The 113113-nt window shown below is 61.4% G+C and carries 113 protein-coding genes, 1 tRNA gene and 1 pseudogene (2 of these 115 cut by a window edge); 42 read left to right on the top strand and 73 right to left on the bottom strand.

Features of this window, described 5'->3' with window-relative positions; genetic code table 11:
* The 3 genes from secA to GGR23_RS11875 form a co-directional block, all read left to right on the top strand.
* A protein-coding gene (secA, locus tag GGR23_RS11865) for a preprotein translocase subunit SecA (protein ID WP_183366498.1) crosses the window boundary here: on the top strand, positions 1-1868 show its 3' portion. It extends 853 nt beyond the left edge of the window; only the last 1868 of its 2721 coding nucleotides appear in the window; its start codon lies beyond the left edge, outside the window; it ends in the stop codon at positions 1866-1868.
* A gap of 125 nt (positions 1869-1993) precedes the next feature.
* A complete protein-coding gene (locus tag GGR23_RS11870) occupies positions 1994-3448 on the top strand; it encodes an oligosaccharide flippase family protein (RefSeq protein ID WP_183366499.1) in 1455 nt (484 codons plus the stop codon).
* A gap of 2 nt (positions 3449-3450) precedes the next feature.
* Positions 3451-4728 (top strand): GNAT family N-acetyltransferase, encoded by a 1278-nt coding sequence (locus GGR23_RS11875; RefSeq protein WP_183366500.1) that lies wholly within the window; start codon positions 3451-3453, stop codon positions 4726-4728.
* A 30-nt stretch (positions 4729-4758) separates the two neighbouring features.
* Here GGR23_RS11875 and GGR23_RS11880 read toward each other — a convergent pair whose 3' ends face one another.
* From GGR23_RS11880 to GGR23_RS11890, 3 genes are all read right to left on the bottom strand, one after another.
* On the bottom strand, positions 4759-5883 hold the full coding sequence (locus GGR23_RS11880; RefSeq protein ID WP_183366501.1) for a mandelate racemase/muconate lactonizing enzyme family protein: 1125 nt from the start codon (positions 5881-5883) through the stop codon (positions 4759-4761).
* Between the two features lie 12 nt (positions 5884-5895).
* The gene (locus GGR23_RS11885) at positions 5896-7392 is read right to left on the bottom strand and encodes an aldehyde dehydrogenase family protein (protein ID WP_183366502.1); all 1497 of its coding nucleotides are present in this window, start codon (positions 7390-7392) and stop codon (positions 5896-5898) included.
* Positions 7393-7473: 81 nt separating this feature from the next.
* On the bottom strand, positions 7474-8616 hold the full coding sequence (locus tag GGR23_RS11890; protein WP_183366503.1) for an iron-containing alcohol dehydrogenase: 1143 nt from the start codon (positions 8614-8616) through the stop codon (positions 7474-7476).
* A 109-nt stretch (positions 8617-8725) separates the two neighbouring features.
* Here GGR23_RS11890 and GGR23_RS11895 point away from each other — a divergent pair, with 109 nt between their 5' ends.
* A complete protein-coding gene (locus tag GGR23_RS11895; protein WP_246365326.1) occupies positions 8726-9643 on the top strand; it encodes a LysR substrate-binding domain-containing protein in 918 nt (305 codons plus the stop codon).
* A gap of 51 nt (positions 9644-9694) precedes the next feature.
* Here GGR23_RS11895 and GGR23_RS11900 read toward each other — a convergent pair whose 3' ends face one another.
* From GGR23_RS11900 to GGR23_RS11935, 8 genes are all read right to left on the bottom strand, one after another.
* Positions 9695-10102, bottom strand: a complete 408-nt coding sequence (locus GGR23_RS11900) for a F0F1 ATP synthase subunit epsilon (protein ID WP_183366504.1) — start codon at positions 10100-10102, stop codon at positions 9695-9697.
* A gap of 93 nt (positions 10103-10195) precedes the next feature.
* The gene (gene atpD / locus GGR23_RS11905) at positions 10196-11629 is read right to left on the bottom strand and encodes a F0F1 ATP synthase subunit beta (protein WP_183366505.1); all 1434 of its coding nucleotides are present in this window, start codon (positions 11627-11629) and stop codon (positions 10196-10198) included.
* Between the two features lie 23 nt (positions 11630-11652).
* Positions 11653-12537 carry a F0F1 ATP synthase subunit gamma gene (locus tag GGR23_RS11910; RefSeq protein ID WP_183366506.1) on the bottom strand — a complete coding sequence of 295 codons (885 nt, stop codon included), beginning with the start codon at positions 12535-12537 and terminating at the stop codon, positions 11653-11655.
* Between the two features lie 29 nt (positions 12538-12566).
* Positions 12567-14096: a F0F1 ATP synthase subunit alpha gene (gene atpA / locus GGR23_RS11915; protein ID WP_183366507.1), complete on the bottom strand. Its 1530-nt coding sequence runs from the start codon at positions 14094-14096 to the stop codon at positions 12567-12569.
* Complete coding sequence (locus tag GGR23_RS11920; RefSeq protein ID WP_183366508.1) at positions 14096-14656, bottom strand: F0F1 ATP synthase subunit delta; 561 nt, start codon at positions 14654-14656, stop codon at positions 14096-14098. Before GGR23_RS11920 ends, atpA begins: the two co-directional genes overlap by 1 nt.
* A 268-nt stretch (positions 14657-14924) precedes the next feature.
* Positions 14925-15311 (bottom strand): AGROH133_08824 family phage infection protein, encoded by a 387-nt coding sequence (locus tag GGR23_RS11925; RefSeq protein ID WP_183366509.1) that lies wholly within the window; start codon positions 15309-15311, stop codon positions 14925-14927.
* Between the two features lie 99 nt (positions 15312-15410).
* Positions 15411-17624, bottom strand: coding sequence for a primosomal protein N' (locus GGR23_RS11930; protein WP_183366510.1), 2214 nt, complete (start codon positions 17622-17624; stop codon positions 15411-15413).
* Complete coding sequence (locus GGR23_RS11935; RefSeq protein WP_183366511.1) at positions 17621-18748, bottom strand: AAA family ATPase; 1128 nt, start codon at positions 18746-18748, stop codon at positions 17621-17623. The genes GGR23_RS11930 and GGR23_RS11935 overlap by 4 nt, the downstream gene beginning before the upstream one ends.
* 131 nt (positions 18749-18879) lie before the next feature.
* On the opposite strand from GGR23_RS11935, the gene GGR23_RS11940 reads away from it, so the two are divergent.
* Both GGR23_RS11940 and GGR23_RS11945 read left to right on the top strand, forming a co-directional pair.
* Positions 18880-19815, top strand: coding sequence for a tyrosine-type recombinase/integrase (locus GGR23_RS11940; RefSeq protein WP_183366512.1), 936 nt, complete (start codon positions 18880-18882; stop codon positions 19813-19815).
* A gap of 81 nt (positions 19816-19896) precedes the next feature.
* Complete coding sequence (locus GGR23_RS11945; RefSeq protein WP_183366513.1) at positions 19897-20976, top strand: TraB/GumN family protein; 1080 nt, start codon at positions 19897-19899, stop codon at positions 20974-20976.
* 14 nt (positions 20977-20990) lie between these two features.
* Here the strand turns inward: GGR23_RS11945 and GGR23_RS11950 are convergent, their stop codons facing one another.
* From GGR23_RS11950 to sdhC, 18 genes are all read right to left on the bottom strand, one after another.
* Entirely contained in the window at positions 20991-21485 is a 495-nt protein-coding gene (locus GGR23_RS11950; RefSeq protein WP_183366514.1) for a DUF2867 domain-containing protein, read from the bottom strand.
* A gap of 12 nt (positions 21486-21497) precedes the next feature.
* Positions 21498-21941: a cytochrome b/b6 domain-containing protein gene (locus GGR23_RS11955; protein ID WP_246365329.1), complete on the bottom strand. Its 444-nt coding sequence runs from the start codon at positions 21939-21941 to the stop codon at positions 21498-21500.
* 170 nt (positions 21942-22111) lie between these two features.
* Positions 22112-23518: a dihydrolipoyl dehydrogenase gene (gene lpdA / locus GGR23_RS11960; protein WP_183366515.1), complete on the bottom strand. Its 1407-nt coding sequence runs from the start codon at positions 23516-23518 to the stop codon at positions 22112-22114.
* Positions 23519-23538: 20 nt separating this feature from the next.
* Complete coding sequence (locus GGR23_RS11965; RefSeq protein WP_183366516.1) at positions 23539-24288, bottom strand: SDR family oxidoreductase; 750 nt, start codon at positions 24286-24288, stop codon at positions 23539-23541.
* Positions 24285-24776, bottom strand: a complete 492-nt coding sequence (locus tag GGR23_RS11970; protein WP_183366517.1) for a hypothetical protein — start codon at positions 24774-24776, stop codon at positions 24285-24287. The genes GGR23_RS11965 and GGR23_RS11970 overlap by 4 nt, the downstream gene beginning before the upstream one ends.
* Before the next feature lie 3 nt (positions 24777-24779).
* Complete coding sequence (locus tag GGR23_RS11975) at positions 24780-25172, bottom strand: MAPEG family protein (protein WP_183366518.1); 393 nt, start codon at positions 25170-25172, stop codon at positions 24780-24782.
* A 72-nt stretch (positions 25173-25244) separates the two neighbouring features.
* On the bottom strand, positions 25245-26471 hold the full coding sequence (odhB, locus tag GGR23_RS11980) for a 2-oxoglutarate dehydrogenase complex dihydrolipoyllysine-residue succinyltransferase (RefSeq protein ID WP_183366519.1): 1227 nt from the start codon (positions 26469-26471) through the stop codon (positions 25245-25247).
* Positions 26472-26516: 45 nt separating this feature from the next.
* Complete coding sequence (locus GGR23_RS11985; RefSeq protein WP_183366520.1) at positions 26517-26819, bottom strand: YciI family protein; 303 nt, start codon at positions 26817-26819, stop codon at positions 26517-26519.
* Between the two features lie 3 nt (positions 26820-26822).
* Complete coding sequence (locus GGR23_RS11990) at positions 26823-29819, bottom strand: 2-oxoglutarate dehydrogenase E1 component (RefSeq protein ID WP_183366521.1); 2997 nt, start codon at positions 29817-29819, stop codon at positions 26823-26825.
* Positions 29820-30001: 182 nt separating this feature from the next.
* Positions 30002-30904: a succinate--CoA ligase subunit alpha gene (gene sucD, locus GGR23_RS11995; RefSeq protein ID WP_183366522.1), complete on the bottom strand. Its 903-nt coding sequence runs from the start codon at positions 30902-30904 to the stop codon at positions 30002-30004.
* Positions 30905-30922: 18 nt separating this feature from the next.
* A complete protein-coding gene (sucC, locus tag GGR23_RS12000; RefSeq protein ID WP_183366523.1) occupies positions 30923-32116 on the bottom strand; it encodes an ADP-forming succinate--CoA ligase subunit beta in 1194 nt (397 codons plus the stop codon).
* Positions 32117-32153: 37 nt separating this feature from the next.
* Positions 32154-33116 (bottom strand): malate dehydrogenase, encoded by a 963-nt coding sequence (gene mdh / locus GGR23_RS12005; protein WP_183366524.1) that lies wholly within the window; start codon positions 33114-33116, stop codon positions 32154-32156.
* A 186-nt stretch (positions 33117-33302) separates the two neighbouring features.
* On the bottom strand, positions 33303-34457 hold the full coding sequence (gene zapE, locus GGR23_RS12010) for a cell division protein ZapE (RefSeq protein ID WP_183366525.1): 1155 nt from the start codon (positions 34455-34457) through the stop codon (positions 33303-33305).
* Between the two features lie 146 nt (positions 34458-34603).
* Complete coding sequence (locus tag GGR23_RS12015; protein ID WP_183366526.1) at positions 34604-35140, bottom strand: AprI/Inh family metalloprotease inhibitor; 537 nt, start codon at positions 35138-35140, stop codon at positions 34604-34606.
* Between the two features lie 247 nt (positions 35141-35387).
* Positions 35388-36167, bottom strand: coding sequence for a succinate dehydrogenase iron-sulfur subunit (locus tag GGR23_RS12020; RefSeq protein ID WP_183366527.1), 780 nt, complete (start codon positions 36165-36167; stop codon positions 35388-35390).
* A gap of 15 nt (positions 36168-36182) precedes the next feature.
* Positions 36183-38024 carry a succinate dehydrogenase flavoprotein subunit gene (sdhA, locus tag GGR23_RS12025; protein ID WP_183366528.1) on the bottom strand — a complete coding sequence of 614 codons (1842 nt, stop codon included), beginning with the start codon at positions 38022-38024 and terminating at the stop codon, positions 36183-36185.
* A 7-nt stretch (positions 38025-38031) separates the two neighbouring features.
* Positions 38032-38412, bottom strand: a complete 381-nt coding sequence (sdhD, locus tag GGR23_RS12030; RefSeq protein ID WP_183366529.1) for a succinate dehydrogenase, hydrophobic membrane anchor protein — start codon at positions 38410-38412, stop codon at positions 38032-38034.
* Between the two features lie 12 nt (positions 38413-38424).
* Entirely contained in the window at positions 38425-38817 is a 393-nt protein-coding gene (gene sdhC, locus GGR23_RS12035; protein ID WP_183366530.1) for a succinate dehydrogenase, cytochrome b556 subunit, read from the bottom strand.
* Between the two features lie 315 nt (positions 38818-39132).
* On the opposite strand from sdhC, the gene GGR23_RS12040 reads away from it, so the two are divergent.
* Positions 39133-39504, top strand: a complete 372-nt coding sequence (locus GGR23_RS12040; protein WP_183366531.1) for a hypothetical protein — start codon at positions 39133-39135, stop codon at positions 39502-39504.
* On the opposite strand, the gene GGR23_RS12045 is transcribed toward GGR23_RS12040, so the two are convergent.
* Genes GGR23_RS12045 through tsaD form a run of 5 tightly spaced genes read right to left on the bottom strand, consistent with a single transcriptional unit; the run spans position 39491 to position 42992 of the window.
* Positions 39491-40168, bottom strand: coding sequence for a class I SAM-dependent methyltransferase (locus tag GGR23_RS12045; protein ID WP_183366532.1), 678 nt, complete (start codon positions 40166-40168; stop codon positions 39491-39493). The two genes, GGR23_RS12040 and GGR23_RS12045, sit on opposite strands and share 14 nt — an antisense overlap.
* Entirely contained in the window at positions 40165-40605 is a 441-nt protein-coding gene (locus GGR23_RS12050; protein WP_183366533.1) for an EVE domain-containing protein, read from the bottom strand. The genes GGR23_RS12045 and GGR23_RS12050 overlap by 4 nt, the downstream gene beginning before the upstream one ends.
* 1 nt (position 40606) lies before the next feature.
* Entirely contained in the window at positions 40607-40900 is a 294-nt protein-coding gene (locus GGR23_RS12055; RefSeq protein WP_183366534.1) for a YciI-like protein, read from the bottom strand.
* Positions 40901-40914: 14 nt separating this feature from the next.
* On the bottom strand, positions 40915-41901 hold the full coding sequence (locus tag GGR23_RS12060) for an NAD(P)H-dependent glycerol-3-phosphate dehydrogenase (protein WP_183366535.1): 987 nt from the start codon (positions 41899-41901) through the stop codon (positions 40915-40917).
* On the bottom strand, positions 41898-42992 hold the full coding sequence (gene tsaD, locus GGR23_RS12065) for a tRNA (adenosine(37)-N6)-threonylcarbamoyltransferase complex transferase subunit TsaD (RefSeq protein ID WP_183366536.1): 1095 nt from the start codon (positions 42990-42992) through the stop codon (positions 41898-41900). Before tsaD ends, GGR23_RS12060 begins: the two co-directional genes overlap by 4 nt.
* Positions 42993-43064: 72 nt before the next feature.
* On the opposite strand from tsaD, the gene hemC reads away from it, so the two are divergent.
* From hemC to GGR23_RS12095, 6 genes are all read left to right on the top strand, one after another.
* Positions 43065-43994 carry a hydroxymethylbilane synthase gene (gene hemC, locus GGR23_RS12070; RefSeq protein WP_183366537.1) on the top strand — a complete coding sequence of 310 codons (930 nt, stop codon included), beginning with the start codon at positions 43065-43067 and terminating at the stop codon, positions 43992-43994.
* 4 nt (positions 43995-43998) lie between these two features.
* A complete protein-coding gene (locus GGR23_RS12075; protein WP_183366538.1) occupies positions 43999-44721 on the top strand; it encodes a uroporphyrinogen-III synthase in 723 nt (240 codons plus the stop codon).
* A 100-nt stretch (positions 44722-44821) separates the two neighbouring features.
* Positions 44822-45979 carry a COG4223 family protein gene (locus tag GGR23_RS12080; RefSeq protein WP_183366539.1) on the top strand — a complete coding sequence of 386 codons (1158 nt, stop codon included), beginning with the start codon at positions 44822-44824 and terminating at the stop codon, positions 45977-45979.
* Between the two features lie 9 nt (positions 45980-45988).
* A complete protein-coding gene (locus tag GGR23_RS12085; RefSeq protein WP_183366540.1) occupies positions 45989-47554 on the top strand; it encodes a heme biosynthesis protein HemY in 1566 nt (521 codons plus the stop codon).
* A 25-nt stretch (positions 47555-47579) separates the two neighbouring features.
* Positions 47580-48065: a tellurite resistance TerB family protein gene (locus tag GGR23_RS12090; RefSeq protein WP_183366541.1), complete on the top strand. Its 486-nt coding sequence runs from the start codon at positions 47580-47582 to the stop codon at positions 48063-48065.
* Positions 48046-48786: a glutamine amidotransferase gene (locus GGR23_RS12095; protein WP_183366759.1), complete on the top strand. Its 741-nt coding sequence runs from the start codon at positions 48046-48048 to the stop codon at positions 48784-48786. The genes GGR23_RS12090 and GGR23_RS12095 overlap by 20 nt, the downstream gene beginning before the upstream one ends.
* Here GGR23_RS12095 and GGR23_RS12100 read toward each other — a convergent pair.
* Positions 48768-50018, bottom strand: coding sequence for an MFS transporter (locus GGR23_RS12100; RefSeq protein ID WP_183366542.1), 1251 nt, complete (start codon positions 50016-50018; stop codon positions 48768-48770). The genes GGR23_RS12095 and GGR23_RS12100 overlap by 19 nt on opposite strands.
* Positions 50019-50139: 121 nt before the next feature.
* Here GGR23_RS12100 and GGR23_RS12105 point away from each other — a divergent pair, with 121 nt between their 5' ends.
* Both GGR23_RS12105 and GGR23_RS12110 read left to right on the top strand, forming a co-directional pair.
* Positions 50140-50445, top strand: coding sequence for a YggT family protein (locus GGR23_RS12105; RefSeq protein WP_183366543.1), 306 nt, complete (start codon positions 50140-50142; stop codon positions 50443-50445).
* The gene (locus tag GGR23_RS12110; protein WP_183366544.1) at positions 50442-50756 is read left to right on the top strand and encodes a DUF167 family protein; all 315 of its coding nucleotides are present in this window, start codon (positions 50442-50444) and stop codon (positions 50754-50756) included. Before GGR23_RS12105 ends, GGR23_RS12110 begins: the two co-directional genes overlap by 4 nt.
* Here GGR23_RS12110 and ppa read toward each other — a convergent pair whose 3' ends face one another.
* The 5 genes from ppa to GGR23_RS12135 all read right to left on the bottom strand — a co-directional run bounded on the left by ppa (position 50757) and on the right by GGR23_RS12135 (position 57973).
* Entirely contained in the window at positions 50757-51293 is a 537-nt protein-coding gene (gene ppa / locus GGR23_RS12115) for an inorganic diphosphatase (RefSeq protein WP_183366545.1), read from the bottom strand.
* A gap of 204 nt (positions 51294-51497) precedes the next feature.
* On the bottom strand, positions 51498-52004 hold the full coding sequence (locus GGR23_RS12120; protein WP_183366546.1) for a GNAT family N-acetyltransferase: 507 nt from the start codon (positions 52002-52004) through the stop codon (positions 51498-51500).
* A 241-nt stretch (positions 52005-52245) separates the two neighbouring features.
* Entirely contained in the window at positions 52246-54066 is a 1821-nt protein-coding gene (gene typA, locus GGR23_RS12125) for a translational GTPase TypA (protein WP_183366547.1), read from the bottom strand.
* A gap of 156 nt (positions 54067-54222) precedes the next feature.
* The gene (locus GGR23_RS12130; RefSeq protein ID WP_183366548.1) at positions 54223-55776 is read right to left on the bottom strand and encodes an alkaline phosphatase D family protein; all 1554 of its coding nucleotides are present in this window, start codon (positions 55774-55776) and stop codon (positions 54223-54225) included.
* 139 nt (positions 55777-55915) lie between these two features.
* On the bottom strand, positions 55916-57973 hold the full coding sequence (locus tag GGR23_RS12135; protein WP_343066678.1) for a M3 family metallopeptidase: 2058 nt from the start codon (positions 57971-57973) through the stop codon (positions 55916-55918).
* Between the two features lie 191 nt (positions 57974-58164).
* Between GGR23_RS12135 and GGR23_RS12140 the strand changes: the two genes are divergently transcribed.
* Both GGR23_RS12140 and GGR23_RS12145 read left to right on the top strand, forming a co-directional pair.
* Positions 58165-58599 carry a hypothetical protein gene (locus GGR23_RS12140; RefSeq protein WP_183366549.1) on the top strand — a complete coding sequence of 145 codons (435 nt, stop codon included), beginning with the start codon at positions 58165-58167 and terminating at the stop codon, positions 58597-58599.
* Positions 58600-58715: 116 nt separating this feature from the next.
* The gene (locus tag GGR23_RS12145) at positions 58716-59915 is read left to right on the top strand and encodes a multidrug effflux MFS transporter (RefSeq protein ID WP_183366761.1); all 1200 of its coding nucleotides are present in this window, start codon (positions 58716-58718) and stop codon (positions 59913-59915) included.
* A 57-nt stretch (positions 59916-59972) separates the two neighbouring features.
* Here GGR23_RS12145 and GGR23_RS12150 read toward each other — a convergent pair whose 3' ends face one another.
* Positions 59973-61196, bottom strand: a complete 1224-nt coding sequence (locus GGR23_RS12150) for an argininosuccinate synthase (protein WP_183366550.1) — start codon at positions 61194-61196, stop codon at positions 59973-59975.
* Positions 61197-61362: 166 nt separating this feature from the next.
* Between GGR23_RS12150 and GGR23_RS12155 the strand changes: the two genes are divergently transcribed.
* Together GGR23_RS12155 and GGR23_RS12160 are read left to right on the top strand one after the other, a co-directional pair.
* Positions 61363-62208: an SDR family NAD(P)-dependent oxidoreductase gene (locus GGR23_RS12155; protein ID WP_183366551.1), complete on the top strand. Its 846-nt coding sequence runs from the start codon at positions 61363-61365 to the stop codon at positions 62206-62208.
* An 80-nt stretch (positions 62209-62288) separates the two neighbouring features.
* A complete protein-coding gene (locus tag GGR23_RS12160) occupies positions 62289-62930 on the top strand; it encodes a LysE family translocator (RefSeq protein ID WP_183366552.1) in 642 nt (213 codons plus the stop codon).
* Positions 62931-62949: 19 nt separating this feature from the next.
* On the opposite strand, the gene rlmN is transcribed toward GGR23_RS12160, so the two are convergent.
* The 6 genes from rlmN to GGR23_RS12190 all read right to left on the bottom strand — a co-directional run bounded on the left by rlmN (position 62950) and on the right by GGR23_RS12190 (position 67237).
* Complete coding sequence (gene rlmN / locus GGR23_RS12165) at positions 62950-64188, bottom strand: dual-specificity RNA methyltransferase RlmN (RefSeq protein ID WP_183366553.1); 1239 nt, start codon at positions 64186-64188, stop codon at positions 62950-62952.
* Between the two features lie 210 nt (positions 64189-64398).
* Positions 64399-64902, bottom strand: a complete 504-nt coding sequence (locus tag GGR23_RS12170) for an invasion associated locus B family protein (RefSeq protein ID WP_183366554.1) — start codon at positions 64900-64902, stop codon at positions 64399-64401.
* 238 nt (positions 64903-65140) lie between these two features.
* Positions 65141-65527, bottom strand: coding sequence for a YkvA family protein (locus tag GGR23_RS12175; protein ID WP_183366555.1), 387 nt, complete (start codon positions 65525-65527; stop codon positions 65141-65143).
* An 81-nt stretch (positions 65528-65608) separates the two neighbouring features.
* Positions 65609-65938 carry a 4a-hydroxytetrahydrobiopterin dehydratase gene (locus GGR23_RS12180; protein WP_183366556.1) on the bottom strand — a complete coding sequence of 110 codons (330 nt, stop codon included), beginning with the start codon at positions 65936-65938 and terminating at the stop codon, positions 65609-65611.
* A gap of 11 nt (positions 65939-65949) precedes the next feature.
* A complete protein-coding gene (gene thpR / locus GGR23_RS12185; protein WP_183366557.1) occupies positions 65950-66525 on the bottom strand; it encodes an RNA 2',3'-cyclic phosphodiesterase in 576 nt (191 codons plus the stop codon).
* A gap of 67 nt (positions 66526-66592) precedes the next feature.
* A complete protein-coding gene (locus GGR23_RS12190; RefSeq protein WP_183366558.1) occupies positions 66593-67237 on the bottom strand; it encodes an arylesterase in 645 nt (214 codons plus the stop codon).
* 73 nt (positions 67238-67310) lie between these two features.
* Between GGR23_RS12190 and GGR23_RS12195 the strand changes: the two genes are divergently transcribed.
* From GGR23_RS12195 to GGR23_RS12205, 3 genes are all read left to right on the top strand, one after another.
* Positions 67311-68006, top strand: a complete 696-nt coding sequence (locus tag GGR23_RS12195; RefSeq protein WP_183366559.1) for an ATP-binding cassette domain-containing protein — start codon at positions 67311-67313, stop codon at positions 68004-68006.
* Positions 68003-70549, top strand: coding sequence for an ABC transporter permease (locus tag GGR23_RS12200; RefSeq protein ID WP_183366560.1), 2547 nt, complete (start codon positions 68003-68005; stop codon positions 70547-70549). The genes GGR23_RS12195 and GGR23_RS12200 overlap by 4 nt, the downstream gene beginning before the upstream one ends.
* Before the next feature lie 135 nt (positions 70550-70684).
* Positions 70685-71425 carry a Bax inhibitor-1/YccA family protein gene (locus GGR23_RS12205; protein ID WP_183366561.1) on the top strand — a complete coding sequence of 247 codons (741 nt, stop codon included), beginning with the start codon at positions 70685-70687 and terminating at the stop codon, positions 71423-71425.
* Positions 71426-71503: 78 nt separating this feature from the next.
* On the opposite strand, the gene GGR23_RS12210 is transcribed toward GGR23_RS12205, so the two are convergent.
* The 3 genes from GGR23_RS12210 to acnA all read right to left on the bottom strand — a co-directional run bounded on the left by GGR23_RS12210 (position 71504) and on the right by acnA (position 75774).
* The gene (locus GGR23_RS12210; protein ID WP_183366562.1) at positions 71504-71899 is read right to left on the bottom strand and encodes a DUF2794 domain-containing protein; all 396 of its coding nucleotides are present in this window, start codon (positions 71897-71899) and stop codon (positions 71504-71506) included.
* Between the two features lie 248 nt (positions 71900-72147).
* Positions 72148-72891, bottom strand: a complete 744-nt coding sequence (locus tag GGR23_RS12215; protein ID WP_183366563.1) for a DUF1223 domain-containing protein — start codon at positions 72889-72891, stop codon at positions 72148-72150.
* 192 nt (positions 72892-73083) lie between these two features.
* Positions 73084-75774, bottom strand: a complete 2691-nt coding sequence (gene acnA, locus GGR23_RS12220) for an aconitate hydratase AcnA (protein WP_183366564.1) — start codon at positions 75772-75774, stop codon at positions 73084-73086.
* A gap of 258 nt (positions 75775-76032) precedes the next feature.
* Here acnA and ccmA point away from each other — a divergent pair, with 258 nt between their 5' ends.
* From ccmA to GGR23_RS12245, 5 genes are read left to right on the top strand one after another with little or no spacing between them, the layout of a single operon-like run.
* The gene (gene ccmA / locus GGR23_RS12225; protein ID WP_183366565.1) at positions 76033-76677 is read left to right on the top strand and encodes a heme ABC exporter ATP-binding protein CcmA; all 645 of its coding nucleotides are present in this window, start codon (positions 76033-76035) and stop codon (positions 76675-76677) included.
* On the top strand, positions 76674-77333 hold the full coding sequence (ccmB, locus tag GGR23_RS12230) for a heme exporter protein CcmB (RefSeq protein ID WP_183366566.1): 660 nt from the start codon (positions 76674-76676) through the stop codon (positions 77331-77333). Before ccmA ends, ccmB begins: the two co-directional genes overlap by 4 nt.
* A 45-nt stretch (positions 77334-77378) precedes the next feature.
* Complete coding sequence (locus tag GGR23_RS12235; protein ID WP_183366567.1) at positions 77379-78140, top strand: heme ABC transporter permease; 762 nt, start codon at positions 77379-77381, stop codon at positions 78138-78140.
* A gap of 3 nt (positions 78141-78143) precedes the next feature.
* Positions 78144-78320, top strand: a complete 177-nt coding sequence (gene ccmD / locus GGR23_RS12240; RefSeq protein ID WP_183366568.1) for a heme exporter protein CcmD — start codon at positions 78144-78146, stop codon at positions 78318-78320.
* Positions 78317-78940, top strand: a complete 624-nt coding sequence (locus GGR23_RS12245; RefSeq protein WP_183366569.1) for a DsbE family thiol:disulfide interchange protein — start codon at positions 78317-78319, stop codon at positions 78938-78940. The genes ccmD and GGR23_RS12245 overlap by 4 nt, the downstream gene beginning before the upstream one ends.
* Here GGR23_RS12245 and GGR23_RS12250 read toward each other — a convergent pair.
* The 7 genes from GGR23_RS12250 to GGR23_RS12280 all read right to left on the bottom strand — a co-directional run bounded on the left by GGR23_RS12250 (position 78929) and on the right by GGR23_RS12280 (position 86813).
* Complete coding sequence (locus tag GGR23_RS12250) at positions 78929-79519, bottom strand: DUF2585 domain-containing protein (RefSeq protein WP_183366570.1); 591 nt, start codon at positions 79517-79519, stop codon at positions 78929-78931. The two genes, GGR23_RS12245 and GGR23_RS12250, sit on opposite strands and share 12 nt — an antisense overlap.
* Positions 79516-80178: a septation protein A gene (locus GGR23_RS12255; RefSeq protein ID WP_382342676.1), complete on the bottom strand. Its 663-nt coding sequence runs from the start codon at positions 80176-80178 to the stop codon at positions 79516-79518. The genes GGR23_RS12250 and GGR23_RS12255 overlap by 4 nt, the downstream gene beginning before the upstream one ends.
* 80 nt (positions 80179-80258) lie before the next feature.
* A complete protein-coding gene (locus GGR23_RS12260; RefSeq protein WP_183366572.1) occupies positions 80259-81740 on the bottom strand; it encodes a multicopper oxidase family protein in 1482 nt (493 codons plus the stop codon).
* A gap of 509 nt (positions 81741-82249) precedes the next feature.
* A complete protein-coding gene (gene ftsY, locus GGR23_RS12265) occupies positions 82250-83536 on the bottom strand; it encodes a signal recognition particle-docking protein FtsY (RefSeq protein WP_183366573.1) in 1287 nt (428 codons plus the stop codon).
* Positions 83537-83557: 21 nt separating this feature from the next.
* Positions 83558-84823, bottom strand: a complete 1266-nt coding sequence (mtaB, locus tag GGR23_RS12270; RefSeq protein ID WP_183366574.1) for a tRNA (N(6)-L-threonylcarbamoyladenosine(37)-C(2))-methylthiotransferase MtaB — start codon at positions 84821-84823, stop codon at positions 83558-83560.
* Positions 84820-85719, bottom strand: coding sequence for a diaminopimelate epimerase (gene dapF / locus GGR23_RS12275; RefSeq protein ID WP_183366575.1), 900 nt, complete (start codon positions 85717-85719; stop codon positions 84820-84822). The genes mtaB and dapF overlap by 4 nt, the downstream gene beginning before the upstream one ends.
* A gap of 77 nt (positions 85720-85796) precedes the next feature.
* Positions 85797-86813 carry an MBL fold metallo-hydrolase gene (locus GGR23_RS12280; protein WP_183366576.1) on the bottom strand — a complete coding sequence of 339 codons (1017 nt, stop codon included), beginning with the start codon at positions 86811-86813 and terminating at the stop codon, positions 85797-85799.
* Between the two features lie 340 nt (positions 86814-87153).
* Between GGR23_RS12280 and ffh the strand changes: the two genes are divergently transcribed.
* The 11 genes from ffh to leuC all read left to right on the top strand — a co-directional run bounded on the left by ffh (position 87154) and on the right by leuC (position 95585).
* Entirely contained in the window at positions 87154-88716 is a 1563-nt protein-coding gene (gene ffh, locus GGR23_RS12285) for a signal recognition particle protein (protein WP_183366577.1), read from the top strand.
* Positions 88717-88728: 12 nt separating this feature from the next.
* Positions 88729-89049, top strand: coding sequence for a chorismate mutase (locus GGR23_RS12290; protein ID WP_183366578.1), 321 nt, complete (start codon positions 88729-88731; stop codon positions 89047-89049).
* A gap of 38 nt (positions 89050-89087) precedes the next feature.
* Positions 89088-89450, top strand: coding sequence for a 30S ribosomal protein S16 (gene rpsP / locus GGR23_RS12295; RefSeq protein WP_183366579.1), 363 nt, complete (start codon positions 89088-89090; stop codon positions 89448-89450).
* Between the two features lie 81 nt (positions 89451-89531).
* Complete coding sequence (gene rimM, locus GGR23_RS12300) at positions 89532-90101, top strand: ribosome maturation factor RimM (protein ID WP_183366580.1); 570 nt, start codon at positions 89532-89534, stop codon at positions 90099-90101.
* Complete coding sequence (gene trmD, locus GGR23_RS12305) at positions 90098-90823, top strand: tRNA (guanosine(37)-N1)-methyltransferase TrmD (protein WP_183366581.1); 726 nt, start codon at positions 90098-90100, stop codon at positions 90821-90823. Before rimM ends, trmD begins: the two co-directional genes overlap by 4 nt.
* A 183-nt stretch (positions 90824-91006) precedes the next feature.
* On the top strand, positions 91007-91498 hold the full coding sequence (gene rplS, locus GGR23_RS12310; RefSeq protein ID WP_183366582.1) for a 50S ribosomal protein L19: 492 nt from the start codon (positions 91007-91009) through the stop codon (positions 91496-91498).
* A gap of 143 nt (positions 91499-91641) precedes the next feature.
* Positions 91642-92439, top strand: a complete 798-nt coding sequence (locus GGR23_RS12315; protein WP_183366583.1) for a basic amino acid ABC transporter substrate-binding protein — start codon at positions 91642-91644, stop codon at positions 92437-92439.
* A gap of 37 nt (positions 92440-92476) precedes the next feature.
* Positions 92477-93298, top strand: coding sequence for an amino acid ABC transporter permease (locus GGR23_RS12320; RefSeq protein ID WP_183366584.1), 822 nt, complete (start codon positions 92477-92479; stop codon positions 93296-93298).
* Positions 93295-93933: a class I SAM-dependent DNA methyltransferase gene (locus GGR23_RS12325; protein ID WP_183366585.1), complete on the top strand. Its 639-nt coding sequence runs from the start codon at positions 93295-93297 to the stop codon at positions 93931-93933. The genes GGR23_RS12320 and GGR23_RS12325 overlap by 4 nt, the downstream gene beginning before the upstream one ends.
* Before the next feature lie 49 nt (positions 93934-93982).
* Positions 93983-94105 (top strand): hypothetical protein, encoded by a 123-nt coding sequence (locus tag GGR23_RS23450; RefSeq protein WP_281375723.1) that lies wholly within the window; start codon positions 93983-93985, stop codon positions 94103-94105.
* Between the two features lie 70 nt (positions 94106-94175).
* Positions 94176-95585, top strand: a complete 1410-nt coding sequence (gene leuC, locus GGR23_RS12330; protein WP_183366586.1) for a 3-isopropylmalate dehydratase large subunit — start codon at positions 94176-94178, stop codon at positions 95583-95585.
* A 49-nt stretch (positions 95586-95634) separates the two neighbouring features.
* Here the strand turns inward: leuC and GGR23_RS12335 are convergent, their stop codons facing one another.
* Positions 95635-96150 (bottom strand): L,D-transpeptidase family protein, encoded by a 516-nt coding sequence (locus tag GGR23_RS12335; protein ID WP_343066679.1) that lies wholly within the window; start codon positions 96148-96150, stop codon positions 95635-95637.
* Positions 96151-96302: 152 nt separating this feature from the next.
* Here GGR23_RS12335 and GGR23_RS12340 point away from each other — a divergent pair, with 152 nt between their 5' ends.
* Both GGR23_RS12340 and GGR23_RS12345 read left to right on the top strand, forming a co-directional pair.
* The gene (locus GGR23_RS12340; RefSeq protein WP_183366588.1) at positions 96303-96986 is read left to right on the top strand and encodes a response regulator transcription factor; all 684 of its coding nucleotides are present in this window, start codon (positions 96303-96305) and stop codon (positions 96984-96986) included.
* Positions 96987-96995: 9 nt separating this feature from the next.
* Positions 96996-97451 carry a cyclic nucleotide-binding domain-containing protein gene (locus tag GGR23_RS12345; protein ID WP_183366589.1) on the top strand — a complete coding sequence of 152 codons (456 nt, stop codon included), beginning with the start codon at positions 96996-96998 and terminating at the stop codon, positions 97449-97451.
* 7 nt (positions 97452-97458) lie between these two features.
* On the opposite strand, the gene GGR23_RS12350 is transcribed toward GGR23_RS12345, so the two are convergent.
* The 5 genes and pseudogenes from GGR23_RS12350 to tesB form a co-directional block, all read right to left on the bottom strand.
* Complete coding sequence (locus GGR23_RS12350; RefSeq protein ID WP_183366590.1) at positions 97459-98262, bottom strand: exodeoxyribonuclease III; 804 nt, start codon at positions 98260-98262, stop codon at positions 97459-97461.
* 9 nt (positions 98263-98271) lie between these two features.
* Positions 98272-98955 (bottom strand): outer membrane lipoprotein carrier protein LolA, encoded by a 684-nt coding sequence (locus GGR23_RS12355; protein ID WP_183366591.1) that lies wholly within the window; start codon positions 98953-98955, stop codon positions 98272-98274.
* A gap of 83 nt (positions 98956-99038) precedes the next feature.
* A complete protein-coding gene (locus GGR23_RS12360; protein WP_183366592.1) occupies positions 99039-101729 on the bottom strand; it encodes an FtsK/SpoIIIE family DNA translocase in 2691 nt (896 codons plus the stop codon).
* Between the two features lie 218 nt (positions 101730-101947).
* Positions 101948-103363 (bottom strand): annotated as a pseudogene (locus tag GGR23_RS12365) (ammonium transporter).
* 315 nt (positions 103364-103678) lie between these two features.
* On the bottom strand, positions 103679-104560 hold the full coding sequence (gene tesB / locus GGR23_RS12370; RefSeq protein ID WP_183366593.1) for an acyl-CoA thioesterase II: 882 nt from the start codon (positions 104558-104560) through the stop codon (positions 103679-103681).
* Positions 104561-104646: 86 nt separating this feature from the next.
* Here tesB and GGR23_RS12375 point away from each other — a divergent pair, with 86 nt between their 5' ends.
* Positions 104647-105861, top strand: coding sequence for a ubiquinone biosynthesis hydroxylase (locus GGR23_RS12375; RefSeq protein WP_183366594.1), 1215 nt, complete (start codon positions 104647-104649; stop codon positions 105859-105861).
* Positions 105862-105884: 23 nt separating this feature from the next.
* Here GGR23_RS12375 and GGR23_RS12380 read toward each other — a convergent pair whose 3' ends face one another.
* The 4 genes from GGR23_RS12380 to GGR23_RS12395 all read right to left on the bottom strand — a co-directional run bounded on the left by GGR23_RS12380 (position 105885) and on the right by GGR23_RS12395 (position 108436).
* Positions 105885-106073 carry a Trm112 family protein gene (locus tag GGR23_RS12380; RefSeq protein ID WP_183366595.1) on the bottom strand — a complete coding sequence of 63 codons (189 nt, stop codon included), beginning with the start codon at positions 106071-106073 and terminating at the stop codon, positions 105885-105887.
* Positions 106074-106080: 7 nt separating this feature from the next.
* A complete protein-coding gene (locus GGR23_RS12385; RefSeq protein WP_183366596.1) occupies positions 106081-106743 on the bottom strand; it encodes an LON peptidase substrate-binding domain-containing protein in 663 nt (220 codons plus the stop codon).
* Positions 106744-106909: 166 nt separating this feature from the next.
* The gene (trxA, locus tag GGR23_RS12390) at positions 106910-107869 is read right to left on the bottom strand and encodes a thioredoxin (protein ID WP_183366597.1); all 960 of its coding nucleotides are present in this window, start codon (positions 107867-107869) and stop codon (positions 106910-106912) included.
* 57 nt (positions 107870-107926) lie between these two features.
* A complete protein-coding gene (locus tag GGR23_RS12395) occupies positions 107927-108436 on the bottom strand; it encodes a prolyl-tRNA synthetase associated domain-containing protein (protein WP_183366598.1) in 510 nt (169 codons plus the stop codon).
* A gap of 280 nt (positions 108437-108716) precedes the next feature.
* Here GGR23_RS12395 and GGR23_RS12400 point away from each other — a divergent pair.
* Positions 108717-108791: transfer RNA gene (locus GGR23_RS12400), tRNA-Gly, on the top strand.
* A 31-nt stretch (positions 108792-108822) separates the two neighbouring features.
* Here the strand turns inward: GGR23_RS12400 and GGR23_RS12405 are convergent.
* From GGR23_RS12405 to GGR23_RS12430, 6 genes are all read right to left on the bottom strand, one after another.
* A complete protein-coding gene (locus tag GGR23_RS12405) occupies positions 108823-109248 on the bottom strand; it encodes a metal-dependent phosphohydrolase (protein WP_246365333.1) in 426 nt (141 codons plus the stop codon).
* 108 nt (positions 109249-109356) lie between these two features.
* Positions 109357-110373, bottom strand: coding sequence for an aldose epimerase family protein (locus GGR23_RS12410; protein WP_183366599.1), 1017 nt, complete (start codon positions 110371-110373; stop codon positions 109357-109359).
* Between the two features lie 9 nt (positions 110374-110382).
* Positions 110383-111567, bottom strand: coding sequence for a vWA domain-containing protein (locus GGR23_RS12415; protein ID WP_183366600.1), 1185 nt, complete (start codon positions 111565-111567; stop codon positions 110383-110385).
* Positions 111568-111575: 8 nt separating this feature from the next.
* Positions 111576-112025 carry a GNAT family N-acetyltransferase gene (locus tag GGR23_RS12420; protein ID WP_183366601.1) on the bottom strand — a complete coding sequence of 150 codons (450 nt, stop codon included), beginning with the start codon at positions 112023-112025 and terminating at the stop codon, positions 111576-111578.
* Between the two features lies 1 nt (position 112026).
* A complete protein-coding gene (gene metA / locus GGR23_RS12425) occupies positions 112027-112953 on the bottom strand; it encodes a homoserine O-acetyltransferase MetA (RefSeq protein ID WP_183366602.1) in 927 nt (308 codons plus the stop codon).
* Positions 112954-113016: 63 nt separating this feature from the next.
* Positions 113017-113113: the final stretch of an AAA family ATPase gene (locus tag GGR23_RS12430; protein WP_183366603.1), read on the bottom strand. The gene runs 743 nt beyond the window's last position; the window shows 97 of its 840 coding nt (coding positions 744-840); its start codon lies beyond the right edge, outside the window; the stop codon is at positions 113017-113019.

A 113113-nucleotide genomic window follows, 5' to 3' on the forward strand; every position in this document is an offset into this window, starting at 1 on the left:
ACGCTCTTTACGACGTCGAAAACGTCGCGATCGTGCACCATGTGAACAACGCCCTCAAGGCGCACAAGCTGTTCCAGCGCGACAAGGACTACATCGTGCGGAACGATGAAGTCGTGATCATCGACGAGTTCACGGGCCGCATGATGCCGGGACGCCGCTACTCGGATGGTCAGCATCAGGCGCTCGAAGCAAAGGAAAAGGTGACGATCCAGCCGGAGAACCAGACCCTGGCTTCGATCACCTTCCAGAATTACTTCCGCATGTATGACAAGCTGGCCGGCATGACCGGTACGGCGGCGACGGAAGCGGAAGAATTCTCCAACATCTACGGCCTCGACGTCGTGGAGGTTCCTACGAACCTCCCGATCAAGCGTATCGACGACCACGACGAAGTCTACCGAACCGCCGAAGAAAAGTATCAGGCGATCATCACCGAGATAAAGGCAGCCCACGAGAAGGGCCAGCCCGTTCTCGTCGGTACCACCTCGATCGAGAAATCCGAGCTTCTGGCCACGCTTCTGAAACAGGCGGGTTTCCAGAACTTCCAGGTTCTCAACGCGCGCTATCATGAACAGGAAGCCTATATCGTCAGCCAGGCCGGTGTTCCCGGTGCGGTGACGATCGCGACGAACATGGCCGGTCGCGGGACGGACATCCAGCTCGGCGGCAACCTCGAGATGCGCCTCGAGCGCGAGCTCGAGGGCATGGAGCCGGGACCGGAGCGAGACGCCCGGGAAGCGGCGGTCGTCGCCGAAGTCAAGGCGCTGAAGGAGAAGGCACTGGCGGCCGGCGGTCTCTACGTCATCGCCTCTGAACGTCACGAAAGCCGCCGTATCGACAACCAGCTGCGTGGCCGATCCGGCCGTCAGGGCGACCCTGGCCGGTCGAAGTTCTATCTGTCGCTGCAAGACGATCTGATGCGCATCTTCGGGTCGGATCGCATGGACGGCATGCTGCAGAAGCTGGGTCTGAAGGAAGGCGAGGCTATCGTCCATCCCTGGATCAACAAGGCGCTCGAGCGCGCACAGAAGAAGGTCGAGGCACGCAACTTCGACATCCGCAAGAACCTTCTGAAATATGACGACGTGCTCAACGACCAGCGCAAGGTCATCTTCGAGCAGCGCATCGAACTGATGGACGCGCCCAGCATCTCCGAATATGTCGCCGACATGCGCCATGACGTGGTCAACGAAATGGTCGTGCAGCACATTCCCGAGCGCGCCTATGCCGAGCAATGGGATGCCAAGGGCCTCAAGGCCGCCGTGCAGCAGACGCTGAACCTGGACCTGCCTGTCGAAGAGTGGGTCAAGGAAGAAGGCATCGCCGAAGACGATATCCGCGCCCGCCTGGCCGAGGCCGCCGACAAGGCGGCAGCCGAAAAGGCCGAGCGCTTCGGACCCGAGGTGATGACTTACGTGGAGCGGCAGGTTGTCCTTCAGACGCTGGATCACCTGTGGCGGGAGCATATCGTCAATCTCGACCACCTGCGTTCGGTCATCGGCTTCCGCGGCTACGCGCAGCGGGATCCGCTGCAGGAATACAAGGCGGAAGCCTTCGAGCTGTTCCAGTCGCTCCTCAACAATCTCCGCAGCGCGGTGGTAAGCCAGCTGATGCGCGTGGAGATCATGCGCCAGCCCGCCGAACAGCCCCCGCTGCCGGACATGGAAGCGCACCATATCGACGCCTCCACGGGCGAGGACGAGTTTGGCTCACGCGATCGGTCGCAGTTCCTCGCCGAAGAGGCGACGGTAGCGCCGGAAAACCGGGATCCGAACGACCCCTCTACCTGGGGCCGGGTAAGTCGCAATGAGCCCTGCCCCTGTGGCTCCGGCCAGAAGTACAAGCATTGTCACGGCGCATTCGCCTGACACCAAGAACGAACCCTGAAAACCCTCCCTCGCGGAGGGTTTTTGCTTTTGCTTCACATTAATCTGAAGGCAGGCCCTCCAAGCCCTCGCGATGCACCGATTCTTAACCGTAAACGGGCAGGATCGTGCGTGTTTTCGAGGATCGCGGGTACTGCGTTGTGATCACTGCGCTCATCAATACGGCGGAACGGTTTCTTCCGTCGTCCCTGCGGCCAGTCGCAGCGGGCGCGGTTCGGCGCGCCTGCAGGATTGCTACCGACCGGGGAGAGCATGCCGCTGCGCAGCGTATGGCTCTGATCGCCTTTGCCATCCGCATCCTCAGTGCCGCGATCGCGTTTATCTCGCAGATTATCCAGGCGCGGATCATGGGCGAGTTCGAGTACGGCATCTTCGTGTTCGTCTGGGTCCTTACCGTCCTGATCGGCAATCTGTCCTGTCTCGGTTTTCACTCCGTGATCGTACGCTTTCTGCCCCTCTACAGAACGGAGGGCGCACATGGTTCTTTGTTCGGGATCGCTGTCACCGCGCGCGTGTTCTCCATGCTGATGGCCACGCTGATCGCGGGCATTGGATTGGGCACGCTCTATCTGTTCGGCAGCATGGTCGAAGCCTATTACATGACGCCCGTCTTTCTGGCGCTCTTCATCTTGCCGATGATCGCGCTCGGAGACGTTCTCGACGGAACGGCCCGGGCAAACAGCTGGCCCTTCGCTGCCCTGACACCGACATTCATCATTCGGCCGACCCTGATCCTCGTCTTCATGGTCCTTGCGGTTCATGCCGGTTACAGACCGACCGCCGAGACCGCGATCCTTGCCGCTCTCGCAGCGACATATGTGACGAGTGTCGGGCAGTTCCTGACCGTGTCCACCAGGATGCGCAGGCGATATCCGGCCGTGCCGCGCAGCTACAGCCTCGGCGCATGGCTGCGGGTGGCACTGCCCATTTTCTTCGTGGAGGGGTTCGGCTATCTGCTTACCAATGCGGATGTGGTCATTGTCGGCCTCTATCTGGAGCCCTCGGAGGTTGCCGTGTATTTCGCGGCGGCGAAAACGATGGCTCTGGTGCAGTTCGTGTTCTTCTCGGTCAAGGCTGCGGCGGCGCCCCGGTTCTCCACGCTGGTGGCCGAGGGCGACCGCATGGGCCTGGCACGCTTTGCAGGAGAAATGGCGCGCTGGGGTTTCTGGCCCTCGCTTGCGGTGGGCGCGATGATGCTGGTGGCGGGACATCTCCTTCTGTCCCTGTTCGGCCCCGGATTTTCGGCGGGATATCCGCTGATGGTGATCCTTTTCGCAGGCTACCTCGCAAAATCGGCGGTAGGACCTGGCGAGGTCCTGCTCACGATGGCAGGGAAGCAGCAACTCTGCGCATGGCTTTATGCCGGCGTTCTGGTCGCCAATCTGCTGCTGAACATGATCCTGATTCCACGTTTCGGTCTGGCTGGCGCGGCCGCTGCTGCTGCCGGGGCGATGATCATTGAAGCCATCTTTCTTCACCTGACGGTGCGCAAGACGCTCGGGATTGTCCTGTTTGTCTTTGCTGATCCGATGGGTGCCGCGCATCCGCAGAAAGTGTCGTGAACATGCCGCAATTTCCTCCCTCGTCCCTCAACAGCCCCGACAGCTCCGCCAACCGGATACTCGGCGGACTGGCTGGCGTCGAGAGCTCGCTGCCGACACCGGAGCTTCAAATCCAGGCGGCGGCACCGGGCCTGGAACTCTGCCTTTATCCAGCGCGTGCCGGATATCACCTGCAGGATGAAATGGACCGGCTGAGCAACCGGGCGATGGAACCCAACGTCTTCTTCACGGGGCGTTTTCTTGCGCCGGCCATGCCGCGGCTCGAGGAAAAGCAGGTCCGTCTGGCCATTCTCCGCGATACCAGCCGGAACAGAAGCCGGGCGCGGATTTTGTTGCCCTATTCCATCGAGCGTCCCGGTTTCTCCATTGGCGCGCCGATATTCAGAGTGTGGGCCAATCACTACGGTCCGCTGGGGACACCCCTCGTGGATGCGGAAGAAGCGGCGCATTCCATCGACACGCTCATGGACGTGCTCGCCCGACCCGAATGCGGTCTGCCCTCGGTCATGGTTCTGCCCGATGTCCGGCTGGGAGGAAATTTCGTGCAGCTTGCAAAGGCGGTTGCGATCAGTCGGAACCTGCCGGTCGCTGTCACGGGCAGCTATATGAGACCCACACTGGAAAGCTACGACGACGGCCCGACCTACCTCCGCAAGACGATTTCCAGCCACCACCTGCACGAAATGCGCCGGCAGAGGAATCACCTCTCCGCCTTGGGCCGTCTCAGCTACGAGGTAGCGCGACAGCCGGCCGATGTACGCGTACGAATGGAGGAATTCCTTGCTCTGGAGGCGCGTGGCTGGAAGGGCACGAAGCGCACTGCCATGGTGCTGGATCGCTACAGGGCAGCCTTTGCCCGCGAGGCGATCACCAATCTGGCGGAGAGCGATGCAGTTCGCATTCACACTCTCGATCTCAATGGCCGTGCGGTCGCAACGATGATCGTGTTCATCGTGTCAGGCGAGGCTTATACTTGGAAGACCGCTTACGACGAGGCCTATGCGAAATACTCTCCCGGCAAGCTGCTGATGGAAAATCTCACGGAATGGCACCTCGATGATGCCAATATCGTGCGAACGGATAGCTGCGCGGTTCCGGACCATCCGATCATGGCGCGCTTCTGGCGGGAACGGGAGGAAATGGGCACGCTCGTCATCGGCCTCAGGCAGAACAGCGACCGTGACGTGCGGCAGGTGACGGCACAGCTGCACCTTTACCGCAACACGCGCAACATGGCGCGCATGTTGCGCCAGAAGATCCTGTCGCTGGCGGGGCGCTGAGCCCCCGCCAGAAAGTTATGAAAGCGCCGGTCAGCCGATCCGGGTGGCCTTGAGACGCTCCTCGTCAAGTACCACCCCCAGCCCCGGCGCCTCGCCGAGTTCCAGCCAACCGTCGCGGTGACGAAGCGGAGATGCCATCGGATAATCGCGGCGGTCTTCCGACCATTCCGGGTTGTCATAGGGATACTCGAGGAAGGGCGCATCCCCTGCCCCGGCCGTAAGATGGGCGTTGGCGAGGACGCCGATCCCGTTCGTCCAGCTGTGCGGTGTGAAGAGGATGCCTGCCTCGCGGGCCTGATAGGCAAGACGGCGGCAGCCGGTGATCCCGCCGACCAGCGCCACGTCCGGCTGGATCACGTCGAAGGCACGCTCCTCGATGATATCCCGGAACTCGTAGAGCTCGCGCGTCATCTCGCCCCCGGCAATGCGGATATCGGTCGTTTCGCGCAGCGCCTTCATGCCCTTGCGGTCGGAGCGGTGCAGCGGCTCCTCCATCCAGTAGACGCCGAGCCGTTCAAGCTCGCGGGCAACCGTCAGCGCATCCTTGTAGGTCCAGGAGAGATTGGTATCCCAGGGCATTCGCCAACCCTGATTGCAGTCCACCATCAGTTCCAGGCGGTCGCCGACGCGGGCGCGTACAGCTTCGAGCGCCTTCACGTCTTCCCGCCAGCCATTGCGGCCGCCGGAAGACGAGGTGAAGCGCACCTTCATCGCCGGGAAGCCTTCGGCGATGTAGCGCTCAGCCTGATCGGCCATGGCGGAGGGATCACGCAGCACGCCGGAAGAGGCGTAGAGCCGCACACGGTCCGCACGGCCTCCGAGCATGCGCCAGACCGGCTCGCCGGTAACCTTGCCCGCCAGATCCCAAAGCGCGAGGTCCATCGGCCAGCACCGGCCATAATGGAAGTTGATGTGGGAAAGCACCTCGTAATGCCGCTCCAGATGGCGCGGGTCCTGGCCGATGAAGAGTTCCTCATGGCCTTCGAAGCCCTTCATCAGATCGCCGGAGCCGATCCCCTCCCGCCCTTCGTCATCGCGCACCCGCACGATGGTGGCATCGAACTGGCGACGCGGACGCCCGTCCCAGCTTGCCTTGAAGGGCGGATCGAGCGGCAGGCGATGATGGGTGATCTCGATTGCGGTTATCTTGCTCATGTCCGCGCCGCCTCAGTTGAACTGCTGCCAGATGGTCTTGTAGTCGCAATATTTGTCGACTGCATGGACCGAACGGTCGCGGCCGAAGCCGGACTGCTTGAAGCCACCGAAGGGTGTGGCGAAGTTGGACATGTCATAGGTGTTGACCCACACCGTTCCCGCATGGATCGCTTCGGAGACCCGGTGAGCCCGATCCATGTTGGTGGTGAATACCGCACCGGCGAGACCATAGATCGTGTCGTTGGCGATCTTCAGCGCTTCCTCTTCCGTTTCGAAGGGAATGGACACGAGAACAGGCCCGAAGATTTCCTGGCGTGCAATGCGCATGTCGTTGGTGGCATCGACGAAGACGCCGGGCGAGACGTAGAAACCACCGGTCTCGGAGAGCGCCCTCTCGGCCCCGAAGGCGCGACGTGCGCCTTCCTTTTCGCCATCCGCGATCATGCCAAGCACCTTCTTCATGTGCCCTTCCTCGATCAGGGCACCGATTGCCGCATCCGGCTCGAAGGGATGGTTGAGGGTGATGCCGGCAGTCACCTCGCGAATCTTCTCGACGAGCTTATCCTGGATCGAGCGATGGACGATCAGGCGGGTCGATGCATGGCAGGTTTCACCGGAATTGTAGAAGCATCCCCACGCAGCTGCGGAGGCGGCCGCGTCAAGGTCCGCATCGTCGAAGACGATGATCGGCGACTTGCCGCCGAGCTCCAGCGCAACTCGCTTCAGGTTGGATTGAGCGGCATAACCCATGATCAGCTTGCCGACTTCGGTCGAACCGGTGAAGGCGATCATGTCCACGTCCATGTGCAGTGCGAGCGGCTTGCCCGTTTCCTCGCCATAACCGACGACGACGTTGAACACGCCATCGGGAAGCCCCGCTTCCTTTGCCAGCGCTGCAAGCTTGAGCGCGGAGAGGGAGGATTGCTCCGCGGGCTTTAGCACCACGGAATTGCCCGCCGCGAGCGCCGGTCCAAGCTTCCAGCCGTCGATGATCATGGGATAGTTCCACGGCGTGATCGCGCCGATGACGCCGAGCGGCACCTTGCGCACCAGAGCGCGCGCCTTCGGACCGGTGGGCGCGATCTCGTCATACATCTTGTCGATCATCTCGGCATAATACTGAATGCCGTCGGCGCAGAGCCGCACATCGACGGTCAGCGAAGCCATCACCGGCTTGCCCACATCGAGTGTTTCCAGCATGGCAAGTTCCTCGCCATTGGAGCGGATGAGCTCCGCCCATTTCAGCATGATCTTCTTGCGCTCGAGCGGTTCCTTGTGGCGCCAGACACCGCTTTCGAAGCTCGCGCGTGCGGCCTTGACGGCAAGATCGATATCCGCAGCCGTTCCACGGGCAAGCGCCGTCCCCGGTTTCCCGTCCATCGGGCGCGGGCGGACAAAACTCTCTCCGGAAACGGATGCCACGAAGGCACCGTTGATGAAATGGCGGCCTTCGATCTGAAGGTCGGCGCCCAGCTTTTCCCAGTAGGCGCGGCTATATTCCTTGCTCATGCAAACCTCTTCTTGGTCTCTGGCCTGCCAGGTCTCGTCGGGGTCGGCAGGCTGTCATTCCGGTCAATCGATCATCCGGGCTCAGGCCCGCGGCAGCGCCATCATGTCGGCAGCCATGCGGTCGACATCCGCATCGCTCACCTCGCGCACCGTGGAGCGGCGCATGGGCTGGTTTTCAGGTGCCTTCATCTCGCGCGCGAGATCCTCTGCCGTCAGGCCTGCAAATGCTGCCGGCAGCCGGCGTTCGAAACCGCAGCGATCCATCCAGGCTGTAATCAGCGCGGGCAACGAGGCTGCATCCGCAGCTCCACAAGCCTTTGCAGCGGCCTGAAGCTCGGGCGTGTTCGCACCGACAAGCCAGGGAAGGGTTTGTTCGAAGCCAAGCGCCGTTGCGAGGCCATGGTGAACGGGTCCAAGGCCCGCCAGCGCATGGCTGATGTTATGGGCAATCGCGGTCCCGCAATTGTCGATCGCCACGCCCGCATAGCAGGAGCCGAGCAGCACCGCACCGCGTGCCTCCAGATTGTCGGGCTCCCGGATGGCCGTCTCGAGATGGGCGACCAGCAGCTCCATCGCGCGGTGGCCGTAGAACTGACCGCCGGCATGGGTGTTGCGGTTCGTGGAGGCCTCGAAGGCATGCACGAAGGCATCGAGACCGCACCAGGCGGTGAGATTGGCCGGGAGAGACGTGGTAAGCGCCGGATCGAGGATTACCAGATCGGCCTTGGTTTCCGCGCCCCAGACCCAGAGCTTCTTGCCGTCCGGACCGGCAAAAATGCAGGTGGCGGAGGTTTCCGAACCCGTGCCCGCCGTGGTGGGAACGAGGATTTTCTTCAGCGCATTCTTTGGCAGGGGATTGGCAGCCAGCGCGTAATGCATCGGGTTTTCGCCGGAGGCCGCGCAGCAGGCGGCAACCTTGGCAATATCGAGCGCCGATCCGCCGCCGATGCCGATCACGACATCCGCTCCACGCGCCGCCTCGCTTGCCGCTTCCACATGCGCAAGCTTCGGCTCGCCGGAAAAGCCCGAATAGACAACAGCTTCCGCACCACCGGCCTTAAGTTCGGCCATCAGACGGTTGCCCAGACCGGAGGCTGCGAGAAACCCGTCCATGACGATGGCGGTCTTGCCACCTTCAGACATGGCAAGTGCTGCCGCAGCGATCTGGTCCGCCGCGCCGGGAGCGAAGCGGATTTCGGGAATGAAGGATGTCGAGAATTGCATGGTCTGTCTCTTCTGCGTTTGGCTGCGCGGAGAGTGCATCACAATTTCAGTTATTCAAATAGGTTCTTTTCTCGGCTATATTCATGATCTCAGATCATGGAGGTGCTTCTTGGGGTCCGCGCTTCTCGACCATATTCCGCTCGAAGCCTTTCGGGTCTTCGATTCCGCCTGCCGCCATATGAATTTCAGCCGGGCAGGGCGAGAGCTGAACATCACCCAGGCGGCGGTCAGCCGTCGGATCAAGCTTCTGGAAGAAGAACTCGGCGCCCCGCTCTTCACACGAAAGGGCAAGAACCTTGCTCTCACACCCTCCGGCGAACGCCTGTCCATTCGCATCCGCTCGACGCTCGAATATCTGGAAGAAAGCCTCGAACCTTTTCGCAGCGCCCGCTCGGAGGTGGTGTCACTGGCTGCAAGCGGCTCCGTGTCCCATCTATGGCTGGGGGAGCGGCTCCGTGCCTTCTCGAAAGACAATCCAGCCGTCAGCCTGCGGTTGATGACAACGGACAGTCCGACCGAGCTCGCCTCCGAGAACAACGACCTGGTGATCCTCTACTCGACGGGCGAGCACCCTCGCTGGCACCTGACACTGCTTTTTGCCGAAGATCTGGTTCCGGTTGCCTCTCCAGCCTGTCTCGGCGATCTGCTCACAAGAGCGGCTGACCTTTCAGCGGATGAAATCGCCGCGCTCGGCCTCATCGATTACGAGCGCTTCAATGCCCACTGGATTTCGTTCCGGCAGTGGTTCGGGCGTCTTGGCAATCCTCTGAAGGGGCCGGTTCCCCCACCGCGCTTTTCCTTCTCCACCTATGCTCTGGCCATCAACGCAGCTCTTGCGGGGGATGGGGTAGCGCTTGGCAGCCGGGCACTGATTGCCCGCCATCTGGAGGAAGGACGATTGGTCGCCCTCGGCTCGCAAAGCCTCCATACGGGATTTGGCTACTATCTCGGCCTGCCGCGCGGCCGCGAAGTGGGGCCTGCAGTCAGGGCGCTCCATAATGCGCTTCTGCGGCAGGGGCCGGAATGAAAAAAAAGCGGCCCGGAGGCCGCTTTCATGATCGCATTGCTTGCACCGAAATCAGGCCGGAACGACGATGCCGTTCAGCTGTGTCAGCTCGTTCAGGAACTGCTCGAGCTTAGACTTGTGCTCGTCATTGGAGGCGTTGGCTACATCTGCGCGAGCGGCTTCGATGCGGGCATCGAGAGCGGCCTTGTTCATTTCATTGAGCGGAATGGCCGATTCAGCAAGCAGGGTGCAACCGGTCGGCAGGATATCTGCAAAACCGCCGAACACCACATAGCGGCTGACCTTGCCGGCCGCATCCTTGACCGACACGACGCCCGGCTTGATGGTCGTCATGGTCGGAGCGTGGTTCGCCAGAACGGTCATTTCGCCTTCGGTGGCCGGGATCACCACTTCGCTGACCTTTTCGGACAGAAGCAGCCGCTCCGGAGACACGAGCTCAAAATTGAAATTGTCAGCCATGATGGTTCACTTTCGATTGGTCAAATTCAACACGCCGGAGGCGGCGCGAAAAAGGGCGCGCGGCAGGTACCGCGCGCCTTGTGCCTAGGAAGATCAGGCGGCTTCGGCAGCCAGCTTCTTCGCCTTTTCGATGGCTTCCTCGATGGAGCCGACCATGTAGAAGGCGGCTTCCGGCAGGTGGTCGTACTCGCCGTTGACCAGACCCTTGAAGCCCTTGATGGTGTCTTCGAGAGCAACGAGCTTGCCCGGCGAACCGGTGAAGACTTCGGCCACGAAGAAGGGCTGGGACAGGAAGCGCTCGATCTTGCGGGCGCGGGCCACGGCCAGCTTGTCCTCTTCGGACAGTTCGTCCATGCCGAGGATGGCGATGATGTCCTGGAGGGCCTTGTAGCGCTGCAGGGTCGACTGAACCTTACGGGCCACTTCGTAGTGCTCTTCACCGACAACCATCGGGTCAAGCATGCGCGAGGTGGAGTCGAGCGGGTCCACGGCCGGGTAGATGCCCTTTTCGGCGATCGAACGGGACAGAACCGTCGTTGCGTCCAGGTGGGCGAACGAGGTTGCCGGGGCCGGGTCGGTCAGGTCGTCGGCGGGCACGTAAATGGCCTGAACCGAGGTGATCGAGCCCTTGGTCGTGGTGGTGATGCGTTCCTGCATCGCGCCCATGTCGGTGGCAAGCGTCGGCTGATAGCCCACGGCCGAGGGAATACGGCCGAGAAGTGCCGACACTTCCGAACCAGCCTGGGTGAAGCGGAAGATGTTGTCCACGAAGAACAGAACGTCCTGGCCCTGGTCGCGGAAGTGTTCTGCAACGGTCAGACCGGTCAGAGCGACGCGTGCGCGGGCGCCCGGCGGTTCGTTCATCTGGCCGTATACGAGAGCAGCCTTCGAGCCTGCACCACCGCCGTGCTTGTTCACGCCGGATTCGATCATTTCGTGGTAGAGGTCGTTGCCTTCGCGGGTGCGTTCACCCACGCCTGCGAAGACCGAGTAACCACCGTGCGCCTTGGCGACGTTGTTGATCAGTTCCATGATGAGAACGGTCTTGCCAACGCCTGCACCGCCGAAGAGGCCGATCTTGCCGCCCTTTGCGTAGGGAGCGAGAAGGTCGACGACCTTGATGCCGGTGACGAGGATCTGTGCTTCCGTCGACTGTTCGACATACTCAGGCGCAGCCTGGTGGATCGCACGGCGGGCGGTCGTTGCCAGCGGGCCGGCTTCGTCCACCGGCTCACCGATGACGTTCATGATGCGGCCGAGCGTCTCGTCGCCGACCGGCACCGAGATCGGGGCGCCGGTGTCGACAACTTCCTGACCGCGGACCAGACCTTCGGTCGAGTCCATGGCGATCGTGCGAACGACGTTCTCGCCGAGGTGCTGTGCGACTTCGAGAACCAGACGGTTGCCGAGGTTGTTGGTTTCAAGAGCGTTCAGGATCGGGGGCAGTTCACCGTCGAATGCCACGTCCACAACGGCGCCGATGACCTGCGTCACCTTGCCTGCCGTACCTTTTACCGGGTTAGCCATTTTTCTACCCTTTTCCTTGACCTTTAGAGCGCTTCCGCGCCCGAAATGATTTCAATGAGTTCCTTGGTGATCTGCGCCTGACGCTGGCGGTTGTAGGAGAGCGTCAGCTTGTTGATCATCTCACCGGCATTGCGGGTCGCGTTGTCCATCGCGCTCATCTTGGCGCCCATTTCGCCTGCGACGTTCTCAAGGAGCGCGCGGAAGATCTGGACCGAGATGTTACGCGGGATCAGATCCGAAAGGATCGCGGCCGCGTCGGGCTCATATTCGTAGACGGCGGCGGCAGCGCCCGACGATGCGGTCGTTGCGGCCGGCGCAGCTGCCGGGATGAGCTGGAGCGCGGTCGGCACCTGCGAGATCACCGACTTGAACTCGGAATAGAACAGCGTGCAGACGTCGAATTCACCCTGGTTGAACAGGGCGATCACCCGCCGGCCAATCGCATCGGCATTTTCAAAGCCGATGCGCTTCACGTCACGCAGATCCATGCGCTCGATGATGAGGCTGGCGAATTCGCGCCGAAGGCTGTCGAAGCCCTTCTTGCCCACCGTCAGGATCTTGACCGTCTTGCCTTCAGCCAGAAGCTTGCGGGCATGGTCACGGGCAAGGCGGGAGATCTGCGAGTTGAAACCGCCGCAGAGGCCGCGTTCGGCCGTGCAGACAACGAGCAGATGCACCTTGTCATTGCCGGTACCGGTCATCAGACGCGGAGCGCTGTCGTCGGCACCCACCGCCTGGGCGATGTTTGCGAGAACCGCGCCCATGCGCTGCGAGTAAGGCCGGGCGGCCTCGGCCGCCTCCTGCGCACGCCGAAGCTTCGCCGCGGCGACCATTTTCATCGCCTTGGTGATCTTCTGCGTCGCCTTAACGGAGGCGATCCGGTTTTTCAGATCCTTAAGTGAAGGCATCCGTTATCCGTCCTTGGCTTGAGACCCGATCAGGCGAAAGACTTGGCGAACGAGTCGAGCGCAGCCTTGAGCTTTGCCTTGGTATCGTCGCTGATAGCCTTTTCCGAGCGGATCGTTTCGAGGATCGAAGCTCCTTCGGAGCGGAGGTAGGACAGCAGGCCCTGTTCGAACTTGCCAACCTGGTTCACGGCGATCTTGTCGAGGTAGCCGTTCACGCCAGCGAAGATCACGGCGACCTGCTCTTCCGTCTTCAGCGGCGAGAACTGCGGCTGCTTCAGGAGTTCGGTCAGGCGCGCACCGCGGTTCAGCAGGCGCTGCGTTGCAGCGTCGAGGTCCGAACCGAACTGGGCGAAGGCGGCCATTTCGCGATACTGGGCGAGTTCACCCTTGATCGAGCCGGCAACCTGCTTCATCGCCTTGATCTGGGCCGAGGAGCCCACGCGGGACACCGACAGACCGACGTTCACGGCCGGACGGATGCCCTGGTAGAACAGGTCCGTTTCAAGGAAGATCTGGCCGTCGGTGATCGAGATCACGTTGGTCGGGATGAAGGCCGAAACGTCGTTACCCTGGGTTTCGATGACCGGCAGAGCGGTCAGCGAACCGGCCTTGTTCTCGTCATTGAGCTTTGCAGCGCGCTCGAGAAGGCGGGAATGCAGGTAGAAGACGTCTCCCGGATAGGCTTCGCGGCCCGGCGGACGGCGCAGCAGCAGCGACATCTGGCGGTAGGCGACGGCCTGCTTGGACAGGTCGTCATAGGCGATCAGGGCATGCATGCCGTTATCGCGGAAGTATTCGCCCATGGCGCAGCCGGCGAACGGTGCCAGGAACTGCATCGGTGCCGGGTCGGAAGCGGTCGCGGCAACGACGATCGAGTACTTCAGTGCGCCGCGCTCTTCGAGCACCTTCACGAACTGGGCAACGGTCGAACGCTTCTGGCCGACGGCCACGTAGACGCAGAACAGCTTGTCGTTTTCCGGGCCATTGTCGTGGATCGGCTTCTGGTTCAGGAAGGCATCCAGGATGATGGCGGTCTTGCCGGTCTGACGGTCGCCGATGACGAGCTCGCGCTGGCCACGGCCAACCGGGATGAGCGCGTCGATGGCCTTGAGGCCGGTCGACATCGGCTCATGAACCGACTTGCGCGGGATGATGCCCGGAGCCTTCACGTCCACACGGGCGCGGCGGGTCGCGTTGATCGGACCCTTGCCATCGATCGGGTTGCCGAGCGCGTCGACGACGCGGCCCAGCAGTTCCGGACCGACCGGCACGTCCACGATGGCGCCAGTCCGCTTGACGGTGTCGCCTTCCTTGATGTCGCGGTCCGAACCGAAGATAACGACGCCGACGTTGTCGGCTTCGAGGTTCAGCGCCATGCCACGGATGCCGCCGGGGAATTCCACCATTTCACCTGCCTGGACATTGTCCAGACCGTAAACGCGGGCGATACCGTCACCGACGGAGAGCACCTGGCCGACTTCCGAGACCTCAGCCTCTTTGCCGAAATTTTTGATTTGATCTTTCAGAATTGCGGAAATTTCCGCGGCGCGGATATCCATCAGCCAACCTCTTTCAGTGCAAGCTTAAGGGTAGAGAGTTTGGTGCGAAGCGACGTATCGATCTGGCGCGATCCGACCTTCACGATCAGACCACCGAGGATCGACGGATCAACCGTGACATTCACGGTGACGTCCTTTCCAGTGACGCCCTTCAGCGCCGCCTTCAATTCGCTTTCCTGCGCTGGCGACAGCGCATGAGCCGAGGTGACCTCGGCGGAAACTTCGCCCCGGTGACGGGCGGCAATCACCCGGTAGGAACGGATCATGCCCTGGAGGGCAAAGAGACGGCGGTTGCCGGCAACCACCTTCAGGAAATTGGTGACCAGCGCACCGAGGCCGGCCTTGCCGGCCAGCGCCACCAGTGCCTTCGTCTGGTCCTCGGCCGTGAAGACCGGGCTTTCCACCAGACGCTTCAGGTCGGTGCTCTCGTCGAGCATGGCCTGAAGGCTGTCCAGATCCTTGCCGGTTTCGGCAACGGAGCCGGCCTCGAGCGCGAGCTCGAACAGCGAGGAAGCATAGCGTTCTGCGACGCCAGAATTCAGCTGGGATGTGTCTGCCACGGCCCCAAATTTCCCTGATTTTGATCCAGGAATCCGACCACCCCTGAGGGCCTGTCGTATCGCCTTGAAATCGCTTCAATTTTCCCCAAGAAAGACAAGATTGCTTTCTTGCGCTTTCCGTAATTCGCGGTCCGTCTAGCATAGGAGATCAGGACTCGCAACACGCGTGAAGCATTCAAATGGCCGAAAGCGCCCTTTCGGCCGGCATTTTCAGGGCAGACAGCCTGCGCCGAACCGCCTTCCTTCGGATCTCGGCATTTCCCGGCATTCAGATAATTCCGAAGAAATAGCCCAGGGCGATCCCACTCAAAACGATTTGTACAACTAGAAATATATAATTGCGGACGGTTGTCCCCCGGTCTGAGAGTATGGATACTATGCGCGCAAAAGCCGCAAGACCGTATGCCGTCCCCAGAGCGAAATAGACGAAAGGCTGAGCCACAAGAATGGCGGCAAGACCCAACCCGGCATAGAAGCCGCCAAGGGAGGAACGGGTTTCCGAGTAGGGGGCGGTTGATCCGTCCGGCAAGGCGAATCCGAGGATGCGGAGAGAAAATCCGGGAGCGAAAAGCATCATGAGGCCCAGAAGCACCGTGAAGGCCGCGGCACCGAAGGCGAGTTGTTCCCCGGTCTCCACCGGAAGCGCGAATTCCATTTCATTCCCCCAACGATTAAGGCGCAAATCAACGCCTTATGCCATGCAGGGCTATGAAATGGAATTCAGCCGTTCTTCAACAGCGAACTTCCGGTCTTTCTAGAGGAAGCTCTGCGGATCGATGTCGAGCTGGACATGAACAGACCCCCGTTCCCTGGGGCCGGCAGCGATCATTGCCTTGAGAAAGCCCTGCATGTCGCTCGAGCGCTGTCCGTGTACGAGGAGGCGGAAGCGATGGCGCCCGCGAACAAGGGCAAGCGGCGCCTCTGCAGGACCCAGAACGGTAATCCCTTGTGTGGATGGAGCGGCAAGGCGCAAGGCTCTTGCATGCGCCTCCGCATCGTTCCTCGTGTCGGCGGATACGATGATCGAGGCGAGGCGTCCGAAGGGCGGCAAATGAGCCCGCTCCCGCTCGGCGATCTCCCGTTCATAAAAAGCATGCGCGTCGCCAGATACGATGGCCTGCATCACCGGGTGTTGCGGCTGATAGGTCTGAAGCAGGCCATGACTCTTCAGACCGGATCGGCCGGCCCGGCCCGTGACCTGGGACAAAAGCTGGAAAGTGCGCTCGGCAGCACGCGGGTCTCCGTTCGCAAGACCGAGATCGGCATCGACGATTCCCACCAGCGACATCAGCGGAAAATTATGGCCCTTGGCCACGAGCTGCGTTCCGATGACGATATCCGCTTCGCCCTTGGCGATGGCATCCAGTTCCAACCGGAGCCGCTTCACACCCCCGAGGATATCGGACGACAGAACGATCGTACGCGCATCCGGGAAGTGACGTTCCACCTCCTCCGCGATCCGTTCCACCCCCGGTCCGCATGCCACAAGATGGTCGAATGTGCCGCATTCGGGGCAGCATTCGGGGGTTCTTTCGGCATAACCACACTGGTGGCACTGGATCTGCCCGCGAAAGCGGTGCTCTACCAGCCAGCTGGAGCATTGCGGGCACTGGAAGCGATGACCGCATACGCGGCAGAGCGTCAGGGGGGCATAGCCCCTTCGATTGAGAAAGAGCAGAGCCTGCTCTCCCTTGGCAACCGTCTTGCCGATGGCGCGCAGCAGAACCGGAGACAGGAAACCGCCCCGTTCCGGCGGATGCCGCCGCATGTCTATCAGATGAAGATCGGGCAGGGCTGCATCGCCGAAGCGCACGGGCAGATGGATCGGCCGGTAGCGGCCGGAGAGCCCGTTCACCTGGCTTTCGACGGAGGGCGTGGCTGATACCAGCACCACGGGGAAGCGCCCGATATGGCCGCGGACAACCGCCATGTCGCGCGCATTGTAAAAGACCCGATCCTCCTGCTTGTAGGCAGGATCGTGCTCTTCGTCGACAATGATGAGGCCGAGGTCGTCGAAAGGCAGGAAGAGAGCGGAGCGCGCGCCTGCCACCACGCGCACGTCGCCTGTCGCGGCCTGCCTCCAGACACGTTCGCGCGTTTTCGGTGCGAGATCAGAATGCCATTCCGCCGGCTTTGCACCGAAGCGGCTCTCGAAGCGCTCCAGAAAGCTCGCCGTCAGCGCGATCTCGGGCAGGAGGATAAGCACTTGCCGGCCTTGCCTCAAGGTTTCGGCGATCGCCTCGAAATAGACCTCTGTCTTGCCGGAACCCGTGATGCCATCCATGAGCGAAACGGAGAATTTTAGTGCCCGTACCTCGGCCAGAAGCTCGGCCGCGGCCTCGGCCTGCGCGCCTTCGAGACGGGACGCGCCGTGATCCGGGTCCGGCAAGGGAACAACAGGCGGCGGCGGGATGAACACGGTTTCGAAAACGCCTTGCGCCGTCATGCCGTCGATGACGCTGGAGGATACGCCAGCGGCATGGGCAAGCCCGGATCGGGTCCAGGAAAGGCCGTCCCGGGCAAGGTCCAGCACGCGCGTGCGCGCGGCCGTCATTCGCTCGGGCAAGATTCCGGAGTAGCGGAGCCCCTCGACCATCGGCTCGGGGTCAAAGCCCGCCGGCGCCCTGAGGGCCATGCGGGCCACCAGCCCCGGCGGTGACAGGGTGTAGGTGGAGACCCAGTCCAGAAAGCGCCGGTGCTCCTCCTTGAGCGGAGGGCAATCAAACACTTTGGTAATTGGCCGCAGCTTCTTGGGGTCCACGGCCTCGTCTTCGGCACCGTCCCACACGACACCGAAAACCTGGCGCGGACCAAGTGGCACCTGGACGACAGAGCCCGGCTCGACATGCATTTCGTCGGGAACGGCATAGGAATAGGGCCGCGGGGCAGGCATCGGCACGAGAACCGGCACAACGCGCCCGGCACGGCGAGCAGGCCCGCCGAAGAGATCCGTCGTGACGTCGCTCACGTTTCGCTCCTGCTGCCATCAAGACGGAGGCCGGATATCCTGGTTTCGCCCTCCTGCTTGAATACATGGCTGGGTTTGCAACCGGCAAGCCGAGAGATTTCCTCTGCAAGGCCTGCCGAATGGGTGACCACCCATACCTGGGTCTTCTCGGCCGCCCTCGCAATCAGGGCCGCAAGCGGAGGGATCATGCCGGGATGCAGGCTTGTTTCCGGTTCGTTGAGGGCCACCAGCGGGGGCAGGCGATAGGAAAGCAGCGCACCGCAGAGCGCGAGAAACCGAAGCTGCCCGTCGGACAGTTCACGAGCGGAAAACTCCCTCTCCGGAAAATCCGGCAGGCGGAAGCCGAAGGTCGCCTCCATAATCGGAGGCGGAATGACGAGACGTGCGCCCTGAAGGGCATCTGCGACGGCTCTGTCGAGTTCATGGCGATCTTCCGCGACATGGGCAAGGGTCGCAAAGACGGCTGCCAGGTTAGAACCGTCTTCAGCGAGTGCAGGAGCAACGGCCGCAAGAGCAGCCCCGCGCAAGGGCGATTGGGAATCGGTGCGAAACCCGTGATAGAAACGCCAACGCCCGACCACCCGCCGGAAGAGGGCAATTTCGGGGCTCCGGCCCTCGTCGGCCAGGATTCCGAGCGCGGTTTCTGATGGCAGCACTTCACCTTCGTAGTTCGAAAGACTTCCGGAGGCATCCCTCAGGCGAACATTCGCCCGGTCCCGGATCAGGACCGGCACAGGTCGTGTTCCCACGGTGACGGTTAGTTCCTCTTCCTTGACGTGGGGCTCATGCAGGAAACCCGCCGATACAGGTGGCGGAATGCCGATCTCCAGCCGATAGCGGAAATCGGTCGCGGTTTCGTCGTCCCGAAGCTCTGCCTCTATGCGGATACGGCGCTTCTCTCCCTTCAACATGCGGCCGCTCCAGAGGGCGGACCCCATTCCGCCTTCCAGCAGGATATCCTCAGCCAGCGTGTTGGCCGCCGCACCCCTTAAAAGTCGCAGTGCATTGTAAAGGTTCGACTTGCCGGCACCGTTTGGTCCGCAAAAGACGTCGATGGTGCCGAGATCCATCCGGATCGCGCGCAGCGAGCGATAGCGGTGAACGGCAAACGAATGGAGACGCATGCCACCTCCTAGCGTGATTCCGTGCGTTTCCCAAGACCAAACAGTACATAACAAGAACCCTGCGCTGTTTGCTTAGCAATTCGCTAACCCTGGCGAGCGCAGGATGAGGCCCTTTCACGCGGAGGCCTGCAGTGAACGAAATTCTGATTATCGCCCATCCGGAACTGCTCGAGGAACGGCAGCGGTGGCTCGACATGCTGGCCGGGGAACGGAGGCTGGCGGAGAAAACCCTGGAGGCCTACGAGCGGGACACGCGCCAGTTCCTGACCTTCCTGACCGGCCATCTCGCCGAGCCCGCCCGCCTGAAGGATATCCATACCCTGCGCATGGCCGACTTGCGCGCCTTCCTTGCTGCCCGTCGGCGGGATGGCGCGGAGTCCAGGACGCTCGGCCGCAATCTGGCAGGGGTGCGGTCGTTCCTGAATTATCTGGAAAGAAAGGGCCTTGCCAATGCGGCCGCGGCAACTGCCATCCGCTCACCGAAACAACCGAAGGGCCTCCCGAAGCCACTGGCGCCACCTGAAGCCATTACCGTAACGACGTTTGAGGCGCAGATGCGCGAAGAACCGTGGGTGGCCGCACGCGATGCCGCAGTGCTGGGGCTGCTCTATGGATGCGGCCTTCGCATCTCCGAAGCCCTCGCTCTCACGCCGTCGCATTTCCCAGAAGGGACTACCAGCCTGCGCATCACCGGCAAGGGGGGCAAAACCCGCATCGTCCCGCTGATTTCAAGCGTCGTGACCGGCGTTCGGGATTATCTGCGCCTCTGCCCCTTCGATGTCGGCGCGCACGAACCCATGTTTCGGGGCGTCAAGGGCGGGGTGCTCCAGCCGGGTATCATTCAGCGGGCCATGCAGGTTCTGCGCGGGGCACTGGGGCTGCCCGACACGGCGACGCCGCACGCCTTGCGGCACTCTTTCGCCACGCACCTGCTCAATGGCGGCGGAGACCTGCGGACGATCCAGGAGCTTCTGGGACATGCAAGCCTGTCCACGACGCAGGTCTACACAGGCATCGACTCCGCCCGCCTGCTGGATGTCTACGACCGCGCCCATCCGCGCGCTTAACGCGAGATTCACCTTGTCCGTTAAGCAAAAATGAGGGCGACAGGGTTAATCGAGGATCAACAGACCTGCCATGGAACGATCATGACGATTGCTGCAACCGATCCGCGCCCTGAAAATACATCCTTCTTGTCTTCCTGCATCTTCTGGATCGCGGCGAGCCTTCCGATGGCGCTGCTGGCTCTCCTGTTCATCGTTCTCTTCACCCTTTCCCCCGCAAGAGCGGAAGACATCCGCTGCGCCGGCGCCGACATCATTGCCGAGCTGACGAGCAAAGACCCAACACGGCTGACATCCATCCGTGCCGAAGCGGGTGCCGTGCCAAACGGAAAGGGGATTTTCTGGCGCGTCGAAAAGGAGGGCGTCCCGGTATCGTATCTTCTCGGAACGATGCACCTCACCGATCCGAGAGTCCTGGAGATGCCCGCCGGTGCCAGAGCCGCCTTCGATGAAGCCAAGACCGTAATCGTGGAGTCGACCGAGGTTCTGGACGAGAAGAAGGCGGCGGCGGCGCTGCTCTCGAAGCCCGACCTGACCATGTTCACCGACCAAACCACCATCAGCGGATTGCTCGGCAAGGACGAAAGCGCAAAGCTGGAAGCCGGATTGAAAAGTCGCGGGATTTCGCTCGCGATGGTCGAGAAGATGAAACCCTGGATCATTGCCAGCTTCGTGAGCCTGCCTGCCTGTGAGATGGCTCGAAAGGCAAACGGGGGTGCTTTCCTGGACAAGAAGATTGCCGAGGATGCGGTTGCCAGCGGGAAAGACCTGCAGGGTCTGGAAACGGCGCTGGAGCAACTGCAGGCCATGGCCGACATTCCCGTAAAATTTCATCTCCAGTCGTTGATCGAGACGCTGGAACTCGGGAGCCGCATGGACGATGTCACCGCGACGATGATCGAGCTCTACCTCAAGGGTGAAATCGGCATGATCATCCCGACCCTGAAATATGCGGCGGAAGACAAGCTGGGCGAAACGAGCGACTACGCGGAATTTGAACAGCGGATCGTCATCGATCGCAACCATGTCATGGCAGATCGTTCTGCCCCGATGTTTGCCAAGGGCCACGTATTCATGGCCGTGGGGGCGCTTCACCTTCCGGGCAAGGAGGGCGTGATCGAACTGCTGAGAGCCAAGGGATACAAGCTGACAGCCATCCGCTGAGCAAGCTGGGATCTTCAGCTCGTCTCCTGCTGCTTGTCCCGCAAAGAGGCGAGCATGGAGCGCACGATCAGCTTGTGAAATGGCAGAACCGATAGCAGGTAGAGCCTTCCCCAGACATTATGGCGCCGGATCAGTGTCATGGCCCTGATGGAAGACGCGGGAGAACCGGCGGCAGACAAGCTGATCACGATCCGGAAATCCAGATGCCGATCATCGAAGCCGAGCACGATTTCGCGCTCGGTTGAAGAGACAACCGGAAACGGGCCTATCCGGTCGCCCTCCCCCGCCGCCGCCGCCGGCCTGAGGCCGAAGGGGAAGACCACGAGGTTCCTTACGAACAGCAGCCAACGGGCCCAGCCGGGCATGGGTCCGATTGCCTTTTCCGCAACCTGTCGCACCGTCCATCCCTTGGCCTGCATTCGGATTGCATAGGCATCTCCCCAATCGGCATTCGGCAGGGCACCGTGCGGCATTTCGGGGGCGACGGTCTGGACACCGGCACAGGACACGGCGCGTCTCCTTCAGCGGCCGGTCGTCATGCGTGGCATGATGTTGGACTTCCAGAGGATGCGGTGCACGGGGACGGCGGCAATATGCACCACGATCAGGATCCAGAGCACGAGCTTGACCGGACCGGCATGGAGGAAGCCCGCAACATCCACATCGGCATAGTATTTCAGCGCACCGAGAACCGGCATGGCGAAGAACAGGAGATAGAAGGCTCCATGCGCCAGCTTCGCTGCCCGTTGAAAGGCCGGCGGCTCTTCCGGAGGAGCGTCTGGCGCTCCCTGCAGCAGCCGCAGCAGCAGGCGAACAAGGGCAAGGCCGAGAATGGCGAAACCGACATAGGCGTGGATGTTTGCGGATGCGATCTGCTCCGGGGTCACGGAACCGTTGTCCATCGCCCTGTCCCATTCCTCGATGCCGTCGGAGACGATGAGGTTGAAGAATATCAGAAGCGCCATGAGCCAGTGGAGCGCCTATTGTGGCAGCGAGTAGGCGAAGGGAGCTGAAGATGCCATTTTCTTGCCTTTTATCAAATAGTTGGCACGTAACAAGCCCACAATAAAACCGGCGACTTCCAATAGGAAGCCGCCGGGAACGGTTTACGAAAATTTAATATGGAGACGGGGTCTTACATGTGGATCGGCTTGAAGAAGGTGGCGAGGGCCGCCTCCTTGACCGCTTCCGACATGGTGGGATGGGCGTGGCACGTCCTTGCGAGATCTTCAGAAGATCCGCCGAACTCCATCAGAACCGCGGCCTCATGGATCATCTCCCCTGCGCCGAAGCCGAGGATGTGTACGCCGAGGACGCGATCCGTTGCCTGATCGGCCAGGATCTTCACCAGGCCATCGGTCACCTGCATGGCGCGGGCGCGGCCGTTGGCCGTGAAGGGGAATTTGCCGACCTTGTAGGCAACCCCGGCAGCCTTGAGCTCTTCCTCTGTCTTGCCAACGGAGGCGACTTCTGGCTGCGTATAGACGACGCCGGGGATGACATCGTAATTCACATGTCCGTGCTGGCCGGCCAGGATCTCGGCCAGAGCCACACCTTCGTCCTCGGCCTTGTGGGCAAGCATCGGGCCACGCACGACGTCTCCGATCGCATAGATGCCGGCGACGCTGGTTTCGAAGTGGGAACCGATCTCGACGCGGCCGCGATTGTCGAGCTTGACGCCGGCTTCTTCCAGGCCAAGGCCTGCAGTGAACGGCTTGCGACCGGTCGCCACAAGAACGACGTCGGCATCGAGCGTCTGGGCGTCTCCGCCCTTCACGGGCTCGAACGTGACCTTCGCGCCCGATGCACCCTTTTCAACCGCAGTAACCTTGGCGCCGAGCTTGAAGTCGATTCCCTGCTTGCCCATGATGCGCTGGAACTGCTTGGAGATTTCCGCATCCATTCCGCCGAGAATCGTATCGAGATACTCCACGACGGTTACCTTGGCGCCGAGGCGTGCCCATACGGAGCCGAGCTCCAGGCCGATGACGCCACCGCCCACGACGACCAGCGACTGGGGAACCTTCTCGAGTGCGATCGCGCCCGTCGACGATACGATCACCTTTTCGTCGATCTCGACGGGAACACCGGGAATGCCTGCGACGTCGGAACCCGTGGCGATGACGATGTTCTTGGCCTCGATCTCCTGAACCTCGCCCTGCTCGTTCGTTACCGCGACCTTTCCGGCGGAAACGATCCTGCCGGTGCCGTGGAAGGTATCGATCTTGTTCTTCTTGAACAGGAACCCGACGCCGTCGACATTTGCCTTCACGACGCTGTTCTTGTGGCCCATCATTTTCTCGAGGTTGAGCACAGGCTTCGCCACCTCAATGCCGAGGCTATCCATGCCGTGGTTGACATGGGCGAACATTTCCGAGGCGTGGAGCAGAGCCTTGGACGGAATGCATCCGACATTCAGGCAGGTGCCGCCATGGGTCGCCCGCTTTTCGACAACCGCCGTCTTGAGGCCCAGCTGGGAAGCCTTGATTGCGCACACATAGCCGCCGGGACCCGTGCCGATGACAACCACATCATATGCCATGGATATTGCCTCCTCGGCGGCTAACGGCCGCCGCTTACATTGAGAATGGCACCCGTGATGTAGGATGCCTGGGGTGAAAGCAGGAATAGAACGGCGTCGGCGATCTCCTCCGCCGTCCCTGCCCGCTGCATGGGAATGAGTGGCACCATATCCCGAGCCCGGTCCGGCAATCCGCCGGACGCGTGGATGTCGGTGTCAATGACGCCAGGGCGGATGGCGTTCACGCGGACGCCTTCCGTTGCGACTTCACGGGCAAGCCCGACCGTGAGCGTATCGATAGCGGCCTTCGAGGCCGCGTAGTCCACATATTGCCCCGGAGAGCCGAGGACGGCGGCCATGGACGACATGTTGACGATCGTTCCCCCTTGCCCGCCATGGCGGGTCGAAAGACGCCTCACCGCCTCGCGCGCGGCGATGACTGCGCCTAGGGTGTTTATTCGAAACATGCGCTCGAGCCGCTCATCGGACATCTCGTCAAGTCGCGCCGTCTGATCAACAATGCCGGCATTGTTGACAAATCCATCCAGCCGACCGAAATCGCGGACAACCTCGTGGAAAAGGGCAAGGATGGCAGAAGGTTCACCCATGTCTGCGGCATAGGCTTTCGCATTGCCACCTGCGGACCGAATGTCCGACACGACCCGCGCCGCGGCCTCGGATTCCCGCAGATAGTTGACGGCGACCTGCCACCCTTCGCGGGCTGCCTTGAGGGCAACCGCACGACCGATGCCACGGCTACCGCCTGTGATGAGGAGCACGGGGCCTGTCATGGGCGACATTCCTTGAACTGGAACGAGTCGGAGACCTCCGGCAGCCGATACTTGCCGGAGAGAGGAGATGCGGCGAGAGCAGGTCCTAGCCCGGCGAAAAGAACCGACGAGGCGGCGTCCCCACGTCCGGGCCCGAGATTGGCTGCCCGACTGTCCTTGGCGATCCCGTAGACATAGCCTTCGAACCCGGTGCAAGCGCGGATATCGTCACTCGTGACATCGCCATCCGGGCAGCCTTTCATGATCCGGGCAACGGTGCGGGTCGGGGCCTCGGTCTCCATCACCAGCCCCTCCAATGCCATATCCCCGGTCTTCAGCGCGAAGAGATGCGTGACTGCGGCAGCATCGGCATCCACTTTTTCAAAGGAAAGGGTATAGTCTCCCGACACGGACTGGTAGACAGCGCGCTCCTGCGGGCATTCCGCAGCAAATGCACCGGTAAATCCCAGGGATGACAATGCCAGTGCTGCGGTTCTAAGCCTCATCATCGTTCACAATCCGAAGGCACCGAGCAGCATCATGCCGAGGCCCGCCAGAGAGGCCATCCAGATGGCGGAACGGCCATAACCCAAACCGAAGATGTAAGCGGGCAGATAGAGCGCACGGGCAATCAGCCAGAGCCACGCTCCCCATTGGGTCAGGAAACCGGAATGGCCTGAAAGACTGGTCGCAAGAACCAGCGCGAGAAAGAGCGGATAGGTTTCGAGAAAATTGCGGAAGGCACGGATGCCCCTCCCGGCCATGAGACCCGGCTCGGGATCATTGTCCCGGTTTGCATTCTCCTGCCCGTAGCCGATCTGGCGCCGCAGGAGTGAACCGTGGACCATCAGATAGACGAATGCCAACACGACGCTCAACAGGAGAACGTTCAGTTCCTGGGTCATTCGCTTTCCTTTTCTCTGTCTAATCCAGGGCGGAAAGGGCACCTGTCGAAGGTGCCCTCAAGCCGGTTCCGATCAAAGATCGAGGACGAGACGCTCCGGATCCTCGAGGCTTTCCTTCACGCGCACGAGGAAGGTTACGGCTTCCTTTCCGTCGACGATGCGGTGATCGTAGGAAAGGGCGAGATACATCATCGGCCGGATCACGACCTGGCCGCCGATGGCTACCGGGCGATCCTGAATCTTGTGCATGCCGAGAATGCCCGACTGCGGCGCATTGAGGATCGGCGAGGACATCAGCGAACCATAGACACCACCGTTGGAGATGGTGAAGGTTCCGCCCTGCATGTCCGCCATGGACAGCGCGCCATCACGGGCAAGCTTGCCGAGACGGCCGATTTCCTTTTCGATGCCGGCAATCGACAGCTGGTCGGCGTCGCGAACGATCGGAACGACAAGACCCTTGTCGGTACCCACGGCCACGCCGATGTGGCAGTAGTTCTTGTAGATGATGTCCGTACCGTCGATCTCGGCGTTTACGGCGGGCAGTTCCTTCAGGGCATGCGTCACAGCCTTCGTGAAGAAGCCCATGAAGCCCAGCTTCACGCCGTGCTTCTTCTCGAAAATGTCCTTGTAGCGATTGCGCAGGTCCATCACCGCGCTCATGTCCACCTCGTTGTAGGTGGTCAGCATGGCGGCTGTATTCTGTGCATCCTTGAGGCGCTTGGCGATCGTCTGCCGAAGACGGGTCATCTTGACCCGTTCTTCACGTGCCGCGTCCTCGACGGCGGACGGTGCACGGGGAGCGGCAGGTGCAGCAGGGGCTGCGGCCGGGGCGGACGGGCCCTTCGCGATCGCTGCGATCACATCGCCCTTCAGCACCTGACCACGCTTGCCCGACCCCTCGACATCGGCAGCCGAGACGTTGTTATCGGCCATCAGCTTGGCGGCGGCAGGCGCAGCCGGCATGGCGGCGGCCGGGGCCGGAACCGGGGCGGGCGCGGCGGCAGCCACCGGCTGCGCGGCCGGTGCCGGTGCGGCGGCCGGAGCAGCGCTCGCGGCGGCACCTTCGGCGATCTGACCAAGCAGGGCACCGAGACCCACGGTCTCGCCAGCCTGCGCCGTGATTTCGGCAAGCGTTCCCGCAGCAGGTGCCGGGACTTCGATGGAAACCTTGTCGGTCTCCAGTTCAAGCAGGGGCTCATCGGCTTTCACCGTATCGCCCACCTTCTTGAACCACTTTCCAACGGTGGCTTCGCTGACGGATTCGCCGAGGGTGGGAACGCGGATTTCTGTCGCCATGGTGTAGGTTCCTGACTGGGTTAAAGCGTTTCGAAGCGGGCGTCCTCACGCCTGCCTGAGGATAAGGGATGGTATCGGGAAGATGTCGTAGCCAAAGCCAAGCCCGGCACGGATGACCGGATCGTCATCCGCCAGCAATCTTGCGGCTGCCGGGTCTGCACAATCGACGATTGCCATGCCGAAGGGGCCTGCCGGATCGAAGACGGGACCGACGGCGATTGCCAACCGGTCCTCCGCCTTGCTCTTCCAGTAGACCGAATGCTCGGCCATCGCCGCCAGTTCTTCCCCGGATGCATCACCGGGAAAGCTGGGACGAGGGCCGCTGAGCTTCAGCATGAAGAAGGCCATGGTTCAGCCCCCGAGCGCGTCTTCGAGGAAGGCCGCAAGCTGGGCGAGATGCTTGGACATCAGGCCCGTTGCCGGGGAGGCTGCTGCCGGACGGCCGGTATAGCGCACGCGCTGGTACTTGGCGTCGATATGGGCAAGCACCCATTCCAGATAGGGATCGATGAAGGACCATGCGCCCATGTTCTTGGGCTCTTCCTGGCACCACACCATTTCCGCATTCCGGAAGCGGGACAGCTCGTTGATAAGCGCCTTTGCCGGGAACGGGTAAAGCTGCTCGATGCGAAGCAGGTAGATATCATCGATGCCACGCTTTTCGCGCTCTTCGAAGAGATCGTAGTAGACCTTGCCGGTGCACATGACCACGCGGCGGATCTTGTTGTCCTTCTGGAGCTTGATGGGGCTGTCCTTGATGACTTCCGCATCATCCCAGAGCAGACGGTGGAACGAGCTTTCGCCAGCAAGTTCGGCAAGGCTGGACACGGCGCGCTTGTGCCGCAGAAGCGACTTAGGCGTCATCATGATCAGCGGCTTGCGGAAGTCCCGCTTCATCTGCCGGCGCAGGATGTGGAAGTAGTTTGCCGGCGTCGTGACGTTGGCAACCTGCATGTTGTCTTCGGCGCAAAGCTGGAGGAAGCGCTCCAGACGGGCCGAGGAGTGCTCCGGGCCCTGGCCTTCATAGCCGTGTGGCAGCAGGCACACGAGGCCGGACATGCGCAGCCACTTGCGTTCGCCTGACGAGATGAACTGGTCGAATACGACCTGCGCACCATTGGCGAAGTCGCCGAACTGGGCTTCCCAGAGGGTCAGTGCGTTCGGGCGGGCTAGCGAGTAGCCATACTCGAAGCCGAGCACGGCCTCTTCCGAGAGCATCGAGTTGATGACCTCGTAGCGAGCCTGGGTGGGCGAGAGATTGGCGAGCGGAATGTAGCGCGCCTCGGTCTCCTGGTCGTAGAGAACAGAATGGCGCTGGGAGAAGGTACCGCGCTCGCAATCCTGGCCGGACAGGCGAATCTTGACGCCATCGAGGCAGAGAGAACCGAAGGCAAGGGCTTCGGCCATGGCCCAGTCGATCCCCTCGCCGGTCGCGATCATTTGTGCGCGGTTGTCCATGAAACGCTGGAGCGTCTTGTGGATGTTGAAACCCGCGGGCACCTCGGAGATCTTGCGGCCGATTTCCTTCAGCGTCTTCATCGGAACCGCGGTTTTCCCGCGGCGCTGTTCGTCGGCATTGTCGGCAACGCGCAGCCCGGCCCACTGGCCGTCAAGCCAGTCGGCCTTGTTCGGCTTGTAGGACTGGCCGGCTTCGAACTCCTGCTCGAGATGGGCGCGCCAGTCGGCCTTCATCTTTTCATATTCGCCTTCGGAAATCAGGCCTTCCGAGATCAGTCGGTCCGCATAGATCTGCGAGACCGGCTTGTGGCCCCGGATCACCTTGTACATCTTCGGCTGGGTGAATGCGGGCTCATCGCCCTCGTTGTGGCCGAACCGGCGATAGCAGAACATGTCTACCACGACCGGCTTGTGGAACTTCATGCGGAATTCGGTCGCGACCTTCGCGGCATAGACGACTGCTTCCGGATCGTCGCCGTTGACGTGGAAGATCGGCGCTTCGATCATTTTTGCCACATCGGACGGATAGGGCGAGGAGCGCGAGAAGGCCGGGTTCGTGGTGAAACCGATCTGGTTGTTGATGATGAAATGCATCGTGCCTGCAACACGGTGACCGCGCAGACCCGAGAGACCGAGAATTTCAGCCACCACACCTTGGCCGGCGAAAGCCGCATCGCCATGGATCAGCAGCGGCAGGACCTTGGAGCGCTCGCGCAGGGGGATGATATCGCCTTCGAAGACCTTGGCCAGCATGTCCTGCTTGGCGCGCGCCTTGCCCATCACGACGGGGTTGACGATTTCGAGATGCGACGGGTTCGCCGTCAGCGACAGATGCACCTTGTTGCCGTCGAATTCACGGTCCGAGGAAGCACCGAGATGGTACTTCACGTCGCCGGAACCTTCCACTTCGTCCGGCTTGAAGGAGCCGCCCTTGAATTCGTGGAAGATGGCGCGGTGCGGCTTGCCCATGACCTGCGACAGCACGTTGAGACGTCCGCGATGCGCCATCCCGAGGACGATCTCCATGAGACCTTCCGAGCCCCCGCGCTTGATGATCTGCTCGAGGGCGGGAATGAGGGATTCGCCGCCGTCGAGGCCGAAGCGCTTGGTGCCCTTGTACTTCACGTCGATGAACTGCTCGAAGCCTTCTGCCTCGACCAGTTTCTGCAGGATGGCCTTCTTGCCCTGGGCGGTGAAGGTTACACCCTTGTCGGGGCCTTCGATGCGCTCCTGGATCCAGGCCTTCTCTTCCGGGTTGGAGATGTGCATGAACTCGACGCCCAGCGTCGAGCAATATGTCCGCTCCAGGATTTCCTTCATCTCGCGGATGGTGGCGTATTCAAGCCCCAGCACATTATCGATGAAGATCTTGCGGTCCCAGTCCTTTTCCTCGAACCCGTAGGTCTGCGGGGACAGTTCGCTGTAATCCTCGAGGGGATCTGCAAGACCGAGGGGGTCCAGGCGGGCGTGCAGGTGGCCGCGCATGCGGTAGGCGCGGATCATCATGATGGCGCGAACGGAATCGCGGGTCGCCTGCAGCACGTCGGTCTGGTTGACGGGCGCGCCGGCGCTGACAGCCGCAGCCTCGGCCTTTGCCTGCACCTTCTTCCCGATTTCCTTCTCGACCGTACCCCAGTCGCCGTCGAGCGCCGAAACCAGCTCGTTCTTGGGCGCGATCGGCCAGTTCGAGCGCTGCCAGGAGGCGCCCTCGGCTGCCTTTTTCACGTCGGCCGGATTGTCGTCCAGGGCCTTGAAGAAAGCGCGCCACTCTTCAGCGACGGAAGAGGGATTATCCTGATAGCGCGCGTAAAGCTGGTCAATATAGGCGGCGTTGGCCCCGTCAAGAAACGAGGTGATCTGAAACTGCTCGTTGGCTTCCTGCCTTGCCATGATGTTCCGCGGGTTTCGCCCGCCTCCTTGGGTTGGTTACGTCTGCCGTGCCGGAGCCTGTTGCCCCCGCACCGCCCGGCCGTCCGGTTGGACTTCCTGTCAACCGCCTCTCGAAATGCCGATACCGGGCGCGGAAACCTCCATGAGGTTCCGCGCCCGGCCTTTTTGAATTTGCTTCCCGCTCAGCCCTTGAGGACTTCGACGAGGGTCTTGCCAAGACGGGCCGGCGACGGCGACACGCGAATGCCGGCCGCTTCCATCGCCGCGATCTTCGATTCCGCATCGCCCTTGCCGCCGGAAACCACGGCACCGGCATGGCCCATGGTGCGGCCCTTCGGTGCAGTGCGGCCCGCGATGAAGCCGGCCATCGGCTTCTTGCGGCCGCGCTTGGCCTCATCGATCAGGAACTGGGCTGCGTCTTCTTCCGCCGAGCCACCGATTTCGCCGATCATGATGATCGACTGCGTGGCCTCGTCTGCCAGGAACAGCTCGAGCACGTCGATGAACTCGGTGCCCTTCACCGGATCGCCGCCGATGCCGACGGCAGTGGTCTGGCCCAGACCTTCGTTTGAAGTCTGGAACACCGCTTCATAGGTCAGCGTTCCCGAGCGAGAGACAATGCCGACCGAACCCTTGCGGAAGATCGATCCCGGCATGATGCCGATCTTGCATTCTTCCGGGGTGAGGATGCCGGGGCAGTTCGGACCGAGCAGGCGCGACTTCGACTTGTCGAGCTTCGCCTTCACCCGAACCATGTCCATGACCGGGATGCCCTCGGTGATGCAGGTGATGAAGGGAATTTCTGCTTCGATGGCTTCGATGATCGCATCGGCAGCGCCTGCCGGCGGAACGTAGATAACGGTGGCGTCTGCGCCCGTCTTTTCCTTGCCTTCGGCAACCGAGGCAAAGATCGGAAGCGTTTCGCCCTTCGAGCCGGTCCAGGTCTCGCCACCCTTTTTCGGGTGGATGCCGCCGACCATCTGCGTACCATAATAGGCAAGCGCCTGCTCGGTGTGGAAAGTCCCGGTCTTGCCGGTCAGGCCCTGAACGAGGACCTTGGTGTTCTTATTTACAAGAATCGACATTGGGTTCCGGTCCTTCCGTTAGCCGTTGATCGCCGCAACGATCTTCTTGGCAGCATCATCGAGATCGTCGGCCGCGGTAATCGCAAGCCCGGACTCGTTGAGGATCTTCTTGCCAAGCTCGACATTGGTGCCTTCGAGGCGCACGACCAGCGGAACCTTCAGGCCAACTTCCTGAACGGCCGCCACGACACCCTCGGCGATCACGTCGCACTTCATGATGCCGCCGAAGATGTTGACGAGAATGCCTTCGACCTTCGGGTCGGCGGTGATGATCTTGAAGGCTGCCGCAACCTTTTCCTTGCCAGCGCCGCCACCGACGTCGCAGAAGTTCGCCGGCTCCTTGCCGTAGAGCTTGATGATGTCCATCGTCGCCATGGCAAGGCCTGCACCGTTGACCATGCACCCGATGTTGCCATCGAGGGCGACATAGGCGAGATCCCACTTGGAGGCTTCGATTTCCTTGGAGTCTTCCTCGGTTTCGTCGCGCAGCGCGCGAACGTCCTCATGACGGAAAAGCGCATTGCCGTCGAACGATACCTTGGCATCGAGCACGCGCAGATGACCGTTCTTCATTACGATCAGCGGGTTGATCTCGAGCAGCGACATGTCCTTCTCGGAGAAGGCCCTGTAGAGGATCGGGAAGAGAGACTTCGCGTCTTCGGCGGCCGCACCGGTGAGCTCCAGCGCAGTGGAGATCCTGGTGACGTCGGCTTCGGTGACGCCGGTTTCCGGATCGATGGCGATCGTCTGGATCTTCTCCGGCGTGTCGTGTGCAACCGCTTCGATGTCCATGCCGCCTTCGGTCGAGACCACGAAGGCCACGCGGCCGACGGAGCGATCGACAAGGAGCGAGCAGTAGAGTTCGCGAGCAATGTCGGCGCCATCCTCGATGTAGAGGCGGTTGACCTGCTTGCCGGCTTCACCGGTCTGGGCGGTCACGAGCGTATTGCCAAGCATTTCCTTGGCATTCGATACCACCTCCTCGACGGACTTCGAGAGGCGCACGCCGCCCTTGGCCTCCGCACCGAGTTCCTTGAACTTGCCCTTGCCGCGTCCGCCGGCGTGGATCTGGCTCTTCACCACGTAGAGCGGTCCGGGAAGTTTCTTTGCTGCGGCCTCGGCTTCCTCGACCGTAAAGATCGCGATGCCGTCGGCAACCGGCGCGCCGTAGCTCTTCAGCAGAGCCTTCGCCTGATATTCATGAATGTTCATGGGATGATCCCTTCAATCTCGAAAAAGGCCGGCAGGCTTACTTCAGGGCCGGGGCGATGTTGATGCAGGCTTCGCAAAGCCCCGCAACGGCGCCAACCGACTTGTCGAAGGCTTCCTTTTCCTGCTTGTTGAGATCGATCTCGATCACGCGCTCGACGCCACCGGCACCGATCACGGTCGGGACGCCAACGTACATGTCCTTCACGCCGTACTGGCCAGACAGATGCGCCGCGCAGGGCAGGACGCGCTTCTTGTCCTTGAGGAAGGCTTCCGCCATTTCGATGGCCGAGGCAGCAGGTGCATAGTAGGCCGAACCGGTCTTCAGGAGACCGACGATCTCGGCACCGCCGTCACGGGTGCGCTGGATGATTTCTTCAAGGCGCTCCTTGGTGCACCAACCCATCTTGACCAGGTCCGTGAGCGGAATGCCGGCTACGGTCGAGTAACGGGCGAGGGGCACCATCGTGTCGCCATGGCCGCCGAGAACGAAGGCCGTGACGTCCTGAACCGACACGTTGAACTCGGTTGCGAGGAAGTGCCGGAAACGGCCGCTGTCGAGAACGCCGGCCATGCCGACCACCATGTTCTTCGGAAGGCCGGAGAACTTCTGCAGCGCCCAGACCATGGCGTCGAGCGGGTTGGTGATGCAGATCACGAAAGCATTCGGAGCGTATTTCTTGATGCCTGCACCGACCTGTTCCATCACCTTGAGATTGATGCCGAGCAGATCATCGCGGCTCATGCCGGGCTTGCGGGGAACGCCAGCCGTAACGATGCAGACATCCGCGCCTTCGATGGCGGCGTAATCGCTGGCACCCGAGAGATTGACGTCGAAGCCTTCCACAGGGCCGGACTGGGCAATGTCGAGACCCTTGCCCTGGGGAACGCCATCGGCGATGTCGAACAGAACGACGTCACCCAGTTCCTTGAGACTGGCGAGATGCGCCAGCGTGCCGCCGATCATGCCCGAACCAATCAATGCGATCTTTTTCCGCGCCATAGAAGTGCTTCCTTTGCGAGCCAAAACCGTGGCCCGCGCAGCAAAACGCCAGCCACCTCGGATGAAAGCCATAGCTTTCCTGCGGTAAATTGGCAATCGATTCTTTAGGCGTAAGAAATTTCAATCGGTTAGAAGATGAAATTCTTACGTTCACGTAATTTATTTGCGATAACGGGCTGAGAAATATCAGCGACTTGAGCGATGACGGGCGAGGTAATCTGCACTGCGCATCTCGAACAGACGCGAGACGGTTCGATCAAATTCGAAACCTTCGACACCCCTCCTGTCACTGAGGAGCTTTTCCGGCCAATCCGCGGCAGACATCACGAGGCGGACTGAATGGTCATAGAGAGCATCCACGAGGATGATGAGCCGCTTAGTCGCGTTGCGACGTTCGGTACCGAGAATCGGTACATCATCAAGGAAGATGATGTCGTATTCCGCTGAGAGAGCCAGGTAATCGGAAGCCCCGAGCGGTTGCTCGCATAGCTCGGCAAAGGTGAAGCGTGCTGCTCTTCCGCTGGAGCGAGGCACATGAAGCACCCGACCCTTCATCTGGATGTCGATGGGGCCAACCGCGTGGCCTGCCGTTACAGCCGCCCAGGCAGCGTCCATCGCCCTCTCCGTTTCTGGCCCGGGGGGCGTATGGTAAACCGGCATGCTGTCCAGCTTTTCCATCCGGTAATCCGTGGGACTGTCGAGCGCGACGACGTCCACATGCGCCTTCAGAATATCGATGAACGGCAGGAAAAGCCCACGGTTCAAGCCGTCCCGATAGAGATTGTCTGGCGCCACATTGGACGTGGCGACAAGGATGCAGCCTCTTGCGAAGAGCGCGGAAAACAGACGGGACAGGATCATGGCATCGGCGATGTCCGTCACCGTAAACTCGTCGAAGCAGAGCAATTCGGCTTCGGCAAAGATCTCCGCGGCGACCGGCGGCACGGGATCGGTTTCCCTGGTCTCTCCGTTCTTCAGCCTCTGGCGGTGCGCGTGGATGCGACCGTGCACATCCGCCATGAACTCGTGGAAATGCGCACGACGCTTTTTCTGAATGGGTGCCAATGCAAAGAACATGTCCATCAGCATGGTCTTGCCGCGCCCGACCGAGCCATGAATGTAGACGCCCCGGACCGGGGTATTCGTCCGCCGCTTTGCGGCAAACAGCCACCCCAGCGCACTCGTTTTCGCCGCAGCACGCTTTTCCCGCAACTCGATGAGGATATGATCGAGCTTTCGGGCAATCCCCAGCTGCACGGAATCGGCTTGCAGTTCTCCCGAATTGGTCAGTGCCTTGAGCTTCTCGCTAACACTCAGGGCGTAATCGGGCACGGGCTGCATGAAGGGAATTTCCAGTATTTGAGGCGAAGCATTGCTGGCCGCGGACATGGTGGGCACAGGAGCGTTCGGCTCCATGCCATCACACTGCGCTTAACAGCCGGTTACAGGCACCATAAAGGGAAAGGGCCCCGCAGGGCCCTCTTTTATCAACGGCTAAGATTGATCGGCTGGCCGGAGGCGGTGGTGCCGGTGAACTGGTTCTCGGCAGTCTTGTACACACTGCCGACCAGATTGCCGTTGCTGTCCTTGAACTGGACCTGCTTGCCGGACACTTCCCAGGAGCGCACCATCGTCAGTTCGCCAGCGCAGCCGCGCGTCCCGCCGCGCGAGCCGCTACCGAGGTTGGTGAGCGTGAGGAACATGTCGCAGCTCGAAGCGCCCGAGACGCGCCAGCTTCCGACCATGGCTTCCTTCTTGACATCGAGACCGCTGGCGGCCGCCGCATCGGTACCGGCCGCTCCCGGAAGCGATGCCTGCTGGGCAGGAGCCGCGGGGAACTGCGCAGAACCGGCCGGCGCACCCGGTGCGGGCAGCTGGCTGCTCTGCACGCCGGGGACCGGCTGGGCAGCCAATGGGGCAGGTGCCAGCGAGGCCTGAGTACCGAAGCCGCTATCGGCGGTTCTCTGGCACCCCGCCAACGCGAGAACCATTGCCACACCTGCTGTTGCCTTGCCTAACCGCATCATCCCGCTCCTGAATCTGGCGCCCTGTGTCCACTGTCACACGCAATCATGGCGAAATATCGTGAGTCCGTTCCAATAATCAAGGACCCGCTAACCCTCGTTGCGGTTGCGTTGCCGCAAATTGTGCCCGATTTGTGCTGCAGGGCAACACCTGAGGTCGTGCAGGGACGGTTGAACCCTCCAAGGCTCACACAGGCACCGGAGCGCCCGCCGACGGCGGGCGCGCAAGGTGTCTTGCGCCGAGGGATCAGACCCGGCGCTCGACCATCATTTTCTTGATTTCGGCGATGGCCTTCGCCGGGTTGAGGCCCTTGGGACAGGTCTGCGCACAGTTCATGATGGTGTGGCAGCGATACAGCCTGAACGGATCTTCCAGATTGTCCAGGCGCTCGCCCGTCGCCTCGTCGCGGCTGTCGATCAGCCAGCGATAAGCCTGCAGCAGCACGGCGGGACCAAGGTAGCGATCGCCGTTCCACCAGTAGCTCGGGCAGGACGTCGAGCAGCAGGCGCAGAGAATGCACTCGTAGAGCCCATCGAGCTTCTGACGGTCATCATGACTCTGCTTCCATTCCTTCGCCGGCGGCGGAGATACGGTTTTCAGCCACGGCTCGATGGAGCGGTGCTGGGCGTAGAAATGGGTCAGATCCGGCACGAGGTCCTTCACCACGGGCATGTGCGGAAGAGGATAGACCTTCACGGCTCCGTGCACGTCATCCATGCCCTTTGTGCAGGCAAGCGTGTTGGTGCCATCGATGTTCATGGCACAGGAGCCGCAGATGCCTTCGCGACAGGACCGGCGCAGCGTCAGTGTCGGGTCGATATTGTTCTTGATGTAGAGAAGGCCATCAAGAACCATCGGCCCGCAATCGTCGATATCGACATAAAACGTGTCGATCCGCGGGTTCTGACCATCATCCGGGCTCCAGCGATAGATCCGGAATTCGCGCAGGTTGGTCGCACCGGCAGGCTTGGGCCAGACCTTACCTTCGGTGATCGTGGAATTCTTGGGGAGAGCGAGTTCAACCATCGTGACTTTCTCCGATCAATAGACGCGGGCCTTCGGCGCGATCTTCTTGGGATCGATGCCGTCGGCAATGAGTTCGGTATGAACGGGGCGGTAGTCCAGCTTGACCTCGCCGGACTCGCTAACCCAGGCAAGCGTATGCTTGCGCCAGTTCTCGTCGTCACGGCCGCCCATCGGACCATCCTTGTAGTCTTCGCGGGCGTGGGCACCACGGCTTTCCTTGCGGGCTTCGGCGCCATAGACCGTGGTGATGGCGTTGGCCATCAGGTTCTCGAGCTCCAGCGTCTCGACCAGGTCGGAGTTCCAGATCATCGACCGGTCGGTTACCTTGACGTCCGGAAGCTCCTTCCAGATCGCCGAAAGTCGCCGGCATCCGCTTTCCAGGGATTCCTGGGTCCGGAACACGGCGGCGTCTTCCTGCATGGCGCGCTGCATCTTGTCGCGCAGCACGGCCGTCGGCGTCGAGCCGCTGGCATGCCGCAGACGATCGAAACGGGCCATGATCCTGTCGCAGGCTGCCGTGTTCAGGGCCGGGACAGGCGCGGCGCGATCGACGACCTGACCCGCACGAATGGCCGCTGCGCGACCGAAGACCACAAGGTCGATCAGGGAGTTCGAACCGAGACGGTTGGCACCGTGAACGGAGGCGCAACCGGCTTCGCCGACAGCCATCAGGCCGGGCGCGATGCGTTCCGGGTTCTGGGCGTCGGCATTCAGTACTTCGCCCCAGTAATTGGTAGGGATGCCGCCCATGTTGTAGTGCACGGTGGGCAGGACCGGGATCGGTTCGCGGGTCACATCGACGCCGGCAAAGATCTTTGCGGATTCGGAGATACCGGGCAGGCGTTCATGCAGGACCGCCGGATCCAGATGATCGAGATGCAGGAAGATGTGATCCTTGTTCTTGCCAACCCCACGGCCTTCCCGGATCTCCATGGTCATGCAGCGGGAGACGACGTCGCGGGATGCAAGATCCTTTGCCGAAGGGGCATAGCGCTCCATGAAGCGCTCGCCTTCGGAATTCACGAGGTAGCCGCCCTCGCCGCGCGCACCTTCGGTGATCAGACAGCCCGCGCCGTAGATGCCGGTCGGATGGAACTGGACGAACTCCATGTCCTGCAGCGGCAGGCCTGCGCGTGCGATCATGCCGCCGCCATCCCCGGTGCAGGTGTGGGCAGAGGTCGCCGAGAAGTAGGCACGGCCGTAACCGCCCGTGGCAAGCACCACCATCTTGGCGGCAAAGCGATGGATCGTTCCATCATCGAGGTTCCAGGCCACGACGCCCGTGCACTGGCCATCGTCGGACATGATCAGGTCGATGGCGAAGTATTCGATGAAGAATTCCGCATTGTTGCGAAGCGACTGGCCGTAAAGCGTGTGCAGAATGGCGTGGCCGGTTCGGTCGGCTGCGGCGCAGGTACGCTGCACCGGCGGGCCTTCGCCATAGTTCTGCATGTGACCGCCGAAGGGCCGCTGATAGATCTTGCCTTCCTCGTTTCGGGAGAAGGGCACGCCGTAATGCTCGAGCTCATAAACCGCCTTCGGGGCTTCCATGGCCAGATACTGCATGGCGTCCACGTCGCCCAGCCAGTCGGAGCCCTTAACGGTATCGTAGAGGTGCCACTGCCAGCAGTCGGGGGTCATGTTCTGCAGGGAGGCGGCAATACCGCCCTGGGCTGCCACCGTGTGCGAGCGGGTCGGGAAGACCTTGGTGATGCAGGCGGTGCGGAAGCCCTGCTCCGCCATGCCGAGCGTGGCGCGAAGACCCGCACCGCCCGCCCCGACGACGATCACGTCATAGGCGTGATCAACATATTTGTAAGCCTTGCCATTCTGGGCAGGTGAACCGATCGATGCCATGGGGGAATTATCCTGCAAATGCGATTTTCAGAAGGGCGAAGATGGCAGCGCCCGCAACCACAACCGCGAAGAACGTATTGAGAATCAGCAGAGCCACCTTGCCGATCTCGCCGTGTACATAGTCCTCGATGATGATCTGCATGCCGAGCCGCATGTGGATCGTGACGGACAGGATGACAAAGGCGCAGACGATGGCCACGAGCGGGTTGTGCAGTACCGCGATCATCTCCTGGTAGGGAGCGCCGGCATACAGCACCATGAAGATGATGAAAAAGCTGATCAGGAAGACGTTGGAAACCGCCGTGAGGCGCTGGCGCCAGAAATGCTCCGTGCCATCCTTGGCCGAACCGAGGCCGCGAACCTTTCCGAGAGGTGTACGCATGTCCATGTGATATCGTCCTCAGCGAATGGTGTAGCCGATGACCCAGACCACGAGGGTCAGGGCAATGGAGCCGATCAGGTTGGCCCGGGCAAGTTTGGTCGAGAATTCCTTCTCGAAACCGTAGCCCACGTCCCACAGAAGATGGCGCAGACCGCCAAGCATGTGGAGGATCAGGACCCATGTATAGCCGAAGAGGACAAGCCTGCCGAACCAGCTATTCATAAACCACATGACCCAGTTGTAGTATTCCTCACCCGTGGCTGCGGCAATAAGCCACCAGACCACAAGGAGGGTGCCGAAATACAGGGCACCGCCCGTGATGCGGTGCAAAATCGACATCGCCATGGTCGGGATCAGCCGATAGACTTGCAGGTGCGGCGACAGGGGCCGGTTATTTGTCACATTCGCCATCAGAAACCTCTAGGGCGTTATCAGGCGCTCCATCCGGGCGCGAGAAGCCGGAAGGGCATTCCGGAAGATTCAACACAGCGCAACATTCTTGCGCACAGCGCGTCAAACAGGACATTTAGCGACGCATTTGCAGTGCAGCAAGGGAAATTGCCTAGTGTTTTCAATTTAATCGATTCGAGGAAAAGGGTAAGGTGCACTTCCTCAAACTTTAGACTTAACCAACTTGTGTGAAATAATCGTTGCCTCCGTTGGCAAGGGGAACGGCTTGGATGTAAGCTCCGTTTACCCTTTGTTAACCAACGAGAGGACAAGCGCATGGTTCCGCGTCGCTTGGGCTTTGCCTTGGCCATGATGGCCAGCTTCATTTCCGCATCATCCACGCTTGCCGGGGATTTCGATTACGGCGGCGGTCGCCAGCGCCCCTGGCATCACGGTCATCACCACCATCCTCTTCCGCCAAGCTATGGAGGGGGATACGGGCTTCCCACGATCGTCCCTGGCCTTGGCACTTTTGCAGGCTCCATCACAGCGCTGCGAGTACGGGGCGTTGGTACCTACTTTTATGTGGAAGGCCTCGGAAGCAGCAGGACTCCCATGCAGCCAACGCCGAAGGCAAAAATCATCAACGTGAAGGCTGCAAAGGACCCCTGTTCCTACGAGAACGGCGTCTGCGTCATCCGACCCTGACGTCTTCCCCCTCGGGATGCGGATCGAAAGACCACACTGTCGTCCGCTTGATCTCGCTGTCCTCGAGAACCCGGGTCACCGGTACCTCGTAGGTCGCCAGTGCCCTCAGCCGTGAACGTGGCAGATAGGAGCGACCGGGATCGCCGGCAAGCACGGTCACGCCGCGCTGCGCCATCCGCGAGAACCAGGGTACGAGGGCATCGGCAAATGCCTTGTCGTAAAAGACGTCGCCCGCCAGCAGGATATCGGCATCAATCACGGTCCCCACGAGATCGCGGTTGGTAAAGCGGATGGGAACGCCGTTTGCGTCCGCATTCAGCCGGATCGCCTCTTCTGTCCACGGGTCGATATCGGCCGCAAGGACATCGTTGGCTCCGGCCATAGCGGCCGCAATTGCAACGACCCCCGAACCGCTGGCGAAATCCACCACTCGGCGACCCCTTACCGTCTCGGGATGATCGAGCACATAGCGCGCCAGCCCCTGACCGCCCGCCCAGGCAAAGGCCCAGAAAGGCGGCGGCAGACCGATTTCCTCCAGCTCCGCTTCGGTCTTGAGCCAGAGCTCGTGCACTTCGCTCGCCAGATGCAGCCGGATCTCCGGCACATGCGGAGGGGACATCAGGTCCGTATTGGCCAGAATGAACGCCCGGGGGTCGGTCTTCATTCGGGTGATCGCGGCGGGTTGTCCAATCCGCCCATGCGGCAGATTTCAAGGTACTCATCCTCGGTCACAGGCTGGACCGAAAGACGCATGGACGTCACGAGAGACATGTTCTCGAGTTTCGGATTGGCCTTTATCTCCTTGAGCGAGACCGGTCTTGGCATGTCGCAGACAGCCCGTATGTCTACGCAGTCCCATCGCAGGTCGCCCTCGGCACTCGAATCCGGGTGAGAAAGCGCGCAAACCTCCGTGATGCCGACGACCTCCAGACCCTCGTTCGAATGGTAGAAGAACCCCTTGTCGCCGATACGCATGGCACGCATGTTGTTTCGCGCGAGATAATTGCGCACGCCTGTCCACTCGGTGCCCGCCTGGCCGGCCTCCTTCTGCATCGCCCACGACCACTTGAAGGGCTCGGATTTATACAGCCAATAGGCCATCTCACGCCTCCGGATTGTTGAAGACCCAGTTGAAAGGCTTGATCTCGACATGCGCGAACAGGCCCGCCTGCGCATAGGGGTCGGCCGCGGCGATGGCCTCCGCCGCCTGTCTGTCACTTGCGTGCACGATGACAAGGCTGCCACAGGGCTTGCTTTCCCCATCCAGGAACGGGCCCGCCATCTTCAGCACGCCCGCTGCATTCAGCCCGTTCAGCCATTCCACATGGGCCGGGCGGGTTTCCATCCTCACATGGAGGTGGTCGGGCTTGTCGGTGCAGAGAAAAGCGAAAAGCATGGATTGTATATCCCTTATTCGGTGGTTATCGGCCGGCTCATCAGCTGTTCCAGCGCCGTTGGAATGTCGAGCAAGCCATCGATGATTGCGGCAACGGCCTGTGTGATCGGCATATCGATCCCGTGGCTTTCGGCAAGTCGCGACGCAACCGCGGCGGCAAAGGCGCCCTCGACCAGCCCGCCCCTCGAGCTGTCGATCGCATCGCCACGTCCAAGGGCAATGCCGAAGCGAAGATTGCGGGACTGGTGGCTCGTTGCGGTGAGCACAAGATCGCCAAGTCCCGAGAGTCCGCGAACCGTGTCGGCCTCTCCTCCGAGGGCTACTGCCAGGCGAGACATCTCGGCCAGGCCGCGGGCGATGAGGGCAGCCCTGGCAGAGTCGCCGAGGCCAGCGCCCTCCACCATGCCGCATGCGATCGCCAGCACATTCTTCAGGGCACCACCGAGCTGGACACCGACAGGATCCGCAGACGCATACAGCCGAAAGGTCGGTCCCGAGATGGACCGGGCGAGGCTCTCGGCGATCGAAAGATCGGCCGCGGCGACCGACATGGCGGTCGGCAAGCCCTTGGCAATATCTGCTGCGAAACCGGGACCCGAGAGCACTGCAACAGGATGTCCCGGCAGCCGCTTTTCAAGCACATGACTGAGAAGCCCCGTTGTCTCGCGGTCGATGCCCTTGGCGCAGGTGACGACAACGGCTCCCGCCTGCAGGTGAGGCCCATAGGTGTCTGCGGCAGAGGCCTGGGCCTGCGAGGGCATGACGAACAGAACGGTGTTCGCATGCTCCAGAATCTCCGGATCGCACGAATACTGCAGGTCCGGATGGAGCTCAATGCCAGGCAGCGCCTCCTCATGCCGGCGGCTGGTCGCAAGATCGGTCATCAGGCTTCTGTCCCGGCCCAACAGCGTGACGTGCTCGTGTCCATTTGCAGCGATCACGGTAGCAAGTGCGGTCCCGAACGCTCCCGCGCCGATGACCACGCAATGTTGTCTGCTCATGCCTTTGCACCTCTCCTGCCATGGCCGACGAGGGTCTCTGCCTTGCTGTCCAGGGGCCACCGGGATCGCGGCTGGACATCGAGCGCATCGGGTTCCATTCCAACCGCCAGCCGCTCCAGGCCAGCCCAGGCGATCATGGCGGCATTGTCGGTGCAAAGCACATGGGGCGGTGCAACAAAGCGGAAGCCATGCCGGGTGCAGAGCACGTCAAGCGTTCCCCGGAGTGCCTTGTTTGCAGCTACACCCCCGGCCACCACCAAGGCGGGATCGGATACCTCTGGAAACAACGCGCGAAAACGCTGCAAGCCACGACCGATGCGATCGTTCAGGGTGCGCGATACAGCATGCTGGAAGGAGGCGCAGATGTCGGCCACGTCCTGTTCACCCAGAGGAGCGATGGCAGTTGCAGCCTGACGAACCGCTGTCTTCAGCCCGGAGAAAGAAAAGTCCAGACGGGTCTCGCCCACCAGCGGCCTTGGCAGATTGAAGCGACCGGGATTTCCTTTCGCCGCCGCCTTTTCGACCGCGGGGCCACCGGGATAGGGAAGGCCGAGCAGCTTCGCCGTCTTGTCGAAGGCTTCTCCCAGGGCATCATCGATCGTGGTGCCCCAACGCTCGTAGTCCCCCACGCCCCTGACGAGAACCAGCTGTGTATGGCCACCCGAAACAAGAAGCATGAGGTACGGAAAGCCGAGACCATCCGTCAGACGGGCCGTCAGGGCATGACCTTCCAGATGATTGATGGCGTAGAGCGGCTTTCCGGAGGCCAGTGCCAGCGCTTTGCCGGTCATGAGCCCCACGATGAGACCACCGATCAAACCGGGCCCGGATGTGGCCGCGATGGCGTCCACGTCTTTCAAGCGACAGTCAGCCTCCACCAAGGCTTGCTCGATGAGTGTATCCAGCGCCTCGACATGGGCCCGGGCCGCAATCTCGGGCACGACGCCACCATAGGCGCTGTGCTCCTCGAGCTGGCTCAAGACCACGTTTGACAAGATCGTTCCCCGTCCTTCGGCATCGCGGGCAACAACGGATGCCGCGGTTTCATCGCAGCTGGTCTCGATGCCGAGGATGACAAGATTGGAGCGCATGTGGCCGTTCGTTGATTGCGGGAAGGCGAAATCCGGTTTACTGGGATCTCCGGTAACAATGGATCGAAGCGGATGCAAACAAAACCTTTCCGGATCGGTACCCGTGGCAGCCCACTGGCGCTGGCGCAGGCCTATGAAACCCGCGACCGGCTTATCGCCGCTCACGGGCTGCCTGCGGACCGGTTCGAGATCGTGGTCCTTTCCACCATGGGCGACCGCATCACGGACCGCTCCCTTTCGGAAATCGGTGGCAAGGGGCTTTTCACAGAAGAGCTTGAACAGCAGCTCCTTTCGGGGGATCTGGATTTCGCGGTTCATTCCTCAAAGGACATGCCCACGAAATTGCCGGACGGCCTGCACATCTCCGCCTATCTGCCGCGCGAGGATGCCCGTGATGCCTTTGTCGGCAGGACCGCCGCCCGGCTTATGGATCTGCCCGTGAATGCAACGGTCGGCTCCTCGTCCCTTCGGCGGCAGGCTCTGATTCGACGCCTGCGTCCGGACATCAACGTGATTACCTTTCGCGGCCTCGTCGATACGCGCCTGCGCAAGCTGGCGGAAGGTCAGGTCGATGCCACCTTGCTCGCGCTTGCCGGCCTTCGGCGCCTGGGCAAGCAGGATGTGCCCACTGAAATTCTCGATCCCGAGGAGTTTCCGCCGGCCCCGGCTCAGGGGGCAATCTGCATCGAGAGCAGAATTGGCGACGGACGCGTTGACGCGCTCTTGGCGGCCATAAACGATCGCGCCACTTTCGATGCCGTCTCCTGCGAGAGAGCTTTCCTCTCCGCCCTTGATGGCTCTTGCCGCACACCGATAGCCGGCTACGCGATTGCCCGGAACGACCATATCCGTTTTTCGGGAATGATCCTTACGCCGGATGGAAGCCGTTCGCACCGCGTTGAAGCCGAGGGCAAGCGCGGAGAAGCCGAACTGATCGGCATCAGAGCCGGAGAAGAAGTCCGCGCAAAGGCGGGAGCCGATTTCTTCTCGAGCTGGACCTGAAGCCATGCGGGTGGTCGTTACCCGCCCGGCTCCGTCAGCCGAGAAGACCGCTCGTCTCCTGGCGGCAATGGGCCACGATGCCGCGATGCTGCCGCTCTTCCGGGCAGAACACCTCCCCCTTCTTCCAGCCCGATGGGCCGGTAGCCCGCCCGGCGGCTTTCTCTTCACCAGCGCCGAAGCCCTGCGATCCCTGTCGACCGCTGGCGGAATGCCCGAAGAGCTGAAAAACCTGCCAGTCTATGCGGTGGGAAAGGCAACCGCCGACAAGGCGCGGACGGAAGGGTTTACAAGGGTGCATGTGGCATCGGGCTATGGCGCCGACCTCGCGGAACTGGTCGCCGCCGAACGCGACAGATACGACCAACCCCTGCTCTATCTCGCTGGTGAACCGAGAAGCCCCGCACTTGAGGAGGGGCTGCGTCAAAAAGGCGTTGCATTCCATACGCTTGTCGCCTACCGCATGATACCGCTTGTCTACCGCAAGCCCGATATGGAAGGCGCACTCGGCAACGGAAATTGTGCCGTGCTCCTCTACTCGAAGGAAGCGTGCCACCGTTTTGTCAGCCTTTGCGAGGAAACCGGTTGCGCCGATCGGATCCGGGAAGTCGAGTTCTACTGCCTGAGCCCGGCAATCGCGGCAGGCCTGCCTGCTGAGGCATCCAAGAGAGCCCGGACTGCATCGGAAACGACGGAAGAGGCCCTGCTTTCGCTGCTGCCTTCCCGTTGAGGAATGACGGAGGCAAACCGGGCTATTTCGCCAGCGGGCCTTTTCTTCGCCTGCCACAGCCTCTACTTTCCCTATGCGAAGCCAGAAATGAGGATGCCCCATGGTTCAGGACAAATCTCCCGAAGATCAGCCGGAAGAAGGCAAGGATATCCTGGATCTGAAGGCGGAGCCCGCTCCATCGCCCGACTCGCCTGACATGTCGCCGGATGCCGGCCGCGAGAACGATACTTCGTCTGCAAGCGCCGCTTCGACCAGCGAGGCTCCGAATGCCGCTCCGGCTTCCCCGCCGCCACAGATCCAAAGACGACAGTCTACGCCCGCGATGATTGGTGCCGGAATCCTGGGCGGGTTGATTGCACTGGCGGCGGCAGGCAGCATGCAGTATGCGGGCTATCTTCCCTCGACCGCACCGAATAGCGAACAGCCGGACGCGGGTTCGGACATCGAGGCGCTTCGCGCCGAAATCGACGGATTGAAACAGCAGCTTGCCACCATACCGGCGGATATCGCGCCGACCGGCAAGCTGGAGGAGCGTATCGCAGCGCTGGAATCCAGGGCGTCTGACACTTCGGGCGGAGGAGACCTGACAGAGGTGACTGCACGCATCGCGGCGGTCGATGAACGGCTTGGCACACTTCAGCAGACCGCAACCCAGGGCGAAAGCGCAGCCAACCAGAAAATCGCAGACTTGACGACCCGACTGGAAGCTGCCGAAAAGACCCTCAGGGAAAAACCCGGCGAAGCGGCCGTATCACGGGCAATCGCCGCTGCATACCTCAAGGCTGCAGTGGACCGCGGCGACCCTTATCTGACCGAACTGGAGACCTTCGCCTCCCTCTCTCCGGATGATCCCGCGATCGGTGACCTGCGCTCTCTGGCCGCCACCGGCGTCAAGTCGCGCGCCGACCTCCTGCACGACTTCGACGCCGTTGCAGGCGCAATCATGGATGCTGCAAGCCAACCCGAGCCGGGTGAGGGTTTTGCGGACCGACTGTGGGCCAGCGCCCGCTCGCTCGTCAGCGTCCGCCCGGTGGGAAATGTGGAAGGCAACGATGCCGGTGCCGTGCTTGCCCGTCTGGAGGACAAGCTCAAGAACGGCGACCTCAAGGGTGCTTCGCTCGAGTGGGAAGCCCTGCCGGAAGCCGCGCGCAAGGTTTCCGAGGCCTTCAAGACAAATCTCGATGCGCGGGTGAAAGCCGACGAACTGACGCGCGGCATTGCAGAGCGCAGCAGAACCGCCGCCGTACAAGCAGGTTGAGGTGACCCCATGATCCGACTTCTCTCCTACGCTGTCGTCGTCCTCGGCCTTGCACTCGGGTTTTCCTGGCTGGCGGATCGCCCCGGGCAAATGACGATCCTGTGGCAAAGCCAGAGGATAGAAATGAGCCTGATGGTCGCGGCAGCTCTGGTCGTTGCACTTGTGGGGCTTCTTCTCTTCGTCTGGTGGCTTGTGCGGCTGGTATGGACATCGCCGAAGGCCGCCAGCCGCTATTTCCGCGCACGCAAGCGGGACCGCGGCTATCAGGCGCTGTCGACCGGCCTTATCGCTGCCGGCGCGGGCAACGCACCGCTCGCTCTCAAGATGGCGGAGCGGACGCGCAGTCTGATCAGCGCCGATCAGGAGCCGTTGATCCATCTTCTCGAAGCCCAGGCATCTCTCATCAAGGGTGACCACGACGGCGCGAGACAGAAGTTCGAGGCGATGACCGAGGACCCCGAAACCCGCGAACTGGGCCTGCGCGGGTTGTTCATGGAGGCAAAGCGCGCCGGGGCAGACGAGGCCGCCGAACACTACGCAACACAGGCGGTGGAGCGCGCTCCTTACCTTCCCTGGGCGTCGCAGGCGGTTCTGGAATACCGTACCCGTGCAGGCGATTATGACAGGGCCCTCGACATCCTCGCCAAGCAAAGGGCATCCAACAGTACGGGTGGGCGAGACACAAGCCGCGAGAAGGCCGTGCTGCTCACGGCACGGGCGGGCGCGCGACTGGATTCCGACCCCAAGGCGGCACGGGAGGATGCCCTGCAAGCCCTCAAGCTTTCCCCCGCGCTGGTCCCAGCGGCGGTCATTGCAGCAAAGGCCTGGTTCCGCGAGGACAACCTTCGCCGCGGCAGTGCCGTTCTGGAGCAGGTGTGGAAACTGGAACCCCACCCGGAGATCGCCGAAATCTATGTGCGTGCCCGAAGCGGTGACAGCGCTCTCGACCGGCTCAAGCGCGCCGAGAGGCTGGAGAGCCTGAAGCCGGACAACCCGGTCGGCCTCGCCGCGGTAGCACGCGCTGCCCTCGATGCACGGCTTTTCGAAAAGGCGCGGGAAAAGGCAGAGGCAGCGCTAACGCGCGATCCTCGCGAAGGCATCCTTCTTCTTCTGGCGGACATAGAAGAGGCAGAAACGGGTGATCAGGCCCGCGTGCGGCATTACCTTTCGGCAGCTCTGCGCGCGCCACGCGATCCGGCATGGATTGTCGATGGCCTCGTATCGGAACGGTGGCAACCGCTTTCACCAGTATCGGGAGAACTGGGAGCTTTCGTCTGGAAGGCTCCCTACACGCAGGGAGACGCTACCGTTGCACACCTCCTCGAGGACTTGCCGCCCCCGCCTCCGCCGGTGCAATCCCAGTCGCACGTCGAAGACATGCTTGAGCTCGATGCTCCGCCCCCAATGACGGCAACGACATCCCCGCAGCCCGGAAGCGGCCTGACCGAGACGGCGGAACGACCGGAGCGTGACGCTACGGTTGTCCCCTTCTTCGGACACCCGCCGGATGATCCGGGCGTTCGGGACAGCTCCAAGGCAGCCGAGCCGGAGAAGAAACGCAAGCCGCTCTTCTGAGCAAGCACGAAAGGATGCCAGCTGCATGTTTGAAAGGCTGCAGGAATTTCTCAAGACGCTGAAGGTCTCGCCAGACAGAACATCCTTCGATGCAGACGATCCGAGGCTTGCCGTCGCGGCACTTTGCATTCAGGTGATGGAGGCTGACGGCGTTGTCAGGGAAAGCGAGCAGGAGCAGCTGAGACACATACTCGCAGAGCAGTATGATCTCGAAGGCGGCGAACTTCAGGCCCTGATCGACGCGGGGCGGGAAGCCGGCAACGAAGCCGTGGACTATTATCGCTTCACCTCGGAACTCAAGCGCCATCTCGACGAAGAGCAGCGACGAAACCTCATTGGTCTTCTGTGGGACATGGTCTATGCTGACGGCGAACGCAGCGAAATGGAAGATCACGCGCTGTGGCGCATTGCCGATCTCCTGGGCGTCTCCGGACGTGATCGGGTAGAAGAGCGGCAGAAGGCAGCGCTGCGCGCCGAACATGTCAGTCCAGATGAAATCAAGCCTCTCTGAGCGACCGATCCGGCCCCTCCGCAAACCCGTCTTGATCGTCCTTCATCAGGAGCGCAGCAGCGCGGGGCGTGTCGGGCAGATGCTGATCGACAAGGGCTTCCCGCTCGACATCCGTCGTCCCGCTCTCGGAGACCCGCTGCCTGCGACGCTCGAACATCACGCAGGGGCCGTCATCTTCGGGGGCCCGATGAGCGCGAACGATCCCCTCGACTTCGTGAAGGCCGAGATCGACTGGATCAGCGTGCCTCTTCGGGAAAACAAGCCGTTCTTCGGGATATGCCTCGGCGCACAGATGCTGGTCCGCAATCTGGGTGGTGAGGTCAGGCCCCACGAGACCGGCATGACGGAGATAGGGTGGTATCCCATTCAACCAACATCGGCCGGCCGGGAACTGATCCACTGGCCCGAGCAGGTCTACCATTTTCATATGGAGGGATTCGATCTTCCCCGCAGCGCCGACCTTCTCGCCGAGGGCGCGCTCTATCCCAATCAGGCCTTCCGGTACGGCCAGAACGCCTATGGCATACAGTTTCACGCGGAACTCACCCGTGCGATGATGCAGCGTTGGGTGGTTCACGGCGCCCACCGGTTCGAGCTTCCCAATGCACAGGTCGGCCGCCAGCATCTTGAAGGCAGGCTGCTATACGACGCGCCGCTGAAAACATGGCTGTCAGGGTTCCTGGACCTGGTTTTCTTGCCGGATCAGGAGCGCCTTGCCTGATCGGGTGCATCGAGACTGTTGATCCTCCTGAGCTTCGGAAATCCGATAGCCCACAGCAGCGATACCGCCAGCGTCCCCACTCCGCCGATCACGACAGCAGGCACGGCACCAACGAGATGGGCCATGGTGCCTGCCCGGAACTCTCCCAGTTCGTTGGACGCACCCACGAAGACCATGTTGACCGCATTTACGCGCCCGCGCACCTCGTCCGGCGTCCAGAGCGTGATCAAGGTTTCCCGCACGTAGACCGACACCATATCCGCGCCGCCCATGACGAAAAGGGCAGCGACAGACAACCAGACATTCTGGGAGAAGCCGAAGACAACGGTGGCAATCCCGAAGAGCCCCACGCCTGCAAACATGAAATGCCCCGCACGGTGACGGATAGGATAAGCCGCGAGCAGGACAGCGACGAGAATGGCTCCGGCTCCGGGAGCCGCCCTCAGCAGCCCGAGCCCCCAGGGCCCGAGTGTCAGGATATCCCGGGCAAAGACCGGCATCAACGCAACAGCCCCTCCGAGGAGAACCGCAAACAGATCCAGTGAGATGGCACCCAGAACAACCTTCTCCGACGATATGAACCGGAAGCCGGCAAGAACCGTACTCCAGCTGCGGGCTTCTTCCGACCGGCGCTGCGCAGGCTTGGGGATTGTAAAGACGAGAAGCGCGGCAGCAGTCAGGAAGGCCAGGGCGACCGAATAGGCAACAGCGGCCGAAAGGCCATACAGCAATCCACCTGCCACGGGCCCGACAATGGCAGCGGTCTGCCAGGACGAGGAGTTCCAGGCGATGGCGTTGGCAAGGTCGCGTTCGGGTACAAGATTGGGCGCGAGCGATTGAACGGCAGGAGCCATGAAAGCCCGCTCGATTCCAAAGACCAGCAGAACGGCAAAGACCGGTATCGGTGCAAAGGCGCCCGCGAGCGTTATGGCCAGAAGGGCTGCAGCGCAGCCCGCGCTCATGACAAGGCAGATGGCAACGATGGAGCGCCTGTTATAGCGGTCCGCGACAGATCCCGTGACAAGAAGAAGGATGAGCGAGGGGAGAAACTGTACAAGTCCGATCAGGCCGAGAAGAAGCGTGTTTCGCGTCTCGTCATACATCTGCCAGCCCACGGAGACGCTGACGATCTGTATGGCGAAGGAGGCCAGAAATCGCGCGACGAAGAAGCGGGCATAGGCGCCATGGCGAAAGGCCGCGAAACGGTCGGCCTGCTCTTCCGATAAGGTCATGAATCGACTGCTTTCTCTTTGTTGCGCCCGTTAAACATGATTCTCGAAGGCTGCGGGAGCCCCACTTGCTCCTTCATTCGCCAATGACTACATGTCAGGCGACGGAACCTTGGAGACGTGCATGTTTGCGCTTTTTTCGACGATTGACCTGGCCTTCAGCATCTACACGTGGATTCTGATCGCGAGCGCGATCTATTCCTGGCTCTATGCCTTCAATGTGGTCAACCCGCGAAATCAGGTCGTCGCCACCATCGGCCAGTTCCTCTACGCGGTAACGGAGCCGGTTCTTGCACCCATCCGTCGCAGACTGCCGAACCTGAACGGGGTCGACATCTCGCCGATCATCCTGCTGCTTCTGATCTATTTCTTCCGTATCCTGATGTGGCAGACGATCTACCCGGCTGTTGCCGGCCCGTCGCTCGGGTGACGCTTCCCTTCTCTGTTTTCGAAGATCATCTGCGCCTGTCGGTAAGGCTGACGCCATCCGGCGGGCGCGATGCGTTCGACGGCGTGGAAGTCGCCGCGGATGGCACCCTGTGGCTGAAGGCGCGGGTGTCGCAGCCACCGGAAGGCGGGAAGGCGAACAAGGCTCTCATAGCGCTTTTGTCGAAGACATTCAGGCTGCCCAAGTCGGCAATCACGCTGATGAGCGGGGAAACGGCCCGCAAAAAAATCCTCCGGATCGAAGCCGACCCGGAGGATTTCGAAATCACTTTCAAACGCTTGATGAACGACTGATCAGGCGTTCTTCGACTTGTAGCGCTCGACGGCTTCGGCAATCAGGCGCTGAGCCTCGTCGACGCCATGCCAGCCGAAGATCTTGACCCACTTGCCGGGCTCAAGATCCTTGTAGTGCTCGAAGAAGTGCTCGATCTGCTTCAGCGTGATCTCGGGAAGGTCCGTATAGTTGCGCACCTTCTCGTAACGCTTCGTCAGATGGTCTGCGGGCACCGCAATGATCTTCTCGTCCTTGCCGGAGTTGTCTTCCATCATCATGACGCCGATCGGGCGCACATTGATGACACAGCCGGGCACGAGCGGGCGGGTGTTGCAGATGAGGACGTCAATCGGGTCACCGTCATCGGACAGCGTATGGGGCACGAAGCCGTAGTTACCCGGATAGGTCATCGGCGTGTACAGGAAGCGGTCCACGACCAGCGTGCCAGCGTCCTTGTCCATTTCATACTTGATAGGATGGCCTCCGACCGGAACTTCAACGATTACGTTGACGTCGTGCGGAGGGTTCTTGCCGATGGAAATTGCGTCGATGCGCATGTAGGTCCCCATGTGAATGTGCGGATGGCGAGGCAGATATAGAATTTCATGCCGCAACGCAACACGGCTTTCGGCCTATGGCCGGTTTGCCACCACCGCAGGATGTCTGAAGCGTATACCGGGAATGCCGCAGAGGCTTAAGGTCGTCCATACGAACTTTGCGAAGCACAGTTCGCACGCCTGAAGAAGCGGAAACGAAGGCTGTCAGTTCCAGACGTAGCCGATTTTCTTCAGCGCATGGGTGTCGAAGGTTTCCATGCCTTCCGCAACATCCATGCCCCCCTGGTTGCGGAAAAACCGGTCCGCGTGCTCGCTGTCCTCGAGGCACCACACCACCAGACCCTCACAACCCAGGGACTTTAAAAGCCTGCGGCATTCGCCGAACAGCAAGCGACCCAGACCAATTCCCTGGTACTCGGGGCGCAGGTAGAGCTCATAGATTTCGCCCTCCTGGGGAAGGGCGCGCGCCCTGTTGAGGCCGAGCGTGGCATAGCCTGCCACGGCCCCCTGAACGTCGGCCACGAGGAGCGTTGCAGGCCCCTGCGTCGCCTTACGCCACCAGCCTTCGCCCCGGCGCTCGATCATGTCGCGCAAGGGGCGATGGGGGATGATACCGCTGTAGGTGTGCTGCCAGGATGCCCTGTGCGCCTCTGATATGGCGCGGGCATCGTGTGGTTCGGCCCGGCGAACATCGATCGATACGGTCTTCATGACGCAACTCTGAACCCTGGCGGAAGCGAACCTGCCTTCATTGCGGGCCACTTCGGTTACACGAAAGCACGAAGCAGAGGTTAACGTTTTTTTAACCGGGCCGGCAAGCCGGATTTCACCCTGCGCACAAGCAAAAACCCCGCCGGCGATCCGACGGGGTTTGAGCGGTAGATTATTCGCCCGTGTGCAAACAGGGCCTTTTCGCGGAATGGGCGAGTTTTCCCCACCCAATCGGAGCGCCTTACAGCGCTGCGCGCTGCTTTTCGAAGCGCTTGCGATCGTTGGAGTCGAGATAAAGCTTGCGGAGGCGAATGGACTTCGGCGTGACCTCGACAAGCTCGTCGTCCTGGATCCAGGAAAGGGCCCGCTCGAGGGTCATCCGGATCGGCGGGGTCAGCTTCACGGCTTCATCCTTGCCTGCTGCACGGATGTTGGTGAGCTTCTTGCCCTTCAGCACGTTCACTTCCAGATCGTTGTCACGGGAGTGGATGCCGATGATCATGCCGGCATAGACCTTTTCACCCGGTTCAATGATCATCGGGCCACGGTCTTCGAGATTGAAGAGCGCATAGGCCACGGCTTCGCCCGCTTCGTTCGCCAGAAGCACGCCGTTCACGCGGCCACCGATTTCGCCCTTGTAAGGCTGGTAGTTATGGAACAGCCGGTTCATGATGGCAGTGCCGCGGGTATCCGTGAGCAGTTCGGACTGATAGCCGATGAGACCGCGGGTCGGCGCGTAGAAGACCAGTCGCACGCGATTGCCACCGGACGGGCGCAGCTCGACCATTTCGGCCTTGCGCTCCGACATCTTCTGAACGACGACGCCGGAATGCTCCTCGTCCACGTCGATCAGCACTTCTTCGATCGGCTCGAGGAGGTTACCCTCTTCGTCCTTGTGCATCACGACGCGCGGACGGGAGACGGCAAGCTCGAAGCCTTCGCGGCGCATGGTTTCGATAAGAACGGCAAGCTGGAGTTCGCCTCGGCCGGATACGTAGAAGCTGTCCTTGTCTTCGGCTTCCTCGATCTTCAACGCCACATTGCCCTCGGCCTCCTTGAAAAGGCGGTCGCGAATGACGCGGGAGGTAACCTTGTCGCCCTCGGTGCCGGCAAGCGGGCTGTCATTGACGATGAAGGACATGGTGACCGTCGGCGGATCGATGGGCTGCGCCTGCATCGGCTCGGTGATGGCGGGATCACAGAAGGTGTCGGCAACCGTACCCTTGGAGAGACCCGCGATCGCCACGATGTCACCCGCATGCGCCTCTTCGATCGGCTGGCGTTCGATGCCGCGGAAGGCCAGGATCTTGGAGATGCGGCCCTGTTCGATCAGACGGCCATCGGCACCCAGCACCTTGACGGACTGGTTCGGCTTGATGGAGCCGGAGGCGATGCGACCGGTGATGATACGGCCGAGGAAGGGGTTGGCTTCGAGGATGGTGCCGATCATGCGGAACGGACCTTCCTCCACCTTGGGCTCCGGAACGTGCTGCAGCACCAGATCCAGAAGCGGCGCCAGCCCTTCTTCCTGAGGGCCTTCCGGCGAGTGGTTCATCCAGCCGTTGCGGCCCGAACCGTAGAGGATCGGGAAATCCAGCTGCTCGTCGGTCGCGTCAAGGGCAGCGAAGAGGTCGAACACTTCGTTGATCACCTCGTCTGCACGGGCATCCGGGCGGTCGATCTTGTTGATGGCGACGATCGGACGAAGGCCGACCTTCAGGGCCTTTCCGACCACGAACTTGGTCTGCGGCATCGGGCCCTCGGCGGCATCGACCAGAACGATGGCGCCGTCGACCATGGACAGAATGCGCTCGACTTCGCCGCCGAAATCGGCGTGGCCGGGCGTGTCGACGATGTTGATGCGGGTATCCTTCCATTCCACCGACGTCGCCTTGGCAAGAATGGTAATGCCGCGTTCCTTTTCGAGGTCGTTGCTGTCCATCACGCGTTCGGCCACGCGCTGGTTTTCACGGAAGGAGCCGGACTGCTTCAGGAGTTCGTCGACAAGGGTGGTTTTCCCATGGTCAACGTGCGCGATGATCGCGATGTTGCGAATGGCCATAAGTGATCTTCTCTGGAGTTGTGGCGCATCATCGGGAGGCAAGCGCCAAATTTCGGTTGGCGCGCTCATACCCTGTTTTTTGTAAAGACGGAAGGGGGGCCGGGGATTCGGCAGTTTTCGGCGCCGGATCGCAGCGGCGGAGCACGGGTTCGCCCGTCATGAAACGGCCTCCGCCGCATCCGGAGACAGGGTCACGGACCACAGCTGGCGGTTCTGCCGGTCCATCAGACGGACCGTCATCTCCCTGCTTCGTCCGTGAATGTCGACGCGACCGAAGAACTGCAATCCGGCAGACGGGGGAAGATTGCTTTGCACGCCCCCGGGCGCAGCCTTGACGAAGTGGACTTCGGGTCCGAATGTCTTGTCGAGCGGCTTGGGGCCATAGGTGCCGGCATGGAGCGGCCCGGAAACGAACTCCCAGAATGGCAGGAAGTCGAGAAACTTCGCCCTTTCCGGACTGTAATGATGGGCTGCGGTGTAATGGACATCTGCTGTCAACCAGACGATGTTGCGAACCTTTCGTTCCATGATGGTTCGTAACAGATGGGCAATCTCGTGCTCTCGCCCGTCGGGAACGCCGTTGTATCCGTCGGAAACGCCCTCCGCTCCCACCTGACGGCCGTAGTCGTCCCACTGGACGAGACCGATCGGCATATCGGAGGCCACGACCTTCCAGACAGCACTGGATGACGACAATGCGGAGCACAGCCAGTCCGTTTGCTGGCGCCCCAGAAGAGCCGTGGCACTACTGTCCCGATTGCCGGAGCGATAGGAGCGCAGGTCGAGGAAAAAGATATCGAGCAACGGACCATAGGATATCTTGCGATAGATCCGTCCCGGTTCCCGGACCGGGTAACGGATGGGGGTCATTTCCTCAAAGGCCTTGCGCGCCCTGCGGGCGTAGACGGCGATGTCCTTGTCCGGATATCGCGGATCATCCCTCAGATCGGTTGAAGGGGACCAGTTATTGAGGACTTCATGATCGTCCCACTGATAGAAGGCGGCGCAACCGGCATTGAACGCCCGGACATGATGGTCGAGTAGGTTGTATTTCCACTGCCCGCGATACTCATGAAGCGTGCGCGCCACCTCGCGCTTCTCGTCCGTCACGATGCGGTTTCTCCAGACACTCCCATCTCGCAGGCGCACCTCGTCGGGAATGGGATTGTCGGCATAGACAGTATCGCCGGAGTGGATGAAAAAGTCTGCATCCTGCTCGGCCATGGTGCGGTAGGTCGCCATGCCTTCATCATCGATGCCCCAGCCCTGCCCGGCGGTATCACCCGACCAGAGGAACCGGATCGATCTTTGGCGCAGGGGAGCCGTACGGAAGCGCCCGCTGACGACGTCCGACTGAATGAAGGAGGAGTGGAGGTCCGTGGCGCGAAAGCGGTAAAAGACATCCTGATCCGGCAGAAGTCCGTCGGCCACCGCCTTAACGGCAAAGTCACGGTCAGGCAGAGCCGTCATCCGTGGCAGGCGGATGGGATCGGAGAAGCTCTCCGTCGTTGAAAGCTCGATCTCCACCCGCGCCGGCCGGTCCGTTCTGGTCCAGACCGCAGCGGATCGGAAATCCACATCTCCCGACTGAACTCCATGGGTGAATACGGGCGCACCATGGTTTCTGTTGTAGTACGGCAATCCCAGGCCCGCGCCGGACGACAGGCCAAGCGCCCCGGTGCCAAACAGAAAGTTCCGCCGAGTGAGCATGATACCGTCCGCCTGTCCGCCACCGGTTCCAGTACCGGCTTCAGAAAGGCAGGATGATGGCATTGCGTGACATCAGCATGCGAAAGCCGTGAACCTTCGGCAACGGTTTTGCCAAAGGTTCATGACATCCGCTGCACGCTCAGGCGGCCAGACCCTTCTTGACCAGCATGGCTTCCGGGCTCGGCAATTTGCCGCGGAATGCCTTGTAGGCCTCCTCGGGATCGACGGAGCCGCCGACCGAGTAGATGTGGTCGGCAAGCCGCCTGGCGATCGCCGGGTCGAATGCATTGCCCGTTTCCTGGAATGCCGAGAAGGCATCCGCGTCGAGCACTTCCGACCACATGTAGGAATAGTAGCCGGCAGAATAGCCGTCGCCGGCGAAGACGTGCTGGAAGTGCGGCGAAGCGTGGCGCATGGTGATCGACCTTGGCATGCCGATTTCGGTCAGAACCGCATTCTGAACGGCCATCGGGTCGTCAGGCGGATCCATGGTGTGGAACGCCATGTCCACCAGCGCCGACGAGGTGAACTCCACCGTTGCAAAACCGGCATTGAAGGTGCGGGCTGCAAGGACCTTGTCCAGCAGGGCCTGTGGCATGGGCTCACCGGTCTTCTCGTGCAGCGCGTAGCGCGACAGGATTTCCGGCACCGTCAGCCAGTGTTCGTAAAGCTGGGAAGGCAGTTCAACAAAATCCCGCGAAACCGAGGTGCCCGAAACCGAAGGATAGCGAACATTGGACAACATGCCATGGAGCGCATGGCCGAATTCATGAAACAGGGTGCGCGCGTCATCCAGAGAAAGAAGGGCCGGCTGCCCTTCCGCCGGCTTGGCGAAATTGCAGACGTTGTAGATGATCGGCATTTCGCCGATCGCACCATTCTTCAGGGGCAGGCGATGCTGGGACTGGAAGGCGCTCATCCATGCGCCCGATCGCTTGGAAGGCCGGGCGAAGTAATCACCGAGGAAGAGAGCCTTCACGCTCCCCGAGGAGTCAAGGATCTCGAACGTGCGGACATCGGGATGGTACGCGACTACGCCCTTCACCTCTCTAGCGGTGATGCCGAAGATACGTTCCGCGACATCGAAGCATGCCTTGAGGATCATCTCCAGCTGAAGATAGGGCTTCAGCTCCGCTTCCGAGAAGTCGAAGCGCTCTGCGCGGAGCTTCTCTGCATAGAAGCGCCAGTCCCAGGGCATGATCTCATGGTTCTGGCCATCCCGCCGGGCGAGCGCATGCAGATCCTCTTCTTCCTCCCGGGCCCGCGCCACCGCCTTTTCCCATACCTGCCGGAGCAGTCCGTTCACAGCTGCCGGGGACTTTGCCATGGTATCGTCGAGCTTGAGCGATGCATAATTTTCATAGCCGAGCAGTCTGGCCTTTTCATTCCGAAGGCGGAGCATCTCGGTCATGATGGCGCGATTGTCCGTCTCCCCGCCGTTCGCGCCCCGGGCAACCCAGGCCCGGAAGGCCTCTTCCCTGAGACGGCGATTACTGGAGAAGGTGAGGAACGGCTCAATGATGGAGCGGGAAAGCGTGACCACGAACTTCCCTTCCGCCCCGCGTTCGCCAGCCACTTCACGCATGGCGCCAAGCAAGAATTCAGGAAGACCGGCAAGCTCCTCCGGGGACTGAAGCAGCAGGCTCCAGTTTTTCTCGTCGGCCAGCACATTCTGGCCAAAGCGGGCGCCCAGGCCGGCCAGCTTTTCATTGATGTCCGCCAGTCGGCTCTGGTCGGCCTTCGGCAGTTTGGCCCCTGACTTGACAAAACCCTTCCAGTGCCGCTCGAGCACCCTCATCTCCTCCCGGTCGAGGCCGAGCGTTGCCCTCTGTTCCCAAAGCGCATCGATCCTGGCGAACAATGCGGCATTCATTCCGATGCGGGAGTAGTGGCGCGACATGCGGGGAGCGATTTCGCGCTCCAGCGCCTGCACATCAGGATCGGTATGAGCGCCTGCCCGATTCCAGAACAGGGACGAAACGCGGGAAAGCTCGTCGCCAGCCACTTCAAGAGCCGTGATGGTATTCGAAAAGCTCGGTGTCTCTGGATTGTCGGCTATGGCGTCGATCTCGCGATCATGCGCCTCGAACGCAGCTTGGAAGGCTGGCTTGAAGTCGCTGACCTGAATTTTATCGAACCGGGGAAGTCCACCATGGCCCGACCAGGTGAAGATTTCGGCGTTCAAGCTTTCTGTCACGATTCCATCCTTGCAACGATTTGATTCCCGTCAGCATTTATAGGCCCGCCCCGCGCCCTTGCCTATCATCGGCTTTTTCACAGGTGAGCGCATCACGTTTGCAGCAGGGCACCCGTCCGATTTTATTAGAAATTGACGACATGTTCATCAAGGCGTAATCTGCCATAAGACATGATGTCGAGGGCCAAGATATGGAAATCTTCTCCGTTCGATCCTCCCAGAGTTTCCAGTTCAGGCATAACCAGAAGAGTCACTCGCGACCGGAGGACAGCTACCTTCCGGCAAAGCATGAGAAGAGCGTTACGAGCTTTCCCGACGGCGATGCCGCCGCGGCATCGCCAGATCCGCTTTCCATCAACCAGATCCGGGAGATGGCCCGAAACGGTCTTGATAGCGGACTCATCGACCAGGAGACATTCGCCACGCTGTACGAAGGGCTGCCGATGCAGGCCGTCGATCCGAGCGGCCAGATAATCGATCTTTCCGGGGTAACCGACACGACTCCCTTCGACTTTACACGCTATTACCGTGAACAGTTGCAGGTGGCATCATCGATCGGAGATCCTCGAACGGCAAGGATCCTCGAAGCCGTGGTGGCCTTTCTGAACGCCTCGACCATCCGCTGAACCTCGCGTCGGCCGGGAGCTTTTTTCGGATATTCGGGGGTTGACCAAGCACCCAGTTTCACCAGATGGGATAGGGCGAAACCCACCTGTGCAAGGCCCCCATGTCCACCTCCCGGATGACCGAGCGCCGAACAAGCCTGCTTGGCGCGCTGCTGACCGCCCTTGGCCCGATTGCCATGGCAATCTACACACCGTCGATGCCAAAACTGGTGGAAGTCTTCTCCACCACGGAAGCGGCAGTGAAGATGAGCCTGTCGCTCTATTTTGCGGGCTTCGCCCTGGCACAGCTCGTCGGCGGGCCCCTCTCCGATGCCTTCGGCAGACGCAAGGCGACGCTTCTTTTTCTTGGTATTTTCATCTTCGGCAGCCTTCTGGCCGCCTTGGCTACCGATGTTCGCTGGTTGCTTGCGGGCCGCCTTGTTCAGGGCATCGGGGCATCGATCGGCGCGGCAGTTGCGCGGGCGATCGTCCGGGACCAGTTTACCGGTCCTCAGGCGGCAAGGATCATGAACACCATCGGCATCATGCTGTCCGTGGGACCGGCGCTCGCGCCTACAGTCGGGGGAATGTTGCTTGCGGCCTTCGGCTGGCAGTCCATTTTCCTGACGCTGCTCGCTTTCGGACTCGTCGCCGCTGGCAGCGTCCTGTTCTTCATGAAAGAAACAGCCGACCCTGACAGATCGCTTGCCCGTCCCGGCCGCCTGCTGCGCGCCTATGGCTCCCTGCTCGCGGATTTGCGTTTCCTTTGCGGGTCGTCCGTTCTGATGGGCACGATCGGCGCGCTCTACGCCCAGTCGACCATGTTGCCATTCATCCTGATCAAGCTCGTCGGCCTTACCCCGACGCAGTTCGGCATGGGCATGCTCGCCCAGACGGGATCCTATTTTCTGGGATCACTTGCGTTGCGACAAGCGGCCCCGCGACTGGGAGGCCATCGGGCGGCGATGACGGGCCTCGGCTTTACCCTTGCCGGAGCAATCTCCATGCTGGCCTCGACACACTTCGTTGCGCCGAGCTACCTCAGCATCATGCTGCCCGTCGCCCTGTGCACCTTCGGTCTTGCCATGGTATCTCCGCACGTGGTGACAGCAACGCTGGCGCCCTTTCCGCACGTAGCCGGCTCGGCATCCGCCCTGATGGGATTCATCCAGATGGGCGGCGGCTTCGTTGCAGGCTCTCTGGCGGCCCTGGTCGGAACCCCACTTCAGGCTTTCGGGGTGATCATCCCGGCAATGGAGCTTCTCGCGGTGGCCAGCTATATCGTCTTTGTCGGGATCAGCCGGAGACACGGATCGCGAAGCTTCGACCAGGCATGAAAAAACCCGCCCTCCGAAACAGGAGAGCGGGTTCGGAAACCTGGATGCGAGAGGGCCTCAGCCCTTCCGGTTGCGCTTTCCGAGGGTGCGCAGACGCAGCGCATTCAGCTTGATGAAGCCGGCAGCGTCCTTCTGGTCGTAGGCACCCTGATCGTCCTCGAAGGTCACGAGCGTATCGGAGTAGAGAGACTTGTCGCTCTCACGGCCGATGACCATGACGTTGCCCTTGTAGAGCTTCAGCGTGACTTCGCCTTCGACATGCTCCTGGCTCTTGTCGATCAGCGCCTGCAGCATCTCGCGTTCGGGCGAGAACCAGAAGCCGTAATAGATGAGCTCGGCATATTTCGGCATCAGCTCGTCCTTCAGATGAGCAGCGCCGCGGTCGAGCGTGATCGATTCGATCGCGCGGTGCGCAGCCAGAAGGATCGTGCCGCCGGGGGTTTCGTAAACGCCGCGGGACTTCATGCCGACGAAGCGGTTTTCCACGAGGTCGATACGACCGATACCGTTGTCGCGGCCATAGTCATTCAGCTTGGCAAGGAGGGTTGCGGGGCTCATGCGGACGCCATTGATCGAGACGGCGTCGCCGCGTTCGAACCCGATCTTGATGATCGTCGCCTTGTCGGGCGCTGCTTCCGGGGAGATGGTGCGCATGTGCACGTATTCCGGAGCCTCGACGGCGGGATCTTCCAGCACCTTGCCCTCGGACGACGAATGCAGAAGATTGGCATCGACCGAGAACGGCGCCTCACCCTTCTTGTCCTTGGCAACGGGAATCTGATGCTTCTCGGCGAATTCGAGAAGATCGGTGCGGCTCTTGAACGACCAGTCGCGCCAGGGAGCGATGATCTTGATGTCGGGGTTCAGGGCATAGGCGGAAAGCTCGAACCGCACCTGGTCATTGCCCTTGCCGGTTGCGCCGTGCGCAATGGCATCGGCCCCGGTCTTTGCAGCGATATCGATCAGATGCTTGGAGATGAGCGGCCGGGCGATGGAGGTGCCGAGCAGATAGACACCCTCATAGACTGCATTGGCGCGGAACATCGGGAAAACGAAGTCACGTACGAATTCCTCGCGCACGTCCTCGATGTAGATCTCCTTGATCCCAAGCATCTCGGCCTTCTTGCGTGCCGGCTCAAGCTCCTCGCCCTGACCGAGGTCGGCGGTAAATGTCACCACTTCCGCGCCCAGTTCCGTCTGCAGCCACTTGAGGATGATGGAGGTGTCGAGTCCGCCGGAATAGGCGAGAACGACCTTCTTCACTTGCTTGTGCGATGCCATTTTAGGGATCCGTTTCCGAGTGGCGGAAAACCCGCCGTTGCCTTGCGTCGGCGGCACTTTTAGCGAGATTGCAGGAAGGCGCAAGTGCTCAATCGCCGGACCTGACGTTTGACAGTCGCGGAAATCGCCTCCTAGATAACGGCCGTAACCAGACAGGGAGAACACAATGGCACATCCGGTTCTGAAAAGCGGAAACGTGGCGGTCGTTACCGGTGCGGCATCGGGTATCGGCCAGGCAGCATCGCGCGCTTTTGCCCGGCTGGGGATGAAGGTTATTCTGGCCGATATTTCGGAGGACCGTCTCGAGGAGGCACGAGCCGCCGTCGTGGCTGAGGCGGGCAGCGAGAAGGACGTTTTTGCCGTCACCACGGATGTCGCGAGCCTCGCCTCCCTAGAAGGACTGCGGGACACAGTCCATGCCCGCTTCGGCAAGGTGCACGTCCTGATGAACAATGCGGGGATACAGCCTGGCAGCCAGATCTTCGGCGCGCAGGAAAACTGGGACCGGGTCCTCGGCGTCAACCTCATGGGTGTGATTCATGGCAGCCGTGCATTTGGCCCATCCATGCTGGCCCATGGCGAGCCGGCACTGATCATCAATACGGGGTCGAAACAGGGCATCACCACGCCGCCTGGCGACCCGGCCTACAATATCGCGAAAGCGGGAGTGAAGGCATTCACCGAAGCGCTCGAACACGAGCTGCGGAATACGGCCGGCAGCGCCGTTTCTGCCCATCTTCTCATTCCAGGCTTCGTGTTCACGCCCCTCACCGCCAACGGTCGCACCGAAAAGCCGGCGGGAGCCTGGACGCCGGAGGAAACGGTGGATTTCATGCTCAAGAGCCTCGAACGCGGCGATTTCTACATCCTTTGCCCCGACAACGAGGTGACGCGTGCCCTCGATGAAAAACGCATCGCCTGGGCTGCCGGCGATATCATCGAGAACAGGCCGCCGCTTTCGCGCTGGCACAAGGACTATGGAGAGGCCTTCGCAGCCTACCTCAAACGGTGAACCCGGACTTTACAACACTCCGCAAATATGGAACGCACAGGACTGGCCAAACGGCCGGATGACACCGGAGAGCGAACGCCATGGAATTCATTCCATCAACCTCCACCCTTCTTGCCTTCACGGCGGCCTGCATCCTGCTGGCGGCGACCCCCGGCCCGGACATGACCCTGTCGATCAGCCGCGCCTTGCGCGACGGCAAGCTCGCCGGTCTTGCCGTGATCGCAGGCACCAATGTGGGGTTGGTGGTGCATACGTGCCTGGTGGCATTCGGAGTTTCCGCGCTGATCGTGGCTTCGCCCCTTGCCTTTACCATCCTGAAGACGGGTGGCGCGGGCTATCTGGCATGGCTCGCCTTCCAGGCCATCCGCAAGGGCTCGGATTTCGTCGTGGCGGATCTGTCCGCCCCTCGCGAAAATCTAGCCGCTGCCGCACTCAACGGCTTCTGGGTGAACCTTCTAAACCCGAAGATCATCATCTTCTTCATGACCTTCCTGCCGCAGTTCGTCGATGCGGGTGACCCGCATGTGACCGGCAAGCTGCTGTTTCTCGGGCTGATGTTCATCGTCGTGTCGCTGCCGATCGTGATCGGCATCGTGCTGATCGCGGACAAGCTCTCGGCATGGCTGCTCGCGAACAAGAAGGTCCTGCGCGGAATCGACTACAGCTTCGCGGGCGTTTTCTCCATCTTCGCCGTAAAGATCCTGATGACCCAGTCCAGATGAGGCCGTTCTCCGGGCCGCCTTATTCGTCGTCCTCGCCATGGCCGGCGATCATCATGGCCTCGAATGCCATGCGCTCGGTCTTCTTCATCCGTTCCGACTCCGATTTCAGCTGACCGCAAGCAGCCAGGATATCACGACCCCGCGGCGTGCGGATCGGCGATGCATAGCCGGCATTGTTGATGAAATCGGCAAACTTCTCGATCTGCTCCCAGTCCGAACACTGGTAGTTGGTGCCGGGCCAGGGATTGAACGGGATCAGGTTGATCTTTGCCGGTATGCCCTTCAGCAGCTGAACAAGGCCCTTGGCATCCTCCAGACTGTCATTGATGTCCTTCAGCATCACATATTCGAAAGTGATGCGCCGGGCATTGGAGAGGCCGGGATAGGCACGGCAGGCCTCGATGAGGTCCTTGAGAGGATACTTCTTGTTGATGGGAACAAGGATGTCGCGAAGCTCGTCGCGCACCGCATGGAGGGAGATCGCGAGCATGACGCCGATCTCCTCGCCCGTGCGATAGATCTCCGGCACGACACCGGATGTCGAGAGCGTAATGCGGCGCTTGGAGAGCGAGAGACCGTCTCCATCGGAGGCAACCAGCAGGGCTTTCTTCACCGCCTCGAAATTGTAAAGCGGCTCTCCCATGCCCATCATCACGATATTCGTGATCTTGCGGCCTTCGGCCGGCACCATGGCCCCCACAGGCGTATCGCGATCCGGGAAATCACCAAGGTGGTCACGGGCGAGCAGAAGCTGCGAGAGGATTTCCTCTGCCGTCAGGTTGCGAACCAGCTTCTGCGTACCGGTATGGCAGAAGGAGCATGTCAGCGTGCAGCCGACCTGGCTCGAAATGCACAGCGTGCCACGCCCTTCTTCCGGAATGTAGACCGTCTCGACCTCAACCGGGCGCCCTGCCCCGCGCGGCGGGTAACGCAGCAGCCATTTCCGCGTTCCGTCATTGGAGATCTGCTCTTCCACGATCTCAGGACGGGCGATCGAGAAGTTCTCTTTCAGCATCGCCCGCATGTCCTTCGCCACATTGGTCATATGGTCGAAATCGGAGATGCCGCGGACATAGAGCCAATGCCAGATCTGGCTGACGCGCATCTTTACCTGGCGCTCGGGTATGCCTCGCTCGCGAAGGGCTTCCGCCATCTCCTCACGGGTCATGCCTATTAGGGTCGGCAGAGGGCTGTATGCTGCGCGGCCGGCAATGGTGGCGGGCGAAAACGCCCCGGTCTGGATTTCGGTAACGGACATGACTTTCCATGAGATGCTGCGGGCTTTGCCCCAGGAGCAGTTCCGGACGCAAGAGCGTGCAAGGGAACGCGGAACGAAAGGGCTATGCCGATGTTGGTGGCCCTTTAGCACCAAAATCGCGCTCCGTCATCCCTTTCGGCATGAGGGGAGACGCAAATACGAAAAAAGGCCGGTTTCCCGGCCTCTCATCTCACCCGATCCGTGCTCGGATCACTTGCAGCCTTCGATCTGCTTCAGCGCAGCGGAGATTCCCTGCAGCGAATAGGCATAACTGGTCGGCGTGCCCTTGCGCGACTGAGCGGTCACCGTCATCGCCTTGCCCGTCTTCATGGCCATCACCAGCGCGGGCTCTTCTGCGGCGTTCTCGACCCAGGCGGCCTTGTCCTTGGTGAACATCACGAATGTCTTGTTGTCGATCTGCACATTGACCTTCGAGCCATCCTTGAGGGTATATCCCATCATCGCCTGCGGTTCATAGGAGATGTTCTGACCGGGGCGCTGCGACACGATGAAGAACACCTCTCCGTGATCAACATTCGCAGGCTCCTTGGCCGTCGGAACGGACAGGACGTAGCACACGGTGCCGCCATTCGACTTGTAGGAATAGGCACCCCAAGCCTTGAACTGCTGGATGCGGGTCGGGGCCTGGGCGAAGGCAACGCCCGCACTGGCGACAATGAGGGTGAAAGCAGTTGCGAGACTTTTTACAGACATGTTTTCCTGCCGGTTACTGGGCCAACCTCGCCGTTCAAGGCGCGGAAAGTGCCAAAGCTGATAGCCGATTCCATTTATTTTGACTTAATTCACCTTAACAAAACGTGAAATCTGGCAGCACACCAAGCAAAACGTCCCGAAGCGGGCCATTTTCCTGCTGATCTCCGTTCGCCTCGTGAAGAGTGGAAGTCGGAATTCTTCTTGATCGAATGATTGGGGCAAGAGTTTGGCCCCCGCGTCAGGCCTTGGGCTGCCCCTCGGAACCGGACAGGGCCTTGTCGGCAGCAACATAGTGATCTTCTCGCATGTGGCCACGCACCATCGCGATTGCCGTCGAGAGCACGGCCAGGTCATCGGTGAAGCCGATCAGCGTGAATACATCGGGCAGCGCATCCAGAGGCATGATGAAATAGGCCAGAGCCGCCAGAAGGATCCCCTTCACGCGGCGGGGCGTGGCCGGGTCGATGGCGCAATAGAAGGCCGCAACGGCATCGCGCGCAAAAGGAATATGGCGGGCGGATTTTCGAAGAACCGTCCAGAATTTTTCCCGCACGGTTTTTTCCCGGCGATTGATCGTCTCGTCATCACCGGGAAGCAGGATTTCGCCGTACTTGACCTCGTCCATGGGCATTGCACCTCCAGAGATAGCAACGCAAATATGGGATCCGCGGCTGCGGATTGCAAATCCCTGTTGAAGTCTCCGCCGTCAGATGCCTCGCTTGGCCGCAGCCCGGTTCATCATCACGGCCATATGCACATCGTGATCCGTGATTCCTCCGGTCGCGTGGGTCGTCAGCACCACGTCCACGGTGCCGTAGACATTCGACCACTCGGGATGATGATTGATCTTCTCGGCAAGGAGGGCGCTTTCGGTCATGAAGCCGAAAGCGTCGGTGAAGTTGCGAAACCGGAAACACCTGCGGATCGCGCGCTCGTTTTCCGTAAGGCTCCAGCCTGGCAGGCTTTCCAGCGCAGCCTGAACGGCTGGCGTGTCCAGAACGGTATATTCGGGGGAGCGGGAACGCGCGATGACCATGGCATTCCGGCTCAGGGATGAAGCACGTGTTCGGCAGAAGCGTAGCGACCGGTTTCCCGAAGGCTGAAGACCTCCTCGGTGACATAGGGCCCTCCTCCAACCGATTCTCGCGAGGAAAGCAGCACAAACCGGGAGACGGTGAAGGGAGCAGTCGAAAAGTTGCTGCGACCTTCGAGGTAGTGGACCACATCGTCGACGCGGCTCGCCTTCAGGCGGGCCAGGGTCACGTGGGGGGAAAACTTGCGAGGATCGGGCGGCAGGCCTATCCGCTGGCAGAGACGCTCGATTTCCGCCTGGAGCGCCGTCATCTCCGGATGCGGAGAGACACCTGCCCAGACAGCATGCGGCTTGCGGGAGCCGAATGATCCGGCACCCAGGAGGCTGATCTGAAACTCGGGGCGATCAATGCGATCCAGGCGATCCACGATCTCGTCAGCCGTGCGCCCGTCGACATCGCCGATGAAGCGCAGGGTGATGTGGTAGTTCTCCACATCTATCCATCGAGCTCCGGGCAAACCGCCGCGCAGAAGGGAGAGACTGAGCGCCACCTGGCGCGGGATTTCGAGGGCAGTGAACAGTCTCGGCATAACGAGCTCTCCCCGAATCTTCAGCAGATGCATGCAGCGAATCATGCATGTGCCGAGAGTGCAACCCCTACTTTGCGCGGGGCTTTATAGTCTTAACAAAGGCTTCAACGGCAGGCAGGGTTTTTTCCACAAGACGATCGACGCCCTTAGCATTCGGATGCATGCCATCACTGAGCTTGAGGCTGCTTTCCGTAATCACGCCATCCAGAAAGAACGGATAGAGGGGAACGTCATACTCCCGCGCAAGTTCCGGGTAGATGGCGTTGAAGGCCTCGCCGTATTCGGCACCCATGTTCGGCGGGGCCAGCATCCCGAAGAGCATCACCGGTTTGCCCCGCTCCTTGAGCCGGGAGAGGATTGCTTTCAGGTTTGCGCGCGCCTCGGCGGGGGAAACACCACGCAGGGCGTCGTTCGCGCCCAGCTCCACGAGCACGGCATCTGCATCGTCCGGGATGGTCCAGTCGAGGCGGGCCAGTCCATCGGCGGTCGTATCGCCCGATACGGCGCCGTTCTCCACAACCGCATCGATTCCCCTGGCCTTGAGGGCGGCCTGGAGTTTTGCCGGATAGGCATCGTCCGCCGGCAGTTCATAGCCTGCCATCAGGCTGTCGCCGAGCGCGACGATCTTCAGCGGCGCTGCCTGCGCGGAAGCGAAGCCAGCCAGTAACGGCAACGTCATCAGACAAAAACGAAGAACCGCTTTAAACCGCATCGCGTGCACCCTACCTAGGCTGGGGCGCATGCTCGCGCCCGTGTCATCCATCACCTATATAGGGCCTCACCGCGTGAACGAAACAATCATCGAGCTGAGAAATGCAGACTTGACCCTTGGACATGATGCAGCGCGTGTGCACGTCCTCAAATCTGTTGATTTTTCTGCCGGGCGCGGCGAAGCCGTGGGCATTGTCGGGCCCTCGGGCTCCGGGAAATCGACGCTTCTGATGGTCCTGGCAGGGCTGGAGCGGCTCGATAGCGGTACCCTGCGCATCGATGGCGCATCCCTCCACGAGATGACCGAGGATGAACTGGCTGCCTTTCGCGGGCGCCGCATCGGCATCGTGTTTCAGTCATTCCACCTCATTCCCAACATGACTGCGCTGGAAAACGTGGCCGTACCGCTTGAACTTGCCGGGCGCCCGAAACCCTTCGAAAGGGCGAAGCAGGAACTCGCCTCGGTGGGGCTTGGCGAGCGCCTCCACCACTATCCAGGCCAGCTTTCGGGGGGCGAACAACAGCGGGTTGCCATCGCTCGCGCCCTTGCCCCGGATCCTGCCCTCCTGATCGCAGACGAGCCGACCGGCAACCTCGACGGCGAGACGGGCCGCATGATTGCCGATCTCCTCTTCGCCAAGCAACGCGAGCGGCAGATGACTCTGCTCCTCGTCACGCATGATCCTTCTCTTGCCGCGCGTTGCGCAACGCAGGTGCACATGCAGTCCGGAAAGATCGGCATTCCGCATCGCGAACGGGAGCAGGCATGAACCTCCGCAACGGCTTTCTCTCCCTCGCCTTTCGCTTCGCGCTTCGGGAGATGCGAGGCGGCCTCCGGGGCTTCGTCATCTTCATTGCATGCATCGCGCTCGGAACGGGAGCCATAGCGGCGATCAACTCGGTTTCCGCAACCGTCCGCCAGACCATGGAGAGCGAGGGCCGCCAACTGCTGGCGGGCGACATCCGCTTCGAACTGACGAACCGGCAGGGGAAATCGGAAGAGCTTGCCTACCTCGAGAAGCTTGGCCCGGTCTCGCGCAGCACCACCATGCGCTCAATGGTCCGGCGCAGCGACGGCAATGACCAGGCGCTGGCGGAGATAAAGGCGGTCGATGGCCGTTATCCCTTATACGGAACGGTTTCCATCGAACCGGGAATGGCGCTTGATCGTGCCCTCGCCGCCGATGCCTCCGGCCTTTTCGGTGCCGTCGCCCAGCGCTCGCTGCTGGACAGGTTGGGGCTCTCTGTCGGTGACAGCGTTCTTCTGGGCAACGCCACAATCCGAATTTCCGGTGTTCTGACAAACGAACCGGATGCGGTTTCGGAGGGTTTCGGCTTTGCGCCCCGTCTCCTGCTTGCGGAAGATGCACTCAAGGCTTCCGGTCTCGTTCAGCTCGGCAGCCTTGCCAAGGAGGCATACCGGATCCGGTTGCCCGACAACGCAGACCCTGTCGAAGTGGGCAAGAAGGCCAACGCAGCCTTTCCGGATGCGGGATGGGCCATTCGCAACAGCAGCAATGCAGCACCCTCGCTTGCAGAAAACATCGACCGTTTCACCCAGTTCCTGACGCTGGTCGGCCTGACCGCCCTGATTGTCGGCGGGGTGGGTATCGGCAACGCAGTGCGTGCCTATCTCGACTCGAAGCGTTCCACCATCGCCACCTTCAAATGTCTGGGAGCGCCGGGAAATCTCATTTCGGCAATCTATTTCATTCAGGTCATGTTGATGGCCCTCGTGGGAATTCTCATCGGCCTGACGATCGGAATCCTCGCCCCGCTTGCCGCAATGCCTTACCTGGCGACTATTCTGCCTGTTGATCCCGGCTTTCGGCTGTTTCCCGATGCGCTCGCGCTGGCGACCGGCTTCGGGCTGCTGATCACCGCGACCTTTTCCATATTGCCGATCGGCTTGTCGCGGCGTGTATCGGCGGTCACCCTCTTCAGAGATGGCGAGACCGCATCGGGCAGGCGGCCTTCGCTTCGGGAGGTCCTGCTGCTCGCCCTGGCGCTCCTTGCTCTTGCCGGGCTTGCAATCGCAACGGCAGCAGACCAGCGCATTGCAATCAACGCACTGGTGGCGATTGCTGCGGGCTTTGTCGCACTCCGGCTCGTCGGTAAAGCCGTTGCCGTCCTTGCGCGGCAAATGCCGCACCCCAAATCGCCTGCACTCCGGCTCGCGATCGGCAATATCCATCGGCCGGGAGCACTGACGGGTCCGGTGGTCCTGTCGCTCGGGCTGGGGCTTGCCCTCCTTGTGGGCCTCTCGCTGATCGACGTGAACCTGCGCACGCAGCTAACCGGCAGACTTGCCGCGCAGGCTCCCAATTTCTTCTTTCTCGACATTCAATCCCGCGATCGAGAGGCTTTTTCCCGGCTGATCTCCTCAAGGGTTCCGCAGGGCAAGATTCAGTCGGTCCCGATGCAGCGAGGCCGCATCGTGGCGCTCAACGGGATCGATGTCTCCAAGGTGACGGTTGCTCCTGAAGCCAAATGGGTCCTGAACGGTGACCGAGGCATAACCTACTCGCAAACCATCCCCTCCAATTCACGCCTTGCCGAAGGCGAGTGGTGGCCCGAAAATTACGCCGGGAAGCCGCTGGTATCGTTCTCGCGAGAAGAGGCAAGGCAGCTTGGACTGAAACTGGGCGACACAGTTACCGTCAATGTGCTCGGCCGGCGCCTGACTGCGACCATCGCCAGCCTTCGAACGGTCGAATGGGACTCCATGTCGATAAACTTCGTCATGGTTTTTTCGCCCAACACCTTCAAGGGCGCTCCACACGCATGGCTGGCAACGGTGACCGAGCCCGGAATGACGGCCGAGCAGGAGCGGGCGGTGATGAGGGCTGCGGCAACGCAGTATCCCGCCGTCACATCGGTACGGGTCAAGGATGCGCTGGACACGGTTGCAGAGCTGACCGGGCAGCTGGCAAACGCCATTCGCGCTGCAGCAGCGATAGCGCTCATCACCTCTGTACTGGTGCTCGCTGGCGCGTTGGCCGCAGGAAACCGTGCCCGCCTTCACGACGCCGTGGTGCTGAAAACTCTCGGCGCAACGCGCTGGATGCTCATCAGGACCTACACGGCCGAATATGGCATACTTGGCCTTGCCACGGCGCTCTTCGCGGCGGGTGCCGGTGGCGTATCCGCATGGTACGTGATTGCGCGCATCATGAAGCTGCCTTTCGCATTCGACGCTCAAACGCTCTTCACCACACTGGCTCTCGGTCTGGTGATCACCATCGGAATCGGATTGCTCGGCACCTGGCGAATTCTCGGACAGAAGGCAGCGCCGCATCTGCGGGAGCTGTAGGGCGCACCTTCGCCCTTGCCAGCGAAACCACTTGTAAGTGTCGGGGCTCCACCTCATATTGGGGACAGGTTTGCTATGGCTCCGACAGCGACCGCTTTGCCGATGAAGGGTGCCGGAGCTTTTGAAGAGGATAAAATGGCTGATCTTCGCGACTACCAGAACCGCGCGGCCCAGGCACAGACCGGTGCCGTGATCGATGAAGGCCTTCGCAGCTACATGCTGAAGGTATACAACCTCATGGCGATGGGCCTCGCCATTACCGGCATAGCCGCCTACGCGACTTTCGCCGCAGCCTTCGGTGAGACGGGGCTCACGGCCTTTGGTCAGGCGATCTATCTGAGCCCGCTTCGCTGGGTGGTGATGCTGGCGCCGCTGGCGATGGTGTTTTTCATGAGCTTCCGCATTCATTCGATGAGCGTGAGTGCCGCCCAGACCACGTTCTGGATCTACGCCGCCTTGATGGGGCTCTCGCTCTCGTCCATCTTCGTGATCTACACCGGGCAGAGCATCGTCCAGACATTCTTCGTCACCGCTGCCTCCTTCGGCGCTCTGTCGCTGTACGGGTACACGACGCGTCGCGATCTTTCGGCCATGGGATCCTTCTTGGTGATGGGTCTCTTCGGTTTGCTGATTGCCTCGCTGGTGAACATCTTCCTGCAGTCGAGCGCCATGAACTTTGCCATCTCGGTGGTGGGCGTTCTGGTTTTTGCCGGCCTCACCGCATGGGACACGCAGAAGATCAAGGAATCCTACTACGAAGCCGATGGTGCTGACATGGCGGGCCGCAAGGCAATCATGGGCGCACTGCAGCTTTACCTCGACTTCATCAACCTGTTCCTTTTCCTGCTTCGCTTCCTCGGCAACAGCCGCAACTAAGGCGATTGCATGAGCTTCACACGAGAAAGGCGGCCCGAGAGGCCGCCTTTTTTTACATGATAGCCTTTGTTTCCCCGCTCAAGGATCGACCAGTTTCAGCACCTTGTCGAACACCTTCAGAACCTGCCGCAGGTCGTGGCCGCGCTTCAGTATCATCCCGTGCGTGTTGACGACGCTGTAGGCTCCCTGCTTTGCCGCCAGTTTGGGGTTTTTCTCGATGCGATAAAGCGGCATCTCCCCGGAGCGCTTAAAGACGGAGAAGACCGCTCGATCCTTCAGGTGGTCGATCGCATAGTCCTTCCACTCGCCCTCACCCACCATTCGACCATAAATCCAGAGGATCATGTCCAGTTCGCGCCGATGAAAGGTTACGGGGAGAGGGTCGCGGCTCTGACGATATTCACGCAGATCCACGACAACAGGGCCAGCCTCGCTGTCGGCTCCGCGCCTTTCGGAACTGAAGTCTTCCGTCATACCGTTCGATCCGCATCAAAGCACGACATTTCCGTAACAGTTTGCCTCAGGCACGACAAAAAGCAAGCAGCGAATGGAGATGGCAGCATTTCGCAAAATGCCCCAATCATGCCGAAAGCTCGCCGTATTGGTTTGACATAGAAAGGAAAGCCGGTTGCGCGTATCTGGACCGGCCCGGTCCGGCCCCACCCTTCCCAGCCCAGTCGTGGCCGGACCGGCTTTAAAAGCCGTTGGAGAGCAGCGTCGTCTCAGGCTCCGGGAATGGGAACCAGAGCAGCGCCGCGGATGGCACCAAGTGCCCCGTCATGACGTTTCGTCTGAACCAGGATAACCGCCCGTTCCCGACCCTTCTTGCCGAGCACGTCCATGGGAAGCTGCAGATCAAGCGCCTTGCCTTCCCACATTCCGATCGTCTCTATGGACGTGACGACGTTATGGTAGGCTATGGTCTTGCCGGCATTTTCGCCCTTCTCGATCCGCACCATCTGTTCGGGTGTGAAATAAGCCACCACGACATGAGCGTCTCCGGTTCCGGCCCCGACATTGATCCGGATGCAATCATCATCAAGCGCCGCATGAACCGGTATGTCGAGAGTCTCTCCCTTGTCCGCCAGCGCAGCAATTTGTGCCTCTATTCCGCGCAGGTCGCCACCGTTCAGATGCGCGCGCCCGTTCAGCACCGCCTGCGGCGTATAAACGTTGGATCGCCCCAGCCCGGCGGCGTAGTCGTATTGCCGCCGCGTGTTCTCGGGCGTGCTCAGGGTGTCATCCCACCCCAGATAATTCCAGTAGTCGACATGGTAGGACAGGGCGATGACTTCTGGATCGCGGGCGATCTTCTCGAATGCGGCATCGGCCTTCGGACAGGAGGAGCAGCCTTGGGATGTGAACAGTTCCACGACACCCTTCGGCAGCTGCCGCTCCGCACCCGACACGGCGGATGCGAGTTGCAAAGCCAGGCTCAGGACTGTTACCAGGATGCTTTTCTTCATATCCCTTTTCCGCGGCACCGGTCGTGACCGGGCGCATGATTGACATTCTGCTGGAAAACGGAAGACAGGTCCGCCCCAAGGTACATACAGTCTCGGACCCCGAGCGTGAAGTCACTTTCGGGTGAGGCTCTTGCACAAAGGGGCCGGAGCGCTGCTCCGACCCCCTCGTTTCTTCTTTCCCTGAAACCCGTGTCAGGCAGCGAGATCGCGCAGAACCGTCTGGAGAATGCCGCCATTGTTGACGTAGGTGACTTCGTCCAGGGTGTCGATGCGGCAGAGGATCGGAACCTCCTTCACCGTACCGTCGCCATAGGTGATCTTGGCGATCTTCTTCTCGCGCGGCTTGATGTTCTCCAGACCTTCGATGGTCACGAGTTCATCGCCCTTGAGATTGAGGCTCTGCCAGGTCGTGCCTTCCTCGAAGCAGAAGGGGATGACGCCCATGCCGACGAGGTTGGACCGGTGGATGCGCTCGAAGGACTGCGAGATCACGGCGCGGACGCCGAGCAGGTTGGTGCCCTTCGCCGCCCAGTCGCGCGAGGAGCCGTTGCCATATTCCACACCGGCGAAGATGACGAGCGGAACGCCCTCAGCCTTGTACTTCATGGCCGCATCGTAGATCGACATCTCTTCCTTCGACGGATAGTGGATGGTGTAGCCACCTTCCTTGCCGTTCGGGCCGAGCATGTGGTTGCGGATGCGGATATTGGCGAAGGTGCCGCGCATCATCACTTCATGGTTGCCGCGGCGCGTGCCGTACTGGTTGAAGTCGGCAACGCCAACACCATGGCCGAGCAGATAGGCACCTGCCGGCGACTGTGCCTTGATCGAACCGGCCGGGGAGATGTGGTCGGTGGTGATCTTGTCGCCGAAGAGGCCGAGCACCCGTGCACCCTTGATGTCGGTGACGCCGGCGCCGGTCTTGCCCATGCCGACGAAGTAGGGCGGGTTCTGGACGTAGGTCGAGCTGTCTTCCCAGGCATAGGTCTGGCCAGCGGGCACATTCACCGCCTGCCAGTTCGCATCACCCTTGAAGACGTCGGCATACTTGGTCTCGTAGAGCTCACGGGTCACATACTTCATGATGAACTCCTGGATCTCGTGCGAGGTGGGCCAGATGTCCTTCAGATAGACCGGGTTGCCATTCTGGTCTTCACCGATCGGCTCCCGGGTCAGGTCCTTCTGCACCGTGCCGGCCAGTGCATAGGCAACCACGAGCGGCGGCGAGGCCAGATAGTTCGCCTGCACATCAGGCGACACACGGCCTTCGAAGTTGCGGTTACCGGAGAGAACGCCGGCTGCAATCAGGCCCTTGTCGTTGATGGTCTTGGAAACCGGCGCCGGCAGCGGGCCGGAATTGCCGATGCAGGTCGTGCAGCCGAAGCCCACCAGGTTGAAGCCCAGCGCATCCAGATCCTTCTGCAGGCCGGACTTCTCCAGATACTCGCCGACCACCTGGGATCCCGGTGCCAGCGAGGTCTTGACCCAGGGCTTGGACTTCAGGCCCTTCGCCACCGCATTGCGGGCGAGAAGGCCGGCAGCGATGAGAACCGAGGGGTTGGAGGTGTTGGTGCAGGAGGTGATGGCGGCAATGGTGACGTCGCCATGGCCGAGATCGAAATCCGTGCCTTCGACCGGGTAACGGTTGGAAAGCTGGCCGGGCTTCTTGTAGTCGTTTTCGAGCGCGGTGGCGAAACCGGCTGCGATGTTCTCGAGCGCGACGCGGCCTTCCGGGCGCTTCGGGCCGGCCATGGCCGGAACGACATCGCCGAGGTCGAGTTCGAGGGTGTCGGTGAAGACGAGGTCGGAACCGTCACCTTCACGCCACATGCCCTGCGCCTTCGAATAGGCTTCGACGAGCGCGATGCGATCCTTCTTGCGGCCGGACATGGTGAGATAGTTGATCGTTTCGCCATCGACGGGGAAGAAGCCGCAGGTCGCGCCATATTCCGGACCCATGTTGCCGATGGTCGCACGGTCGGCGAGCGACATGTGATCGAGGCCGGGGCCGAAGAATTCGACGAACTTGGAGACGACGCCCTTCTTGCGGAGCATCTGCACGACCATCAGTACCAGGTCGGTCGCCGTGACGCCTTCCTTGAGCTTGCCGGTGAGGCGGAAGCCGATGACTTCAGGCAGCAGCATGGAAACCGGCTGGCCGAGCATGGCAGCCTCTGCCTCGATGCCGCCCACACCCCAGCCCAGAACGCCGAGGCCATTGATCATGGTCGTGTGGCTGTCGGTGCCGACGCAGGTGTCCGGATAGGCGACGGTGACCCCGTCCTCTTCCTTGGTCCAGACCGTCTGGCCGAGATATTCGAGGTTGACCTGGTGACAGATCCCGGTGCCCGGGGGAACCACACGGAAGTTCTTGAAGGCCTGCTGGCCCCACTTCAGGAAGCGGTAGCGCTCGCCATTGCGCTGGTATTCGAGTTCCACGTTGCGGGCGAAGGCCTGCGGCGTGCCGAACTCGTCGACGATGACCGAGTGGTCGATGACGAGATCGACGGGCACGAGCGGGTTGATCTTCTCCGGATCGCCGCCCAGCGACACCATGGCATCGCGCATGGCGGCGAGGTCGACGACGGCGGGCACGCCGGTGAAGTCCTGCATCAGCACGCGAGCCGGACGATAGGCGATTTCAGCTTCTGCCTTGCCCTTGTCGTTGAGCCAGGCGGCGACGCTCTCGATGTCGGCCTTGGTGACGGAGCGGCCGTCTTCGTTGCGCAGGAGGTTCTCCAGGAGAACCTTCATCGAATAGGGAAGCTTGGATACGCCGGCAAGACCGTTCGCCTCAGCCTTGGGCAGGCTGTAATAGACGTATTCCTTGCCATCCACGGTGAGCGTCGAACGGCAATTGAAGCTGTCGAGTGATTTGGACACGAGTGACCCCGTTTCGTCTGATAGCCAACACAGTCGTGCGAACGCCCATGCACTTTATGCACATCAGGATGCGGGTGCGACCATTTCCGCTGTCCGCACGTGAGGGAAAACCCCAAGTTCGGCGGAAGGATGAGAATCACGCCGGCCGCTGGCGTGGTTGCGTGCCTTATAAATAGTTTCGTACATAGGTGCCAGATGAACGAAGGTCCAATCTGGACATTTTTAAAATTTCCGGTTTCCGAAAGGTGGATGCACCCCATGCGGCTCCTTGCCGAAAATCTCTCCGTCCGACGCGGTGACGATCTGCTTTTCTCGAATGTTTCCTTCGCATTGACCGGTGGGGAAGCACTCGTGGTGACCGGACGGAACGGTTCCGGAAAGTCGACTCTTCTGCGCACCGTTGCCGGCCTGATCAGGCCCGAGAGCGGAAACGTCACCATCTCGGGCGACGGCATCGAATCAGGGCGCCGCGCTGGCGAGGCGTGCCATTATCTCGGGCACCGAAACGCGATGAAGCAGGAATTGACAGTTCGCGAGAATCTCTCTTTCTGGCAGGTCTGGCTTGGCAACTTCAAGGGTGGGGCCGGCATGGATCTGGAGGAGGCCGCGGAGGCCGTGGGGCTTTCTGGCATTACCCACCTGCCGTTTGGCTACCTCTCGGCTGGCCAGCAGCGGCGTTTCGCCATGGCCAAGCTCCTTGTCGCCCATCGGCCCGTCTGGATTCTCGATGAGCCCACTGCGGCACTGGACGTGGCTGCCGACCGCCTCTTCGCAACGCTTGTCACGAGGCATCTGGAGCGGGGCGGAATGGTCATCGCCGCGACCCATCAGCCGCTCGGCCTTTCGGACACCCGGACGCTGGAGATGAAGGGCTTTGCCTACGAAGAGGATTTCACGGCATGATGGCGCTCTTCATCCGGGACATGAAGCTTGCCGTGCGTGCCGGAGGCGGTGCGCTGATCGGCGTATTGTTCTTTACCACCGTCGTGGCAGTGGTTCCTTTCGGGGTGGGTCCCGATCTCAATCTCCTTTCCCGGATCGGTCCGGCCATTGTCTGGATCGGAGCGCTGCTCGCATCGCTCCTCGGCCTGGACCGTCTGTTTCAGGCGGAGCGGGATGATGGCTCCCTCGACCTGATGCTCATGCAGGAGACTCCTCTTGTCCTGACAGTGCTGGTAAAGTGCCTGGCCCATTGGACGGCCACAGGGCTTCCGCTGGTCCTTGCCTCACCGCTTCTCGGCCTGTTCATGAACATGAACGAGGTGGCGATCGGCGCTGTCATGCTCACGCTGCTTGTCGGATCGCCGGCCATAACCTTCATAGGTGCCGCCGGTGCTGCGGTTGCGGTCACCCTGCCGCGCGGCGGCCTGCTCGTGTCCATCCTCATTCTTCCGCTCACCGTTCCGGTGCTGATCTTCGGCGTCAGCGCCTCCTATGCGGCAGTGGAAGACCCGGCGCCATTCCTACCGCCCTTCGCGTTCCTTGCCGCAATTACGCTGTTCTTTGCGGTTATCGGCCCGCTGGGCGCGGCTCTTGCTCTCCGGGGCAGTTCGGATTGATCTTGATCAATTGCAGCGACATCGCGTTCGGGATAAGGAAAGGCCATGAGCGAACCCATTCCGGCCATCAAGAAATTCAGCGACCTTGCCAATCCGACGATCTTTCTCGGCTTGACGGCCCGGATCGTGCCGTTCCTTGCCGTCGCGACAGCCCTCATGTTCGCGTTCGGGCTCTATCTGGCCTTCACCACGGAAGGTGATTACCAGCAGGGCGAAACCGTCCGCATCATGTATGTTCACGTGCCCGCCGCCTGGCTTTCGATGATGTGCTACTCGATCATGGCCGCTTCGGCACTGGGAACGCTGGTCTGGCGACATCCTCTGGCGGATGTGTCTGCAAAGGCCGCAGCTCCGCTCGGGGCCGGTTTTACGTTCCTCGCGCTTGTGACCGGCTCGCTCTGGGGCAAGCCCATGTGGGGCACCTGGTGGGAATGGGACGCGCGGCTGACCTCCGTCTTCGTCCTCTTCCTGATGTATCTCGGGCTCATGGCCCTGACGCGGGCCCTCGACGATCCCGCCAAGTCGGCCCGGGTCGCGGCTGTTCTCATTCTCATCGGTTTCGTGAACATCCCGATCATCAAGTTTTCGGTTGAATGGTGGAATACGCTGCATCAGCCTGCTAGCGTCATGCGCATGGACGGTTCCGCAATAGACGGCGAGTTCCTGCGGCCGCTTCTCGTCATGGCGGGCGCCTTCACGCTGCTGTTCTTTACTCTGCACTTCCTTGCCATCCGCAACGAGATCTGGCGCCGCCGCGTTTCGGCGCAGCGCCGTCTTGCCGCCCGCATGGCGAACCGGGAAAGCTGATCCATGACCCACGCCTTCTATGTCGCCCTGTCCTACGCCGCCTCGGGCATCGTCGTGGCCGTGCTCGTCGGCTGGACTCTCCTGGACGGGCGCGCCCAGCAGCGCGCCCTGAAGGAACTGGAAGCAGCTGGGATCCGCCGTCGTTCGGCTGCCCGTGACCAGGCGGAGAAGAAGGCATGACGAGCGGCACCCCCGATCCTGCCGCGCAGCAGCGCAGAGGGCGCGTTTTCCTTGCCCTTCTGCCACTGCTCGTCTTCGGCATCATCGCCGGAGGGGCAGCAAAGATGCTCTATGATCAGGACGTGAACGGGAAGGACATTTCTGAAATTCCCTCGGCCCTGATCGGGACCAAGGCACCCAGCCTGAACCTTCCGCCCCTGGAGGGATCGGGCAAGCCCGCCTTGACCGACGCTGCGGTGCGGGGGAAGCTCACGGTGGTAAACGTCTTTGCCTCATGGTGCATTCCATGCCGGCAAGAACATCCCATCCTCCTGGAGCTGGCAAAGGACGAGCGCCTGAACCTGGTGGGCATCAACTACAAGGACAAGACGGAGGGCGCCCTCGGCTTCCTGAAGGAGCTGGGGACGCCTTATGCTGCCATCGGCATAGATCCCCGAGGCGCTGCAGCCATCGACTGGGGCGTCTATGGCATTCCCGAAACCTACCTTGTCGGTCCCGACGGGACGATCCTCTACAAGCGCGTCGGCCCCTTCGACGAAAAGAGCCTTGCGGAAGGTTTCTACCCCGCGGTCGAGGCAGCCGTCAGGAAGTACGGCCTGAAACCCGGCTCACAGAGCTGACTGCCACATCCTGATCGCCTCTACCGGATGGATCAGCATGATGACATTGAGCGTCAGATTGTCCCGGATGAGATAAAGGGTCAGCAACTCTGCAAAGAGCGCCAGCGCGATCGTCAGCCTGACGGGCAGGCGCGAGGCAAGCCAGAAACCGGCAGTCATCATCAGCGTGTCCATCACCGAATTCAGGATGCTGTCGCCATAGTAGTGATAGGAGATGGTGGCTGCACGATAGCGATCGATGATCAGCGGTGTGTTCTCGAGAATTTCCCAGAAGCTCTCGAGTGCCAATGCGGCGGCAAGCCAGATCGTTTTCGGGAAACGGCTCAGCAGGAGAAAGCTGAGCCCGTAGAATATGAACCCATGTTCCACGTGGCTGGGGCTGTACCAGTCTGCGATGTGCTGCGAATTGCCTTCCGAATGCACAGAAGCTTCGAAGAGCTTGATGTCGCCGCAGGTACAGATCCATACACGGCCCATCCAGCGTTCCAGTGCTGCCTGAACCGTCAGCACGAAAAGAGGAAGGACGATGTAGACCCAGCGGATCGCGCGATCCCGGGCTGCGGGGAGCAAGGTGCTCATGCGTCTTCCTTGCCCTCCAGGCTATGCCTCAGGATGAGAGGCATCTGGGAGAGCGTGAAGAGAACCGTGATCGGCATGGTGCCCCATACCTTAAACGCAACCCAGGTGTCGTCACTGAAGTTGCGCCAGACGATTTCATTGAGCGCGGCAAGAAAGAGGAAGAAAACTCCCCAGCGGAAGGTGAGTTTCTTCCAGCCTGCGTCATCCAGCTGAAAAGCCGAATTGAACACATGGCCGAGCAGCGACTTGCCGAAGAGCAGCCCGCCGAGCAAGGCAACGCCAAAAAGCGTGTTGATGATCGTGCCCTTCATCTTGAAGAAGACTTCGTTCTGCAGATAGAGCCCGAGCGCGCCGAAGACGATGACGATGGCGCCCGAGACCAGCGGCATCAGCGGCAGGTGCCGGTAGACCATCTTCGAAACGGTGAGCGAGATCAGGGTTGCCACCATGAAGGCGGCAGAGGCGACGAAAAGCGGTCCTCCCAGCTGGCCAAGCGCCGGAAAATGCTCGATCAGCCACGCACCCCTGAGGTTGGTGAAGAAGAAGACGAGCAGCGGCCCGAGCTCCAGCAGCAGCTTTGTTCCAGGCGCTTCCTTGGGCGGCGCACTGGCGGAAACGGGATCAGTGCCGTTCGGAGTTTTGTCTTGGTGCATCATCATTCCTGCCAGCGCCGCGCCCTCGTGGCGCGACGCCTAGATGGCACAGATCGGCCCTCTCTCACAAGGCCGGCCTTTCGGGCTCAGTAGCCTTCATAGGTTACAAAAGCCATCATGCCCGAAACCATGTGATAGAGATGATGGCAATGGAAGGCCCACTTGCCGGGATTGCCGGCATCGAAGGCAATGGTCGCCGACTGCATCGGCGGCAGAAGCAGCGTATCGCGGACAGCGCCGGAGAAGCGCTGTCCGTTTATCGCAACCACCTGGAAATGATGGCCATGAAGATGCATCGGATGCGCCATCATCGACCGGTTGACGAGCGTCACCTCGATCCTGTCGCCCTTCGCCGCGACCAGCCTGTCAGCGCCCTCAAGTCCCCAGCGATAGGTCATCATGTTGCCCACAAGGCCGACTTCATAGCTCCGGGCGGGCTCTTTGCCTGCAAGCGGCTCGGCCGCGAGAAGACCGGCTTCGAAGGAGAGATCGAGCACCGGACCTCTGACGCTTTCGTCCTGAACCGGCAGGCGTGTTATGGCAGCGCCTGGTGTGGCGAGGATGAGCCCGGTCCTGTGACCTGTGCCTTCCCGGAGGGCCAGGATCGGAAAGCTTCCGCCCGCCGGGGGAATGGCGAGACGGATATCGGCGCGCTGCGCCATGGTGAGCGGCACCTGCCGCACCGTGCGCGGCTGCACAGGCTGTCCGTCGACCGCGATCAGCTGTCCCTCTAGGGTTCCGAGATCGATCGTAAAGGCCGTGGACGTTGCCGCATTGATGATGCGAAGCCGAACCTGACCACCCTTTTCCACGCCGATGATCTCCGGATCGTCAAGGGTGCGGTCATTGGCCAGATAGGCGTCATACTCGATGTCGTTCAGGTCCATCGGCATGGCCATCTGCTCTTCCATCGACTGCATGGCGGACATGTCGCCATGGTTCATGGAGGAATGATCCATTGTGCCATGGTCCATCGCGCCGTGATCCATGCCGCCCTGCGCCATGGTTCCATGACCCGTGGATCCGTGCCCCATGCCGCTGGAAAGCTTGGCAAGCAACTCCTCGGGCGGCGTGAAGCTGAAGTCGTGGAGGAAGAGCACCACCTCCTGCTCATCCCTTTTCCGGTCTTCGGCAGACCGGATGATGAGGGGGGCAGCCAGCAGGTTCTGCTCCTGCAGCGTATGGGCATGCATCCAGTTCGTCCCGGCAGAGGCGAGCGCGAAATCGTAGAGTCGGCTTTCGCCGCTCTTGAGCATGGGCTTCGGCACATCCGGCACGCCGTCCTGATCCCAGGGAGGTGTAAGCCCATGCCAGTGAATGAGTGTTTCCTCGGAGAGACTGTTCGTGAGCTCTACCCGGAAGCCCTGCTCGCGGTCGAGCACCAGCCCCGGTCGGCCATCGGGGCCGATAAGGCCGAAAACGGTTGCGGCCTTGCCATTGACCTCGATGGTGCGGGTGGTCGCCTTGAGCGTTGCGGGTGCAGCATCTGCCGCCAGCAGAGGCCGGACCGGCCACAGGGAGGCAAGCGAGCCGGCAAGACCGGCCTTGAGTAAGGTTCTGCGTTTCATCGAATAATTCCTTGCGTAACGGGTCGATCCGCCGGTGGGCGGGTTCAGGTCGCAAAGAACGGGTATCGGGGAGGTCCAAGCACAGGCGGTTCGTTCCGGCCATCAAGCCGCGCCGTCTGCATCGGCAGTGCGTGAACGGTACCGGACACGAAAAGCCCGGGCGAGACAGGAAGAATGGCCATGGTGTGAGCACAACTCAGCATCCTGCACCCTCCGATCCCGGCGCAGCAATCCGGCATCAGGGCCCCATAATGCCCTGCGGGAAGCGAGGACGAGACCGTGTCCTGACTACCGTGATGCAACGGCGCGAAGACGCCGACGGTCTCGAGCCCGTGGCTCTGGCAAGGCTCTTCCGGTGCAGCAAAGGCAACAGATGCCCCGCCCCAGACAAGGGTCGCCAGAAACAGGAAGACGGTCAGAAGCCTGCTTTTCACGGAAGGATGTCCTTTTCGTCCCTCAATCCTGACGGAGACACCGCCTGTTGTCCATGCGGCGAAAGGGCGTCAACGTCACGATTGCGCGATTCCTGCGATGGCGCGCGCGAAATCATCCGCCTCGAAGGGTTCCAGATCGTCGATCCCCTCGCCGACGCCGATGAAATAGACCGGCAGTTTGTGCTTCGCCGCAATGGACACGAGGATGCCGCCGCGCGCCGTGCCATCGAGCTTCGTCATGATGAGGCCGCTCACCCCGGCCACGTTGCGGAAGATCTCCACCTGGTTCATGGCGTTCTGCCCGGTTGTGGCATCGAGTGTCTGGAGCACCGTGTGAGGCGCATCGGGATCGAGCTTGCCCAGCACGCGGACGATCTTTTCAAGCTCGGCCATCAGCTCTGTCTTGTTCTGCAGCCGGCCTGCCGTGTCGATGATCAGCACGTCGCTCTTCTTCGCCTTGGCCTGCTGGAAGGCATCGAAGGCAAGGCCTGCCGCGTCCGCACCCAGCTTGGTGCCGATGAAATCGGAACCCGTGCGCTCCGCCCAGATCTTCAGCTGCTCGATGGCGGCCGCGCGGAACGTATCGCCTGCGGCCAGCGTCACCTTGAGGCCGGCGCCGGAAAGCTTGGCCGCGAGCTTGCCGATGGTGGTCGTCTTGCCGGTGCCATTGACGCCGACGACGAGGATCACGTGCGGCTTGTGGGAAAGATCGAGCTTCAGCGGCTTGGCGACGGGTGCCAGCACCTTGCCGATTTCCGCCGCCATGATGCGCGTGACGTCCTCGCCCGAGACATCCTTGCCATAGCGTTCGGAAGAGAGCGCGCCGGTGATGCGCATCGCCGTTTCCACGCCGAGATCGGACTGGATGAGAAGCTCTTCCAGCTCCTCCAGCGTTTCTTCGTCGAGCTTCCGCTTGGTGAAGAGGGCTGCGATCTGTCCGGTCAGTTGCTGCGACGTGCGGGAAAGCCCTTCCCGCAGGCGCTGGAACCAGGAAAGCCTGGATTGCGGTGCCACAGGCTCGGCGGCCTTTTGCTCGACCTCTTCAAGCGCGAACCCCTTCGGCAGATGAGGCTGGGCAGGGGAGGCCTCCTCCGCAGTGGACGCCTCCAGGATTTCTGCAATTTCTTCCTGCGCTTCGGCCCGGATCTCCGACTCGATCACCTCTTCTGGCGGCTCGTCTTCAAGAGATGCGGCATTTTCCTCAATTGCGGCTTCAGGTGCACTGGCTGTCTCTGCCTCCTCCGCCAGCGCTTCGAGATTGACGCCCTCCCCGGCGGCGGCAACCGGGAGCTCCTCTGCCGCTGCGGTGGCCGGCTCGTCCTTGCCGAAGGTGAAGATCTTCTTGATGAAACCAAGCGCCATGGAAACTGCCTGTCAGCCGCATCAAGCGGCAATGGGATCGATGATGAGATGGCGGCCATTATGGCCGGTAACGCGAACGTCAAGCAAGCGGCGCGGCTCGAGGCCCGGTGCCGCGGCCAGCGTGAAATTCTCCGCATGCGCCATGCCGTTCCGCTCGACGAGGATCGATTGCCGGGTTCCTACCATGCCGTCGAGATGGCCGATGGCAAGCGTGTCGCCCACAGCTCTGAGCCGGGCGGCGCGCTCCTTGATCAGAGCGCGGTCGAGCTGCGGCATGCGGGAGGCGGGTGTTCCCGGCCGCGGGCTGTAAGGAAAGACATGTAGCTGGGCGATGCCGCAGGCTTCCGCATGCCGGACGGCATTGTCGAACATGTCTTCAGTCTCCGTGGGAAAACCCGCGATCATGTCCGCGCCAAAGGCGATGCCGGGCCGGAGACGCCGCGCCTGCTCGCAGAAGGAAAGCGCATCGGCCGCGGAATGCCGACGCTTCATCCGCTTCAGGATCATGTCGTCGCCATGCTGCAGCGACAGATGCAGATGCGGCATGAAGCGCGGTTCGTCGGCAAGGAGATCGAGAAGATCCCTGTCCACCTCGATACTGTCGATGGAGGAAAGCCGCAGTCTTTCGATTTCCGGCACCTGTTTCAGCAAGGTCTTTGCCAGAAGGCCGAGCGAGGGCCTCCCCGGAAGATCCGCACCATAGCTGGTCGCATCGACGCCGGTCAGCACCACTTCGCGATAGCCTGCCTCCACGAGGCGGCGTGCCTGGTCGACAACCGCACCCATCGGCACCGAGCGGGAATTGCCTCTGCCGAAGGGAATGATGCAGAAGGTGCAGCGGTGATCGCAGCCGTTCTGCACCTGGAGGAAGGCCCGCACATGGCCGTCGATGTGATCGACCAGCTGCGGGGCCGTTTCCGTCACGCTCATGATGTCGTTGACGCGGAGCTTTTCCTCTGCCGAAACGCCGAAATCGGGGAGCGCACCGTAGCTTTCCGCGCGGAGCTTCTCCTCGTTTCCGAGTACCAGGTCCACTTCCGGCATGGCGGCAAAACCCTGCGCTTCCGTCTGGGCTGCACAGCCGGTCACGATGATCCGGGTGGCGGGATTTTCCCGACGGGCCCTGCGGATCGCCTGGCGTGCCTGCCGGACGGCCTCGCCGGTCACCGCGCAGGTATTCACGAGGATCGCGTCGCCGAGACCCGCCTTTTCGGCCTCCCGCCGCATCACTTCCGATTCATAGGTGTTCAGGCGGCAGCCGAAGATTATGACTTCGATGCCGCTCACGAGGCAAGCGTCTCCGGATCGCGCTCGAACGCGCCCGTTGCCGGATCGAGCCGACCGGACCATTCCCATTCGGCCGGACCGGTCATGATCACGTGATCGTCGCTTTCCCTCCATTCGATCACGAGCGGCGTCTTGACCGGGCTCGTCGCCACATTGACGGTCACCTTGCGGCCGGTCTTGCCGAGCCGGGCGGCGTTCACCGCTGCCGCACAGGCTGCCGATCCGCAGGCAAGCGTTTCACCGGCCCCCCGCTCCCAGGTGCGTGTGGTGATCTCGTGATCGGAATCCACCCGCGCCAGCGTGATGTTGGCCTTTTCCGGGAAGATCGGATGGTTTTCGAGGAGCGGCCCGAAACGCGGAAGATCATAGGACATCGGATCGTCCTTGACCCAGAAGGTCGCATGCGGATTGCCCATGGAAGCCGCTGCCGGCGAATGGAGGACCGGATTGTCGATCGGGCCGATCTGGAGCTCGATACGGCTCGTATCATGGAATTCCTCGGCGAGCGGAATCCTGTCCCAGGCAAAGACCGGCTTGCCCATGTCTACCGAGATCATGCCATCCTCTTGCTCCCGCGCCTGGAGAATGCCGCCGCGGGTATGGAAGGTGAAGCTTTTGCGGCCGGTTTCTGCGGCCAGCGCCTGCACCACACAGCGCGTACCGTTGCCGCAGGCCTGCGCCATGGTGCCATCGCAATTGATGATGTCGATCCAGGCATCCGTTCCTTCTGCCTTCGGATCGTGGATTGCCATGATCTGGTCGAAGCCGGTGGCCGGATCGGCCGCAAGGGCAATGGCCGCCTCCGGTGTCACGCGGTCGGCGCGGCCGCGCATGTCCACGACCAGGATCTTGTTTCCCAGTCCGTTCATGCGCGCGAAAGGAACCCTGTTCTCCATCGTCTCGACCCTGTGCATGGTGAAGCCCCGTTGCGGCCTCTATGACGGAATTTCCCCAAGAATACCAGTCTTGCCACTCAATCGATAGGCGGAACGTCAAATGTCTCGCCTGGCAGAAGCGCACGAAAACGCTCCCTTTCGACACCCGCCTCGTCCAGCGCCTTCATGAGGTCCGCCACGGGTTGGTCGATGGGTTCGTTGGTCAGTTGCACGGTGCCGAAATGATGCCCGACCGCATAGGCCGCATGGCAGAGTTTCATCCCCTCCACCGCCTCTTCCGGGTTCTGGTGCTGCCCGCGCATGAACCAGCGTGGTTCGTAAGCGCCGATCGGCAGGATCGCCAGCCGGAAATCGCCGTATTTCCGCTGGGCGTCCCGGTAATTGATCCCCCGGTGGAAGCCGGTATCGCCGATGTGATAGATGCGGCCGGCCGGCGTCTCGAGCACGAATGCGGCCCAGAGCGCCATGCGCCGGTCGCCGGTGCCACGCGCGGACCAGTGGTGGCAGGGTTCGGCATGGAGCGTCAGCGCCTCGCTGAATTCCAGCCGGTCGCCCCAGTCCATCACGTCTACATCGGCGTCGGGGATGGCCTTGCGGATGATGCGGTCATTGCCGAGCGGCGTGACGAAACGCGGCTTGTCGCGGCGCTGCAGGCGCTTGAGCGTTGCAATATCCAAGTGGTCGTAGTGGTTGTGGGTGACGATCACCAGATGGATGGGCGGCAGGGCCTCGAAGGGGATGCCGGGTGCCATGACCCGCTTAGGCCCGGCGAAGGAAACCGGGCTCATGCGGTTCGACCAGACGGGATCGGTCAGGATATTGAGGCCTGCCACCTGGATCATCAGGCTGGCATGACCGATCATGGTCACCCTCAACCGACTGCCGTTCACCCTTTCCAGAGGCCGTGGATTGCGGAAGGGGCTCTCGCGCCACTTGGGCCAGCGGGCACGCCTGTCGCTGCCGAACTGCCAGCGCATCAGGTCGCGGAAGGTCCCGGGCTCGACACCGTCGGGGTTGAAGAAACGCACCCCGTCGAAGTGATCGGTGACGGGACCCGTATAATAGGGATTGCGGGCGGAGATGCGTTTCGCCATGGATGGTCCTTGTGCTCAAGCCATTAGCGATGAAGTGAGGCAGGCCATCGCGCATTTCAAGAAGCGCGCCGCGCCGCATTTTCGAGAAAAGCACCGGAAATCGGCACTTTTCCCGGCTGTCGCTTGACTTTTCCCGTTCCATCGTGTCTTAAGCCTCCCATTCAGCGAAGAGCAAATGCCTCCGAGCCGCCGACCGGGACCCTTCAAGGTGTAAACAGATCCCGGAGGTCAACATCCGACAGCGCGTTGCGCCCTCGGGTGTTATTCGGCTTTGCGCCTTGTTTTTGGCTGGAGGAATGCCAACGTTTCCGGTCATCCAGAAACGGCAAAGGAAGAAGTGATGTTTGAGAACCTCCAGGACCGTCTTGGTTCCATCCTGAATGGACTGACAGGCCGTGGCGCCCTTTCGGAAGCCGATGTTTCCGCCGCGCTGCGGGAGGTTCGCCGTGCGCTTCTGGAAGCGGACGTGGCGCTCGAAGTGGTCCGCTCCTTTACCGACCGGGTTCGCGAGAAGGCCGTCGGCGCAGAAATCCTGAAGAGCATCAAGCCCGGCCAGATGGTCGTGAAGATCGTTCACGATGAGCTGATCGAGATGCTCGGCTCCGAAGGTGTCGGCATCGATCTCAACGCCCCTGCCCCCGTCGTCATCATGATGGTCGGCCTCCAGGGCTCCGGCAAGACGACCACCACGGCCAAGATCGCCAACCGCCTGGTTACCCGGGAGCGCAAGAAGGTCCTGATGGCCTCGCTCGACACCCGCCGTCCGGCCGCGCAGGAACAGCTGCGCCAGCTCGGCGTGCAGGTCAGCATCGACACGCTTCCGGTCATCGCCGGTCAGTCGCCGGAGGACATCGCCAGCCGCGCCGTTCAGGCCGCGAAGCTTGGCGGTCATGATGTTGTGATCCTCGACACCGCGGGTCGTACTCACATCGACGAACCGCTCATGCAGGAGATGGCCGAGATCAAGCGGCGCGCCAAGCCGCATGAGATCCTGCTCGTGGCCGACAGCCTCACCGGTCAGGACGCGGTCAATCTCGCTCGCTCCTTCGACGAACGCGTCGGCATCACCGGCCTCGTGCTTACCCGCATGGACGGCGACGGCCGCGGGGGTGCCGCCCTTTCCATGCGTGCCGTCACCGGCAAGCCGGTCAAGCTCATCGGCACCGGCGAGCGGATGGGCGAACTCGATGAATTCCATCCCCGCCGCATCGCGGATCGCATTCTGGGCATGGGCGATATCGTGTCGCTCGTCGAGAAGGCGGCCGAGAACATCGATGCCGAGAAGGCGGCCGCCATGGCCGCCAAGATGGCCAAGGGCAAATTCGACCTGAACGACCTCGCCGACCAGCTGAAGCAGATGCAGAAGATGGGCGGCATGGGCGGCATCATGGGTCTGATGCCGGGCATGTCCGGCATGAAGGACAAGATGGCTGCGGCCGGGCTGGACGACAGCCTGTTCAAGCGCCAGCTCGCCATCATTTCCTCGATGACGAAGGCAGAGCGCGCCAATCCCGATCTTCTGAAGCATTCGCGCAAGAAGCGCATTGCCGCCGGTTCGGGCACCGATGCCGCCGACATCAACAAGCTTTTGAAGATGCACCGCCAGATGGCCGACATGATGAAGCTCATGGGCAAGAACAAGGGCGGCATGATGAAGCAGATGATGGGTGGCCTGGCCAACAAGATGGGTCTCGGCGGCCTGATGGGCGGCGGCATGCCCGATCTCGCCAACATGGATCCGAAGCAGCTCGAGGCGCTGGCCAAGCAGGCGGAAGCCTCCGGTCTCATGAAGCCGGGTGCGATGCCGGGCCTGCCGGGCGGCCTGCCTGGGCTTGGCGCCCCCAAGCTTCCCGGCCTGGGCGGCGGGTTGCCGGGCCTGCCTGGCCTGCCGAAGAAAAAGTAAAGGGGGAGAGCCATGCCGACAGAAGACGTCAAGAAGCAGCTCGCGGGCTATCGCCAGTCCATCGACAACATTGATGCGGCGCTGGTGCACATGCTTGCGGAGCGCTTCCGCTGCACCCAGGCCGTCGGCGTGCTGAAGGCCACCCACGATCTTCCCCCGGCGGATCCCGCCCGCGAGGAATACCAGATTGCCCGCCTCCGCCGGCTTGCCAACGAGGCCAACCTGGACCCCGACTTTGCCGAGAAATTCCTGAACTTCATCATCAGGGAAGTCATCCGGCATCATGAAGCCATTGCTGCCAATTACAGCAGCCAGACCCAACAACCCGCTTGAACCCAGGCGGTCAGAAAAGCACTTGAAGGAGTAATGCCATGTCCCTGAAAATCCGTCTCGCCCGTGGTGGTTCGAAGAAGCGCCCCTACTACCACATCGTCGTTGCAGACGCCCGTTCGCCGCGCGATGGCCGCTTCCTCGAAAAGCTCGGCTCCTGGAACCCGATGCTCGGCAAGGACGACGAAAAGCGCGTTGAGCTGAATGCCGAGCGCGTGCAGCACTGGATCGCCAACGGCGCTCAGCCGACCGACCGCGTCCTGCGCTTCCTCGACCAGGCTGGTCTTGCCAAGCGTGCCGCCCGCTCCAACCCGGAAAAGGCAAAGCCGGGCAAGAAGGCTCTGGAACGCGCCGCCGAGAAGAAGCAGAAGGCAGAAGATGCCGCTGCCGCCGCTGCAGAATAATCTGCATCGCTGGTAAGAGAGACGGGCGGCATGTTATCATGCCGCCCTTTCTGTTTGTTGCTGCCGGAATGGAAGACATTGATGGCAAAGCTTGAAAACCCCGTACTGATCGCCACCGTGGGTGCAGCCCAGGGATTGCGCGGCGAAGTGAGGGTAAAATCCTATACGGACGATCCCCTGGCCCTTGGCGACTATGGCAACCTGCATGCCACCGATGGGCGGATCTTCGAGATCCTCGACATGCGCGAGGCGAAGAACATGGTTATCGTTCGCTTCCGCGGAATCAATGACCGTACAGCGGCCGAAAGCCTGAACGGCCTCGATCTTTACATCGATCGGGCCAACCTGCCCGATGAGGAGCTCGAGGAAGACGAGTTCTACTTCGCCGATCTGGAGGGGCTGGAAGCGGTCGACGCCGAGGGGCGGTCCTGGGGACATGTAAGCGGCATCTATGATTTTGGCGCAGGCGACCTTCTGGAGCTGAAGGGGCAGGGCCGTCGACCGGCACTCATTCCCTTCTCCGAGGCCGCTGTTCTGGAAATCGATCTGGATGCGGGAAAAATGCTCGTCGATCCCGTCGCAGCCGGCCTGACGGAAGGCCCCTCCGACGGGCTTCCGCCGTCGATTTCCGGCGGGGAACCCCGCAAGTGAGCGATGCGGCGGCTTTCCGGGCGAGCATTCTCACCCTCTATCCCGACATGTTTCCCGGTCATCTCGGCCATTCTCTTGCAGGAAAAGCGCTCGAACGCGGGGACTGGTCGCTGGAAACGGTGCAGATCCGCGAATTTGCCACCGATCGCCATCGCACCGTGGACGACACGCCGGCCGGCGGCGGTGCCGGAATGGTGCTGAAGCCGGACATTCTCGCCAAGGCCATCGACAGTCTGGGACCAGAAGATCCGCGACCACGCATTCTCATGAGCCCGCGAGGACGCCCTCTGACCCAGAAACGCGTTCGCGAACTCGCCTGCGGCCCGGGCGTCGTCATCATCTGTGGCCGCTTCGAAGGCGTCGACCAGAGGATCATCGAGGCCCGGGACCTCGAGGAAGTCTCCATTGGCGACTATATCCTTTCGGGCGGCGAACCTGCCGCGCTGATCGTGCTCGATGCGATCGTCCGCATTCTTCCCGGCGTGATGGGCAACGAGCAATCAGGCCTGCACGAGAGCTTCGAAGGCGGTCTTCTGGAGCATCCCCACTACACCCGGCCGCAGGTCTTCGAGGGCCGCGAAATTCCGGCCGTCCTGACTTCGGGAAACCACGCGGCCATCGCCCGATGGCGCCATGAGGAGGCGGTAAAACTGACCCGGGCGCGCCGTCCCGAACTCCTGGCGGCGGCGGAACCGGCAGAGAAGGACAAAAAGCCCCGCTGACGGGGTGACAAGCCCCCTCTTTTGGTGTAGAGGCTCGCGCGGAAATGGGGTTTGCCCCGTCTGCCACCAAACAAAGAATGGCGTACCCGCTCCTGCCCTTCAAGGGCATGGTCCCAAGGCCTTGATGCCAAAGATCAACGTGAGCGCTCTGGCTGTTTCAGAAGAAATCGAAAGGTTAGACCGATGAACATCATTCAGCAGCTGGAAGCCGAACAGGCTGCCAAGATCGCCGAAAAGCGCACCCTTCCCGAATTCTCTCCGGGCGACACCGTTCGCGTCAACGTGCGCGTGACGGAAGGCAACCGTACCCGCGTTCAGGCTTACGAAGGCGTTTGCATCGCCCGTTCCGGCGGCGGCCTCAACGAGAGCTTCACCGTTCGCAAGATCTCCTACGGCGAAGGCGTCGAGCGCGTATTCCCGGTTTACTCCCCGCTGGTCGAAGGCGTTGAAGTCGTTCGCCGTGGTAAGGTCCGTCGCGCAAAGCTCTACTACCTGCGCGACCTGCGCGGCAAGGCAGCCCGCATCTCCGAAAACACCGGCACCCGCGCCCGCAAGCTCAATGATGCAGAGCGCGCCGCCGTTGCCGAGGAAAAGGCTCGCATCGAAGCCGAGAAGGTTGCAGCCGCTCAGGCACTCGCCGCTGAAAAGGCAGCAGCGGAAGCCGCTGGCGAATAAGACTGGAAATATTTTCCATGAACAGGGCGGCCCTCGGGCCGCCTTTTTTGTTTTTGCCGCTAAACGCGGCTGACCGCTCTTGCCAGCCCGAAGCGAACTGTGACACTTTCTGACCAAACAGTAAAAAACGGGAGAAATCAGACATGTTGTCCAGACGTACCGTCCTCGCCGCAATGGCTGTCGCCGCGCTGGCACCCCTCGCTGCAACGGCCGCCGATCTGCCGGACCTGAAGGGCCGGACAGTCACCGTCGTTACCGAGAACGCCTATCCGCCCCTGCAGTTCATCGATCCCAAGTCCGGCCAGCAGATCGGCTGGGAATATGACGCCATGAACGAGATCGCGAAGCGGCTGAACTTCAAGGTGGAGTATCAGAACACCAGCTGGGATGCGATGATCCAGGCGGTCTCGGATAACCAGTACAATATCGGCATGACGGGCATCACCATCAAGGAAGAGCGGAAGGAGAAGGTCGACTTCTCGGACCCCTATATGTGCTCCGAGCAGTTCATGCTCGTCCGTGGGGACGAAAGCCGCTTTACCGATGCAAAGAGCTTTGCCGCGTTCAAGGACGGCCTCGTCGGCGCACAGCCGGGTACCACGCCGTTCTACACCGCCGTTTACGAGATCCTCGACGGCAACGAACAGAACCCTCGCATCAAGCTTTTCGAGACTTTCGGCGCGACCGTCCAGGCTCTCAAGGCCGGTGACGTGGATACGGTCCTCACCGATGGCACCGCCGGCAAGGGCTATGTGGACGCCTCCAATGGGGGGCTGAAGCTGATCGGTGGCCCGCTCGGAACGGAAGATTTCGGTTTCATCTTCCCCAAGGGATCCGACCTTGTTGCCCCGGTGAACGCGGCCATTGCCGCTCTCAAGGCCGATGGCACGCTGGATGCCCTCAACAAGAAGTGGTTCCTCGATTACAAGATGGGCCAGTGAACGGCGCCATGCATCATCCAGACGCTGGCTTCGGCTCATGAGCTTCCAGACCCTCCCAGGAAGCTCTGATCAGGGCGAACGGCCGTGGTGGCTCTTCGCCCTGATTGCAATCGGCTTGGTCCTGACGGCGGTCATCGCCCTCAACGACCTCTATGCCCAAGTGTTCTCGACCGTCATCACCGGCGTTGGCGTAACCATCTTCGTCACCATCGCCGGCTATTGCATAGCCATTGCGGTGGGCCTTGGCATTGCCCTGCTCGGCCTGTCGCGGAGTGTTGCCCTGAGGCAGGCGGCGCGTTTTTATGTGGAGGTCATCCGGGGCATCCCGGTTCTGGTGCTTCTCTTCTACATCGCTTTCGTCGGTGCCCCGGCCTTTGTAGCGGCCTATAACTGGATTCTCTCCCCGATGATCGAGGCAGGCTATGCGCGGGCGCTGATGGTGCGGGAAGTCTCGCTCATGTGGCGGGCGATCTTTGCTCTTGGCATAGGCTACTCCCCGTTCATCGCGGAAATCTTCCGCGCGGGCATCCAGTCCGTGGACAAAGGGCAGATCGAAGCCGCAAAAGCCCTTGGCCTGAACGGACGCCAACGCTTCCGGCTGGTGGTGTTTCCTCAGGCGATCCGCGTGATCTTTCCGCCGCTCTCCAACGACTTCGTTGCCATGACCAAGGACAGCTCGCTGGTATCGGTGCTGGGGGTGGCAGATATAACGCAGATGGGCAAGGTTTACGCGTCGGGCTCCTTCCGTTTCTTCGAGACCTATTCCATCATAGCCTGCATTTACCTCCTGTTGACGGTGGGGCTGTCGCTCATGCTGCGAGGTTTCGAGAAGCGCATGCGCCGGAGATACCAGGAATGAGCGGAAGGATGAGCGAAGGGCTCGAGAAGGTCTATGCAGCCAGGGCAACGGACGAACTCGCGGAAGCCTATTCCGCCTGGGCAGACGATTACGACCGCGAGACACTTTCCCTCGGGTATTGCCTGCCCTTCGTCATCACCGCCTTCATTGCCCGCTACGTTCCAAGAAAAGACAGTCTTCTGCTGGATGCCGGCTGCGGTACGGGCCTGACCGGCCCCTATCTGGCCGCGCTTGGTTACAGCCGTCTCGCGGGGCTCGACATGGCTCCGGACATGCTCGCCATTGCCCGCAACCGCGGATGCTATGCCGACCTGACAGTGGGCGTGCTGGGGAACCCGCTTCCCTTTGCCGACGAGCAGTTTACCGCCGTCTTCTCGACGGGCGTCTTCACCGAAGGTCATGCGCCGGCTTCAAGCATTTCAGAGCTGGCCCGGATCGTTCGGGCGGGTGGGCATCTCATCTTCACCGTCCGGGACAGCATATTGGAGAAGAACGGCTTCGGCCGCGAAATCGAGACCCTTGTCGGCTCGCGGGACTGGACCTCGGTCGAGGAAAGCCCACTCTTCCGCGCCTTCGCGATTGCCGAGCCCGATGTGCTGGTAAAGGCTTTCGTATTTCAGCGCAGCATGGCCTGACACCTGAAATTTCATTGCCGAAAAGCCCAATTCTTGCTATGAGGCCCTCATGGAAACGACGCCTCACGCGACCCGCTATCGGCTTGCCGCCATCATCCTGCAGGACCACAAGCGCCTGCCGGCACGCTTCTTCGCGTTCAGCGCTGGCGCGATCAACGGCCGCGCGCGCTGACCGGTGCTGCCTGCGGAGCGGTGCTCCGCCCTCGCTTTCCCCAAATACCTCAAGAAACGGATGACATCCCATGAGCGCACCGAGCACTCTCTATGACAAGATCTGGGCCGACCACGTGGTCGACCAGCAGGAAGACGGCACCTGCCTGCTCTACATCGACCGCCACCTGGTTCACGAAGTGACGAGCCCGCAGGCTTTCGAAGGTCTGCGCATGGCCGGCCGCAAGGTGCGCGCTCCGCAGAAGACGCTCGCCGTTGTCGACCACAATGTTCCGACCTCACCTGACCGCCATACCGGCATCAAGAACGAGGAAAGCCGCATCCAGGTTGAGGCGCTGGCCAACAATGCCGCCGAGTTCGGCGTGGAGTATTATTCCGAGAAGGACAAGCGCCAGGGCATCGTTCACATCGTCGGGCCGGAGCAGGGCTTCACGCTGCCGGGCATGACCATCGTGTGCGGTGACAGCCACACGTCGACGCACGGGGCCTTCGGCGCACTTGCGCATGGCATCGGCACCTCGGAAGTCGAGCACGTGCTCGCCACGCAGACCCTGATCCAGAAGAAGGCGAAGAACATGCTGGTGCGTGTCGATGGCCAGCTTCCGGAAGGCGTCACGGCAAAGGACATCATTCTCGCCATCATCGGCGAAATCGGCACTGCCGGCGGCACCGGCCACGTGATCGAATTTGCGGGCGAAGCCATCCGCTCGCTGTCGATGGAAGGTCGTATGACGGTCTGCAACATGACCATCGAAGGCGGCGCCCGCGCAGGTCTGATCGCCCCTGACGAGAAGACCTTCGAATACATCAAGGACAAGCCCCGCGCGCCGAAGGGTGAGGCATGGGATCAAGCCGTTGCCTACTGGAAGACCCTGAAGACCGACGAAGGCGCGCATTTCGACCGCGTTGTCGTTCTCGACGCTGCCAACCTGCCGCCCATCGTATCCTGGGGCTCTTCTCCGGAGGACGTCGTCTCGGTCACCGGCACCGTTCCGAACCCCGACGATATCCAGGACGAAACCAAGCGCGCCTCCAAGTGGCGGGCTCTCGACTACATGGGCCTCAAGCCGGGCACCAAGATTACGGATATCGCGATCGACCGCGTCTTCATCGGCTCGTGCACCAACGGCCGCATCGAAGACCTCCGCGCAGCCGCCAAGGTTGTCGAAGGCAGGAAGGTCGCCCCGACCGTTTCCGCCATGATCGTTCCGGGCTCCGGCCTCGTGAAGGAACAGGCAGAAGCTGAAGGCCTCGACAAGATCTTCAAGGAAGCCGGCTTCGACTGGCGCGAACCGGGCTGTTCCATGTGCCTGGCGATGAACGACGACCGCCTCAAGCCCGGTGAACGTTGCGCTTCGACCTCGAACCGCAATTTCGAAGGCCGCCAGGGCTACAAGGGCCGTACCCATCTCGTGTCGCCGGCCATGGCAGCAGCAGCAGCCATTGCAGGTCATTTCGTCGACATCCGCGACTGGAAGTGATCCGGCAGCAAGCCGCCATCCCAGAAAGGCCGGGTAACCCCGGCCTTTTTCATTTCATGACCCTGAGCCTCGTGCCACGCTTGAGGTGCGGCAGGAGGCGCACCATGTCGCGCCTTGCGATTGCCACGCAGCCCGCCGTCGGTTGATAGCCGGGACGGATGAGGTGGAAGAATATCGCCGATCCCCTGCCTTGCCTGCGCGAGGTGATGTTCCAGTCAAGAACAAGGGAGATATCATAGAGCTCGTCCTCACGCTGCATCACCTCATGGCTGCAGCCGAAAGGGGCCTTGACCGGCCTGTTGTAGCAGGCATGACCCGGCGCATCGCACCACAGGTCCCTGCTGCCTGTCGAGGCCAGCGGAAGCCGGCTCCGGGGTACATGCCCCCGATCCCGCCGCACATAACCGCCGAGCAGCCGCATCGTTGCAAGGGGTGTTCCTCCGTCGCCTTCCCGTTTGACGGCAACGATACCGGACCGGCCGATGGCGGCAGGGAAGATGAGCGCCCCCACCTGCAGCACGGCGCGGTGTTTGCCCCCGGGCACGCGCCGCACCACCAGCGGCACATCTCCGGTTTTTCCTGCCTTTTGCCGAACACGCCGCAATTTCTTCTCCCCCGTGACTTAAAAGAGGACAACACGCCCCCTATCTCCTCGCCAGTCTTGCCAAAAGGTCATTTTAGCGTAGGACTTTCAAGAGGCATACGGAGACTTTGCATATGGCGCCCCGCACGATCCTGCTCGTGGATGATGATGACGATCTGCGCGAGACCCTGATGGAACAGTTGGCGCTTCATGAGGAATTTCAGGTCGCGCAGCAGGCGACTGCCCAGGGTGGCATCGAAGCGGTCAAGAGCCAGACGACGGACCTTGTGATCATGGATGTGGGCCTGCCGGACATGGACGGGCGCGAGGCCGTGCGCCAGCTTCGCAAGGATGGCTTCAAGGCTCCGATCATCATGCTGACCGGACACGATACGGATGCCGACACGATTCTCGGCCTGGAAGCCGGCGCCAATGATTACGTGGCCAAGCCGTTTCGGTTTGCGGTCCTCCTCGCGCGGATTCGCACCCAGCTGCGTCAGCACGAGCAGAGTGAGGATGCCACCTTCACGGTAGGGCCTTACCTGTTCAAGCCCAGCCAGAAACTGCTTACGACGGAGAATGGCCAGAAAATCCGGCTGACGGAGAAGGAAGCGGCGATCATTCGTTACCTCTACAGGGCGGGGCAGAAAGTCGTGACGCGCGACGTTCTCCTCGAAGAAGTCTGGGGGTACAATTCGGGCGTTACTACCCATACGCTCGAAACCCATGTCTATCGCCTGCGCCAGAAAATCGAGAGGGACCCGTCCAATGCCGAGATCCTCGTCACCGAAAACGGCGGCTACAAGATAGTGCCCTGAGGAGGGACAATGGCTCTTCACGACGATATCCGGCTCCTGTCGACCGTACCGCTCTTTCAGGGGCTGAACGAGGATCAGCTGAGGCTCCTGAGCTTCGGAGCCGAGCGGCGCGCGCTTCTGGCTGGCATGACCCTGTTTCGCGAGAAATCGCCAGCAGAATGCGCCTACGTGGTGGCAAGCGGCCAGATCGAACTTCTGTCGCATGCCAAGAACGGAAAGACGCGGTCCGAAGGCAAGGTCGGCCCGGGTACCCTGTTGTCCGAGTTGGCTCTGATCACACTGGTCGAGCGGAAATACACGGCACAGGCGGTGGAAGACAGCGAGGTCATCCGGATTCCCCGGCCGCTCTTCCAGCGCCTGATGGAAGAATATCCCGACGTCGCGGCCATGGTGGAAGACCGGATCCGCGACAACATTCAGGGACTGGTCAGCGAATTGACCAAGCTTCGCTCTGTTTTCGGCTGAGCCGCGTTCAGAAGTCGAAGACGGCTGTAACCGGCACGTGGTCCGAGGGCCTTTCCCACCCGCGGGCTTCCTTGAGCACCTCGATCGCCTTCAGATGAGGGCCGAGATCAGGCGAGGACCAGATATGATCCAGCCGCCGACCCCGGTCGGCAGCAGCCCAGTCCTTCGCGCGGTAGCTCCACCACGTGTAAAGCTTCTCGTGATGTGGGACATGCGCGCGCATCAGATCGAGCCAGTTGCCCTCACGCATGACCGCCAGCAGCCCTTCCGTTTCGACCGGCGTGTGGCTGACGATCTTCAGCATCTGCTTGTGCGACCAGACGTCATGTTCAAGCGGAGCGATGTTCAGGTCCCCCACCAGAATGGAGGAAACACCGTCCTCGGAGTCAGCCCGAAGCGCGCGCATCTCTTCCACAAAATCGAGTTTGTGACCAAACTTCGGATTGACGGAACGGTCAGGCTCATCGCCTCCGGCCGGAACATAGAAATTATGGAGGCGGATGCGCTTTCCGCCGGGTGACAGAAAGACGGAGATGTGTCGCGCGTCGCCGACCGAGCAGTAATCTCTGCGGTGCCCTTCGGAGAGAGGCAGTTTCGAAATCACGGCGACGCCGTGATACCCCTTCTGTCCGTGGATCTCGATGTGCTCGTAGCCGAGCGCGCGGAACGGCTCGAAGGGAAACAGCTCGTTCGGGCATTTCGTTTCCTGGAGACACAGGACGTCGGGCTGCCGCTCCTTGAGCAACTGCTCGACGATCGGCATCCGCAGCCGCACGGAATTGATGTTCCAGGTGGTTATGGAAAAGGTCATGGCGCCCTGTCAGTTTCTGACGCCCGCTCCCTCGGGCAGCCGGAACACGCGGTCGTCGAACTGCACACCGGTCTGGACGTTCATGATGATCACGGAGGTTTCCTTAGCCTGCGCGTCGGTGATCGTCCACTGGCGAAGATCATAGGTCTTGGTGTCGAACATCATGGTGATCAGCGAATCGCCGAAGATGGTCTTGTTGCCGAGCACGATGGTCGTCAGATCCGGGTCTTCCTTCACCTTTCGCACCATGTCGTTGGACAGGTCGATACGCTCGGCAAGAAGCAGCGTCAGGGGCGTTTTGGAAAGCGGATAGATGTCCCATGTCTTCAGTTTCTGATTCCCGATGACCACGTTGCGCCCATCCGCGATCACCCGCATGGGCGAGGGTTCGTCATAGTTGAAACGCAGCTTGCCGGGGCGCTGAATGAAAAACTTGCCGCCCGTTTGCTCGCCGCGGGGGCCAAACTGGACAAACTCCCCCTGCATCGTCTTCACCGAAGAGAAATGGTCGGCAATTTTCTGTGCCGTCGACGCGGACAATGCCTGCGCCGAAGCCGGGGCAGGAAGCAGGGCCGGCAGGGCGAGACCAAGTGCACCCGTCAGCACCAGCCCGGTAAAGGCCCGGCGCGTCAAACCTGCGCCCCGTGACAACTGCTCCCCATCGAATCCGGGCTTGGCTCCACACTCAGTCATGTAATTCTCCTTTGTCGGTCGACAGGTGCCGCAGAAACGGGGCGGCTTCATGGCGACCAGAAGCGCATCGGCTCTCGCAGGGCTCAGCGCTCGATGATGTCTGCTTCGGTCGGAACCAGGATTTCGCGCTTTCCAGCATGGTTTGCCGGTCCGATCAGGCCTTCCTGCTCCATGCGCTCGATGAGCGACGCAGCACGGTTATAACCGATCCCGAGGCGGCGCTGGATGTAGGAGGTGGACGCCTTCCCGTCGCGCAGAACGATGGCAACGGCCTGATCGTAGGGGTCGTCGGACTCCCCGAGATTGCCCGTGCCGGCTGGGCCGGAACCACCTCCGCCCATGTCTTCCTCGTCATCGGCGGTGATTGCATCGAGATATTGGGGAGCCCCCTGGGTTTTCAAGTAGGAAACGATTTCCTCCACCTCATGATCCGACACGAACGGCCCGTGGACACGCTGTATGCGCCCGCCGCCGGCCATGTAGAGCATGTCGCCCATGCCCAGGAGCTGCTCGGCTCCCTGCTCGCCCAGGATGGTGCGGCTGTCGATCTTGGAAGTTACCTGGAAGGAAATGCGTGTCGGGAAGTTTGCCTTGATCGTACCAGTGATGACATCCACCGAGGGGCGCTGGGTCGCCATGATCACGTGGATGCCGGCCGCACGCGCCATCTGCGCGAGGCGCTGAACCGCTCCCTCGATATCCTTTCCTGCGACCATCATCAGGTCGGCCATCTCGTCGATGATGACGACGATGTACGGAATGGGCTGGAGATCGAATTCTTCCGTCTCGTACATGGCTTCGCCGGTCTCGCGATCGAAACCGGTCTGGACTGTACGGGTGATGGTCTCGCCCCGCGCGATGGCCTGCTCCACACGCGAATTGAAGCCGTCGATGTTGCGGACACCGATCTTCGACATCTTCTTGTAGCGCTCTTCCATCTCGCGGACGGTCCATTTCAGCGCAACCACGGCCTTCTTGGGGTCCGTCACGACGGGCGAGAGAAGGTGCGGAATGCCGTCATAGACGGAGAGTTCGAGCATCTTCGGATCGATCATGATCAGGCGGCACTGCTCCGGCGTCATGCGGTAGAGGAGCGACAGGATCATGGTGTTGATGGCAACGGATTTGCCGGAACCCGTCGTACCGGCAACGAGTAGGTGGGGCATCTTGGCCAGATCGGCGATGACAGGCTCCCCGCCGATCGTCTTTCCGAGAGCCATGGCAAGCTTTGCCTTCGAGCCCCCGAAATCCTTCGATCCGATCAGCTCCCGGAGGAAGACGGTTTCCCTGGTCTGGTTCGGAAGTTCGATGCCGATGGCATTCCTGCCGGGAACAACGGCAACGCGGGCCGCAATGGCACTCATTGACCGTGCGATGTCATCGGCAAGACCGATGACCCGCGACGACTTGATGCCCGGTGCCGGTTCGAGTTCATAAAGGGTGACAACCGGGCCCGGGTGAACGTGGATGATCTCGCCCTTCACGCCGAAGTCTTCCAGCACGCCCTCCAGCATGCGCGCGTTCTGTTCCAGCGCGTCCTCGTTGAGAGAATGGTCGCGAACGGCCGCGCGCGGCTCGGCGAGGAGGCGAATATCCGGAAGTTCGAATACGCCCGGCCGGCCCGGTCCCGGCTTGAAGGCCGGCGCGGCTGGCTGGACTTGCGCGCGCGGGACGGGCGCGCGGCTGGATGGGGTGATGCTGCGCCGGTCTGCCCTTTGCGCCATGCGTGCATCGGCCGCGAAATCCTCATCGTCGTCATCCGGGAGAATACCGGCGGGACGCGGAAGATCCATGTCGAAGGGGAGATCATCATCCTCCCCGCCATGGATGGGCGGCGGCGCAACGACACGGCGCCCGGGGCTGGAGGCACGCTCCAGATCGGGCTCGAGCGTAGGCTCCAGGCGCTCCCGGGAGGCGGCTCTAGGCACCGACTTGGGTACGGACCGTCCGCCGTTCAGCGTGGTGAATTCGTCTTCGTTGAAATCATAGGGCTCGTCGATGCCGCGGGCCGTACGCGGTTTTCTGGCGGCGATCCCGAAGAGGCGGCGCAGGCGCGCCTGGACAGTGTACCAGGCATGGGTGGCCCAGCCGTATACGAAGGTCGCGAAACCCTCCCGCTCATCCTCGTCCAGCTCGTCTCCGACCGTCCGCGCCTTGCCAGGCATCGCCACCACGGGCTCATCCTCATCGACCGGAGAACCGTTGCCGATCAGGCCGCTGGCGAAGAGAAGCAGACCCGCAGCCGGAATGGCAAGAATGCCACCGAGGGCCATGGCGAACATCCCGGTTGGATAAGAACCGATGAAGAGCGCCGGGAAACGAAGGATCATGTCGCCGATCACACCCCCGATGCCGTTCGGGATCGGCCAGGTCTTCGGCGGGGGAAAGCACCCCATCACGGCCGCGCCGATGATGGCGGCAACGAGCCAGGCAGCGATCCGTTGCGGCATGCGGTGAATTCTGCGTCCGGTGATCAGCGCGAGCGACCAGGACAAGACCGGCAGAAAAGCCACGACACCCGCCAGGCCGAAGAACTGCATCACCACATCCGCAAAGGCAGCTCCCGTATATCCCATCAGATTGGTGGGCAGATTGCTTGTCGCATAGGAGGGACTGGGATCGGAAACATTCCAGGTCGCAAGGGCAGCCACGCCGAGCGCTATCAGCCCGAAGATCGACAGGCCGAGCAGCACCTGGGTCTGGCGCCAGAGGAAGGTCGAAAGCGTGAAGCGGCTGACGCGGGGATCCGATGCACCGGTGTAGCTTCTGCTCATGTTTCTTCCCGTTCCTTGACCTGTCCCTTGGTGACGCGCACGGATCTGCGCTCTGGGCGGATTCGCTGATTGAAACGGATGGTAAACCAAGGAGAGTTAAAGCCTTATTAACCATGCGTTGCAGGATGATGGCTGCAACCCGCAGGACAGGATCCCCGAAACAAAAAAACCCGGACCTTTCGGCCCGGGTCTGAAGATCGGTCTCAAGGATGCCGACTTCAGGAATGATAGGCAGCCTCGCCATGGGAGGAGAGGTCGAGACCTTCCCGCTCCGACTCGGTGCTAACACGCAGACCAACCACCAGGTCCACGATCTTGTAGAGGATGGCGGAGCCGATACCCGACCAGAGCACGGTGACCAGCACACCCTTGGCTTGCGAGAGAACCTGGGCAGCAGTCCCGGCGTAACCGGCGGCGAAATCCGCAGTCGAATAGTCGACGATGCCCGCGCCGCCCAGTGCCGGGTTGACGAAGACCCCGGTCAGGAGAGCACCGATGATGCCGCCCACCCCATGCACGCCGAAGACATCGGCGGTGTCGTCATAACCGAACTTGTTCTTGACCGTGGAGACGAAGAAATAGCAGACCGGCGAGACGACGAGACCCATCACGATTGCGCCCATCGGACCGGCAAAGCCTGCGGCAGGCGTGATTACCACGAGACCGGCGACCGCACCGGATACAGCACCCAGAAGCGATGCCTTGCCGCGCGCAAGCGCCTCGACGATCGTCCAGGATACCACCGCTGCAGCCGTTGCGACGAAGGTGTTGATCATCGCCAGCGCCGCGTAGCCGTTCGATTCCAGGTTCGATCCGGCATTGAAGCCGAACCAGCCAACCCAGAGCAGGCCAGCGCCAACGAGAGTGAGCGTCAGCGAATGCGGGGCCATCATGTCGCGGCCATAGCCGACGCGCTTGCCGACCATGAGGGCGCCGACAAGACCGGCAACACCCGCATTGATATGAACCACGGTGCCGCCGGCAAAATCGATGGCGCCGAAGGAGAAGATCAGGCCTGCCGGATCAGCATAGGCGCTCGGACCACCCCAGAACCAGACCATGTGCGCCACCGGCAGGTAGACGACGATCAGCCAGAGCGTGGAAAAGAGCAGGGCGGCAGAAAACTTGATGCGCTCTGCGAAGGCACCGATGATGAGGGCCGGCGTGATGGCCGCAAAGGTCATCTGGAAGCAGATGAAGGTGAGTTCCGGGATCACCACGCCCTTGCTAAAGGTCTCCACGGTGGTGGAAGGATCCACACCTGCAAGGAAAGCCTTGGAGAAGCCGCCGATGAAACTGTTGAGGCTTCCGCCGGCCGTGAAGGCAAGCGAGTAGCCGAAAGCCACCCAGACGATGATCGCGATCGCGGCGATCATCATGACCTGCATGAGCACCGACAGCATGTTCTTCGCACGCACGAGACCGCCGTAGAAGAGGCCGAGGCCAGGCACAATCATGAGAAGCACCAGCACGCTGGAAATCAGCATCCATGTGGTGTCACCCTTGTCCGGTACGGGGGCTGCCGGAGCTGCGGCCGCAGCCGCATCCTATGCCCAGGCGACTGCCGGAAGTACGAGCCCGGCAGCCGTCGCCACAAGGCGAGCAACGGTCGGGGATAAACGAAAACCTGGCATTGATGTATTCCTCACTGGACGCCTCCAAGCTCATTCGCGGCCCTGCCGCTGATCATCCTGCAGCCATGGATCAGCCAACAGGATGCCTTCTCCGAAACAGCATCCAGCCCGACCGTCTCGGCCGATGGCTGGATTCGGGATCACGCGTGAGAACGCGGTTTCCCCACTGGCAATAGACATTCAAGTCCCGTGCCAGTTTCGTTGCGGCGCATCATGAATCTGGAAAAAGCTCCAAACGAAGCGTGGGCGGCCCTTCTCCAGGTAACCGCCCACGGGAAAGCATGCACTGTTTTTGTGCAAAAAGCTCAATGTGCCTTATTTTTGATCAAATGCCTTTTTCCGTATCAGCCCTTCCTGCGCGACAGACGCAACCAGCTGACCCGAGCGCGAAAACAGATTGCCGCGGGTCATTCCCCGCGCACCGGATGCACTGGGACTGTCCTGCGAGTAGAGCAACCAGTCGTCAAAGGGCACAGGCCGGTGAAACCACATGGCATGGTCGATACTGGCGACCTGCAGGTTCTGGTCGAAGATCGACGTACCATGGGCGTACAGGGAGGTATCGAGAAGAGTCATATCGGAGAGATAGGCCAGCACCGCCGCCTGGAGGGCACGGTTATCCGGGACAGGTCCGGTCGTTCGGACCCATACATCCTGCATCGGCTCCAGCTTCTGGTTGGAAACGTAGTGGACCAGCGAAGTCGGGCGGATTTCCACAGGTCGCGCCCGTGTCCAGTATCGGCGAACCGATTCGGGCGCTTTGGCGAGGAACATGGCCTTCATTTCAGCCTCGCCCATCAGTTTCTCCGGCGGCACTATCGTCGGCATCGGAATCTGATGGTCGAAGCCGGGCTCGTCGATCTGGAAGGAGGCGGACATGGCAAAGATGGCCTTGCCGTGCTGTACGGCAACAACCCGGCGCGTGGTGAAGCTGGCCCCATCCCTCAGACGCTCCACCTGGTAGAGAATGGGGATCGACGGGTCGCCGGGCCTCAGGAAATAAGCATGCAAGGAGTGGACGAAGCGGTCCGGATCGACGGAGCGATGTGCTGCGGTCAACGCCTGTGCAATGACCTGCCCGCCGAATACCCGTTGCCACCCCGACTCGGGGCTCCGCCCCCGGTAGAGATTTTCCTCGATAAGCTCCAGGTCGAGAATATCGAGCAGCTGCTCCATTGCAGTTGGTTCACGCGACATTTTGGACAGGCTCCTGCGATAGGAAGACGGACAGGCTTGTTCTATATAGAAGACATCGAGGACTTAAAGGGCAAAGGAGCGGTTCCATGATCGATGTGCTGGTAATCGGCGGCGGCTATGTGGGCCTTTCCGTGGCGGTGGCAGTCAAGCAGGCAGCGCCGCATCTGTCGGTAGAAGTCTACGAGGCAGCTCCGGAAGACGCGTGGAAGCGTGACAATCGCGCCTCAGCCATCATTGCTGCCGCCTCGCGCCTGCTGACCGTTCTCGGCGCTTGGGCGGATATCGCGCCGGAAGCGGAACCAATTCGCCGGATGGTGGTAACCGATTCACGCGTCGGCGACCCGGTGCGACCGGTATTCCTGACCTTTGATGGCGACGTGCAGGAGGGCCAGCCCTTTGCGCACATGGTTCCGAACGTGGCCATGGTCGGCGCCTTGCGCAGCGTTGCCGAACGGCTTGGAGTGCCCGTGCATCACCGCATGACAGCCTCCGGCTTCGTCAACGAGGGCGCGTCGATGCGCGTGACCCGGTCAGACGGTGAAGACGTGCGGACGCGTCTTCTCGTTGCCTGCGATGGCGTACGGTCGAAACTGCGGGACATGGCCGGCATCAAGACGGTCCGGTGGGACTATGGCCAGTCCGGCATCGTGACCACGGTGGAGCATGAACGCCCGCATGAGGGTACCGCCGAAGAGCATTTCTTGCCGGCCGGGCCCTTTGCCACCTTGCCGCTGAAGGGTAACCGCTCCTCCCTCGTCTGGACCGAGCGAACCGAAGATGCCAATCGGCTTGTTGAAAGCGACGATCTCATTTTCGAGGACGAGCTCGAGCGCCGCTTCGGGCAGAAGCTCGGCCGGTTGAAGGTTGTAGGAGACAAGCGTGCCTTCCCGCTCGGGCTTACGCTCGCGCGGGATTTCGTTGCTCCCCGCTTTGCACTTGCCGGCGACGCGGCCCACGGCATCCACCCCATCTCCGGACAGGGCCTCAATCTTGGCTTCAAGGATGTGGCTGCGCTCGCGGAAACCATCGTGGAGGCCGACAGGCTCGGTCTCGATATCGGGGCCTTGAATGTGCTCGAGCGCTATCAGGCCTGGCGTCGTTTCGACACCTTCCGAATGGGTGTCACCACGGATGTCTTGAACCGCCTTTTCTCGAACGACATCGGACCGATCCGCATCGCACGCGACTTCGGCCTCGGTCTTGTCGAACGGATGCCGAAGCTCAAGTCCTATTTCATCGGTGAGGCTGCAGGCGTCGCGGCCAAAGGCAATCCGCGGCTCCTGAACGGAGAATCGATCTAACGCGCGTGCGGGAGCTCTGCTCCCTATTCCTCGATGCTGCGCGCTTCGGATATCAGCATGATGGGGACCCCGTCCCGAATGGGATAGGCGAGCTTGGCTGTCCTGGAAATAAGCTCGTTCCGCTCGCGATCGTAGGTCAGCCTGCCTTTGCTCAAGGGACACACGAGCAACTCCAGCAGCTTGGGATCGACACGGGATACCTTGTCATCCATGACTTGCCTACTGCAGCATCGTATCGCTGTCGCCGAAGCCCTTGGCGAGCACGATCTCGGTAATGGCAACCAGCGTCTCTGCCCGGGTCTTCATATCGGGTGCCTCAAGAAGGGCCTGCTTTTCGGCAGGTCCAAAAGGCGACATCATCGACAGCGACGTGACAAGCGTGATGTTGCTGGCGCGTTCGACGCTCTCCCAGTCCGCTTCCAGCTTGTTGGATTCGAGATAGGCGCGAAATGCTGCCAGCAGCGCATTTCGGTCGATCGTATCCTCTTCCGCCGCGGTCTGCAGATCGCTGAGGAATGGCGCGATCTCGAAACTGCGATATGGTTTTGTCGTCGTGACCTCGCGGATCACGCGGAAGCGGCAGATTCCGCTCAAGGTTACGATATAGCGGCCATCGCCTGTCTCGGCGATCGAGGTTATGCGGCCTGCACAACCAACCTCGCATACTCCGCCATCGGCTCCCCTGTCTCCGAAGGCAGGCTGCACCATGCCAATCACTCGGTTCGTGGCCAGAGCGTCGTCGAACATCATCAGATAGCGCGGCTCGAAGATGTTCAGCGGCAACTGCCCCCCGGGAAGCAGAAGCGCACCGGTCAACGGGAAGACCGGTATCACCCCGGGGATATCCTCCTGCTTGAGATAGCGCGCATTGCCCACTTGCATTGTTGTCCTCACCCCATTCAAAGCCTGATCCGACCAGGGCTCCCGACCGCTGGCGGAAGGAGCACATCAGCGCTCCCATCCTGCAATATCTGGTGCCGCGGCGAGGAAACTCAAGCGGCCCGGCTTCCTATTCGGATGATTCTGCCGGCGGTAGGGGAACCTTTTTTCAGGCGAAGAGAATCGAAGAAAGTTTGCGGCGGGCAGAAAGGGTGGCCGGATCCTTCGGCCCCCAGACTTCGAAGAAGGCAATCAGCTGCTTGCGCGCACCGTCATCTTCAAAGGACCGGTCCTTCTTCATGATGTAGAGAAGGTGATCGGCCGCCTCTTCGCGGGCGCCTTCGGCGTTTCTCACCTTTGCCAGCTTCATGCGCGCTTCATGATGATCGGGATTGAGCGCCAGCTCGTGTTCGAGCGCCGCCGGATCGCCAAACTTCCGTGCCTCCTCGATCTGATCGAGTTTCTTCGACGCAGCCTGGATCTTCGGATCCTTGCGGAGTTCTTCGGAAAGCCCTTCAAGCAACTCCCGGGCTCTCGCGAGATCGCCCATGGCGATCATGCAGTGGGCAATGCCGGCAAGTGCGCCCGGGTTTTCCGGATCTGCCTGCAGGATGGCGCCGAAAAACTGCCCGGCATCATCGATACTGCCTGCAGCGAGCAAGCCCTCGGCCTGCTCGAGCATGGCGGCGATCTCCGCGGCGTGATCGGCCCCGGCAGGTCCGGCCACCTTGTCGATGAACTGGCGGATCTGGCCCTCCGGAATAGCGCCCATGAAACCGTCCACAGGACGGCCATTGACGAAGGCTATGACCGCCGGAATCGACTGGATGCCGAGCTGCCCCGGAATGGCCGGGTGATCGTCGATGTTCAGCTTGACAAGCTTCACGCGCCCTGCCGCCTCTTCGACGACCTTTTCGATCGCCGGAGCCAGCTGCTTGCAGGGGCCACACCAGGGTGCCCAGAAATCCACCAGAACCGGCTGGTGACGCGATTCCTCAAGAACATCCCGGGCGAAGGCGGCCGTCGTCGTATCCTTGACATGTCCGCCCCTGGCGCTGCCCCCTCCGTTGACGGAGGCGGTCATCTGATTGCCAAAGGAGGCGCTATAGGGATTATCGGAACCGTTCATTGCATTCTCCCGTGACGAGCGGCCTCGGCCGACCTTACCTGACGACAAGATCGTATGTCAGGCGGTGACTTTCAAGACAAGCGGCTTGTGCCCCGTCGCCTCAAGGAAGCGGATGAGATCGTCGCGCCGGATCGATGTTGTCGCATCGTTGGAAAGCGGATGGCAATTGATGATCTCATGCTTCATCAGATCCTCGTCGAGGATGAAGGTGACGTTGGAGCCCGTGTCGTTGATGGCCCCCAGCGCCGTGACCGATCCGGGAATGACGCCCAGATACTCCATCAGTTTTTCAGGCTTGCCGAAGGACACCTTGCTGGCCGCACCGATGACGGTATGGACGGTTTTCAGGTCCACGACGGCATTTTCCTCGACTGTCAGAAGAAAGAACTGGTCCTTCTTGTCCTTGACGAAGAGGTTCTTGGTGTGCCCGCCCGGAATGTCATGCGCGAGCGCCGCTGCTTCGGCAACGGTGAAGACGGGTGCGTGGTCACGGGTCGTGACTTCGATGCCAAGCTCCTGCAAGAATTGAAGAAGTTCAGTGCGGCCTTTCGGGTTGCTTTCGCTCATGATTCTCTCGGACGATAGGGAAAACGAGGGACTGGCCCCCTGTTCGGGGCGATTGCCAGCTGAGATACCGGTGCCAGTGTCCTTTTTCAACCGCCCCCGCGCATGCCGAATGGCCGCGTTCTCAGGCCCTTTCGCGACACGCGTCGTGCCAAGGCGAAAAAAGTTGAAAAAAATCGTTCGAACCCTGTTGCAAATGAAAATCGATTGGGTCATATAGCCCCCGTCGCCGCAACGAACGGCGGCCAGCGATCCAGACCTTACCCCGGGATCGCGGTGACGAGCGGGTGTAGCTCAGGGGTAGAGCACAACCTTGCCAAGGTTGGGGTCGGGCGTTCGAATCGCCTCACCCGCTCCAGTTTTCCTTCAGAAAAACTTTATTCTGGTGCCTAATGCTGGTCGTCGGTTCCTGCGACGATCGCGAGCGCTTCCCGGTACTTTGCGCCGTCCTGGCCCTTGAGCTCCACCTGAGCCAGATTGTCCAGCAGGTCATGCCTTTTGACGCGGCGCGCCAGGGGAACAGTGACTGAGCGGCGTACGAAACTGATATAGCTTTCGCCCTCGCGCCGGGTGAGCGCGTCGACAGCCGCGAGAACCCCCTCGTCAAAGCCTGCCTTGCGCAGCATGTCCATGCTCCAGCCCTCGCCCTTCTCAAGAACGTCATGGAGATAGGCAACAATCCTTTCCCGTTCCGATGGCACCTTCTGCGCCACCCGTTCGCAATGAGACAGGAAGGGGTTTCCCAGCTTGTCCTTCTGGCCGGAATGGGCGGTACGGGCGATATCCATCGCCTTGTTGAGAGAGTTGAGGGGCAATCGGTGTCTCCGCGCTTCGAATGCGCTCCGTCATGCGCACCCAAGCGGCAAACTCTCGGCTCCCCTGGCCGTTCCCATGCCGTGCATCCCCAAATCCGGGGGGCCTGATCAGGCTTTCCGGAAAATGTAGTCGGTTTCCTGCACGAGACGCTCTCCTGGCCGCAGCACAACATTCGGGAAAGTGCTGTGGTTGATGGCATCGGGCCAGACCTGGGTTTCCAGGCATAGCCCCGCAAACGGCCCGTAAGCCTTGCCCGACAGGCCGGGAACGGAGGCCTTGATCTTCGATCCCGCGTAGAACTGAACACCGGGCTCAGTGGTCATAATATCCATCGAAACACCGGAGGCCGCACTCCTCAGGCGCCCGACCATGCGCTTTGCCACGCGCTCGCTGCTGAGGCAGAAATTGTGATCATAGGGTATGGGCCCGCCCTCCAGTCGCGCCTCTCCGATCCGCCGCGGCGTCCGGAAGTCGAACGGGGTATCCGCGACCGGACGCTGTTCACCGGTCGGAATCGTTTCGTCATCGACGGGAAGATAATGCTGGGCAGCCAGCATCAGATCATGATTCAGGATGTCGCTGCTTCCATCGAGGTTGAAATAGGAATGCTGACACAGATTGACGGGGGTCGGAGCATCGGTCTCGGCCTCGTAGCGAACGGAGAGGACGCCAGCGGCCAACAGGCGGTAGGTTGCGGTGATCCTGCAATTGCCGGGGTAGCCGGCGCGTCCGGCGGGATCGAGGATCTCCAGCGTGACGTGATCCGTGCCCAGATCGGCGATGGTCCAGTTGCGGACGGCAATGCCGTCGCTCCCGCCATGAAGATGGCCAATCCCCTTTTCGTTGCGTTCCAGTTCGACGGGCTTTCCATCGACAAGGCAACGTCCCCTTGCAATACGGTTGGCGCAGCGGCCAGGCGTAGCACCAAAGTACGGCGAGTGCTCGAAATAGTCCTCCAGGCTGTGGAAGCCCAGAACCAGCGGCGGCTGATGGCCAGCAAGCCGCAGATCCCGGATAACCGATCCGTAGGTCAGCACCTGCGCGGTAAGGCCTCCGCCCTGCAGCACCACTTCCTCTACCATTTCGCCCGATGGCATCGTCCCGAATGTGCGGCGTTCGGCCATTTTACCCCCTCAGCGTGATAATTCGCGGGCGACCCTTTCGAGGCCCCCCAGTGTCAGCGGAAACATGCGGCCCTGCATGAGCTGGTTTACCAGCCCGATGGAATGCGTCATGCGCCAATGGCCTTCTGGCACGGGATTGAGCCAGGCCGTCTTTCGAAAATGCGCGGTGAGGCGCTGCAGCCAGACCGCACCCGCCTCCTTGTTCCAATGCTCCACCGAGCCGCCGGCATGGGTAATCTCGTAGGGGCTCATGGACGCATCGCCAACGAAGATGATCCGGTAATCGGACCCGTATGTCCGGATGAGATCCTCGGTCGGCAGGACGTCCGTCCGGCGGCGGCGGTTGTCCTTCCATACGCCTTCATAGATGCAGTTGTGGAAGTAGAAATAGTCCATTCGCTTGAACTCGGCCCGTGCAGCGGAAAAGAGCTCCTCGACGGTGCGGATGTGATCGTCCATGGAACCGCCGACATCGAAGAACATCAGCAGTTTCACGGCGTTGCGCCGTTCCGGCCTGGTCTTCACGTCGAGATAGCCATGCTCTGCCGTCGCCTGGATCGTGCCACCGAGATCAAGCTCCTCGTCCGCGCCCTCCCGGACCCAGCGCCGCAACCGCTTGAGAGCGACCTTGATGTTGCGCGTTCCAAGCTCCACCGTGTCGTCGAGATTGCGGAATTCCCGACGGTCCCACACCTTCACGGCACGACGGTGGCGGGAGCGGTCCTGCCCGATCCGCACGCCTTCGGGATTGTATCCGTAGGCCCCGAAGGGAGAGGTGCCGGCAGTGCCGATCCACTTGTTTCCACCCTGGTGGCGGCCTTTCTGTTCCTCGAGCCGCTGCTTCAGCGTTTCCATCAACCGCTCGAAGCCGCCGAGTGCCTCCACCAGTCTCTTGTCTTCCTCGGAGAGATACTTCTCCGCCAGCTTTCGCAGCCATTCATCCGGCAGGGCACGCGTCTCCGCCTGGGTGTCGCCTGCCACCGCTTCCACACCACGGAAATAATGGGCGAAGACACGGTCGAACCGATCGATATGGGCCTCGTCCTTGATCATGGCGGTCCGCGCCAGATAGTAGAAGGCCTCGATGTCGAATTCGGCGAGACCCGCCTCAAGCCCTGCCAGGAGATCCAGGTACTCCCTCAGCGTAACCGGTACGCCGGCAGCCTTGAGCTCGAGGAAGAAGGGCACGAACATGAGAGATCTCAGAGGTTTTTCTGGTAGATGATGAAGGATGTCTGGCTGGCGACGCGATCATAAAGCCTGCGGGCAGTGGCATTGAACTCCTGCGTCTGCCAGTAGACCTCCTGGGCCCCCTCCTCCGCGGCGCGGCGATACACCGCTTCGATCAAGGCACGACCGACCCCTCCGCCGCGAACCTCTGGCATGGCATAGAGATCCTGCAGATAGCAGGCGTTGGTCTCGAGCCAGCAGGAACGATGAAAGAGATAGTGGGCAAGACCGACCGGCTGGCCCGACCGGAGCGCCAGAAACCCCGCATACTCATGGGGTAGCCCGGACATCAGGCGCGCCCAGGTCAGCGTGTAGATGCTCTCGGGCAACTCTGTCTCGTAGAAGGCCAGATAGTCCTTCCACAAACGCCGCCACTCCTGCTCATCCGCCTCCTGCAGCGGCCTGACGATCACCTCTGTCAAATCATCCTCTTTCCACGCCGATCTTTTCCAGCTCGTAGGGAGTGGTCTGGTAGATCTCGTTGATCCAGTTGCCGAACAGCAGGTGGGCATGGCTGCGCCACCGGTTCAGCGGTGCCTTTTCGGGATTGTCGTCCGGGAAATAGTTATGCGGCACCTTGATGGGCGTACCGTTCGAAACGTCCCGGAAATATTCCTCACCGAGTGAAGTCGAATCATATTCCACATGGTTGAACATGTAGAGGCGGTTGCCGCGGTTTTCCTGGACGAGGCAAACGCCCATTTCATCGGATTCCATCAGGATTTCCAGTTCGGGAACCCTGTCGATGTCCGCACGCCTGACCTCCGTCCAGCGAGAGACAGGAATCTGGAAGTCATCGGAAAACCCGGTGAGATAAACCGAGGACGGGTTCAGAATGCGGTGGCGGTAGACGCCGAAGGCCTTTTCCGCAAGCGGGTGCTTGGGGATGCCGTGGAAGTGATAGATCGCAGCCATCGCCCCCCAGCAGACATTCAGCGTCGAGTGGACGTTGGTCTCCGTCCAGTCGAAGATCGCCTTCATTTCCTCCCAGTAGGTGACATCCTCGTAGGGAAGGGTCTCGACCGGCGCACCGGTGATGATGAAACCGTCAAACTTGCGGTCCCGCACTTCCTCCCAAGTCTGGTAAAAGGCGAGGAGATGCTCCTCAGACGTGTTCTTGGCCTTGTGACCGCCAACCCGCACCAGCGAGAATTCGACCTGCAGCGGGCTTGCCCCGACAAGGCGCGCCATCTGCACCTCGGTGCGGATCTTGTTAGGCATGAGGTTCAAGAGCCCGATCTGCAGCGGCCGGATATCCTGACGGATGGCCACAGTTTCAGTCATGACGCGCACACCCTCGGAAACGAGGGTATCGAACGCGGGCAATGTATCGGGAATCTTGATAGGCATGGTTTCTTCGGCTTTCCGTAAAGAAAAAGGATAGGGTTCAACCGGCCAGCGGCCGGCGGCATGTCAGGTGTCGCGGCGCGCCATGAAGGCAAGCCGTTCGAACAGATGGACATCCTGTTCGTTTTTTAGAAGCGCGCCGTGCAATTTTGGCAAGATGGTT

Origin of the sequence: Gellertiella hungarica (genome assembly GCF_014197145.1) — a bacterium.
Lineage (GTDB): Bacteria > Pseudomonadota > Alphaproteobacteria > Rhizobiales > Rhizobiaceae > Gellertiella > Gellertiella hungarica.

Coding starts and splice junctions, on each gene's coding strand:
- GGR23_RS11965 (WP_183366516.1), bottom strand. CDS start 24,288: ATGACAGGCCCCGTGCTCCTCATCACAGGCGGTAGCCGTGGCATCGGT.
- GGR23_RS12245 (WP_183366569.1), top strand. CDS start 78,317: ATGACGAGCGGCACCCCCGATCCTGCCGCGCAGCAGCGCAGAGGGCGC.
- GGR23_RS11900 (WP_183366504.1), bottom strand. CDS start 10,102: ATGGCTGACAATTTCAATTTTGAGCTCGTGTCTCCGGAGCGGCTGCTT.
- GGR23_RS12320 (WP_183366584.1), top strand. CDS start 92,477: ATGAGCTTCCAGACCCTCCCAGGAAGCTCTGATCAGGGCGAACGGCCG.
- GGR23_RS12180 (WP_183366556.1), bottom strand. CDS start 65,938: ATGGTCATCGCGCGTTCCCGCTCCCCCGAATATACCGTTCTGGACACG.
- GGR23_RS11990 (WP_183366521.1), bottom strand. CDS start 29,819: ATGGCAAGGCAGGAAGCCAACGAGCAGTTTCAGATCACCTCGTTTCTT.
- tsaD (WP_183366536.1), bottom strand. CDS start 42,992: ATGCGCTCCAATCTTGTCATCCTCGGCATCGAGACCAGCTGCGATGAA.
- atpA (WP_183366507.1), bottom strand. CDS start 14,096: ATGGATATCCGCGCCGCGGAAATTTCCGCAATTCTGAAAGATCAAATC.
- GGR23_RS12235 (WP_183366567.1), top strand. CDS start 77,379: ATGAGCGAACCCATTCCGGCCATCAAGAAATTCAGCGACCTTGCCAAT.
- rpsP (WP_183366579.1), top strand. CDS start 89,088: ATGTCCCTGAAAATCCGTCTCGCCCGTGGTGGTTCGAAGAAGCGCCCC.
- rplS (WP_183366582.1), top strand. CDS start 91,007: ATGAACATCATTCAGCAGCTGGAAGCCGAACAGGCTGCCAAGATCGCC.
- GGR23_RS11925 (WP_183366509.1), bottom strand. CDS start 15,311: ATGGAATTCGCGCTTCCGGTGGAGACCGGGGAACAACTCGCCTTCGGT.
- trxA (WP_183366597.1), bottom strand. CDS start 107,869: ATGAACGGTTCCGATAATCCCTATAGCGCCTCCTTTGGCAATCAGATG.
- GGR23_RS12120 (WP_183366546.1), bottom strand. CDS start 52,004: ATGAAGACCGTATCGATCGATGTTCGCCGGGCCGAACCACACGATGCC.
- GGR23_RS12415 (WP_183366600.1), bottom strand. CDS start 111,567: ATGTTCGTGCCCTTCTTCCTCGAGCTCAAGGCTGCCGGCGTACCGGTT.
- sucC (WP_183366523.1), bottom strand. CDS start 32,116: ATGAACATTCATGAATATCAGGCGAAGGCTCTGCTGAAGAGCTACGGC.
- sucD (WP_183366522.1), bottom strand. CDS start 30,904: ATGTCGATTCTTGTAAATAAGAACACCAAGGTCCTCGTTCAGGGCCTG.
- GGR23_RS12205 (WP_183366561.1), top strand. CDS start 70,685: ATGGCTGATCTTCGCGACTACCAGAACCGCGCGGCCCAGGCACAGACC.
- GGR23_RS12060 (WP_183366535.1), bottom strand. CDS start 41,901: ATGAGCAGACAACATTGCGTGGTCATCGGCGCGGGAGCGTTCGGGACC.
- GGR23_RS12140 (WP_183366549.1), top strand. CDS start 58,165: ATGGAAATCTTCTCCGTTCGATCCTCCCAGAGTTTCCAGTTCAGGCAT.
- zapE (WP_183366525.1), bottom strand. CDS start 34,457: ATGCAGCCCGTGCCCGATTACGCCCTGAGTGTTAGCGAGAAGCTCAAG.
- leuC (WP_183366586.1), top strand. CDS start 94,176: ATGAGCGCACCGAGCACTCTCTATGACAAGATCTGGGCCGACCACGTG.
- GGR23_RS12145 (WP_183366761.1), top strand. CDS start 58,716: ATGACCGAGCGCCGAACAAGCCTGCTTGGCGCGCTGCTGACCGCCCTT.
- GGR23_RS12130 (WP_183366548.1), bottom strand. CDS start 55,776: ATGCTCACTCGGCGGAACTTTCTGTTTGGCACCGGGGCGCTTGGCCTG.
- GGR23_RS12015 (WP_183366526.1), bottom strand. CDS start 35,140: ATGCGGTTAGGCAAGGCAACAGCAGGTGTGGCAATGGTTCTCGCGTTG.
- GGR23_RS12085 (WP_183366540.1), top strand. CDS start 45,989: ATGATCCGACTTCTCTCCTACGCTGTCGTCGTCCTCGGCCTTGCACTC.
- GGR23_RS12350 (WP_183366590.1), bottom strand. CDS start 98,262: ATGACCTTTTCCATAACCACCTGGAACATCAATTCCGTGCGGCTGCGG.
- GGR23_RS12215 (WP_183366563.1), bottom strand. CDS start 72,891: ATGAAGAAAAGCATCCTGGTAACAGTCCTGAGCCTGGCTTTGCAACTC.
- rlmN (WP_183366553.1), bottom strand. CDS start 64,188: ATGTCCGTTACCGAAATCCAGACCGGGGCGTTTTCGCCCGCCACCATT.
- lpdA (WP_183366515.1), bottom strand. CDS start 23,518: ATGGCATATGATGTGGTTGTCATCGGCACGGGTCCCGGCGGCTATGTG.
- ftsY (WP_183366573.1), bottom strand. CDS start 83,536: ATGGCGCTTGGTTTCATCAAGAAGATCTTCACCTTCGGCAAGGACGAG.
- GGR23_RS12385 (WP_183366596.1), bottom strand. CDS start 106,743: ATGCAAGTGGGCAATGCGCGCTATCTCAAGCAGGAGGATATCCCCGGG.
- GGR23_RS12175 (WP_183366555.1), bottom strand. CDS start 65,527: ATGGACGAGGTCAAGTACGGCGAAATCCTGCTTCCCGGTGATGACGAG.
- GGR23_RS12050 (WP_183366533.1), bottom strand. CDS start 40,605: ATGGCCTATTGGCTGTATAAATCCGAGCCCTTCAAGTGGTCGTGGGCG.
- GGR23_RS11880 (WP_183366501.1), bottom strand. CDS start 5,883: ATGAGCAAGATAACCGCAATCGAGATCACCCATCATCGCCTGCCGCTC.
- GGR23_RS12150 (WP_183366550.1), bottom strand. CDS start 61,196: ATGGCATCGCACAAGCAAGTGAAGAAGGTCGTTCTCGCCTATTCCGGC.
- sdhC (WP_183366530.1), bottom strand. CDS start 38,817: ATGGCGAATGTGACAAATAACCGGCCCCTGTCGCCGCACCTGCAAGTC.
- GGR23_RS11955 (WP_246365329.1), bottom strand. CDS start 21,941: ATGGCGCTTCTGATATTCTTCAACCTCATCGTCTCCGACGGCATCGAG.
- GGR23_RS12290 (WP_183366578.1), top strand. CDS start 88,729: ATGCCGACAGAAGACGTCAAGAAGCAGCTCGCGGGCTATCGCCAGTCC.
- GGR23_RS12100 (WP_183366542.1), bottom strand. CDS start 50,018: ATGACCTTATCGGAAGAGCAGGCCGACCGTTTCGCGGCCTTTCGCCAT.
- tesB (WP_183366593.1), bottom strand. CDS start 104,560: ATGTCGCGTGAACCAACTGCAATGGAGCAGCTGCTCGATATTCTCGAC.
- GGR23_RS12160 (WP_183366552.1), top strand. CDS start 62,289: ATGGAATTCATTCCATCAACCTCCACCCTTCTTGCCTTCACGGCGGCC.
- GGR23_RS12280 (WP_183366576.1), bottom strand. CDS start 86,813: ATGGCGAAACGCATCTCCGCCCGCAATCCCTATTATACGGGTCCCGTC.
- GGR23_RS11945 (WP_183366513.1), top strand. CDS start 19,897: ATGACGATTGCTGCAACCGATCCGCGCCCTGAAAATACATCCTTCTTG.
- GGR23_RS11890 (WP_183366503.1), bottom strand. CDS start 8,616: ATGCAATTCTCGACATCCTTCATTCCCGAAATCCGCTTCGCTCCCGGC.
- GGR23_RS12080 (WP_183366539.1), top strand. CDS start 44,822: ATGGTTCAGGACAAATCTCCCGAAGATCAGCCGGAAGAAGGCAAGGAT.
- GGR23_RS12250 (WP_183366570.1), bottom strand. CDS start 79,519: ATGAGCACCTTGCTCCCCGCAGCCCGGGATCGCGCGATCCGCTGGGTC.
- ccmB (WP_183366566.1), top strand. CDS start 76,674: ATGATGGCGCTCTTCATCCGGGACATGAAGCTTGCCGTGCGTGCCGGA.
- typA (WP_183366547.1), bottom strand. CDS start 54,066: ATGGCCATTCGCAACATCGCGATCATCGCGCACGTTGACCATGGGAAA.
- GGR23_RS12095 (WP_183366759.1), top strand. CDS start 48,046: ATGAAATCAAGCCTCTCTGAGCGACCGATCCGGCCCCTCCGCAAACCC.
- GGR23_RS11885 (WP_183366502.1), bottom strand. CDS start 7,392: ATGAGCAAGGAATATAGCCGCGCCTACTGGGAAAAGCTGGGCGCCGAC.
- GGR23_RS12360 (WP_183366592.1), bottom strand. CDS start 101,729: ATGAGCAGAAGCTACACCGGTGCATCGGATCCCCGCGTCAGCCGCTTC.
- ffh (WP_183366577.1), top strand. CDS start 87,154: ATGTTTGAGAACCTCCAGGACCGTCTTGGTTCCATCCTGAATGGACTG.
- GGR23_RS12410 (WP_183366599.1), bottom strand. CDS start 110,373: ATGGCCGAACGCCGCACATTCGGGACGATGCCATCGGGCGAAATGGTA.
- odhB (WP_183366519.1), bottom strand. CDS start 26,471: ATGGCGACAGAAATCCGCGTTCCCACCCTCGGCGAATCCGTCAGCGAA.
- GGR23_RS12395 (WP_183366598.1), bottom strand. CDS start 108,436: ATGAGCGAAAGCAACCCGAAAGGCCGCACTGAACTTCTTCAATTCTTG.
- GGR23_RS11875 (WP_183366500.1), top strand. CDS start 3,451: ATGCCGCAATTTCCTCCCTCGTCCCTCAACAGCCCCGACAGCTCCGCC.
- dapF (WP_183366575.1), bottom strand. CDS start 85,719: ATGGAGAACAGGGTTCCTTTCGCGCGCATGAACGGACTGGGAAACAAG.
- GGR23_RS12020 (WP_183366527.1), bottom strand. CDS start 36,167: ATGGTTGAACTCGCTCTCCCCAAGAATTCCACGATCACCGAAGGTAAG.
- GGR23_RS23450 (WP_281375723.1), top strand. CDS start 93,983: ATGGAAACGACGCCTCACGCGACCCGCTATCGGCTTGCCGCCATCATC.
- rimM (WP_183366580.1), top strand. CDS start 89,532: ATGGCAAAGCTTGAAAACCCCGTACTGATCGCCACCGTGGGTGCAGCC.
- GGR23_RS11935 (WP_183366511.1), bottom strand. CDS start 18,748: ATGCGTCTCCATTCGTTTGCCGTTCACCGCTATCGCTCGCTGCGCGCG.
- thpR (WP_183366557.1), bottom strand. CDS start 66,525: ATGCCGAGACTGTTCACTGCCCTCGAAATCCCGCGCCAGGTGGCGCTC.
- GGR23_RS12200 (WP_183366560.1), top strand. CDS start 68,003: ATGAACCTCCGCAACGGCTTTCTCTCCCTCGCCTTTCGCTTCGCGCTT.
- GGR23_RS11985 (WP_183366520.1), bottom strand. CDS start 26,819: ATGGCCTTCTTCATGCTGAAGCTCAGCGGCCCTCGTCCCAGCTTTCCC.
- GGR23_RS12315 (WP_183366583.1), top strand. CDS start 91,642: ATGTTGTCCAGACGTACCGTCCTCGCCGCAATGGCTGTCGCCGCGCTG.
- GGR23_RS11975 (WP_183366518.1), bottom strand. CDS start 25,172: ATGACCCAGGAACTGAACGTTCTCCTGTTGAGCGTCGTGTTGGCATTC.
- GGR23_RS12075 (WP_183366538.1), top strand. CDS start 43,999: ATGCGGGTGGTCGTTACCCGCCCGGCTCCGTCAGCCGAGAAGACCGCT.
- ccmD (WP_183366568.1), top strand. CDS start 78,144: ATGACCCACGCCTTCTATGTCGCCCTGTCCTACGCCGCCTCGGGCATC.
- mdh (WP_183366524.1), bottom strand. CDS start 33,116: ATGGCGCGGAAAAAGATCGCATTGATTGGTTCGGGCATGATCGGCGGC.
- GGR23_RS12375 (WP_183366594.1), top strand. CDS start 104,647: ATGATCGATGTGCTGGTAATCGGCGGCGGCTATGTGGGCCTTTCCGTG.
- GGR23_RS12345 (WP_183366589.1), top strand. CDS start 96,996: ATGGCTCTTCACGACGATATCCGGCTCCTGTCGACCGTACCGCTCTTT.
- GGR23_RS12170 (WP_183366554.1), bottom strand. CDS start 64,902: ATGTCTGTAAAAAGTCTCGCAACTGCTTTCACCCTCATTGTCGCCAGT.
- GGR23_RS12340 (WP_183366588.1), top strand. CDS start 96,303: ATGGCGCCCCGCACGATCCTGCTCGTGGATGATGATGACGATCTGCGC.
- sdhA (WP_183366528.1), bottom strand. CDS start 38,024: ATGGCATCGATCGGTTCACCTGCCCAGAATGGCAAGGCTTACAAATAT.
- GGR23_RS12090 (WP_183366541.1), top strand. CDS start 47,580: ATGTTTGAAAGGCTGCAGGAATTTCTCAAGACGCTGAAGGTCTCGCCA.
- GGR23_RS12045 (WP_183366532.1), bottom strand. CDS start 40,168: ATGAAGACCGACCCCCGGGCGTTCATTCTGGCCAATACGGACCTGATG.
- GGR23_RS12255 (WP_382342676.1), bottom strand. CDS start 80,178: ATGATGATGCACCAAGACAAAACTCCGAACGGCACTGATCCCGTTTCC.
- GGR23_RS11970 (WP_183366517.1), bottom strand. CDS start 24,776: ATGATGAGGCTTAGAACCGCAGCACTGGCATTGTCATCCCTGGGATTT.
- GGR23_RS12260 (WP_183366572.1), bottom strand. CDS start 81,740: ATGAAACGCAGAACCTTACTCAAGGCCGGTCTTGCCGGCTCGCTTGCC.
- GGR23_RS12155 (WP_183366551.1), top strand. CDS start 61,363: ATGGCACATCCGGTTCTGAAAAGCGGAAACGTGGCGGTCGTTACCGGT.
- sdhD (WP_183366529.1), bottom strand. CDS start 38,412: ATGGACATGCGTACACCTCTCGGAAAGGTTCGCGGCCTCGGTTCGGCC.
- GGR23_RS12190 (WP_183366558.1), bottom strand. CDS start 67,237: ATGCGGTTTAAAGCGGTTCTTCGTTTTTGTCTGATGACGTTGCCGTTA.
- GGR23_RS12380 (WP_183366595.1), bottom strand. CDS start 106,073: ATGGATGACAAGGTATCCCGTGTCGATCCCAAGCTGCTGGAGTTGCTC.
- metA (WP_183366602.1), bottom strand. CDS start 112,953: ATGCCTATCAAGATTCCCGATACATTGCCCGCGTTCGATACCCTCGTT.
- GGR23_RS12105 (WP_183366543.1), top strand. CDS start 50,140: ATGTTTGCGCTTTTTTCGACGATTGACCTGGCCTTCAGCATCTACACG.
- GGR23_RS12210 (WP_183366562.1), bottom strand. CDS start 71,899: ATGACGGAAGACTTCAGTTCCGAAAGGCGCGGAGCCGACAGCGAGGCT.
- hemC (WP_183366537.1), top strand. CDS start 43,065: ATGCAAACAAAACCTTTCCGGATCGGTACCCGTGGCAGCCCACTGGCG.
- ccmA (WP_183366565.1), top strand. CDS start 76,033: ATGCGGCTCCTTGCCGAAAATCTCTCCGTCCGACGCGGTGACGATCTG.
- GGR23_RS12355 (WP_183366591.1), bottom strand. CDS start 98,955: ATGACTGAGTGTGGAGCCAAGCCCGGATTCGATGGGGAGCAGTTGTCA.
- GGR23_RS12325 (WP_183366585.1), top strand. CDS start 93,295: ATGAGCGGAAGGATGAGCGAAGGGCTCGAGAAGGTCTATGCAGCCAGG.
- GGR23_RS12040 (WP_183366531.1), top strand. CDS start 39,133: ATGGTTCCGCGTCGCTTGGGCTTTGCCTTGGCCATGATGGCCAGCTTC.
- GGR23_RS12055 (WP_183366534.1), bottom strand. CDS start 40,900: ATGCTTTTCGCTTTTCTCTGCACCGACAAGCCCGACCACCTCCATGTG.
- ppa (WP_183366545.1), bottom strand. CDS start 51,293: ATGCGCATCGACGCAATTTCCATCGGCAAGAACCCTCCGCACGACGTC.
- atpD (WP_183366505.1), bottom strand. CDS start 11,629: ATGGCTAACCCGGTAAAAGGTACGGCAGGCAAGGTGACGCAGGTCATC.
- GGR23_RS11910 (WP_183366506.1), bottom strand. CDS start 12,537: ATGCCTTCACTTAAGGATCTGAAAAACCGGATCGCCTCCGTTAAGGCG.